A 100,791-nucleotide genomic window follows, 5' to 3' on the forward strand; every position below is an offset into this window, starting at 1 on the left:
AGTCTTCGTCATTTAGTCCGAAGCCGTCGTAACCTTCATCGAAACCGCCGGTTTTCTTAAAATCTGTCTTGCTAATAAAAAACACTGTAGAACAAATGCTATCGTCACTAAACTTTCCATGATCATCTTCCTGTTGTCTTGACGGAATTTCGTTATTGTCTTCGTCTGGTAATGCTTGGCTTTTAATGTGGCATAATGTGTCGTGGGGAAAGGTCCATTGCGACTCTGGAACGAATGTTACTTTGGTATATACCACTGAGCCTGGGCACCATGCATTCATTCCCTTCGCAATGAAGTTTTTATCCACCACGGCATCGACATTTATGTAAGCTAAAAGATTACTTTTAGCTTCTTGTAAGCCACGATTGCGTGCTCTAGCAATGGGTAACGCCCCGTTAGCCACAAACTTATGTACGATATTAAACTTCTCACTTTTCGCTAATGAAAGCGTTGAAGGAGAACACATCCAAACAATGACAAGTTCATCGGGTAGTGGGTTACACGACTCAAGCTGTTCAATGAGTCTGCAGAGTTTTTCTGTACGACTTTTTACTATCGTGACAACACTGACTGGTGAATGCATGTGAACCTCCTAATTTCCTTTTGGTGATTATTTGATAACTTAACTTCAGTGGCTGTTACCAAACGCCGCACTAACTGTCTTAGCTGTTATGCTTATTTTGTATGTAAGCTAGCAATTATTAGACCTTAGTCTAATATATTGAATAGTTTAGAGATTATTTCTTTTCATGGAAGTGGCCAATGCTCACGCCTGCAAAGAATTCACTCAGTGTGAATCTATTTCATAGTGACAAAAAGGGGCCTGGCGGCACATTTGGGAAAGGGGGAGTTATTCACTTAGAAAGGGTGGTGGCTGAATTTATCACATTGGCTTTAGAAGTTTGAGTGGGTTCTATACTTACCCTAGACGTTCTAAATTCTACCTCTTCATTTGGTATTGCTTGCAAATACTCAATGGGCTTATTTCGAACACATACCGATTTTGTGTTAAAAACTTGGCAAGTGCCTGTGTAACGCTGCGCATTGGCCACAAGATAGCTGCATTTATCGCCTTTTGTTTTTGCTATACAGGCTTGGGACGCCTCGTTGTGAATATGACCGCTATGAGCCAAAACTGTCGTCGAGCATGCCATTGCTAGTAAGGTTACCGATGAGAATAAAGGTACTGTACCGGCTAGTGACTTGCCTAATTTTACACGTATAGACGTCATTAATTTACCTCTATACTGCCTTGGGCACCTTGATAGCAGCCTATAAACATATTTTCGGCGGCACTCGCTGCATGGTAATGGTAGCCTCTTGTATCGTCCTCATGGCCTCTACATTCATCAAGATCATAGTCTTCTTCGCCATTGGCGTTCAACATGCCGTAGATGCCGTAGCCATCAAGGGCATATCCCATGAGATTGGCATGATCATCAAGACTGGTTACCACTTCGCTGCACCCAAGTGAAGCATGATAATGATACCCCTCGGCGGGGTTCACATGGCCACCACAATCATCAAAGGCGGCAATGGTATTAGCAGCCAATATCTGAGTGACGGGGGCGGGGCCAGCTATCACTACCCCATTTAAAGAAACGCCCAAGTCAGCTCCTAAAGATTCGGGGTTTGTTAAAGGTACTGGCGTGACTGGAATTAAAATGGATTGTTGCATACCACCGTCATAGTAGCTAATTGAGCACTCTACACAGTGATTTTGATATTCTTCGGCTACGTTGGGACGGGCTGCAGCTTCACAGGCTACCTGAGTATCTGTAACGAAAATTTCGCCAGTATCTTCATCGTATAATTCCCAGTCATCGCCATAAAGTGTCTTTACATCAACAAAGAATTGTCCCTCTAGGTTGTACACTTCGCCATTTCCATCGAACCATATTCCGCCTTGGGTTGCATCGTCAGTAATAGTAGACGGGCAGAACGGCCCTATGTCTGCATTTGCTGGTGCGCCGTTGATAACAACCTTGTAGCAATCGGTAGAGGTTCCATCGGTAAGTGTACAATACGTAGTCGTAATAGTTTCGGCCAAACCCGCAGCTAGAAAGTAGTCAGGGTTTGCGCCAACAATACTATTGCTTGAGTCGCTATCGCTATCTGAGTCAGTAGACGTATCACTATCCTGTGTCGTGGAAACATTGTCGGAATTATCGCTATCAGAGCATGCTGATGTGCCTAGCAGCACGAGCATGAGCAGTGCGTAGAATGACGTCTTCATAGGTAGCCTCAGAACTGTGTTTTAGGTTCGAATGCTTATCGAAATACAAAATCAAAGACTATCGCTAAAATGTGCAGAATAAGTGCAAGTTCAAAGGGGCTTTAAAGAAGATGTGTCACAGCCTACATGACTTTGTAGCCAATGCCGTATACCGCATGAATAGGACTCATGTGCTCAGCTGTGGCTAACTTGTGGCGTAAGTTTTTCATATGACTGTCGATGGTACGGTTGCTTACCACTCTGCCGTCGTCGTAGCCTAGCTCCATTAGCTGGTCTCGAGAGTAGACCACGCCAGGTTTTGTCATCATGGTTTTCAATAATCGAAATTCTACCGGTGTAAGCTCAATAATGTTGCCATCCACGGCACATTCAAATCGAGACATATCCAACTCGATATGGCGAAAAGTGAGCTTTTCTGATGACGACTCGGTTTGGTTTTGTTGCGTGGCTCGCCGCAATACCGCTTGTATCCGTGCTACGACTTCACGGGCTGAAAAAGGTTTGCAAACATAGTCGTCAGCACCTGCTTCTAAACCAATAAGTCGGTCTATTTCATCGACACGGGCGGTCAACATGATAATGGGCACCATAGAAAAACTACGCAACGATTTGCAAATGGTGAGTCCGTCCACTCCGGGTAACATTCTATCTAAAATAATGGCTGCCGGTACTTGCTTTTTTACCGTATCAACCACATGTGTGCCTTCATTCAATACGGTAGATGTGAATCCTTCCAAAGCAAGAAATTCAACTAAAATTTGCGCAATTTTATCTTCATCTTCAACAATGAGTACATGTTTGTGCGGTGTCATTAGTTATTATCCGTAGTGAAATGTTTGGGCAGTTCTGCCGTAATTTTAACGCCGCCGAGCGACGAAACTGACGCGCTAATTTTGCCACCATGGGCCTCAATAATTTGTTTACTAATTGACAGACCAAGGCCAGCACCTTGTGTTCGACGTCTACGTGAGGCATCTTCTCTAAACAAAGGTTCAAATAATGCCGCCGCATTTTCTTTCGCGATGCTTGGCGCTGAATCTTGGACAATAATAACGATAAAGGAAGGTTGTTCTGAAACCACTACCTCCACGGTACCTGGTGCATCGGTATACTCACATGCGTTAACTAACAAGTTGAGCATAAGCTGTTTCAAGCGCTGGTGGTCGGCATTAATGGTGATGTTGGGTGGGCAGGAACAAGTGAAGGTAAGTCCTTTTGTATCAAAAATATGCGCAAGGCTTTCGCTTTGTTGCACGATTACTTGGCTCAAATCCACTGACGAGAAATGATAAGAAAGCCCGCCAATATCAGACAGTGATAATTGGTATAAATCTTCAACCAATAAAGACAAGCGTGTGACCTCTTGGTCAAACGAGGCCAGTTGTTTCTGATCAAGTGGTCGAATTCCTGCTTTTATCAATTCAATTTCGCCCGATAAAATGGTGAGAGGCGTACGGAGTTCGTGAGAGATATCAGCTAGCCATTGGCTTTTAGTATTTTTGTGCGCTTCAAGGGTATTTCCCAATGTATTTATGTGCCGCATCAGCTCGCCAAATTCATCAGGACGGTTTTCTGGCAAGTTGGTTTTATACTGATGGGCGGTTAGGCCTTTAACGCTTTGTAATATTGCCTTAAAAGGGCTTAGCATGCGCGGCGTAACGCCTAATGCCAGTATAAGCGAGGCAATAAGCGACAGTAGGCCTATAAGGATAATGGCTTGCAGCTGTTGTTCAGAAAAAGCGCGAGCCACATCAGAATCAGGTGTCTTAGGCGGGTAACTGGTAAGCCGACCTATGGTCTGGCCGTTAAAGTCGAGTTTTACGTTCACTTCATTTCGTTCGTTTTCGTCTGCATACGAACTTTGCCCTGATATAATGTTTCCATAAGCATCAATAAGTAGTGTGGGCGGACCGACAGATACATCTTCAATTTGATGTCTAGGGGGAGGGAAGCCACCAGGTCGAGGTCGCATTCCAGGGCGTCGATGGGGCATGCCAGTAGGCGCTACACTCTCTATTTGAATGTTATCCCAACTGTTATTATTGCTGCTGTATTCTGCAATAAGTACGCGACTCAAACTCCTCAGACGCTCTCGCTCCTGATTTTGAATAAATTCATTAAAGCCTTGCTCGAAGCTCCAACGTGCGAGTGCTAGCGAAAGCGACAAAGATACACAGGTAAAGCCAACAAGAATAACAAGCAGTTTATGGGATAGTTTCATTATGTTGAGTATATCTATGCTAATGCCTTGCTAGCAATTGTTTCTGCTTTAATTCCGTTACTTCTACATGCTTCTTACACAGAATCTGCACATTTGACGCGTATGCTGAATGTGAGTTAATTAATCTTCTTAGGAAATTCATGAAATTGTTAAAGCTTGTATTCGTTGCCACGCTTATCACAGGAAGTTTAAGTGCATTCGCCCAACAGGGGCGTCCAAATGGTCCACCACCCGAAGCTATTGAAGCATGTGAAGATAAATCTGAGGGAGATAAAATCTCTTTTGAAACCCGTCGTGGTGAGAGTGTGGAAGGTACCTGCGAATTAATTGAGGATCAATTAGTAGCGGTTCCTGAAAACCATCGCGAACAGCGTTAATTCCTCACTCTATTATTTTTATACCCGTCTAAAAATGTAAGCTGGCAGTGTGAATATACACCGCCAGTTTTTGCTTTATTATTACAGAACGCTCTAACAAAAAAATACCAAATATGTCATACTCCTCAATTATTAAGCTTAGTATTTACAGTGCGCTTTTTTATCCGTTTTTTCACCGCGCATTAGCTTAAAGCATCTTATTGGAGGCCGTGTATGCAATACAGTGACGAGCGCCTTAACGAGCTAGTAAACGCCAGAAATTCAGAGGTTCCCGATGTATTTAGCATCCAATGTGATGGCATTGAACTTTATGTTCACGTTAGCCCTTACGTATGGATCCGCCCTTGGGAAGGACGTAACCACACCGCTTTTTCTGTGGGGTTAGCGCCTGGGTGTCCAAATGCATGTCGGCTGTTTGGTAAAATTGATGTGCCTTATTTGCATATTTCGCTAGAGACCCTTAAGCAGGCTGCGGTCAAGCGCGTGACTGAAGCAGGAATATCGTTTTTAACGAAACGAGGAGCGGGGGTGAAAAGCTTTGCCATTCACCCAAGAGGCGGTTTGACATCAGTAGATGAAAGCCGTGCTTACCAAGATGCTTATGTAAATGGCTACCGCTATGTAGTGCATGTTTATCAGCTACGGAGTGGGGGACTTGGAAAGCGCTTTGCTGAATGGTTCTTTTTTGGGGAGCCAGAGCCGGCTGTAATCTTAGCAAAATTACGTCGTCAGCAAGATAACCTTGCAGACTCAATGCACTTTGAAATATGTCAATTGTCGACGGAACTTCCTAAGTCAGCGTAAATCGTAATTAGTATAATAAACTATGGTTCACTTGTGAGCGTAATTAGATATTTATAAAGTGAGTAAAAATCAAGTGGAGAGAGTTGTGAACTCTGAATCGGTAGTTGAACTTCGCAACTATGATAAAAGCCAGTTAAAACAGGTTAGTGTTATTTCTGGTATTTCGCCCAATGCCATGCGAAGGGTATTTGGTGGATGGATATTGTTTGCTGCGTTAGTAGGAATAATTGTGTCTGTTGCGCCGGATTTAGACAGTCAGTTTATTGGTTTAACCTTGTTTGTTTTAGTTGCCTTCACTGTGGTTATGTTCTGGCAAAGCCGAATCTCTGAAGGGTGGCCGGCCATTATTTGTGATGATGAATATATTGGTGTGGTTAGAGATCCCGTGCTGCGTGAATATGTGTGCGTCAAAAAAAGCATTATCACCGATGCGCAACCGTCGCTGATCAAACCCAATAAAAAAGCGGTTGAAATGAGTTTAGATACCAGCGCACTTAGCGAAACTGACACCGCTATTTTGAAACAAGCGGTGTGGCCGCGGGAAGATAAGCTTATTGGGCTCGCTCACTTTAAACGTCGTGAAGAGGCGTGTGAAAGCGTAATGTGGTGTGTCAATCATAATACGAAAGCGGTGAGGTCAGCTCCCGCACATCATGTGCCCACCTAGTCGTGTATTTGCCTAGTGCTTTTCAATATTAAGCCGCTTTATAGCGGCTTTTTACTTTCTGTGATCAGGCTTTTGGCTTCAATTTCAATCGCGTTAGTAGCGGGTAGTGATCTGAGCCAATATCAGGCAGCTTTCTAATATCTTCCAGCATAAAGTGACTTGAATGAAACACGTGATCCAGTGGCCATTTAATCAGCGGGTAATGGGCGTGAAACGTATTGAAAAATGCGCGACCAATTCTTGGGTCCAGCATACCGCTTATTTTTTTGAATTTTCGGGTAGTAGGCGACCATGCCACATCGTTCAAGTCTCCAGCAACAATAATAGGCCCGTGCTTTTTAGCTATTTCATCGCCTACCATAGTGAGTTCTACGTCTCTGGGCTTAGCCGATTTGTTTTCTGTGGGGCTAGGTGGCTTCGGATGTAAAAAGTAAAGTATCACATCTTGTCCCTTCATATCGATGGTGACAAGCATGGAGGGCACATCATCTTCAACTAAGTAGTTCAGCTTGGCGGTTTTCAGTGGGTATTTACTGTAAAGGTGCATGCCATATAAGTTTTCCAACGGGCAATGCTGCTGGTGAGGGTGAGTTTCGTTTAACGCAGACAAAGCGATTTCCCAGCGTTTATTAGATTCAAGGGTAACGACAAAGTCTGGATTGGTGTCACGTACATGCTTCAGTAGCTTGTCGTAATCTTCATTAGGCATAAAGACATTGCTCGACAAAATACTGATACTCTCACCGGCATCTTGAGAAGATGCTTTAACCACTTCCTTTTTGTAAAAGAGCGTATAAGGCAAGATCCAAATAGCCTGGTAAATAGCGCAGGCTATTAATCCGATATAAAGCACGGCGGTAATAAGTGTGTTAAATCCAGAAAGCTCAGATGGATACATAACGCCTCGAGCAATTATTACCATCACCATCAAGCCTAGCAATTGAAGCCGTGGAAATTCCCATACCCTCACGAGCCAATGTTTCGATGGTAGTGATGGCGCTAAAGTGACAGCAATAAGAAATATCGCCATGGTGTTCAGTAAAATATTCATTGTCGTTCCTGACTAATTTGTTTTTCGCGTTATTGACTTGCCCACAAACCCTTAAAACAAGACAAGCATAGCTATTGCTCGATTAATAATATGTATATTGGTTAATGAATATTCAATTTTCGTTCCGGTTAGGCAAGATGTAGGTAAAAAATGCTCATAGACCGAAAAGTTTGCAGGAATGTTGGTAAGTGTTTTTCGAACAAAATTCATATAAATCTATATTAATCAGTTGCTTGCTATGTTGGCTCGGGTTTCGCATTACCTACTACGAGTTTCAACAAAGGAGAACTGTTATGAAACGTACATTACTTTCTATACTTGTAGCGACCTCGATGACAACTGCAGCATTTGCTGGTGACATGGAGACAGATAACAAATGGGAAAAAGGCGCTAAGGATGCGTGGATAGACGGCAAAGCCGAAGCAACGTTACTATTCAACGGCAACCTTGATTCATTCGATATCAATACAGATGTAAACAACGGAAACGTTGTTCTAACAGGTAAAGTAGATCATTCAGTTGATAAGAAATTAGCGGAAGAGCTAGTATCAAATATCGACGGTGTTATGTCAGTAGATAACCAGCTTTCTGTTATTGAAGAGAAAGACATGGACGAAATGGCAAGCAACATGTCAGATGACGCTGAGTCAGAATACGATGAGCAAACAGGTACACTTACTGATGCCAAAATTGCTACCGTAATTAAAACCCGTCTGCTGATGGATAGCGACATCTCTGGTTTTGATATCGATGTAGATGTTGAAGCTGGCAACGTTACGCTAACAGGTAACGTAGATTCAGATGCCGAGCGTCAGCTAGCTGTCGAAATAGCGAAAAACGCGTCAGATGTGAAAAATGTTGAAGATAATTTGCAGGTCATTACTGAAACAGCAATGAAAAACTAAGCCGTTATCGGTAAAGTGAAAGGGGCCAATTGGCCCCTTTTTTACGTCTAGTAAATGCTATATTTTTACAATAACACTCTGTATTGAGTGAAGAAGTGAATTTAACGTCTTTTTTGAATATCCCGTTTTTTCGCGGCAATATGTAGTATTTTCCCATCTACTTTACAACTTTTGTCTTACAACCTTTGTCGGGTTTTCTTCCTATCCGTTGCTGCGTATACTCCTCGCCGTAATTAGGTGGCAGTAAGAAGTTTGGAACACAATGTGCAATACAACTTGTAATTGATTTTTTTAAATTACAACGTGCAGTAGTCATTTAGAACCATCGCGTTCTTACATGGATAATCGCAAGTTAGATGTAAAAGGAAGTGAATGATGAAAGTATTAAATTGGTTAGTTTCAGGTGTCTTAATTTCTCTGCTGGTTGTGCTTGCAGGTGTGTTAACGAATAACATGGCTTATGTAGGTAAAGCTAACGCTGATGATTCAAACAAATCCCATCACGCCTCTATTGTAAAAATAGAGCGCATACTTGCTCAAACCGAGTTCGATGTATCTCAAAAGCGTGATTTATTACGTAAAACTCGTATCGAGTTTTATCTTGCAGAGGCGAAGCAGGCAGACCTACGAAATTGGACATTTAAGCGTGATGACTTAATTGGCCGCGCAAAGAATATTTTAGTTCACCATCAAACACAGTATGCTGTCGCGACTAGTGAGTTTGCGAGCATCTAAGCTCGCCAACTCTGTGCCGTTCATTTTTCTATTTTTTAACGGTTCAAGGTTTGTGCCCTTAATTTTATCCTTATTCTAAACCCTATCCTCACTACTATTATTTAATAGGCAAAAGTTACCCATAAGGTCGGAGTCTTGAGGCCTTCATAAAGCGCTAACGGTGTTCACCCCCACGCTAATGGCTTCATCCAATGCTGTTGGCATACATTAGTTTTCAAAGTCCACGTTGGGTTTCTAAGTAGGTGGCAAAGCTACCAAGCCAGTGACTTCCCATATAATGCATATCGTTTATCACCGCATCTACTCCTGCAACTTTATGTGCTTGTGCCGCACTATTTATTGCTGCTACACGCTTATCACCCGAAGGTAGCGCAGAAGCGATACCTTCAAGCATCCATGCACGACTTAAATTTAAGCCATCGAGGTGCGCAAGTTTACCGTCACTTTTATCCACTACAGTGGCTACGTTTATCCATGAAGCTTCGCCATCAATGGGAATGCTGGGTAAAAAAGCAGATAGCCACTTGGCGTAATTTTCAGTTGAATACACTCGGCGCATCAAGTCAGCTTCTGCAATACACGGAGATAAGAAATCTTGTCCTGAAGGTTCATAAGTCAAAGGGCAATTCACATCATTTGCGTATAATCGCGTGATGGTTTTGGTGAGCAAATTTTCAAATGCAACGTCGCCAGCAGTGCGGCTCCAATCTAACATAAGGCCGAATGCAAACGCAGTTTGGCTATGTTCGCCCACACGAATAGGAAACGAAAGTTTAGGGAGCCAATCTGTTACATTGGCCACGATTTTTTGCTCAAGTGGCAGTAGGGTGGTTAACCATTGTTTAGCTTCGGGCGAATTCCACTCACGTAGTTCACTAGTTAGTTGTAAAAACCATGCAAGCCCATAAGGACGCTCAAAACTTGTGCCTGTACCCTCACGGCTAAAGTAGGCGACTTCCCCAGTAATGTTTTCTTTGGTAAAACTGATATCGAGGTGTTTTACAATGTCTTGGTAGTGTGGCGTTTCTGGATATTGGCTGGCGATTCGGGTTAATAACCAATGGCCATGTACAGAAGAGTGCCAATCAAAGCAGCCGTAAAACGCAGGGTACAGCTGTTTAGGCGGCTTAACATGTTCTGTCCCTGTCATCATGTGTTTAATAATGTTTGGGTACTCTTTATGAACGCAGGCTAAAGCGAGTTGCGCAAAACGGTTTACAACCGTTAAGTCACTTGATGAGACGTTGGTGTTTACAGTCTTTGCTATCAGCGATGGTGTAACGAGGGTGAGCACGAGTATAAGCTTACGAAGCATGGTTAATTTCATAAAATAAATGCCAATCTGTCTTAAGGGGGGAGTGCCACGTTATTCGTCGTAAAAGTAAAATAACGTGGCGGCAAATAATGGGGTTAATCTTTCAAATGCGCTCGCTAAGGTTTTTATAAAGGCTTTTGCAACGACGCGATATATGCTTCAACAACGGTTTTGACGAACACTTGGCAAGCCTCTGCCGTGTTAGGGTTATACTCGCCATGATTGGTAATGTTGTTCGACAGAATACGAATACCAAGAAAAGGTACGCCATAAGCATGAGCAATTTGCGCTGCCGACGCAGATTCCATTTCTTCTACGCTGGTACCTAGATTTTTGTGAAGCCATGCAATGCGGTCAATTTCGTTATTCCAAAAATTACCGCTGCCGATGGTGCCTTTCACAACGTTTCCACTTTTGTGTTCCTTGCTTAAGGACATCGCGAGCTCAAGTAAGATTTCATCACCTGCATAAAAACGAATCTTTTCAGCATCTGATGCACTGTCACCTTCGCCTGCACTGCCTTCTGAAGCCATTAAATCCATTGGGATCCACGTAAGAGGGCGCGAACCTTCGCCCGCTTCTAGCTTAGGGGTCTTGAAATTACTCGCGTTTACGCTTTTTTCGCCCAATACGATATCACCGACTTTAAGCTTAGGATCGTGTCCGCCCGATGTGCCCTGGTTAATAATGATTCTGGGCTGATAACGACTTATGCCTATGGCCGTTGCCGCAGCAGTGTTCTCTAAACCTTTTCCTGTTTTAGCCACTACGATAGGGTGACCGTTTAGCGTCCCTAAATAGAATGTGGCGTTACCTGAATGTTCAACTCGTACGTCGGTTAATAATGATGCGAAATATTCTGCTTCAATAGGCATTGGGCCTTGAATCATGATTGGCGCTAATGGGGTTTCAGAAGAGGTTACGGTTACGCTCTTCATGGAAGATTCAGCCATGCTGTTAAAGCAAAGTAGCGCAAAAAACGCGGAAAAAAGTGGAGCGGTTATTTTCATTGTTATTCCGTTTAAAGTAAGAAGAGTAAGTAAACTGCGAGTAAAAGCGCCTTTCATTTCTACCAGTTCGTTATGTGAATTACAATGTGAATAGACAGTAAGTGAGGGGAAATGCAGAGTGTAGGATGCGCATAAAAAAGGCAGCCCCTGGCTGCCTTTTAAAAAGTGCTAAGTAGGAATAACGCTTATTCTACTTCAACAATCTTAAGCGTATTGGTTGCACCAATTTTTTCCATTTCATCACCATAAGTTAAAATGATGTTGTCGCCGCTTTGCACTAAACCTTTGGCTTTTAGTGCTGCAACTACGTCATATTTCAACTGACCAGGCTCGCTTTTCGATGAATCGAAATAAACCGGCTTAACACCTCGGAACAATGCCATAGTATTTAATGTGCCTTCATGACGAGACATCGCGATAATAGGCAAAGAAGTAGTAATACGCGACATTAACTTAGGCGTATTGCCGCTTTCGGTTAATCCTACGATAGCTTTTACGCTAGGTAAGTGGTTTGCTGCGTATACTGCTGATAAAGCAATTGATTCGCTGGTAGATGAGAAAAGCTCATCCATACGATGCTTAGAAATTTTAACGCTAGGGTGCGTCTCAGCACCTTCACAAACCCGCGCCATTGCTTGTACAGTTTCAATTGGAAAGCTACCCGCCGCTGTTTCAGCTGAAAGCATAACCGCGTCAGTACCATCTAGTACTGCGTTAGCAACGTCCATAACCTCTGCGCGCGTAGGCATAGGGCTATCAATCATCGATTCCATCATTTGCGTTGCAGTAATAACGATTTTATTAAGTTGGCGTGAACGGGCAATAAGCTTCTTCTGAACGCCCACTAGCTCGGCATCACCAATCTCTACACCTAAATCACCACGCGCAACCATTACAGCATCTGACGCACTGATAATGTCAGTAATGGCTTCATCAGTGGCTACGGTTTCTGCACGCTCAACTTTGGCGCAGATTTTCGCAAAACAACCCGCTTCTTCGGCCAGCTTTCTTGCGTAATTAAGATCTTCACCACTGCGAGGGAATGAAACCGCAAGGTAATCAACACCAATCTCAGCAGCAGTAATAATATCTTTCTTATCTTTTTCTGTAAGGGCTTCAGCAGACAAACCACCGCCTTGACGGTTGATGCCTTTATTGTTTGATAATTTACCGCCAACAGTCACTTCTGTTAACACTTTGCGGCCTTCTACGCCGGTTACTTTAAGTTGAATACGACCATCATCGAGTAACAAAATGTCGCCAGCACTTACATCATCAGGTAGTGCTTTATAGTCGATACCAACTTGCTTAGCATCACCGGCATCGCGATCTAATTCAGCATCAAGAGTGAAACTATCGCCAATAGACAACTGAACCGCGCCTTCAGCAAAACGTGCAACACGAATTTTTGGCCCTTGCAAATCGCCTAAAATGGCAACGTACTTACCTAAGTTTTTAGCTGCTTCTCTTACGCGCTTCGCACGCTCGATATGATCTTCTGCTTGTCCGTGTGAAAAGTTCATGCGAACCGTGTTTGCACCGGCGGCAATCAGTTCTTGAATTTTTTCGAGTGAATCAGTGGCAGGGCCAAGCGTAGCAAGAATTTTCGTTCTTCTGGTCATTAGGAGTCCGTCGCAATTTTTAAGTGATGAAGCACAAATAGATATATGGCTAGCCTATGCATATTGTACAAAGGTTGACCTGTAATCGCTTTACGTAATTTTATTACAGAATAGTAGATGAATCTGACATAAATGTGAATGAAAGATGAAGAAATGAGAACTGAGCCGACCAGTTACGTCATTCACCTCAATAAAGAGTACTAATGCCATTCACTGCCTTTTCTGTATTTTAAATAATCAATAGTTAAGCTTGTTTCACTTAACTAGGGTAGCAGGTATGGTGAGAAAATGTGGTTAATTACCGTATAGGGTAGGGCGCTAGTCGTTTAACAAATCACGACAAATGTAGCCATCCGAGTTAGGCTGCGCAGAATGTGCAGGCGCTAACTCGAATGCAATAACAAGAAGTATCTATTCGTTGCGCTTTTCGTAGCGTGAACCGCGTAAGGTGTCTTTCACCCGCTTTAAATTCTCTCTGAATTTGTTTCCGCGGCGTAGTGTGAACCCGGTGGCCAGCACGTCAATAAGCGTAAGTTGTGCAATTCGAGACGCCATAGGCATATACATATCGGTGTCTTCTGGTACTTCAAGCGACAAAACGTACGTACACTCATGTGACAATGGGCTGTCGGCTGATGTTATACCTACTACTGTTGCATCGTTCATGCGGGCAATCTGTGCAATTTCTACCAAGCTTTTTGTACGGCCGGTATGTGAGATAAGCACCACAACATCACCCGTAGAACAGTTCATGCAACTCATACGCTGCATCAAAATATCCTCAAAGTAGACAACAGGCACGTTGAAGCGGAAAAATTTGTTTAGTGCATCGTGTGCCACAGAGGCAGATGCGCCAAGTCCGAAAAACGAAATTTTCTGTGCTTGGGTTAACAAATCTACAACGCGATTAACCACTTGCACGTCTACAGACTGTCGCGCAACTTCAAGAGAAGCCATGGTCGATTCGAAGATTTTGTTGGTATAATCCTCTGGCCCATCGTTTTCATCAACATGACGGTTTACGTACGGCGTTCCATTTGCGAGACTTTGTGCTAAGTGAAGTTTAAAGTCTGGGAAGCCTTTGGTATCTAACCGTCGACAAAAGCGATTAACAGTCGGCTCACTTACATCCGACATTTTAGCCAAGGTTGCTATACTCGAGTGAATAGCTGTCTGCGGATTCGCAAGGATCACATCAGCCACTTTTCGTTCTGATTTGCTGAATGACGCTTTATTTTGTGTAATTTTTTCTAAAATATTCATACAGAAATAGCAATTAGTAAGGGAAAATTGATGTAGGTTACCCGACTCATAGTACCCAATGTGACGGAAGTGACAAGAAAAATGTAATTTTTTGACATTTTTTATCGCTGACAGGTAACAAAAGGGGTCAAGATAGGGGAGTAACCCTTTAATATACAGAAATGAGATTCAATAGCTCTCAAAAGTTGTAATTTTACTACATTTAGTGTTAACTATATGCTAATAACACGTGGATGGCGTTAGAAGGTACGTCTACCTCACGTTAGTTTCACACATACATTTAAAAGGTCGACGAAAATGGTATTGGAAAATTCCTACGAACCCTGTGATTTCGTGCTATTTGGCACATTGGGTGATCTTTCACGACGCAAATTACTGCCGTCATTATATCAGCTTGAGAAAGCAGAGCTCATCCACCCAGACACTACGATTGTAGGTGTAGCCCGCCATGCAATGGAGTTAGAAGACTATATCGCCGAAGTGCATGCCAACTTAGTGAAGTTTGGTGATAAAGCGCTTTGTGAAGAAACGTGGGAGCGTATGAAAGCGCGTCTTCATTATGCGTGTGTCGATATGAAAGATATCGCTAGCTACTGCGTTTTAGAAGACCATGTTGATCCGACTCGTACTATGGTGTGTTACTTAGCAACACCACCTTCTATCTATGGCGATATCTGTCGTGGTTTGCACGGCTGCAAAATTATTGATTCAAGTGTGCGTGTGGTGCTTGAAAAGCCGATTGGTCACGACCTTGAATCTTCAAAGGTAATCAACGAACAAGTTGCCGAATACTTCGACGAGAAACAAATTTACCGTATCGACCATTACTTAGGTAAAGAAACGGTACTTAACCTCGTTGCACTTCGTTTCGCTAACTCTATTTTCGCGACTAATTGGGATCATAACTGTATTGATCATGTCCAGATATCAGTAGCAGAATCGGTCGGTATTGAAGGGCGTTGGGGATATTTTGATGATGCTGGTCAAATGCGCGATATGGTGCAAAACCACTTACTTCAAATTTTAAGCCTAGTGGCCATGGAACCGCCTACCACGCTTGATGCAGATAGCATTCGTGATGAAAAGCTTAAAGTACTTAAAGCATTACGTCCGATCAACTCAAGCAATATTAGCGAAAGCACGGTTCGTGGTCAGTACACCGCAGGTTTCGTCAAAGGTGAAGAAGTACCAGGCTACTTGGAAGAAGAGGGTGCAAACACCCAAAGTAGAACGGAAACCTTTATTGCGATTAAGGCTGAAATAGACAACTGGCGCTGGGCAGGGGTTCCTTTCTACCTTCGCACCGGTAAGCGTATGCCGTCGAAAGTCAGTGAAGTCGTTATTTACTTCAAGCGTCAGCCTCACAACCTGTTTGGCGATAGCTTCAAGAACTTACCGCCGAATAAATTGGTTATTCGTCTTCAGCCAGATGAAGGCGTTGAAATTACGGTAATGAACAAAGTGCCTGGCTTAACCAGTTCTGGTTCTATGGATTTACAAAAATCTAAATTGAACTTGAGCTTCTCTGAAGCCTTTGCCGACGATCGCATCCCTGATGCTTACGAAAAGCTACTTCTTGAAGTGATGTTAGGTAATCAGGCGCTGTTTGTTCGCCGCGATGAAATAGAACAAGCCTGGACATGGGTTGATTCAATTCTAGAAGCATGGAAATCGTCTAATGAACCACCAGAGCCTTATCAAGCGGGCACGTGGGGACCGGTAGATTCAATTGGCCTATTGGCTCGAGCCAATCGCAGTTGGTACGAGAGTAAAACGGCAAGGAAGAAGAAATAATATGGCATTAACAACCCTTTCATTCGAAACACCCGATGCACTTACCTCAGCATTTGCTGAAGACCTAGTGAGTATTCTTAACACGGGCATTAAAACCCGCGGACGTGCATCACTCGTGGTGAGCGGTGGCAGAACGCCGCTTGCTTTGTTCAAGCAATTGAGCGAAACCGACATAGAGTGGGACAAGGTAGACATTACCCTTGCCGACGAACGTTGGGTGGAAGAAGGCCATGAAGCCAGTAATACCAGCTTAGTAAAAGCGAACCTTATTCAAAATAAAGCAAGTGCAGCACATTTCGTTGAATTAAAAAGTGATGTCGACGATGCCAGTGAAGGCGTAAATGCTGCTGAAACCGCGATTGCTAGTATGTCCCAGCCTTTTGATGCGCTTATTTTAGGCATGGGTGAAGACGGTCATACTGCGTCGCTATTCCCTTGTTCTGAGCAAGTCAACGATGGCTTGAGCATGAACAGCGGTCGCACGTGTATTGCTGTACAACCTACAACTGCACCCCATCAACGTATTTCACTTACGTTGCCGGCGTTGCTAAATAGTCGACATATTTTTCTGCATTTAACCGGTGATAAGAAAAAGCACGTACTGCTTGATGCACTGGATAATGCTACCGAAGCGCAAAAGCCCATCACGGCCGTGGTAAACAGAGCCCCGGTAACCTTGATGTGGGCGCCATAGGAGACAATGATGGATTCAAGAATTGCAGAAGTTACGCAGCGTATTATAGAGCGTAGCAAAGACAGCCGTAAGGCCTACTTAGAAAAAATTGAACACGCGCGCCGCCAAGGCCCTCACCGTGGTGTGCTTTCTTGCGGTAACCTAGCGCACGGTTTTGCAGCCTGTGGAACAGAAGAAAAATCTGATCTGCGCTCGATGACCAAAGCGAACGTGGCGATTGTATCTGCTTACAACGACATGCTTTCGGCGCACCAGCCATACGAAACTTATCCAGCGATAATTCGCGATGCAGTAAAAAGCGTAGGTAGCGTGGCTCAGTTTGCTGGCGGTGTTCCCGCTATGTGTGATGGTGTGACTCAAGGTCAAACCGGTATGGATTTGAGCTTAATGAGCCGTGACAACATTGCCCAAGGGGCTGCTATTGCGCTTTCGCACAATATGTTCGACTCAACCCTTATGCTAGGTATTTGCGATAAAATCGTACCTGGATTATTAATGGGTGCGTTAAGCTTTGGTCACTTGCCAACGGTCTTTGTGCCCGCGGGTCCTATGCCTTCTGGCTTACCGAATAAAGAAAAAGCGCGTGTTCGCCAAGAATACGCAGAAGGTAAAGTAGGGCGTGATGCGCTACTTGAAGCTGAATCTCAGTCTTATCATTCTGCGGGTACATGTACTTTCTATGGTACGGCAAACTCTAACCAGTTAGTGGTAGAGATGATGGGCCTCCACTTACCAGGTTCTTCGTTTGTAAACCCAGGTACAGAGCTTCGTGATGCCCTAACGAAAGCGGCTTCTATCCAAGCGACACGTATTACTGATTTAGGCGATACATACCGCCCAATCGGAAATATCGTTGACGCAAAAGCCATTGTTAACGGTTTAGTAGGCTTGCTAGCAACCGGTGGTTCAACGAACCACACCATGCACTTAATCGCCGTTGCACGTTCAGCGGGTTACATCATTAACTGGGATGATTTCTCAGACATTTCTAATGCTGTGCCATTGCTTACTCGTATTTACCCTAATGGCTCTGCTGACATTAACCACTTTGTTGCTGCTGGCGGTATGTCATTGCTTATTAAGCAACTGCTAGATGCCGGGTTGTTACATAACGACGTTAATACAATTTGTGGTGAAGGGCTAGACTTCTACACCAAAGAGCCAATGTTGAAAGACGGTGAGCTTGAATGGCGTGATGGTCCTACTGAGTCTTTAGACAAAGAAGTACTTGCCACGGTAGAAACGCCGTTTAAACCAGATGGTGGATTAAGTGTACTAGAGGGTAACCTTGGTCGCGGTGTCATTAAAACATCAGCGCTTCGCACCCCACATTGCACTATCAAGGCGCCAGCAGTTGTGTTTGAAGATCAGTTTGACTTAGACGCAGCATTTAAAGCGGGCGACTTAGACAAAGACTGCATTGTAGTCGTTCGTTTCCAAGGGCCTTCGGCTATTGGTATGCCAGAACTGCACCGCTTAACACCACCTCTTGGCGTGTTACAAGACAAAGGTTTCAAAGTAGCCTTGGTAACTGACGGTCGTATGTCTGGTGCATCAGGTAAAGTCCCTGCTGCAATTCATGTTACTCCAGAAGCCTATAAAGGCGGTTTGCTTGCTAAAGTACAAGCAGGAGACTTGATTGAGTTGAATACTGAAACGGGCGCACTAACCCTGCATGTTGATGAAGCCACGCTAGAAGCTCGTGAAGCGACACCTGCTGATATTGGCCATCACCATATTGGTATGGGCCGTGAAATGTTCGGCGGTATGCGTGCCATCCTAACAGGTGCTGAAGAAGGTGCATGCTCGTTGTTCTACAACCAGGAGCAGGCGCTATGAGCCAGAAGTTTGTGGCCGATGTAGGGGGCACTAACATTCGCGTTGCTCGGGTTACCGAAACAGGCGTAGCCGATATAAAGAAATATATGTGTAATGATTTTGCCAGTATCGACTTGGCAATTTCACAGTATTTTACCGATATGCCTGAATACCAATTCACCGAAGGGTGCATTGGTATTGCCTGCCCAGTCTTGGGCGACCAAGTGGTGATGACTAACCATAGCTGGGCGTTTTCGCAAAATGCGCTACGCTCACAGTTAAAATTAGACTCACTGTTTGTGATCAACGACTTTACCGCAGTAGCACATTCATTACCGGTATTGAATGAGTCACAGGTTGTCCAAATTGGTGATGGCACGGCGAAAGCCGGTGGCAATATTGCGGTATTTGGCCCGGGTACTGGCTTGGGTGTAGAGCATATCACTATGACCTCTTCTGGGTGGCAAACCCTAGACGGCGAGGGTGGTCATGTTGACTTCTCTCCCGTTGATGAAACCGATGTTGTGGTGTGGCGTCACCTGCAAAAGAGTTTTGGCCGCGCTTCTGCCGAAGAAGTAATGTCAGGCAGGGGATTACATAATATCTATACCGCACTAGCACAAGATGCAGGTAAAGAGGCTACATTCGCTGAACCTGCTCAAATTACCGAAGCCGCATTAGCAGGTACCTGTGATATTGCTGCTGCCACGTTAACGCAGTTCTGCAGAATTATGGGCAGCTTTGCCGGTAATTTGGCGTTAAATATGGCCACAACAGGTGGCGTTTTTATCGGCGGTGGTATAGCTAACCGTTTCCCTGAATTCATTCAAAATAGTGACTTTAGAGCTCGTTTCGAAGCGAAAGGGCAAATGAAGCACTATGTGAAAGATATTCCTACTTATTTGATAGCAGAGCCTGATCACGGCTTATTAGGTGCAGCTGCTTATCTTCAACAACATACTGCGAGCTGATTTATGACAAGTAAATGGAAATATTCGCCAGCTGATATCTTTGCTGCTGGCCCTGTTGTACCTGTATTGGTTATCAACGATGTGGAAAAAGCAGTTCCGCTAGCAAAAGCGCTAATGGCCGGCGGTATTAAAGTATTGGAAGTAACCCTTCGTACGCCAGCTGCCATTGACGTAATTAAACGTATTGCTGACGAAGTGCCTGATTCGCTTATCGGTGCTGGAACAGTAACAAATGCACAGCAGCTTAAAGCGGTTATTGAAGCGGGTGCTAAATTTGCAATTAGCCCTGGCATGACAGCTGATTTGCTAAAAGCGGGTATGGAAGCAGAAATTCCACTTATCCCAGGTATTTCATCAACGTCTGAACTAATGAAAGGGAAAGACGCGGGTTACACCCATATGAAATTCTTCCCAGCTGAAGCGTCTGGTGGAGTGAAAGCGATAAAAGCGATCAGTGGCCCATTCCCCGAGTTTACGTTCTGCCCAACAGGTGGCATTGGCCCAGGTAACTACAATGATTACCTTGCCCTTAAGAATGTTGTTTGTGTTGGTGGCTCGTGGTTAGCGCCAGACGATGCCATTGAGTCTGGTGATTGGGATCGTATTACGCAACTTGCCAAAGAAGCCGTTGCGGGTGCCAACATCAGCTAATAAAAATGCTTTATAAAAGCCCCGATAATAATGACTGGTATGATGTCACTTATTATCGGGGCTTTTTTATTAAAGACGATTTACCTGTTATGACGAATAAATCGGGCTAAATGCGGCATTAGTGGGAAGCACTTGTGCTGGCGAGTTCATACTTGTATACATTTGTATTTACCAATAAGCACGCAGTATGCCGTTAGACGGCGCGCTAAAGCATTATACAGGCGTTATCGTTTGCACCATGGCGTGAGACTCACTTGGCTGTAGTGTCTTGCCCTGCGTGATAGACGACTCTACACAAAGCATATGTTTGTAGCCAAACGGATCCATATCAGAAATTGACGCAGCGCCCTGCCATGGGTTCCAAACCACCAATGAGTCGTGGCCTTTTGAACCTACATCGGTAAATGGTGTATCGTTTACCACAATAGACGCTTTCTCTACCGCACTCATATGAATACGGTCAGTCTCTGCCGTAAAGGTATAGTTCTCAGGTGTGGGTTTTATCGTCCAGTCATCCAGTTTATCTTTATAGTCGCCGGTTAAGCCTAAAAGGCGAACCGCTTGAATATGATCAACATGGAAGTAACTGTGTAACGCACAGTTGTAGGTAAATGGCACTACGCCTGTGTTTTCCGTTATTAACGACACGGTGAGGGTATCACCTATCGTAATTGATAGGGTAACCGCACAGTCATGTTCAAACCCTTCTGCTCTTGTGAAGGAAGGGGTAAGCGTAATATGCGTGCCAGTTTCATCTTCACTAGATGATGTTAATTGCCACACTTGTGTGCGCAAAAAACCATGGGAAGGTAGCTCACCTTTCGCTTTACCATGGTCATCACTAAACCATGGCCAGCAGACAGGTATTCCGCCACGAATGGGGCGTTCACCGTTAAGGTAGGCATGGGGGCTCACCCATAAGCGTTCTTGTTCATCTTTTTTGGGAATAAAAGATAAAACATGTCCACCAAATAAACTGATTTTTGCTGAAGCGAGGTGGTTATCTACCTCTAAAAACGTCAATCCGTTTGATTCGCTTACTTGCAATGATTCTGTTGACATAAATCCTCCATGAAGCAACGTGTTGATTGTACCGTTGTCGAGATTTCCACAAGGTCCCGCATTACCATTTAATAATGGCTCATTGTGCAATGAAAACAAAAAAGGTGCGAATATTATTCGCACCTTTTTTCAGTCTATTAACAATGTCTTCAATAACTGACCAATAGTGTTGCCGTTATTGATAAACGTGATTACTTAGAAATGTGAGCAACCAAGTCTAGAACTTTGTTTGAATAGCCCCATTCGTTGTCGTACCAAGAGATAACTTTTACGAATGTGTCAGTAAGTGCAATACCTGCTGTTGCATCAAAAATTGACGTATTGGCGTTGCCGATAAAGTCATTTGATACTACCGCGTCTTCAGTATAGCTCATGATACCTTTAAGCTCGCCTTCAGACGCTTCTTTCATTGCCGCACAAATAGCGTCGTAGCTAGTTGGTGTGGCTAGGTTAACAGTAAGGTCAACCACTGAAACGTTTGGTGTAGGTACGCGGAAAGCCATACCTGTTAGTTTTCCGTTAAGCGCAGGAATAACTTTACCTACTGCTTTAGCAGCACCAGTAGACGAAGGAATGATGTTTTGGCCAGCACCACGACCGCCACGCCAGTCTTTCATAGAAGGACCGTCAACGGTTTTCTGTGTAGCTGTAGTCGCGTGTACTGTGGTCATTAGGCCATCTACAATACCGAACTTATCGTTAAGTACTTTTGCTAGAGGCGCTAGACAGTTAGTGGTGCACGATGCGTTTGAGACAATAGTTTCACCCGCGTAGCTTTCATCGTTAACACCCATAACGAACATAGGCGTGTCGTCTTTAGAAGGTGCAGACATAACCACTTTCTTAGCACCTGCCTCGATGTGCTTAGCAGCAGTTTCTTTAGTAAGGAACAAACCAGTCGATTCAACTACCACGTCTACATCTACTTCATTCCATTTAAGGTCTGAAGGATCTCTTTCAGAGGTGATGCGAATGGTTTTGCCGTTTACAACTAAGGCGTTGTTGTCTACTTTAACTTCACCGTCGAATAAACCGTGCGTTGAATCGTATTTTAACAAGTAGGCAATGTAATCTGTATCTAATAAGTCGTTAATAGCAACTACTTCGATGTCTTCACGGGCAGCAGCCGCGCGCATTACTAAGCGACCAATGCGACCAAAACCGTTAATACCGATGCGAATTGTCATGACGTACCTCGATTATTTTTGAATATGAAAATAAATTACGTAAAGTATGGATCAAAATGCCATAATTGGCAAAACAAAAACGCTAAACTGTTGGAAAGTTACGAACAACAGCTTATGCAATCGTATTCAGTTTTCATAGCGCGACTGTTTCTAGAATAATGTTAATATTTTGTACGTATAAGCAAATTTGCTTTGTGCAAATTAAGCGTGCCTCTCACAGGAATACAGGAACAAGTTACGATGACACAAGATCTTCTGCAACAACTGGTTGAAATGCGTGGAATAGAGACTCAATATGTCGACGCATGGGGCAAACCAGCAACCATCGCAGAGTCAAGTAAAGCCAAATTACTTAACGTGCTGGGTTATGACACCGCCAGTGAAGAAAAGATTCAGTCGCAAATTATAGACGACATTAGCTCAGTGTGGTTATCTCCTCTGAACCCTGTTCAAGTGGTTCGTAACGATGAAGCTATTGTTGTCGTTGTGCGCCTACCTATAGAACTTGTAAACGATGAACATGTCATTACAGTTCAGTGTGAAAACGGAGAAATTGAAAAACATACGTTTACACCGGTAGACCAAGAAATGACGACGATGGCACACATCGATGAGGTGGAGTTCCATGAATACATGGTGTCGTTGCCACTTACCTTACCGCTTGGTTATCACACTATGGCGTTAAGTGCTGACGACGATCAGTTTGCCGAGTCTCGCATCATTGTTGCGCCTAAAGCCTGCTACACCCCTGAGCCTATAGCGGCCGGTAAAAAGATTTGGGGATTAAGTGTGCAGCTTTATTGTGTACGTAGTGAAAAGAACTGGGGGATAGGTGATTTCTCCGATCTTGCAACACTAATTGAAAAAGCCGCAGGGGTAGGAGCTGATTTTATCGGCCTTAACCCTATTCATGCACTTTATCCAGCAAATCCTGACGCGTGTTCTCCTTATGGGCCGAGCTCTCGTCGTTGGCTAAATTACTTGTATATTGATGCTTCTGCTGTTGAAGGTTTTGATGATGACAGTGTTCAAGCCGTGGTGAATGCTGAAGATTTTCAAAAAACGCTGAGTCATGCTCGTGCAACTGAGCATGTAGATTATGAAGCTGTCGCACATATTAAATTGGCGGCGTTAAAAGCGGTATTTGATGTCTACGATGCTCGCCACCTCAGAAAAAATACCAAGCAAAATAAAGCATTCAAGGCGTTTATTGCACAAGGTGGCGAAAGCTTAGACATGCTGGCGGTATACGATGCGCTTCAATCTCATTTAAAAGCGAAAGGAAAAGACTGTTGGGGATGGCCTGTATTTCCTGAAGAATACAAAGACTACCATAACCCTGCTGTTGCGAAATTCAAAAAAGCCAATGCCAGCGAAGTAAAGTTCTATTTGTTCTTACAATGGGTAGCGGCGCAACAGTTAGAAGCGGCAAGTAGCAAAGCCTCTGACTGCGGTATGACAATTGGTTTATATCGAGACCTTGCGGTTGGGGTGAGTGAAGGTAGCGCAGAAATTTGGGGTAACAAAGATTTGTACTGCACCGATGCCAGCGTGGGTGCTCCACCTGATATCTTAGGGCCTTTGGGGCAGAACTGGGGGCTTCCTCCTATGGATCCTCGTAAGCTCTACGAACAGGCTTACCAGCCAATCATTGACTTATTTGCAGCCAATATGGCGTCGTCGGGATCCCTCCGTATTGATCACGTAATGGCATTGCTACGATTGTGGTGGGTTGTCAAAGGTGATGACGCGAAAGAGGGGGGGTACGTGTATTACCCTGTTGATGATTTGTTGGGCATCTTAGCCCTTGAAAGCCATCGTAACCAAAGCCTCGTCATAGGCGAAGATTTAGGTACTGTACCAGAAGAAATTCGTAGCAAGTTGGCAGACAATGGTGTGTATTCATACCGTGTATTTTTCTTTGAACAAGCAGAGGACGGCGGTTTCTTCTCGCCAAGCCATTACCCCGTGCAGTCTATGTCTACGCTTACTACACACGACATGCCTACGCTTATAGGTTACTGGCATTGTTTAGACTTGGCGCTAGGTAAAGACATTGGCCTTTATCCTACAGATGAAATTCTGCAAACCCTTTATACTGACCGTCACGCGAATAAGCAGTCTATATTGGACTCACTACATGGACATCTCTCGGTAGCGGATAATGTAGGTAGAGATGTGAACTCTACAGGCATGACAGCAGAACTTAGCCAAGGTATGCAAGTGCACATGGCTGGCGGTTCTAGTGCGTTGCTAAGTTTGCAGTTAGAAGATTGGTTACAAATGGACAAGCCCGTGAATATTCCAGGTACGTTTAATGAGTACCCTAACTGGCGTAGAAAGCTGACCAGGAATGTTGAGGCTATTTTCGAGACTCATGATATAACAGAGTTGGCAGCACAATTAACGCAAGCACGCAAACAAGCCAGTGCTTAAATTATAATTTTCATTTTCTAACGTGAACATGTTGGCGTGCAATTATGCACGCCTTTGCCTAATATAAGGGCAGTAAACCCGCGTTTTCTTGCGGGTTTTTAATAGGAGTAGCAGATGCAGGTAACGCGGATAAAACAGATAGCGCAGCAATTAGAACATGCAACATGTTCTCAGCCGTTTTCCGTTCTTGGGCCAATTGAAATAGGAAGTAAAACTAAGATTCGAGTATGGCGTCCAGACGCTTCATCTATCGAAATAAGTTGGCCAGATACCGCATTACAAAAGGTTATGCTAAAACCGCTCATTGAAGCTGGTTTATTTGAAGGCGAAATCACAAAAGCACAATGCACACAGATTTATTCGGTGACTATCACCAATAAAGCTGGTAGCTATACCTATTGCGACCCGTATCAATTCGCTGATAATGCTTACCACGCTGTGCACTATATAGACAGCAAACCAGAGAATTTGTATCATCAAGCCGGTGCTCAACTCATTACCGTTACGCCTGAAGAGGGGGAGGCACTGGCTGCCACCCGTTTTTGCGTTTACGCGCCAAACGCTTCGTCAGTTTCATTAATTGGTGACTTTAATCAATGGGACGGGCGCTTACATCCAATGGAAAAAACCTCATTGGGGTACTGGGTGTTAGTTGTCCCTGACTTGGGCGAAGGCGAACGTTACAAATACCAAGTAAAAGATGCCCACGGGCATGAGTTACCGCATAAAGCAGACCCTTTAGGTTTTAGCGCTGAGCAGTATCCTTCTCATGCGTCAAAAATATTTAACCACGATAAGTACCAGTGGCACGACGATGCGTGGCTTGCATCCCGTAAACAAAATAAATACGCGAATGCTATGAGTATTTACGAAGTGCACTTAGGCTCGTGGAAGCGTCCTGATGCAGACAGTGGGCAGCGTTATTTAACTTACGAAGAATTGGCCGACGACCTAATTCCTTACGCAAAGGAGATGGGCTATACCCACCTTGAGCTATTACCAGTTTCAGAATTTCCGTTTGATGGGTCGTGGGGATATCAGCCAGTGGGCATGTTTGCGCCAACGAGCCGTTTTGGTAACCCTGATGCATTTAAATACTTTGTCGATAAGTGCCACCAAGCAGGTTTAGGGGTAATTATTGATTGGGTACCCGCACACTTCCCAGAAGACGGCCATGGTCTTGCGCGCTTCGATGGAAGCCATGTTTATGAATATGAAGATCCAAGACGAGGCTGGCATCCAGATTGGAATTCGTGCATCTATGATTTTGGCAAACAAACCGTTCGCCAGTTTCTGGTTGCCAATGCATTATTCTGGTTAGACAAGTTTCATGTGGATGGATTACGAGTCGATGCGGTTGCTTCTATGCTTTATCTCGATTACTCCCGCAATGAAGGCGAGTGGATACCGAATATTGACGGTGGAAACGAGAATTACGAAGCCATCAGCTTGCTGCGTTGGATGAATGAAGAAGTGTATAAGCACTATCCTGACGTAATGACAATCGCCGAAGAATCCACGTCTTTTCCGAAAGTATCACGGCCAGTGTTTGAAGGTGGGTTAGGTTTTGGTTTTAAGTGGAATATGGGGTGGATGCACGATTCTTTAACCTATATCGCAAAAGACCCTGCTTACCGTAATTATCATCACGGCGAAATTACCTTCAGTATGGTTTACGCTTTTGATGAAAACTTTGTTTTGCCAATATCTCACGATGAAGTAGTACACGGTAAAGGCAGCTTATTACACAAAATGCCTGGTGATGAATGGCAGCAGGCCGCTAATTTACGTTGTTATACTGGCTTTATGTTCGGTCACCCAGGTAAGAAATTAAGCTTCATGGGCAATGAATTTGCTCAAAGCAAAGAATGGAACCATGACACAAGCCTCAATTGGCACCTTTTGGAGCATAAAAAGCACAAGGGTATTCAAAGTTTGTATAAAGCCTTAAATCAGTTTTATACCCATACCCCTGCGATGTACGAACAAGATCATACTCACACCGGTTTTGCATGGATTGACCATGAAAATGCCGACCAAAGCGTGGTGTCTTTTGTTCGCACGTCTTTAGATGGTAAGCAAAAGGTATATGTCATTTGTAACTTTACGCCTATCCCCAGAGAACATTACCGCGTAGGTGTTGATGGGGCGGGTGAGCTGTCGCTTGCACTAAATACTGATAGTCAGGTATTTTGGGGCAGCGATTATCCGGTGGACAGCCATGTCACGCCTACGCCGGTAGCATGGAATAACCGAGATCACTCGATTAGTATTAATTTACCCCCTTTATCTACTGTATTTTACATCACGAAATAGGAATTACGTTGGACGCGAAACAGAACGTCACAAAGGCAAGCCATGTTTTATTGGGTGAAGCGTTTCCATTAGGTGCTACGCCCTATGATGATGGCTGTAACTTCGCCGTTTATGCGCCAGATGCGAAAGCGGTGGCGTTATGCCTCTTTCACAACGATACCGAAGAGCCTATGGACGAAATATTGCTGCCTGAAAAAAGCGGCGATGTCTGGCATGGTTTCTTTCCCAATGTAAAAGCAGGCCATTTATATGGCTATAGAGTAGAACGCGGCGAAGGGCAGCTTCACGGCGTGCCCACCGATAAACTACTTATCGACCCTTATGCGAAAAAACTAAGCAGACCCATTCATTGGGATGCAAGGCAATATAAATTTGACTCGCAATTTATGGTGCCTAAGTGTGTAGTGGTGGCAGATGCCGATTACCCTCAAAGCGCAATCCGCAAGGTCGATATTCCAAAACATAAACGTATTGTTTATGAAGCGCACGTGAAAGGGTTAACAAAGTTACACCCCGATGTGCCAAAAGAACACAGAGGTAAGTACCTTGGTGCGAGCCACCCCGCGGTTATTGCCCACCTAAAAGCGCTAGGCATTACCACGGTTCAGTTCATGCCAATGTGCTCATTTATGCCAGAGCCTTACATTACGGAAAAAGGATTAACTAACTACTGGGGTTATAACCCTGTTAACTTTTTCGCGCCTGAACCTCGCTATGCCAGCAAAGATGCGTTGTCTGAAATTAAGCATATGGTTGATGAATACCATAAAGCGGGGCTTGAGGTGATTATAGATGTGGTATACAACCACACGGCAGAGGGCGGTAAAGGCGGCCCTATTTTGTCATATAAAGGTTTCTGCCCTTATCAAGCGTATCTGTTAGAACAAACTAAGCGGGGAGAGTTGGTTTATTCGAATCACTCTGGCTGCGGTAATACAGTACACACGTCTCATCCTTACATGATGACGCTCATCTTAGACGCCATGCGTTTTTGGGCGACCACTATCGGCGTAGATGGCTTTCGTTTTGACTTAGCGGTAACCCTAGGGCGCGAGCCTCAAGCGTACAATAAATATGCTGGGCTAATTCGCGCCATCGGACAAGATCCGGTATTAAAGCAAACGGTTTTGCTGGCCGAACCCTGGGACATCGGGCTTGGTGGGTATCAAGTGGGTAACTTCCCCACGCCTTGGCTAGAAGTGAACGATAAGTACCGAGACACGGCGCGGGCGTTTTGGCGCGGTGACGAAGGTTTAGCGGCCGATTTCGCTACTCGCTTTATGGGGTCTCGCGACTTATTTCACAAAGGCTATCGTCATATTTCCACATCGGTGAATAACATCACTTACCACGATGGTTTTACCCTGCATGATTTAGTGAGTTATGCCGATCGCCATAACCTAGCTAACCTAGAAGAAAATCGTGATGGTCACGGGCATAACTTATCGGCTAATTACGGCGCTGAAGGTGAAACTCAGGATAAAAACATATTGGCCTTGCGTGAACGGCAAAAGCGCAATTTATTTGCCACGCTTATTTTCTCTCAAGGCACGCCGCATATTTTAGGAGGCGACGAACTAAGTCGCACTCAAAACGGGAATAACAACGCCTATTGCCAAGATAATCCAATCAGTTGGACGCAATGGGAAATGAACAAGCGTCAACAGGATTTTCTTAGTTTTTGTCAGTATGTTATTCGCCTTAAACAAGGCTCAACCTTGTTAAGCGAGATAAAACTAGAGGACGACCCTTACTCCTTATCGAAAAATGTCAGCCAAATTAATTGGTTCAAACCTGACGGCACCGATAAAGCCTCTGAAGATTGGAACGTGGCACACAATAAAGCCTTTGGTGTAGAAATTAGAGGGTGTGCGGTGGGTGAGCAAACCCCAGAACATTGGTTTTTGTGTGTCAATGCCAGTGACAACGACGTGAGGTTCAATTTACCAAGTTTATCACCGAACGGGGGGTGGACTTTGCATTTAGATACTCGTTACGCTTCATTAAGCGAGCAACCTAAAATTTGTATTCAAAAGGTATTTTTACAAGCGGGTAAGTCCCTTACCTTGTTTAGTTTTAACGAATTTACCTCGTAAGCTTTACCTCTGACGAAAAAAATAGCATACCGAACGGATATCGGCACGGTATGCTGTTCTTTATTGTTACAGGTGGTATTATGCTCTCCCATCTGAATGTGAGGGTTTTTCTATGCAAAATGAAGGTGGAAATAAGCACGCCACAACAGCGTGTGATATTGGTTTTATCGGTTTAGGCGTAATGGGTAATAACCTTACAATGAACTTGGTAGACCACGGTTATCGAGTAGCATGTTTCGATTTAGATCAGCAAAAGGTCGATGCTATTCTTGCAAAAGACGCCAGTGAGCGTGATGCCAACGCTGAACCTCGTGTTGAAGGTTGTAGCTCTTACACCGAATTACTTAGCAAACTAAAAGCCCCTCATCTTATTATTCTTTCTGTTCCTGCCGGCGACCCTGTCGACCATGTATGTAATCATCTTATTGATGCGGGTATTCATGCCGACGATATCGTCGTTGATACCGGTAATAGCTTATGGACGGACTCAGTTGCACGCGAAGAGCAATACAAAGGCAAGTTTATTTTCTTTTCTACCGCCGTGTCGGGTGGTGAAGTAGGGGCACGCTTCGGGCCATCGTTAATGCCATCGGGCAACCCTTATGCATGGACCCGTATTGAGCCTGTACTTAAAGCAATTGCCGCTAAGGTAGATCCTGAAACAGGTAAACCTCTGGAGAGTTTCGTGCCAGGAAAGCCTATTTTAGAAGGTGAGCCATGTGCTACCTATATTGGCCCTGTTGGCGCAGGCCATTACGTAAAAATGGTGCACAATGGTATTGAATACGCTGATATGCAGCTAATTTGTGAAACCTATCACGTGATGCGTGAAGCATTGCAAATGTCGCCTTCTGACATTGCAGCGGTATTTAAACGTTGGAATGAAGGTAAGCTAAACAGCTACTTAATGGAAATCAGCGCCGAAGTGCTCGACCAACTTGACCCAGACACCAAGCAGCCTCTTGTTGACGTGATTTTAGATAGAGCAGGGCAAAAAGGAACTGGCCTTTGGACTGCGGTGAGTGCATTACAAGTCGGTAGCCCAGCGCAAACCATTACGTCCGCCGTATTTGCGCGCAGCATTTCTAGCTTGAAAGATGAGCGTGTGGCAGCAAGTAAAGTGCTTTCAGGCCCCGAACCTGTGGTTCATTCTGATGAGCAAAAAGAAGACATCATCAATAAATTAGAGCAAGCCTTATACTGCTCTAAAATTTGTGCTTATGCGCAAGGCTTCCAGCTAATGGCTATTGCTGCTAAAGAGCACGGTTGGCAATTAGAGTTTGGTGAAATAGCAAAAATTTGGCGCGCAGGCTGTATTATCCGAGCCGTATTCTTACAGTCTATTTCTAAGGCTTATGAAAACAACGAAGAGTTGTCGAACTTGCTGATGGACCCCTTCTTTGCAAACCAAATTTCTCAATTCCAATCTGATTGGCGTCAGTCAATTGCGCAAGCGACTATTGCTGGTGTGCCGTGTCCCGCTATGATGTCATCATTAAGCTACTATGATTCATATCGCACCGCAGTATTACCGGCTAACTTGCTACAAGGCCAACGAGACTTTTTCGGTGCCCATACTTACCAGCGTGTAGATAAGCCTGCGGGTAAAAAGTATCACTTAGAATGGAGTGATCCCCAACGCCCGCAAACTTCTATAAAACGCTAATACGGTTCCTGTACTAAATTGAAAGGTGTGCCAGGTTCTTTAGGCGCACCTTTTTTCTTTTTAAGGGATGAATTTTAGGAGAAACGATGTCTGAGCAAAAATGGCAAGAAACGCTGTCTGAAGAAGAATACCGAGTGTGCCGCAATGCCGGGACAGAGCGACCTTTTACCGGGGCGTTGTTAGATGAAGCCCGAGAGGGAACTTATGTTTGTAAGTGCTGTGGAGCGGATTTGTTTTCATCACAAACTAAGTTTGATGCTGGTTGTGGCTGGCCCTCTTTCTTTGCACAACTTGAAAACGACAATGTTGGTTACCGAGATGACAATACGCACGGTATGCACCGTGTGGAAATATTTTGCAAACAATGTGATTCCCATCTCGGTCACGTGTTTCCAGATGGACCTGAACCCAGCGGCCAGCGCTATTGCGTTAATTCAATTTCATTAACGTTCAAAGGTAACGGTGATGTTGTGGTAAAAGGCTAGGCTCGAGCGCTGTAGTTATTACTTTGAGTAGAGTGTCTTTCACAAGGTAAACAGTCGAACAAAAAACATACAGTTGTGACTGCCTTAACGTAAAAAATAAAAAAATCCGCCTATATTCGGCGGATTTTTTATTTTTTTAGCACTTATTTAATACCTAAAAAATGTAATTCATTTTCATTATTACAGTCTATTTAGCTTAAGCGCGTTCGCATCGAATTGGCTATTATCAAGGGCAGAGACAATATCACGTACTACGCTGTCTAAAATATCAACCGGTAGATTAAACTTTTGGCCGATTGATTCCCGCCTAGCTGAGGGAATTTTTTCGTCGAAGTATTCGCTTACACCTAGCCATACATAAGCCATTCTGTAGTTTTCTTTATCCATACCTAACGACACCAACGACAGATAAAGTGCACTGTCTATGTCATCAGCATCCGTGTATAGGCTTAGCGCTTTATACAAGGTATCAATAGTGCGCTGAGGATCGGTTTTAATTTGCGCCGAGGCCAAAGAAATTAGCAACTCAGGATCTTTTACTCTGTTACTAGCAGCATAGCGTTCAAACCGGTGAAATGCTTCTTTATCGTTATGGCGAGACCAATGGTAGTAAGAAAGGTAAGGGTCGAGAGAGCGCTTAGTCTCACGCGCTAAACGGTTTAATTCACGTTGCGCTGTAATCACACCCTTAAGGCGGGTGGCTTCTTTGCCTTTACGTTTCACGTGTTCAATATGCTGAACTTCTTCCACACAGACCAAGTAATCTTCAAACGCTAATAGTAATGGGTATTTGAACGCTTCTGAGGTATCTGCTTGGTGGTTGTATCTTAACCTTATGATATCGGCACGTTCGTGGCGACACCGAGCATCTAGGCTTAAATCTAAACACATCTCACTGTTGGTTTTGCAAATTTCACTAATAGTGGGTTCGAACCAATCGCTACACCCAGACAACATAACGGTCATAGAAAGCGTAGCGATAACATTTTTATAACCTGTTGGAAAATTACTAAATAAAGTGCCTCGAACAGGCCGGTTTTGTGATTTCATGAAATTTATCAACAATTTGGTCATCCTTGTTTGTTTCTTTAAGATACTGCTCGTCACCGTCAGACGAAATCTTCACCTAGTGTACCCTAAAATATTAAAAAACTGACGTGTCACATACCGTTAATTTACGTCGATAAAGGCAAAAACATGAACCAACAGTTTGAGCAGGAATTACAAAGCAGCTGGCAAGAGCGTCAGGAATACGCGGAAATGATGTTGCCCCTTATCGGTAAGCTATACCGAAATAGCGCAGTAGAAATTTCAGTTTATGGCCGCTCTTTATTAAATGCCAGTGCGACTGATGTGATTAAAGCGCATCGCAAAGTGCGCTTGCACGAGGGAGTAAAATTGCGACTTCGGGAGAGTTTCCCAATTTTACTTGCGCTGAGCGAAATGCAGATTGCCCCTGCTCAAATTGATATTGGTAAGCTGGCTTTTGATTTTAATTACGGTTCGGCGGTAGACAACGACGACTTACATGCATTTTTAAGTGAGAAGTTAGGCGACGTTATTGATAAAGAGGACGATCAGAAGCCTCAAGACGTTGTACTTTATGGCTTTGGTCGTATAGGTCGTTTATTAGCGCGTTTGTTAATAGAGCGCCAAGGTAAAAATAACAAGTTACGTTTACGCGCCATTGTGGTGCGTGGTGGGCGCGATGGCGACTTAGAAAAGCGAGCTAGCTTGCTTCGCCGTGACTCAGTGCACGGGCCATTTAATGGCAGTATCTCAATTGATCATGAGCGCAATGCATTAAAAGCAAACGGCTCGTTTATTCAAGTGATTTACGCCAATAGCCCTGACGAAGTTGATTACACGCAATATGGTATCGATAACGCTATTATTGTTGATAACACGGGTATCTGGCGTGACCGCGATGGTTTAGGTTTGCACCTGAAAGCGAAAGGTGCGTCTAAAGCAGTACTAACGGCACCAGGTAAAGGTGATATTAAAAACATCGTTCATGGGGTAAACCATGAAGAGATCACGCCAGACGACACAATTCTTTCAGCCGCAAGTTGTACTACCAATGCGATAACGCCCGTGCTTAAAGCACTCGACGAAGAATACGGTATTGAAGACGGTCATGTTGAAACGGTGCATTCATACACCAATGACCAAAACTTAATTGATAACTATCATAAGGGTGACAGACGTGGTCGTAGTGCGCCACTTAATATGGTTATTACCGAAACAGGCGCAGCAAAAGCGGTATCAAAGGCTTACCCTAAGCTTGCTGGCAAGCTAACTGGTAACGCTATTCGCGTGCCTACGCCGAATGTTTCACTGGCTATTTTGAACCTTAACTTAGCGAAAGGCACAGATAGAGTAGCAGTGAATGAATTTTTACGGGATGCTGCACTTTTTTCTACCTTACAGCACCAAATCGATTACACGGCGAGCAAAGAGATTGTCTCTACTGACTTAGTAGGCTCACGTGCAGCGTCAGTAGTAGATTCACAAGCGACTATTGTGGCAGACAAACGCCTTACTCTTTATGTTTGGTACGATAATGAGTTTGGTTATAGCTGTCAGGTAATGCGTGTTATCCGCGATATGGCAGGGATGAGCTTCCCAACATTGCCGCTTTAATATTCAATTTGAATAAAAACCGACCGCTTAGGGTCGGTTTTTTATTTGTGTAAACAAAACCGTGCCTTCAAGTGGCATAAATAGCGCATCGGCACATAGTATTTCTATTGCTGACTATGCTAAATTACCGCTAAAATTAAGAAGAGAAACGACAGTTTATGCATATTTCTAGTCAATTCGATAGCGGCAACATTGACGTGTTGAGCGCTGAATCGGTTGAAGACATCCGTCTTGCCATTCCAAAAGATAACCAATCTGAATTTGCTCAATGGTTTCACTTTCGCTTAGTTGGCGAGTCGTTTGTTACTCATACAATGACCATTACTGACTTGGCAAAGTCTGCCTATCCAGATGGCTGGAAAGGCTACAATGTGCTTGCATCATACGATCGCCAAACATGGTTTCGTATTCCCAGCGAGTTTGATGGCGATAACCTCACATTCTCTCTAACACTCGAACAGCCTAGCGTTTATTTCGCCTACTTCATTCCTTATAGCTACGAAAGGCATCTTGACCTAGTGCACGATGCGCAAATGTCCTTGCTATGTGAGCATCGCTTTTTAGGCTTAACCCTAGATGGCCGCGATATGTCCATGCTAGTGATTGGCGAAGAAGCACCTAATAAAAAGAAAGTATGGGTTACTGCCAGGCAGCACCCAGGTGAGAGCATGGCCGAGTGGTGTGCGGAAGGCCTCATCTACCGTTTGCTAGATGAGCAAGACGGACTGGCGCGACAATTGCTGGATAACGCTGTGTTCTATGTAGTACCCAATATGAATCCTGACGGTAGCGCACGCGGTCATTTACGTACCAATGCGGTAGGCACCAATTTAAACCGTGAGTGGGCAACCCCAAGTGCTGACAAAAGCCCAGAAGTGCTTTATGTCATGGATGCGATGGAAAAAATTGGCGTAGATATGTTTGTCGATTTGCACGGTGATGAAGCACTGCCGTACAATTTTGTGGCAGGCTGTGAAGGTAATCCAAGTTATTCTGATGAAATTAAAGCGCTAGAAAATACGTTTAAAGATGCGTTATTAAATGCAACGCCAGAGTTTCAGGACGAGTTTGGATACGATAAAGATGCGCCAGGTGAGGGGAACCTAACCGTGGCAGCAAACGCAGTGGGTGAGAAATTTAACTGTATGTCTTACACTGTTGAAATGCCGTTCAAAGACAATGCTGATGTACCAGATGAAATCTATGGCTGGTCTGTTCAGCGCAGCAGACAGCTAGGCGAGGATTTACTTATTGCCGTAAATGCCGTAGTAAAGAAGTTAAATGGTTAATACGTTAAATTAGCATTACAAAAAAAGCCCCTTTTCAACGGGGCTTTATTAATAAATACAATAATAGAAATCATAACAACAAGATAATAAAGGGGTGATACCTTGGAAGGGTTATATAGTTTTCTCGTCATACTGGATGGTTTTTTAGGCGGCGCAGGGTGGTTTCCTTACGTATTGCTCGGTGTAGGTCTGTTCTTCACTATCTACCTTAAATTTCCTCAAATTCGTTTTTTCAAACATGCATGGCAAGTGGTAACGGGCAAGTTCGATAAAGAGAGCGACCCAGGGGATACCACCCATTTCCGCGCACTCACCACCGCGTTATCAGGTACAGTGGGTACCGGTAACATCAGTGGTGTGGCATTCGCCATATTCTTAGGGGGCCCAGCAGCATTATTTTGGATGTGGGTCACCGCCTTTTTAGGTATGACCACGAAATTCGTTGAAGTTACCCTTTCTCACAAATACCGTGTGAAAACCGAAGATGGCACCATGGCGGGTGGTCCCATGTATTACATGGACAGACGCTTAAACATGAAGTGGTTAGCGGTAGCTTTTGCCATTGCCACTGTGGTGAGTTCATTCGGTACCGGGAACCTGCCGCAAAGTAATGGCATTGCACAAAGTATTGAAGCTACGTTTGGTTTTGAGCCATGGGCAGTAGGTAGCGTGTTAGGTATTTTGCTTGCGCTCGTTATCCTTGGTGGTATTCAACGCATTGCCGCCTTTACTGCGCGGGTAGTGCCGGTAATGGCGGTTATTTACCTTATTGGTGCGTTAGCGGTAATCTTCGCGAACGTTGAGAATATTATTCCTTCTTTCACCGCAGTAATTAAAGATGCATTTACAGGGTCTGCAGCAGCTGGGGGCTTCTTAGGCGCGTCACTTGCTTATGCATTTAACCGTGGTGTGAACCGTGGTTTGTTCTCGAACGAAGCGGGTCAAGGTTCTGCGCCAATTGCGCATGCTGCGGCGAAAACAAAAGAGCCAGCATCAGAAGGTATGGTGTCGTTACTTGAACCTTTCATCGATACCATCATTATCTGTACAGTTACTGGTTTGGTTATCTTGTCTTCTGGTGTATGGAAAGAAAAACATGAAAACGTATTCGATCGTTCTGACATGTTCTTCGTTCAAGGCCAATATGACGATAGCGATCAAGCCGATGTTGATAAGCTTTACGGTTACCTAAACGATGTCGAAGGTAACGAGATAAAAGCGTATACAGGGAGTATCACTGTGGTGAACGGCACTGCGGTTAGCGATGGCTTTACCTTGTTAAATTCACGCTCAGTTGCCGAGGATGTTAAATACAACATTGGCAGCGAAGACTTGTTTACCGGAACATTAAAAATTGAAGATGGTAAACCCGTACGAGACAACCTAGAGGTGAGCGGTAAATCATTGGTGCACTCAGCAGCACTAACGACCATTGCCTTTACACGCGGGTATTTTGGTAACTTTGGGCAATACATAGTGTCTATCGGGCTTATGCTGTTTGCGTTCTCAACGGCTATTGCGTGGTCGTATTATGGTGACAGGGCGATGACATACTTGCTTGGTCCCCGCTCGGTGATGCCATATCGCGTTATTTACGTAGCTGGCTTTGTATGGGCTGCTTTTTCTGATACCACCCTGGTATGGGCACTGTCGGCAGTGGCCATTGTGGTAATGACTTTACCTAACCTATTTGGTATTGTGCTGCTCAGTAAAGAAATGAAAGAAACCGTTAACGATTATTGGTCTAGACACAAAAAATAATCGCTAACGTGAACGTGGTGTGTAAGCCAACGTGGTAGCCTTTTGAGTTTGGCTTTCACATCACAATTTCAATTAAATTATATTAATGTTCATCTGCCTTTGAATAGGCTTTGCAATACGCATTTCAATACGTAAAATACTCACCTCTAAAACCAATGCTACCTGGTTATTTCCGCATCATTCCTACAGGAGCAAACTATGGCACTCGTTGACTGCCCATCGTGCAATAAGAAAACGTCTGACAAAGCAAAAATATGCCCACATTGTGATTTCAAGATAGGCGATGCTTCCTCAGAAGATATTGAACGTAAGAAAAATCTACAGAAATTCAAAAAGTTACAGAGTATTCAAAATCAATCGCTTATAGCCATGATCATATTTGTGGCGGGATTCGGTTTTATGTATTGGGGCGGAACAAGACCCGGCGACTTGCAACATAATCTCGCTATTGTAGCCAGTATTGCGGGTTTCGTGTGGTATCTTGTCAACCGCGTAAGAATTGTACTTATTAAACGTTTCCGTTCATGAATATAGATGTATTACTAAATAGTATGACGCCAGAGGTGTATGAACGCCTGCGTCAATCCGTGGAAACCGGTAAATGGCTTGATGGTACACCATTAAGTGAAGAGCAGAAAGCCAGCTGTATGCAGGCAGTTATGCTGTATCAAGCAAAAATTGAGAAATCGTCGGAACACATGACGGTAAATGAAAGCGGCGAAATAGTGCATAAAAGTAAATCAGATTTTAAACGTGCACTTTCCAAGCAAGAAGATAATAACAACACTATAGCGCGGTTTAAACAGGATGATATTTAGTCGGTTCTTTGCTCCTTCTCACACCAGTCAGAATCCCGAAAAACGACTGGAAGCCATTAAAAGCCTGTCGCCCGAAAAGCCAACAGACAAAACTATTTTACACGAACTTGCGTTTAACGATGCCAATGCTGATGTTAGCCTTGCAGCCCTTAGCAAGTTAAATACGTTTGTATTGTGGCTTAAAATGTCACAAAGCGCCCATCATGCGAAGGTGAAAAAAATTGCTGAACGCACGGTAGAAGCAGCCTTGATGGGACAGGGTGATGTAACCATAAACGCGAATGAAAAAGCGTCATTTTTGCGTGAAAGTGCCAATGGTGAATTAATTCAGACTGTATTGGTTAACGACCCAAGTTTATTGGCAGATAATATTCTTGTGATGACGTTGCTTCACAAAGTCGATAAGCCAGCTTTTACCCAAACCATTTTTCTTCATCATGCAGATAACGCACTGCAACAAGCTATTTTGGGCACAATTGAAGATAGTAGTGTGCTACAGAAGCTGGAGAAAAAATGCAGAGATAGTGCTATTCACGCCGCTATAGCTACAAAGCTTCAAGTATTGAAAGCGCAAGCCGAAAAGCCTATTGAATTAATGCGACGCGTTACTCTGTGTTTGTCTAAATATCAAGCGCTGGTTGATAAATCAGATGTTGAAGATATTGACAAGCGCCAAGCTGAATTGTTAAGTGAATATAATGACTTAATGACAGATTCATCGATATTGAGTTCAGACGATAAGACGGCGGTAGACGCTAAATTCGCGCGCATTAGCGAAAAGGTATCTCGTCACTTATCGCGTATTCGACCTGAGTGGGAAGCGCAAAAAGCAGCAAAAGAAAAAGCCGAGATTGAAGCCCTTTGTAAGCAGCATTTATCGCATGCTACCACACAAGTTAATTGGCTTTATGGTGAGCGTTTATGTGAGGCTACCCTTGCTGATGTAGCGGTAGTGAATGAATCGGTACGCGCATTAGAAGTAAGCGCAGATCATATGGCTTCAATAGGGGGCAGCGCCAAACTGCTTGAAGAAGTTCGTACTGGAATAGCTTCGTTAAACAAGAGTTTAGAAGCCTTTTCGATGCAACAGCAGTACGGTCAAAAGCTTCTGATTTGCTTGTCTCAGGTGGAATCACTAGCAGAAGAATCTAGGCAACAACAGACGGCAGGCACGCCTTCTGAATCGACAAAAAGTGCACAAGACGATAAAGAGAAAGGGCTAACAGAACAAACTGCTGAATTGCCCGAAGCTGCAAGCACTGATACAACTGAAAGTGTATCTATTGAAGGAGACGCTGTTCAAAATGGCACCCATCAAAATGATGAGGTTAGCCATAAAGCCCCAGAATCAATCGAAGCCGAATTTAAAGCGTTAAGTGAAAAGTATCACGACTTACGCAATGAACTTATTTCAGTACCAAGCGCCATTAATAAGCGCTGGCATGCAGCTTCGCGTGTTTTCAGTCAGAAAAAACAAGCTAAAAAAGCAGAAGTAGATCACGCGCTTCGCCAGTGCAGAAAGCAAATCAGTGTAGTGGATAACTTAATTGCTCAAGGTAAGTACCGCGGGGCTATTACCAAGTTTGAAAAGCTATCTGCAACCTTCGAATCTATGCCTGAAAATGTTAAGAAACAATTGGCTAAGCGTTTTGAGAAAACTGCCGAAGATATCGCTCACCTTGAAGGCTGGCAAGATTATATCGCGGCACCTAGAAAACCTGCACTGGTAGAGGAAGCGCAGACATTAGCTTCAACTCCCGTCGAAGATATAAAACAGCGCGGGGAAGCCATTCGTTATCTACGTCAGCAGTGGCTTTCGCTAGGCGCTGGCAGCGACGATAACACACTACAAAGTGCTTTCGACGCCGCTTTAGAACTTGCGTTTCAGCCTTGTCGCGAACATTACGCTGCATTGGATGCTGAGCGTGAGAAAGCGCTCAAAGCTCGTCAGTCATTAATTGAACAAGTTGCTGCCATCGATTTGTCACAGGACGAAGCGGTGCTGGCTAAACTGTTCGATAGAACCGTTAAGCAGTGGCATGAGTGTGGTCAGGTTGAAAAGCGTGAATACGAGTCGTTAAAGCAACGGTGGAACAAAACCATCAGCCCGCTGCAAACCAAAGTGAACCAGTGGCATGCGATGAATAAAAAAGCGAAGCAGCAACTCGTTGCGCAAGCATCAGCGCTGTTAGCAGAGGAAGATATTGCTAGCGCCACTGAAACCGCGCAGCAGCTTCAACACAGTTGGAAAGCCATAGGCCATGCCGGTAAGCGTGATGAAAGCCGATTGTGGCGTGAGTTTCGCCTAGCAAATGACGCATTGTTCGGTCGCCTAAAAGAACAACGTAAGGCACAGTCATCAGCATTTGATGAAACCTTTAATACCCTTTTTACTCAATTGAATGCTATTGACTCGGAATCTGATGAATCGACGATTGCTACTTCAATACAGGATATCGAATCGCGTGCGAAAGACTTGCCTGGTGCTATGCGTGTAAAACTTGATAAGAAAATAGCCGGTATTCAAAAACAACAGCAAACACGTGCGCAGCAGCGTCATGTGCGTCAAGTACAACAGCGTGCTCAATCGGTTATTTCGGTGTTAAGTGAAAGCTTGCGGGCAGGCGATATTACTAACATCAGTGATGACGACGCTGACATGCTAGGAAAGCGATGGAAGTCTGCACTGTCTAAGCCTACACCTGTTCAACAAAGTCGTCATTGGCTAACCGTGGCGTTAGAAGCCGCTACTGATATACCTAGCCCTAAGAGCGATAGCAGCATGCGAACCAATGTGCAGCTAACCATGATGACAGCGAAACTCGAGAAGGGCGAGAGCCTGTCTCCTGCGCAGTTGTTAGAAGATTGGATTGCGCATGGGAAAGTTGATGACCAAGAAACGCATTTACTTGAACGGGTAGTGAATGTATTGGATAACAATCCAGAGGTAGTTGCTTAAGATGAAAAGCCAAGTTGAATTTGGTTTTGCCAGCGAGATGACGGCGTATCGGTTTATCAACACGGTTAAACACATGGATGTTGATTCGCTTGTCGTGAAGTTTGGCCGCACTGATCGTCACGTGTTGGTATCTTACCGGTATGCGGTAGCTGAATTTGATAGTACGTTATCTGATTTAGACGACTTAGCGCGAGAGCTTGGCGGGGAAGAAGTATAAAAAAAAGCTGATGGACAACGTCCATCAGCTTTTTCTGTGATAAAGCGAGTATTAACAGTCTTTATCTTCGGCGTCTGCGCCTTCTTTAACATCTTCACAAGCATCTTCTACCGCGTTGCCTGCATCTGTAACAATCTCGTCTAGCTCTTCGCCTGCATCTTCTGCATTGTTATCACCGCATGCCGCAAGTGTAAGTGCAAATGTACCAGCTGCTAAAAGTTTCAATAATGATTTCTGTGAGATCATGTCCATTCTCCTGTTTCCTAAAAGTATCTAAAAATATCTAAAAATATCTAAATGTGTGGTAAATCTATGCTCGTGGTGACCGACCGCGTAAGGCATTCGCGACTAGTGAAATCACTAGTAAGGCGATAAACACAAAGAATAAAAATTGTGCGATACCTGTTGCTGCACCTGCGATGCCGCCAAAACCAAAAACTGCTGCAATAATGGCGATAATGAAAAAAGTAATTGCCCAACCTAACATAGCTAAATCCTCTTTTTGCTCCGTTACTGACATAGTTATTAATGCGAACTCCGTGCCTGAATGTTAAGTGCATGATTTATATGTATTTGATATTGAATTTCACTGCTTTTGGCTGGTAATGTCTTCGTCGGCTAAACAAGGTTTACAGAGCATTTGCACTTTTTACATGGCGGGGGGCATAGTAAGCAAGGCAGCATTCCCGATCTGCAAATGCTACTATCAATTTTTACTATCGTTATGCTAAAGGGCGCGAAATGGCAAAAACTCACTCCGCATTTATAGGTTTAATGCAACGGGCAAGAAACGTGAAACGATGGCCTTTAATGGCACAATTTCAAGAAGAAATGTTATCTACACACATCTACGAAGCCTCTATGGTCGCTCACATGCTAGGCGCTATCGCAGCGGATGTGTTCAATGAGGATGTTAACCCCGACCGAGTCGCTGCTATGGCTATTTTCCATGAAGGCAGCGAGATTGCAGGCATGAGTGACATTCCAAGCCCTGTGAAGTACCACGACCCTGAAACTACTGCGGCAATTAAAAAGCTGGAGCGTAGGTTTGAGGCTATGCTGATACAAACCTTACCTGAGCCTTTACAGAAGCGCTACCAGCCTTTAATAGAACAAGATAAAGATGATATTCATGTACGGCTTGCTAAAGCCGCTGACGTGTTATGTGCGTATCTAAAATGTGATTATGAGTTGTCAAAATCCAATTCAGAGTTTTCAAACGCTATGTATGAAATGGAAGTGCAATTGAAACAATACCGAGAGAGGTTTCAGTCAGTAGATTACTTTTGTAAAGTCTTCTTAGAAGATGCCAAGGGGACCTTGGATGAACAAACCAAAGATCTTGATTGGGTGGAGCGAGCCAACACATTGCATTTAGATTCTGAGCAAAGTTAAATAAAGCAATGTGCGTTGTAAACAAAACGACCGCCATTTGGCGGTCATTTCATCAAAAATTATTTCTGTTTGAATCACGCTTACTTAACGTTATCTACTTGGTCAGCGAGAATTTCTGTAACAGACATCGCGTTTTTGCCTAAACTGCCCTGGGTATTGCTCATTCTGACCAGAATGGAGAAGTAAACGTCATTAATCTGTGTCTGCGTTACCGTGTTTTGCCCTTGACCCGGTGCAGGCTGTGCCACCTCGGTACAACCAGACATAGTGCATTGCTGGTTGGTCGCAAATGGTTGGGGTTCATCTGTACTGTGGGTCACTGCTCTGGCCATGACAGGTTTTTTATCAACGTCGGTTTTGACAATAGTTAACCATTCATAATTATGTTTGTTAGCGAGTTCAGCGGCCCGGCGCAATGCGTATTGCTGAATGACATCTGCTGGTGTGCGATCTGTTGCTTTAAATAATACTCGGTATTCATTGTCGGTTAGTTGAACGCTAGAATACCCATAGCCTTCTTTAGTGACCGCAGATTTGTAGGGTGTTGGCGAGGCAACAGGTGTAGTGGTGCAAGCGGTAACAAATAAACTGCATGCTAAAGCCGCTATTTTCATTTTTATTGGTAAGCGCATGGTAATTCCTTGTATTAATTGTAGTGACTATTATTTTAGGAACGAAAGTGCGGTGGTGCGCACAAAAGTCATAATAGCTTGATTTCTTTTGCTCTTTGGAGCGTCAGTATTTATACCTTTGTAAACCCCAGCGGCAACAATACCCAATAATACTTCAGGTTTGCCCATAAGCAGACGACAATCTCGCTTAGCCTCTTCAAATGATTCTTCAGCATGATGTTTTTGGGCTAAATAATTATGCTGGCACTGCCTGATATCCTCTAAGTTCTTTTTCAGAAAAATATTCATGATAAGTGCTCCTTAGTTTTACGCTGATTGACGGCAATCCCGTAACGAGTTTGCTGCTACTTGGTTAAAGACTGCATTAATGTGGTAAGCCGCTTTAGATTAATAAAACGAAATGCACTTTGTGCATGTATAAATGCAACGACACTTAATACGCTATTAACCAGTAACAATATAACCATAATAAGTAATGCAGGCATGCCGGCATGGTGCATCGCTAACCCAATACACGAATTGAGTAAAATCCAGCAAAAGCCACCTAATGCAAATGCGGTAAGTGCGCCAAAAATGCTGACAAAAATCGACTTGGTAATGAGTTGAAGTTCAGCGTTAATCAGGTCGATTAATGCAAAGCCTTGATATTTTTTCTGTGCGTAAAGCGCTTTAAAAGAAGCCAGCGCCTCTTCAAAGGTAATGTCTGGGGGATTGTTGTTAGACGACTCGGATGACGCGCCTTGTGAACTTTGCTGGGGAATGCGAAATGTCGCCTGACTTCTCGGAGAAGTCAGGCGAAACGGATTTTCGCTGCTCAGCGTGTATGTGGCACTACGAAAATCTGGTAAAGGCTGCATGCTTTATTTCTTGCGAAATAATGAAGTAACTAACATACCTGCTGCGAAAGCCATACCAGCAGTTGCTAACGGGTTCTCGATAGCATACTTGCGTACACCAGATGACTGCCATTTTTGCTCAGCTAAACGTTTTCGTTCAGACATATTGTCCGCAGAGCGGCTTGCCGTGTTACGAATATTGTCCTCAGCTACGGCTGCACTATCAGCCAGTTTATCAACTGACGAATGAAGTGTTTCTTTTAACTGATCCGTGACTGGGTGACTAGGCTCGGTTACGCTATTCACTTTCGCTGCTTTTGGCGTAGTAGTTTGTGTTGCCATAGTACTCTCCTTAATTTTGCTAGATTGCATATAGAGAGTTGCAACGCTTGTACCAAGATACACATAATATTTAACTTGTTGTTTTTAATCTATTTTGTTCTATTCCGTATTTTGAGGGGGAGGCTGAATTTTAATTCAACGTAAGAGTTGCAAGGTAGGCCGTGTAATAATTTCGTAATCGATAAGAATTCTACAAATCGTGTGAGGGCAAGTTAGCTACAAGAAGGCAGCTAACAGTATCTTTTGGCGTCTTTTTAAGACACCACACTTATTAAATCTTCTTTGCTCACCGGCTTTAGCAGCGACTGGCTAACACCTAAGTGCTTCATTGTATCTTTATCCGGCTCGTTTCCACTGACAATAACCAACTTCGCCTTGGGCTGAATTTGGTTCAACTCGGCCGCTAAGTCATACCCGTGATAGTCGGGAAGAGTTAAATCCATTAACACATGGTCAAATACCACTTCGTTCATACGCTCAATAGCATCTGCGCCCGTATTTGCCGTAATAACATCATGGCCTTGATGTACCAAAAATAATTGTAATAACTCAGCTGCGTCCTCATCGTCTTCTATCACTAATACCTTTTTAGAGGTGGGTTGAGCTTGAGTACTTTGAGTTACTGTTTTAACGGTTTCTATTTTCGACACGGCTGGTCCTTGAGACCGCACTAAATATTGGTCTAGCACCTCAGTAAGGGCAGCCCGTTCAATAGGTTTTCCAATAACATTGTCAAACCCATCATCCATTAGAGATTGTTTTAATCCTTTACGACTAGCGGCTGTGACTGCCACAACAGGTACGTTGCTCTTATGCCGTCTTATTGCATGAAGGGCTTCAATGCCATTCATTACTGGCATGTGGATATCCATTAACACTAAATGGAAGGGGTCGTTATCTTCCTCGGCTTGTAAAACAGCCTCCAACGCTTTAACCCCGTTTTCAGCATACGCTACAGTTGCATGACATTGACTAACCAAGTGCCCTGTTAAGCGGCGAATCTCACGAATATCATCAACAATCAACACCTTGCCAGTAACTTGTAAATCCAAATTACTGGCTTCAGCCCTGCTAGGTGGCTTAAGCGCAAGATGAGCACGACTTTGTTTGCTAATGTCACCGGGATCGATGGAGAACGAAAAGCGACTGCCTTTGCCAAAAACGGAATCTACATTAATACTTCCGCCTAGCTTAGCAACGAGTTCACGGCTTATTGCTAAACCTAAACCAGCTCCGCCATGGTTTGCACGCATAATATCTTCGATTTGCTCAAAAGGCTGAAAGATTTTCTCTAGCTTATCTGGTGGCATGCCAATGCCGGTATCTTCAACAATAAAGTGTAACCGTTCGTTGATTTTACCAGGCGCTGGAGGGCGAACTTCTACCGTGACGGTAATGGCTCCTGTATCGGTAAATTTCACAGCGTTACTGACTAAGTTGATTAATACCTGACGCAAACGAGTAGGGTCAGTTTCAATCACTTCAGGTATCTTGGTTTCTGCGATTACATCGAAAACAAGATCTTTATCTTTCGCTGCTAATCGCATTAACGAGTGGATATCAGTAAGGAACGGGCCTAAATGTACCTCTTTGATATTAAGTTCAAGTTTGTCAGCCATAATGCGAGACATATCTAGAAGGTCATTTAACAGGCCAAGTAAGTGCTTTCCATTAGAGTAAATAATAGAAAGCTCTTGCGCTAAAGGGTCATTACCTTTGTCATCTAATAGCAGCTCTGTGTAACCTAAAATAGACGTAAGCGGGGTGCGAAGTTCGTGGCCTAAGTGAGCCAAAAATTTATCTTTCGCTTTGTTCTGTTGTTCTACTTTGTGTCTTTCTAATCGCTCGTTTTCTATCTCTCGTCGCACCATGGCATAGCGAATGGTTCGCATGAAACGCGGTGACTCAATTTCTGTTTTTTGCAGGTAATCGGCTGCACCTGCTCGCATAACCAATTCGTCAACCTGAGAGTCTGACTGACCGGTTAAAATAACCACCGGAAGGTTAAACTGATTCGATTTCAGCACTTCCAACACATCTACGGCGTTTTCTGCGCCAAGCAGATAGTCGAGCAGGCACAAGTCGAAATTACGACGTTGTAACGCGTCTATGGCGTCGGCACTGTTGGTCACCCAGGTAAGCTGAAAACGGGGTTCTTCGTATTGAAGTAAATAATCCGATGTTAGGAAATAATCATCTTCGTCATCTTCAATCAGTAAAACCCGGATAACTTCGGTCACTGTGCGCTCCATAAAACATTTGGTCGTAACTTAGCGCTGAATAGCTAGCGCTTTCAAACATAGCGGCCCTAATGGTTAGCGCCGTACAACATGAGTAACAATTTACTGAGCCCAAAATATTGACTCATAACAGCTTGAATCGAATAAATATGATTCAATTAATCGTGTGGCAATTCTACAAATTCAATCCAGTAGCGACCTAGTGCGCGCATTAGCTCGACGAGTCCTTCGAAGTTCACAGGTTTAGTGATATAGGAAGCACAGCCCAAGTCATATCCACGAAGCATGTCTTCTTCTTCTTTAGATGTAGTCAGAATGACCACTGGGATGCCACGTAATTTAGGATCGGTTTTCAATTCTTGTAACGCTTCTCTGCCGTCTTTACGTGGCATGTTGAGGTCTAACAGAATTAAACTGGGGCGGGGCGCTTTGCTCGCATCTGTATATTTACCTTCGTGGCGTAAAAATTCGAGTAACTCCACGCCATCTTCAACACAAAATAAGTTGTTTAACACACGGCTTTCTTTCAATGCGTCAACGGTTAATAGACGATCGTCCTCATCGTCATCTGCCATAAGAATATTAATTGGTTGGGTTTGTTTACGCGTCATGTGTGGTATCTCCATTATTATTTAGAGAGCCAAAAGGCTCACTGTTTGTTGGCAGAAGGATAGTAAAGGTTGCCCCTTTTCCTGGCGAGCTTTTTGCCGAAATTTGTCCATTGTGACGTTCAACAATGCGTCGGCATACCGCTAGGCCAATCCCCGTTCCTTTGTATTCGCTTCTTCCGTGTAAGCGTTGAAATGGGGCAAAAATCTTTTCTGCAAAACTTTGTTCAAAGCCAATGCCGTTGTCTGAAATTTGAATTTTAATCCAGTCATACTCGTCAGCTAACAATATGTCTTTCATGTCAGCTTCACTTGGTGTTGTAGCTGTAATTTCAATAAGAGGCTCTTTGTCAGCGGTTTGAAATTTCAGAGCGTTAGATAACAAGTTTAGAAACAGCTGATCAATTTGTGATTTGTCTGCGCGAATAGTTGGAATATCCTGCACAACAACATTGGCACCTTTTTCTTCGATGGCTATTTCTAAATCACCTAGTACACCATCGATAACTTCACCGACATTCACTTGCTCGAAATCTTTGCCTCGTGTAGAAACCCGAGAAAAAGACAAAAGGTCAGAAATCAACATAGACATACGCTCTGCCGCATTAAGCATACGGGCAAGAAAGTCTTGTCCACGTTCATCCATTACATCTTTGTAGCCAGAGTCTAATCGGTTACCGAATGCGCGAATTTTACGAAGCGGCTCTTGAAGATCGTGAGACGCCACAAAGGCAAAGTCTTCAAGCTCTCGGTTACTGCGGGCTAATTCATCTGAGTAAATTCGTAGTTCCTGAGTTCGTTCTGAAATTTTATGTTCTAGGTCTTCATTAACGTCAACAAGGGTATCTTTATGCTTTTCATTTTCTCGAATGTTGGCTTTTAACAACAAGAAGATTGAGATAATAAGAAATAGAGTGGTACCGGAAGAGATTAATAGTGTATTCACCGAGTCACGCCTTAGCTTCATTAAGCTTGCTAGGTGCGTGCCTTGGATATCTCTTTCAGACGAATCAATGCGTTCGAACATGTTCTCAAAATCGTTGTATAAATCAAGGCCCCTATCACTTTCAAGCAAGGTGAAGGCTTGATTTAAATCACCTACTCTTACCAGCTCTACAATCCGGACCATACCATTTATTTTAACGCGGGTAAGGGCGAGTAATTTTTCAATTCGTTGCGACTGTTGCGGCAGGTCGGATGCTAACGCACTTACTTCAACTTCGTCTGCTAACGCAGTGAAATTGTTTAAGGTTTCGGTGTATTCCTCAAGGTAGGCTTCGTCTTCGGTAAGAAGGAAACCTCGTGTGCCAGATTCGGCGCGCAACACGGCCACATGCAACTTGTTCACCGCACTTATCACGCGGCTTGTGGTAAACAAACGCGCTTCAAGGGCTGACAAGTCATCAAGGGTTTGAACCACATAAAATGAATTCGCAGTAATAATAGCAATCACGAATACCACCATGATCACCCAGCTGTATAGCGAAGACAAAACTTTGTTAAGCATTACATCAATCCAATAATGTGTCGCCAAAATCTGAAGTCATTTCAGAAAGGGAGTCACTGCAATCTTTTGCACTGGAAATTATTTTATCCAATGCTGCCATCGCTTTTTGGGCGGGAACTTCGCCATTAAGCGCCATTTTTACCAATTCAGCTTGCATAGAAATGCGATTCAGGGGTTTGCGTGCATCGTGTACATAGGTGCTCAATCGGGCAAACTCATCTTCTGTCATAACTTTTTCCTGCCTTATTAGTCTTCTTTGACCAAATCGCCATACGCGTGAAGTCGATTGTATAGGGTCTTAGTACTTATCCCGAGCATGTCAGCGGCCATGGTCTTATTTCCATTTACTTTCTCAAGCGTGGCGTAAATAAGTTCCTTTTCAACATCCTCAATAGTACGTCCAGCTTGAAGTGCTGGCGCTGTACTTTGCTTTTTAGCAAAAGGCGACTCTATGGTTTTAGGAAGCTCTATCACTTGTTTTGTCGGGTCGCTCATAATGGCTGCACGGTGAACAAAGTGCCTTAATTCACGCACGTTACCCGGCCAATCATAGGCTTGTAAGGTGTTTAGCTGACTTTCTTGCCAACTAAATTCAGAACCATTGTCTTTATTAAATTCTTCAATAAAGGTTTTAGCTAATAGAGGAATGTCTTCTTTGCGTTCGCGCAAAGTGGGTATGGTGATTGGAAACACCGCGAGTCTGAAGTAGATATCTTCACGTAGCACTTTGCTTTGTGCAATTTCTTCCATGGTTCGGTTGGTGGCTGACACTACGCGGCAATTAACCGGTATGGTTTTAGTACCGCCAACACGAATAACCACTTTATTTTCCAACACGCGTAGTAAGTTAGGCTGCATGTCGATAGGCATTTCAGTGATTTCATCTAAGAATAAACACCCGCCTTCAGCTTGTTCAAAAACTCCTTCTTTACGGCCAACTGCACCAGTAAAGGCGCCTTTTTCATGGCCAAATAATTCGCTACCAATCAGTTCTTTTGAAAAGGCACCACAGTTAGTGACGACATAAGGCCCTTCACTTTGAGAGGCGCGGTGAATGGCGGCTGCCACTACCTCTTTACCTACACCACTTTCGCCAAGCAGCATGACGTTAGCGCTCGTTCTGCTCACTCTTTCAATTAGTTTGTAGAGTTCTTTCATTGGCGCAGACTCGCCAATAAGTAAGTCGAAATGCTTTTCGATTTTTTCGCTGGTATCTTCAGCAACTTTAGGTTTCCCCGTTAATACCGCTTCAATGTCTTCACGTTGAATAGGTTTAACAAGGTAATCAATATTGGGGCCACATAAGCCTTTAATGACACCTTTTACCGATGGGTGTCCGGTAATAAGGGTAATACGTGGGCGTTTAGGAAGGGCGTTAAGTTCATCGAACAAGTGCGCGCCGCTGCCATCTGGCAACATGAAATCAAGTAATACATGATCGAAAGTTTCTTTCTTTAACCAGTCTCGCGCTTCGCCTAATGTGGCTGCGGTTAGTACTTCGTGACCGAGAAACTCAATAATAGTGCAGGCCACCTCGGTAAACTCGGCATCATCATCTACAAGTAAAACAGTTAACACTTGAATATCCCTTCTGTAATGACCAACCACTTCCTGATAGCTACACTAAGTGACTTGGGTAGGTGAATTGACCAGATTTTATAATTATTTGTGCATTATTACATTCAAACGTAGACCTTGTCGCATTCATACTCAACTTTGGTTGAACAATGCAGCAATATCTTTTAGCTAGCGTTACGATGCGTTCCACGCATTAAATTAAACGATGGCTAGCTAAATATAATCCGCACACCGACATATCTTTACCTGATAAAGCACAGATTGTGCCGTTTGCTACCAAAAAAGCACAGATTGAAACAGCGACCAACTCCAATGGCACAATTATCGCATTGTCATTCGCATTGTAGCTCTGTAACCGAATGCGAAAACTCAGCGCTAATGTCCAAATTTCTGAAAAATTTATCTCAGATTTTTACCTGTAGTCAGCGTTAAGTATAAGCGGTGTGTACGGTGATATTGCTCAACAAGTTTATTTATTGATGGAATAACCAAAGCGTATTGCGCTTCGCTATCACCCAAGACGCATAGGTTTCGATGGAAATAAGGCAGTTGTCTTAGCCATATATAGGGAATGAAAATGTTTAAGGAAACCGGTGCAAGATCAATGACACTTTATGAGTTGTTGGGAAAGATGCAGCCTAAAAACACCACTGATGTTATGGCGTTTTCCGAGTTTTGGAATGCCATGGAAAAAAGGGGGTTTGGACCCATGTTAGCTTTGCCTGCGTTTATTGCGGCAACGCCCATAGGAGCCATCCCCGGTGTGCCCACCATTACCGGTGTGACAATTTTACTGATAGCAATGCAAATTTTACTCGGTCGACGTCACCCGTGGCTTCCCGCTACCATTATGAAAATTGAAATGGATGCTGAGCGAATAGAATTTTTGGTTAATAAAATGAAACCCGTGGCGGTAAGGTTTGATCGTTTCTTAATGCCACGCTGGTTTTTTATGCGTCAACCTGTGTTTCGTTCTCTCATTGCGCTGAGCTGCGCGGCTTGTGGATTGATGATGGTGCCATTAGAGTTAGTGCCGTTCATGGGGTTAATACCGGCGTTTGCAGTATTGATTATGGCTATAGGTATGGCAACAGATGACGGTGCGGTAGCACTATTTGGATTGTCCATTGCCCTATTTGGCTTTTTGTATGGGGGCCAACAATTAGCGCTAGGTATTGGATAGGCGAACTCAGCTTTCAATTACAGAACAAAAAATTAAGTATAATTCGGCGCTAACAGGTTGCCACTGCTTAAGCTACCGCTGTAAAGACTCTACGCATTGTTCAAGCATGCCATCAGCAGAAGGAAGCTGCATCGATTGGTATCGAAGTTCACCGATAAAGCTTCTCGCTGCGGGCCCTAGACCATCGCCATCTTCGAATGTGAGATAAAGCATAGCGCGGCGTAAACCGCTGCTGCTATCAAGAGGTAGTGGCAGCAATAGCCCTTCTTCTAATTCTTTTTTAATGATAGCGATAGGTAACCAAGCAAATCCAAGTCCTTGAGAAATCATATCTACTGACGTTCTAATGTGGCTAACCGTCCAGCGTTGCTCAGCGCCAAGCCAACCTGCATCAACTTTACGTTCAGCCGATGAATCCCTTACTACAATTTGACGATGCGACTTCAAATCTTCTAGTGTTAACGCACGGTCGAGAGCGTGCAAAGGATGATCGACATGCGCTACAGCGGCAAAGTCTATCTCGCATAAATCTTCACTGAATCCGCCGGGGTAGGGGAAAGGTGAAATCGCGATATCGACATTGCCACTATCAAGCAAGGAGTTAGCGCCGCTTAACACGGTTTCTTCAATCTCGATACGTAGAAGAGGAAATTCTTCAGACACTTTGCTCAATACATTATAAAGTAAGTCTGATGGGAAAATGATATCAACAGCGATGCGAAGAAGGGTTTCGGTTCCCGCTTGTAAGCTAGCCGCTACAGCTTCTAACTTCTGAGCTTCATTTAATACAAACGCCGCTCGCCGATACATTAACTCGCCTTGAGGAGAGAGTTTTACTTTACGCCCACTGTTTTCAAACAGCACAACGCCAATGGCGTTTTCTAACTTTTGAACTGCGTGATGCACACTAGATTGGCTCTTGTGCACTAATGCGGCAGCTTGATTGAAGCCTCCCGCATCAACCACTGCCTTAAACATGCGCCACTGTTCTAACGTAGATTTTAACATCCGCGAGCTCTAATCGATTATTCTGTCACAGTATAGCGCGGTTATACCACAAGCGGCCAGAGGCTGTCAGCGCTTATGCGTCGGTGGCTTGCTTAATATCGCTAATTGAACACGTTACCACGCTCACGTTGTCATACCCCATGTTCATTAGCTGTTCGGCAGCTAACTTAGCACGAATGCCTGAGGCGCAATGAATATAGATTGGAAATTTAGCATCTTTACATTTTTCGATAACTTTCATCTCAAGTACGCCACGAGGAATATTTAACGCAGCTTCTACAGGGCTAGAAGCTGCCTCTGCGGGTTCACGAACATCTAGTAATAACCCATGATTAGAAGATATTTCCTGCATTGCTTCTTTAGCCGTTATACAACGAATGGGGAAAGGGATATTGGCGATTCTAGTACTGATATCAATTAACATTGAGGCACCTTGAAGAATAATAATAAGTTTACTATATAAGGAATGCGCTATATTTTCTACCTTCTGCTTTTATTATATTTTTATAAAAAAGTGACATTGAGTTTTGGCGTTCACCGCTATAGTAGTATACTTTAGTATAAGGTGGCAGGGTGGTAGCCTGTTTACGTAACTTTATAAGTGAGTTGTTATGACTGATAATTTAGCCGTTGATGATTTATCTGTGAATATGAGCGAAATGGCTCAATATACAATGGAAGCTGAGCTTTATCTTAAGCAGTTGGCAAATAAAACCCGTTTAATGGTGTTGTGTTCTTTAATGGACAAAGAGTTATCTGTTACTCAAATGTTAGACCATGTAGACGTTTCACAGCCAGTAATTTCACAGCATCTAGCACTATTAAGAGAATCTAAAATGGTGGCCACACGCCGAGACGGACAAACCATTTATTATCGATTGGCCGATGAAAGGGTGAAGCAAACCATAGGCTTGCTCCACAAGTTCTTTTGCGCTCAGAACGACTTAACTTAACTGATAGTTAATCGCTCTTGTTCGAATTGTACTCGTCCAGCTAGACAAGTTTAGCGTTTGCCACCAATGCCTCTACATATGCAGCGTCACTCAATTTATCAAGGTCAACTTCCGGTCTAGCCATCAATCCCTCGTGGGTTAGGTCGACAGAGACATTGTGAGAAGACCAATCAATTTTCCTGATGTCAGAGGGCAGTACTGCAAGCTTTTTACCACCAGGAAGCCAGTTATTTGTATCAACCACTAACAACTGAATCTGCCACCCCTCAGTATCAAACACGAAATCGCTAATATGTCCTACATTATCATCTTGGGTTGCCACTTCGTAACCACTGACTTCTCCGCAAGCCCGTAAGTGATTTTCAGGTTTATTTTCTAGTTCTTCTTTACCCATGGCCGTTAACTCAGGATCGGCTAGTTGATTGGGATGAGCGAAATCGCCCCAAGCGCCAGGGCCTATCCAGTAATAACCATAACCAAAGTAACGAAATAATGTTTCTTCAAATTCTCTTGAAACAGGTTTATGTTCGTCAATTGATGGGCTGTTTTTAAGCGTGTCTGCAGTCATGGAAACATCCACGGTTTCTTCTTCTTGATCCAACCGTGTGACCGAAATAGGTGATATCACCACTTTCCTGCTAAGGGGAAGCCATGTATTCGTATCGGCAACCACATACCTCACGACGAAATCTTTATCGTCAAACAATATATCTCGTACGCCGCCTATGTCCTTATCGGTAGCATGAATTGAAAAATGTTTAATCTGTTTATATGACACCATCATCGCTGCGCCTCCTTTGCCTTGTGGCTTGGGTAATTCATTAGATATTGTTCTACTATTTTTCAACAGCGTGGTTTGCGTAAAATAGCAATTTCACAATGCTAAGTTATTAATATAGAACCATCTGTTTGAACATTACAAATATGCAAAGATTTGTTCGAGCGCAATCTAGATATGGATCAACAAAGTGGGGAATAACGGGGCATATCACAAATAAAATCAACCAGCCCGATTGGCACCAAGCTGGTTGAGGCGATGTTGAGTTGTAATTAGGCTACATCGAATGCTTCATCACTGTAATCTTCATCGTAATCTGATTGGTTACTCGCGGCGCTGCTATGCAGTGTATAGAAATGTTTCTTGCCTCGAGACAAGCGTACATACTTGGCCCAAGTGCGCTCAACAGTATTGTCAGCTTCCACTTTACCATTAATAAAGTCTAGAAAATGGCGCTCATCATCCGTCTCTGGTGCTAACTCTCCACATTCCAGTGCCAGCAGGGTTTTTCCATAACCGGTTAGTATATCTGCCTCACCAATACTGAAATCGCCAGATTTTCGAAAGCCATAAGGAAATTTTTGTCTATCTATAAAAGGTTTTTGAGAAACGCGGATTGATAAATTTTTCATGGTTGTACCCAGCATTGAGTTGTCTTCAAGCGAACTTTTAAGACAAAAGAATCAGAACATAAAACAAAACATTTTTTCCTTATCAATAAAAAATTTTGTTGGAAAATATAAAGTGTAAATATGTACGAGTTTGTGGGGTGTAAAAAGTGTGTGTGTGTAAATATTTTTTCTTTTAATTTTATATAAGGTTATGAATATAATGTAATTTTGCTGTTTTTTTGATTCAGCATTGAAGAGGTGCCTGGGCGTAGGTGAATTGAGGGGATAATGCGAAATACGTGAGCGAAACCCACTATAAAAAATTATTGTCGCAACGATGATAAAAATTCGTTTTCTATTTTTGGTGCCAAGACAATAATGACGAAGTGGCAATAACCTAGAGATAGACATGAGTAAAGACTATCGTTACCAAAGTGAAGAATTGGACTCGGTAGAAGAGGAAGACTTTCACACCAAGAAGGTGAGCGCTAAGCGCCACCAAAGCGTAAAGAACAAACAAAATCGTGACTTACAACGTCGAGAGAAACAGCGCCGTTTGATGCACGAAGGCAGTTAATACGCTTCTTAGTTGAAAATAAATACAGCGCACTGCTTTTATAGCAGTGCGCTGCTGTGCTTTTGTGTTTACATGCCGTATTATCTGTGACAGTTTACAATCACTTATTTATCGGTTTTGTAAGAAGCATGGATATACGCTTTCTCACCACATTTATTGAAGTTGCAAAAACCCGACATTTTGGCAAAGCAGCTGAAAATCTTTATCTAACGCAATCTGCGGTAAGTGCGCGGATCAAGTTGCTAGAAGAATATTTTCATACCACGCTATTCATACGCCAGCGCAATAGTATTCAGCTAACCCAATCGGGTGAAAAGCTGTTGCCGTATGCACGCCAACTTTGCAGTACGCTTAATGAAGCTAAGCAAGAGCTACAAATTCAATCTTCTGAATATGTAGTGTGCGGTGCAACGCAGTTAGCCAGTGAATTAATGTTGCCAACCACCTTGAGTCACCTTCACAATACCTTTCCCGATTGGTCAGTTAAAGCAGAAGTACTCTCCCTCGATGGCTTATCTCGTCAATTACACGAGCGGGTGACTGACTTAGCTTTTTCAACAGAGCCGCTAAAGTCAGAAGAAGTTAAAAGTGAAGTGTTACTGGAAAAACAATTAGGGTTATACCGAATCGGCGAAGGCGGTAATGTGGTAGACGCGGCAGAGTTTGTGGCCATTGATTGGGGCAGCAAAGCCAGAGATCTATTGCTTACGTTATACCCTCAGCTTCGTGATGCTAAACTGCGGACGAACTCACTCAACTTAGCCCTAAATAACCTACAATATGAAGGTGGCGTTGCTGTACTCCCTGAAGGAACGGTAAATCAACTTGATCCAACTATCGCAATTTCACTAATACAGCCTTTAGAAAGTATAACGATGAAAGTTTATCTTCACACCATGAAACAAGTCAGGCGTGTAGGGCTTGAAGCCTTGATTACCAGTGTATCGGCCATACACCCTGCCTAATAGCAAAGAGAAAATTATGACGACTCAACACCCACTATTACAAATGAACGCGTTCGAACGCTTAGAAGCCAGCGTTGAATTAATTAAAACCTCGGGCAAGCTTTTCATTCTTAAAGATGAGCATGGTTGCGTGATGTTAACGACAGACGATGAAGATGGCATTCCTGTATGGCCAGAATCATCTCTTGCTTTGCTATGGGCAACTGAAGATTGGTCAGACTGTGAAGCGATGGAAATCTCTACCAAAGACTTTCTTAACAAATGGGTGGGCGGCATGACGCAAGACAATCTTACGGTTATGGTTTGTCCGGTACCAGGAGAAGAAGGTGAAGTGATGGAACCAGAGGAATTTGCACAGCAAATTTAATGATCCCATCATTTGCTTTTAGCGTTTCAATATTAACGGATTATCATGATTGAAGAGGAGCTACCATGTTTACTGAACAACCGACTATGAGCAGTTTGTTTGAACAGTTAGGGCTAGCTAGTAGCGATGAAGCGATAGAAAGTTTTATTGAAACGCACAAAGGCTTAAATAAGCGCCAACATATTTTCGAAGCGCCGTTTTGGTCTGAAAGCCAAGCGGATTTCTTGAAAACGGCTATCGAAGACGACGCTGATTGGGCTGAAGTTATTGACCAACTTAACGTACGTTTGCACTAGTCGCCAGATGCTAAGTCATTAATTCTCGATTCTAAATCGGCAAGGGTGGCTTTTACTTGCAGTAGAGCCGCTTTTAGTGTTTCAACAGTATCAGTGTTTTCGTTTTTGCTTTCACTGCCACTGTTATTATTCTCGTTCTCATCTAGCTGACAAAATGTGTGGTTATAGCGTATCTCTCTTTTACCTGACTCTCTTGGTAATGAGTAAATAAGCGCATCGGGCTGGTAAGCAAGTAAGCTGCTGATGGTTGCCTCTACATCACTGATATCGGCAAACTGAGCTAATCGCTGGCACCGCCCCCTCAGTTCACCGGGTGTTTGCGGACCACGTAGCAAAAGTTCAGTAACAATGGCCTGTTGATGATCACTCAGTTTTATATCGCCAAATTCGGTATTGCAAAAACGATGAGAGTACTTGTCCACACGGCTACCGTAACCAGACGAAGCTTGAACAATTCGTTTGCCTTTCAACCCATCAAGAATTTTGATTACCTCGTCTTCAGTTAACTGGGTCACGGGCAATCGGTTACTTTTTTGGTTACACCCATTGGTCAGCGCATTAAGTGACAAAGGGTATTGTTCTGGCGTAGTGACTGACTTTTCAAGCAATACACCAATAACACGTGCTTCCATATCAGATAAAGTCGTGGTCATGACAGATATTCGGTCTTTAAGTATTTACGTATGAAAGTATAGTAACAACTCTCATGGAAGTTTTATATTCTAACCTGCAAGCAGTTAAAGGAGTGGTTAAGGTTTGATAACGCCGAAAAAAGAGGAACTTTGGTTTTTGCCCTTAGGGGGAACGGGCGAAATAGGCATGAACCTGAACCTGTATGGGCATGACGGCAAGTGGTTAATGGTAGATTGCGGGGTGTCGTTCGACGAACCTCTTATTCCTCCTTATCGCTATTCTGGCACAAATAAGCAAACTCATCATAGGGTAGTGGCACCAGATCCCTCCTTTATTGCAGCGCAAAAAGAAAACATCGCGGGGATTGTAATTACCCATGCTCATGAAGATCACGTTGGCGCATTGCCGTATCTATGGGCGCGTTTTCAGTGCCCCATCTACACCACCTCGTTTACTGCCGAAGTGTTACGCCGCAAACTGGCACAAACAAAATTAGTCAATAAAGTGCCTATAGTCGAGATTGCCACTGAGCAAACGCTGACACTGGGGCCATTTAATGTAAGTTGGTTATCGGTAACCCATTCGTTGCCCGAGCCTTATGCATTAAAAATAGCCACATCAGCGGGCACGGTTTTGCATACTGCCGATTGGAAAATAGACGCGCAGCCTATTACCGGTAAGCCTTTTGACAGTAATACTTACCGCGCCTTAGGGAACGAAAATATTCTTGCCATGGTGGGGGATTCTACCAATGCAACAAAACCGGGTTTCTCAATCTCTGAACGCAATTGCTATGATGGTTTGTTAAGTACAATTAAACCACTGAAGGGCAGAGTAGTCGTAACGTGTTTTGGTAGTAACATAGCGCGGCTAATTACCCTTGCAAGGGTTGCCCAAAAAACTGGGCGCTACATTGCGTTATACGGGCGCTCACTCATCAATATGTACAGCATTGCCCGCCAGCAAGACATTTGGCCTGTAGATTTGCCTGTGGCAGATGCGTTTCACTTAGGGTACTTACCACCAAATGAAGTACTCGCGGTGGCAACAGGCAGTCAGGGTGAGAAAAATACGGCCCTTTCTCGAATGGCTAATGACAGTCACCCTCATTTGCAATTAGACAAAGGCGATACCGTGATTTATTCCGCTATTGCGATACCGGGCAATGAGGATAGCATCAAGCGGGTAAACAGTGTGCTTAGTGCTAGAGGCGTTAAGGTAATAATGAGTGAAGAGAGTCAATTGCCCATTCATGCAAGCGGGCATCCGTGTGCCGAAGAACTCAAACTCATGTATCACTGGGTGAAACCTCAAATTGCTATTCCTGTGCACGGCGAAGAGGAGCACCTTAAAGCACACGCGATGATTGCCAAGGAATGTGGTGTAAAAAAACACTATGTGGGGCAAAACGGTGACTTGTATCGCTTAGCACCTCAACCGAGCATCCGACGGCAAGTTATTAATACTGGGCGAGTTCCTGTACAACAAGACTAATAAAGTGAAACGGACGAGCGTCTTAGTAACTTAATGGTACTGACTGCAATTTACTCAAACATTCTGATACACTATAAAAAATAATAATAACGATTCATTCATGCGAGTTGTCATGCGCTGGTACCTAATCTCAGTTTTGTTTGCTGTCTGTTTCGTTAGCACTGTTAGCTACGCTGAGCCCCCCCGTCTTTCAAATCCCGTATTCCAATCGCTATCCACTAAAAATGGGCTTCCACAAGACGTAGTTAACGACATCGCTATTGATAAGGATGGCTTTGTGTGGATAGCTACTGATGGCGGCGTGGCGCGTTGGGATGGTGTTAGAACCAAAATCATAAAAGGCCCTAACGACCTCTTCGTTAATGCTTCAATAAACAAGATTAGCCTGGAAACTGACAAAGCGTTGTGGATAAGCACGTACGCATCGGGTGTTTACCGTCTTGATTTCAACACCCAAGTCATCACGAAACAAGTGGCGTTGCCTTTTTCAACCCAAGAAGATTGGTTGCAGGATGTGAGTCAATTTTTTTGGCAAAATGAAACCACGTTATTCATTGCCATGCCTGAACAGGTCGTTCGCTTTGATACTAACACCATGTCTTACGAGTCGATATTCACGCTAAGTGAAGAACTGATTGCTCAACGGCATTTCATCCGAGACATTATCGTCGTGGACAATTGGCTGTTACTGGCCACCAGTGATGGATTGGATGCCCTTGATTTATCCATTGCTGATGCAGAAGCCATTTCCGTTAGTTACCTAAACGGCGTTGAGCCCGATGTGGATAACCTAAATACTAAGTTTTTACTGCATGACACACAAGGCCGAATTTGGGTAGGTACCGTTAATGGGTTATTTCAAACCACGAAAGCCGAATTGTTATCTCATGTTGTTAGCGGCAAGTCGTCGGGGTTTCAGCTGGTAGTCAAAAGCCGCAATGTCTGGACGATGGAGCAACGTGATGACAACGCATTTTGGTTTGGCACCAACGAAGGCCTATTTGAATTACAGCTTAGCCAAAATAAGTGGGTGAGTGAACACATTCTTGAGCCTCATAACGGCAGAACAGAGCTTTCTAACAAGCGCATTGTTGATATTGAAACCGATTATGCCGGTAATCTTTGGTTAAGTTCGGTCTATGCGGGGGCACTGTATTTTGGGGTGAAAAGCGCCGAAATTTACGCTATTCAAAACAATCGAAATGACAAAAGCACAACGCTAAGCGACAGTGTGGTTTGGTCTTTAACCCAAACTGATAAAGACGTGTTGTGGATCGGAACCGAAAATGGGCTGAATCGATTTAACCTCGTAACGCGCACATCTGAACAATTCATTACTTCTGATAGTGAATTTGTGGCCGAAAGAGAGTGGCTGGTTGAAAAGTTAGTACCAACGGGCGATGGCAGGTTGTATGTGCAAACTTACATGGGTATCCGGTTATTCGACCCCAGTACTGGAAAGTTATCCATGCCTCCACTGCAATCATCTTCTGATAACGATGTGTTCAATGCCTGGAACTCCAGCATTACTTTAGGTGCCGATGGCGACTTATATTTTGTTGGGAATCATTACTACCGCTACAACTTAGAAGCGCAAAAATTAGATATTATCGATTTGGACGAGGATATCTTCGATATCAATTTTTCCATAGGCTTTTTAGGTGCGTCCTCTTATCACGACAACCGGTTGTTTCTCGCCATGGTTGGCGGACTATGGCTGGTTGACCCTGTTACCTTAGCGCATGAACTGGTCTATCGCTTTTCAGAAAAGCAACGAGCCAATGAACGGTCGATAACGTCATGGGTTATCGATAACACAGGTGTGCTGTGGTTAGCTTTTAGTGGTTATGGGTTATTCGGGGTAGATGCCGACACTTTTGAGCCGCTTTATAAGTTAAACGAGAGTAACTTGTTGCTCTCCAATATCGTTTACGGTCTACAAAAAGACAGTAATGGGGATATTTGGTTTAGCTCGCATTCTGGATTGCATCGTTACTCACCAGCCTCAGCTCAAGTACAAAACTTTATTTATGGCCGAGAGTTATCAGTGTCAGAGTTTAATCAAGGCGCATCACTTGAGCTCATTGACGGGCGACTCGCCTATGGTTCAACATCAGGTGTTGTGGTTTTCTCTCCTGCTTTACTCAAACAAATCGGTAGTAACTCGAACCTGGTTTCAAGACAAACTGCCATTACTGATGTCAGTGTCGATTCTCGTGAGCTTCCACTCCCATTAGGCAATCTAAACGGGCAGAATATCAGTTTGGATTATCAAGATTACGGAATGACTATCCATTTTTCATCCTTGTCGATGAATGGAGTGGGTAAAGCAAAGTATCACTACACCTTATTACGCTACAATCAAGTTATCAGCGAGGGCGTGTCAGAAGACGATAAAATCACCCTAACTAACTTGGAGCCAGGTCGTTATCACTTTACAGTGGGGCCACTTGCCAGCAGTGTAGAATATAACGTTTTACCGGCGACTTTGACGTTTGATATGCCTTATGTGCCATGGCGTTCGCCCTTCGCCTATGCAGCGTATTTCACCTTGATACTACTGGTTATCATTGCGTACGTGGTATCACGACAGCGTCATCTATTTCGACTCCAAAAAGCGCAGCAGCAAGCGTTACTTTTCAACGATGCATTTCGCCAAACCCGAGACTGGGTGCTTATTTTTGATAAAAATAAAGTGCCAGTGGCTGCAAATCCCGCATTTGAAAACGTATTTAATTTCAACACTAAAGAATCGTTAGCAAAGCAAATTGACAGGCTATTTACCCGTTACCCTACATTGGAATGGCAGCTATCTGGCAAGCTCTCTGATCTTAAAGGGGGAGAGTTTTGGAAAGACGAAGCGGTAATTGAAGGCGCTGACACGAAGCAGTACGACGTACTTATAGACATTAGTGCTGTTAAAGGTAACGAAATGGGCGAGCAACCTGACCATTATTTGCTCGTGGTGTCCGACATTACTGAGCAAAAAAATGCGGAACGCAAATTGTTAAAGCTTGCTAATTACGATGGCCTGACGGGCTTAGTTAACCGCAGTTTGCTACTGGACAGATTAGAGCATGCCATTGCTGGGGCGCGTCAACAAAATACCCATGTTGCAGTGTTATTTGTTGATTTAGACCGCTTTAAAGGCATTAACGATTCACTAGGCCATGATTATGGCGATAAGCTACTTAAGGTGGTGGCTAATCGAATGCGCAATTTGGCATCTGATGCAGGCACCGTAGCTCGCTTGGGCGGCGATGAGTTTGTGATTGTCATTGAAGACATGGAAACCACGGACGGGCTAACCTCTTTTGTGGCACAGTTAATTGAGTCGGTAGAAACACCAATTTCGCTGGCCAATGAAGTGCTACGTGTATCTTGTAGTGTGGGTATTGCCTTTTACCCCGATGATGCCACAGAGCCCGCCGAGCTTATTAAGCAAGCCGATGTGGCCATGTATTCTGCAAAGAAAGATACGCTTAGTGGCTTCACATATTTCACAAAAGATATGAATGATAGGGCCAAACATAGGCTCATCACAGAAAACCTTATAAAACGGGCTTATTCTGAAGACAGTTTCTTCAACCATTACCAGCCAATCATTAATACCCGCGAAAAAAACACCATAGGGGTTGAGCTATTACTGCGTGGTGAGCTAGATGGTAATCCCATTTACCCAGACGTCTTTATTCCAGTATTAGAAGAGCTGAGGTATATCATCGAAGTGACTCGAGCGGCGATGCGTAGGGCTGCCGCAGACCTCGCTATGTGGTATGAGGATGGCTTTAGAGGCTTCGTTTCAATCAATTTATCTGCCCTTCATTTTAAAACTGAATTTGATTTAGAGGGTGTTTTTTCGTTACTAAAAGAATTCAATTTACCAAAGGAAGCGTTTCGTTTTGAAATTACGGAAGGGGTATTGATGGATGATAGTGACAATGCGCTGCGTCAAATTGAACGCTTCGTTGATGCAGGTTTCATTCTAGCGTTAGATGATTTTGGTACGGGCTATTCGTCGTTAAGTTATCTTAAGCGTTACCCACTATCAGTACTTAAAATAGACAAGAGTTTCGTTAACGATATGGCACCAGGTAATGCTAACGACGCGTTGGTTACCACCACAATTACCCTCGCTAGCAGCTTAAATATGCTGAGTGTTGCTGAGGGGGTTGAAACTCAAGAGCAGGCATTAAGTTTGTCTGAGAAAGGCTGTGTATTACATCAGGGCTACTTTTACGCTAAACCTATGCCTAGCAGCGAACTATCCCCTTACCTGAACAAACAATGGTGAGTGAATTCTGCGATTAGAGTATACCGAGGAATTCCTAAAGTGCTGGAATGACGGATGTTTGATTAAAAATGACGCGTATTAGATCATCATAGAAGTTAAGTCTGAACTATAAGAAATCTAAATTTCAGGCGCTACGCCACGTCATTCATCGCATGAAATGTAAACGTCCGTTTAAAAAGCTTGTTATTCATCTGAAAATAAGGCTTATTAGAGATCTGTGAAATGATTGTAAAAATAAGCTACATTATAACAACATATGAGTGACCTATGCCGCTAGACATGACAGCAAACGCAAACAGCACTGAAGTGATTAAATCGCCATTAAGTATGTTGTACCACTGGGAGCAAACCAGTGGGGACGACGTTTTCCTTACTCAACCTGTTAATGGTGAATATCAAAATTATACGTGGAAGCAGGTGGGTAACCTTGCTCGTCGCGTAGCGAAACGACTTGAAGAAATGGCGTTGCCGACGGGCAGCCGTATCGGTATTTTCTCAAAAAACTGTGCAGAATGGTTTATTACCGATTTAGGTATTATGATGGCAGGGCACATCTCAGTGCCCATTTTCTCTACTGCCGGCCCTGACACAGTTCAATATGTTCTCAAGCACGCCGACGTTCAATTATTGTTCGTAGGTAAGTTAGATAATACTGCAGAGCAAGTAGCGTCTATCCCAGCCGAATATAATACCGTCGCGTTCCCTTATCCGAATATTGATACCAAGCAACAATGGAAAGCGTTTATCGATTGTTCGCCAATAGATGATTCTCCTGTTCAAGATATGAATAGTATCATGACTATTATCTATACATCGGGCAGTACGGGTCAGCCGAAGGGGGTAGTGCACAGTTACTACTCTATCTGTTGGGCGGCGCAAAAATCCTTGGAGCAACTTAGCGTTGACAGTACCGATCGGATTTTGAGTTACCTTCCCCTTGCTCACATTACCGAACGGGTTCTGGTTGAATTAGCCAGCTATTACAGTGGTGGCAAAATCCATTTTGTTGAAACGCTATCGTCGTTCCAACGTGATGTGCTTCATTGTGAGCCTACCTTGTTTATTTCAGTGCCACGTCTTTGGACTAAGTTCCAGATGGGCGTATTGGCTAAAATGCCACAGAAAAAACTCGATACCTTACTGAAAATTCCCCTTATTAATAAGTTGGTAGCGAAGAAAGTACGTAAAGGTATTGGTATCGACAGCGCGCGATTATGGGCCAGTGGTTCAGCACCATTAGCGCCTGCTGTTATCGAATGGTTCGCTAAAATTGGCGTTTATATCTCAGAAGGTTGGGGGATGACGGAAAACAGTGCCTACGGCACTAGCAGCGTGCCTTTCCGTCACGACAAAATTGGCTGTATTGGAAAAGCTTATCATGGTGTAGATGTTCGTATTTCAGAAGAAGGCGAGATTCAAGTTAAAGCGCCTTGTAATATGCTGGAGTACTACCTAGAGCCAGATAAAACAGCAGAAGTTTTTACTGATGATAAGTATCTTCGCACGGGTGATAAAGGCGTTATTGATGCAGACGGTTACGTTAAGATTACCGGCCGATTGAAAGATATTTTCAAAACAGCCAAGGGCAAATACGTAGCGCCCGCACCAATTGAAGCTAAATTTATGGAAAACCCTATCGTAGAACAGGTTTGTGTAACGGGGAATAACCTTCCTCAACCTGTCGCGTTGTTAGTTCTGAGTGAAGATGCACAGAAGCATGATAAGACCAGTGTTGAAGCTAGCCTTAAAAAGACTTTTGAACATATCAATGCGAAGCTAGAAAGCCACCAAGTTATGGATCGCGTAGTTATTATGAAAAATGAGTGGAGTATTGAGAACGACTTACTTACCCCTACACTTAAGGTAAAACGTCACGTGCTTGAAGAGCGTTTTGACGGCGTAATTCAAGGTGAATACAAAGAAAAACTAGTATGGGTAGATGCTTAACTTATCGGTTTAGCAGCGTAAATAATATTAAAGCCGAGCACATGACTAAGCTCGGCTTTTTTGTAGGTGCTGTTAGGTAAAGAGTAACTAGCACAAAGTCGTTTACGTTACGCAGTGTATCGTGCTTGTAGCCCTTTATACACGTTGTCACTGAAACTGGCATCTGACAGATTTAAGGCATTCATAACCTCAACTAAATGTTCATTGTCTTCGCGGCCTTGCCACTCTTTTTTGTATGTGCCTTCTTTATAACCGTTATCTTGGCGGAAGAAATTCAGAACGTTTTTACCTACGTACTGGCGATAGAGTTCATCAGCATGCATATCGCACTGCTCAACAATTTCCATGAAAAGTGGCACACTAAAACGTTTAGCAGCACAAAGCCCGGTCATCAATTCTAAGTTATCTAGTAACGATTGTTGTTTTGGTTGGTAGTCTTTACCGTCGAACGTCACGATAGCATCGCCTAAGGCCAATTGTGCGGCAATACTTTCAGCGGCAGTACTTACCTCACCCTCTGAATCGATGATGCAGGCAGATAGAGCAAAGTGCCAAATATCGACCAATTCCATTTGCAGTTGTGGTAAGTCTTTTTGCTGTGCTTTCCACCATTTCCAGCCGTGGTGCTCAATAGCTTCAACGGATTCCACCATAGCTGCTCGCAAATAACCGTAACCGGCGTTAATCCAATCGGGGTTAACTTTTGTGTTCATTTTGTCTTGTAGTGCAAGCATGGTGGCAAGTTGTTGTTGTGTAAGCATTATTATTCCTAAAACGGTGTCTTTATTAAATCAAGCACTAGGTTGCGCTACGCCTGATTTGTTATTGACGAAATTGTACTGCAATGCGAAGAGTCAGTGAATGTTTATTCAAGACTTATTTAGCTTAATTCTGTTGCAGGTTTAAAGAGCGACACGGAATGATTTCATGGTACATAAATGGTGCACCTGCACCATTAGTAACCTAAGGAAAGACTTATATAAATTAAAGGGTAATCTAAGTTTCTGTTTTCATTAGAAATAAAAGTTGGCACTTAACCTGCAAAATCAATTTTGTTAACTGTGTTATGCAGTAGCGCTAACGTGAATGAGCGCCAGGCAACGCTTATTCACGTTGCTACTGGGTAACCCGTAAACCTTACCCATACAGGTTTTTCGTGTCCTGAGGCCTGTATGGGTTTTTTTCTTTCTATTGTCTATCCCTTCTAGTCATCTACTTAGCCCCATACGATATAATAATTTCGCTTAAATCTAATTAATTTCAGCTTACCTATTCATTGAATTACGATACACTCATTATCATAACGCCCGCTGAATACGACAAAGGATTTTCCGATTGCTCGCGCTTTATCCATCGAACAAACTTGAACACCTCAGCTTCCTCCTTACTACGCTAATTAAGCATCAACCCAATAGTGTTTTTACGCCTGAAACGATATTAGTCGAAAGCCCAGGTATGCAGCACTGGGTAAGTATGCAACTTGCTAAAGAGCAGGGCGTGGCGATGAATCTTGATTTTCCTTTGCCGGTTAGATTTATGTGGAACACGGCAAGGCTGGTGTTGGGTAAAGATAAAGTACCTAAGCAATCGCCTTATCGACGTGAAGTCCTCGTATGGCGCATTGATGCCCTTTTACTAGAGGCATCAGGACAAGAGACATCTCTACAATCGATGGCAGCGTTCGAGCAAGTTAATAAATACTGGTTACAAGCGGGAAGTGAGCAAGAGCAGGGCGTACAACGGTTGCAATTGGCAACGGCGCTGGCCGATGTGTACGAGCAATATTTGTTATATCGTCCAGATTGGTTGTTTGCATGGGAAGAAAGCCAGCGTAAAACCAATGATGAATCTGAAATTTGGCAAAGCGAAATATGGCGTCACCTTGCCAAGCAAGAACCTTTACATCCTGCACGACTGCACCAACTTACCCTGACTGCGTTAAATAACGGCGATCATCTAAAAAGTGGTGATAGCGAATTACCCAACCGTATCGTGGTGTTTGCAATCAACACCATGGCACCGCAGTTGATTGCTTTTTTCGATGCATTAGCGGCGCACATCGATATTCATATTTTTCATTTGAACCCAAGTGTTAATTACTGGGGCGATGCGAAAAGCGATAGTGAACTGGCAAGGCAGCTGCGTATGGACGGGTTAGAGAAATGGATGCAGCAAGATCAAAGCAACTCGTTGTTAGGCAACTTAGGGCAGCAGGGGAGGGAGCTTTTTAATTTGCTTACCGATTTAGACACCTTTGAAGTCAGTGCCTTCGACGCGCCGATTCCTGCTGATAGTGAAACTGGTGAAACGTTACTTTTAAACCGAATTCACAACGATATATTAGAAGCTTTACCCGCAACGCACGTTGGCACTATAGGAAGTAAAGGAAGCACAGAAACAGGCTCTGCCGAAAACGCTGACGACAGTGTTACCATTATGTGTACCCATTCAGCGTTACGTGAAGTGCAGGTACTGCACGATCATTTACTGCACTGGTTATCACAGGACTCATCTCGTACGCCATCCGATGTGCTGGTAATGTGCCCCGCGATAGAAAATTATGCCCCCTTTGTTGATACCGTATTTCATCGGGTGGGTACCAAACCCCTAGCGGGCAATGGGCCTATTCGCTTGCCGTGCTCTATCGCAGATAGAAGCCCCATGGATGCAGAACCCCTTATTGCCGCTTACATGACGCTACTCCATTTGCCTGACAGCCGATTCGGTGTATCGGATATTGTCGACTACTTACAACTTGATGCGGTACAAAAGTGCTTCAGTATTGCTCAAGACGATATCGATCAAATGACCGTATGGCTTAAGCAAGCTCATATTCATTGGGGGTTGGATGGCAGCCATAAAGCCAATGTGTCGGCAGGGGCCACCCATGAAAATACTTACAGCTGGTGGTGGGGAATTAGGCGTTTATTGTTAGGTATGTTAGCGCCAGATAGTGAAGGTGTTATTGACGACATGCTGACTATTCCTGATGTGGAAGGACAGTCGACGGTAACGCTTGGTAAGCTTATCCATGTTATTGAGTTACTAGGCAGATTTGCCACTGAGCTTAATACCCCGCGAAGCCCGAATGCATGGGGTGCCGATTTATTAGCCCTGCGTGATACCTGCTTTACACCAACCAAAGAACAAGAACACAGCTGGGATCTTATTGCTAAAGTTGCCGCTGATTTGGCTGCTCGATGTGAAGAAGCCGAATATACCTACGATTTAAGTTTACGTCAGGTGCGGGAATTACTGTTAAGCCGATTTTCGTCTCCCGATGCAGGTAACCACTTTATGACGGGGCAAGTCACGGTATGCTCCATGCTACCTATGCGTAGTATCCCGTTTAAAAAAGTGTGCATATTAGGGCTTAACGACAGCGAGTTTCCTCGTAAGTCTACACCGTTAGGGCTCGATTTAATGGCGGGGCCTGATAGAAGAGTGGGCGATCGTTCGCGTCGTTTAGAAGACAGGTATCTTTTTTTAGAAGCGATTATTTCGGCCAGAGAAAGCCTATATTTAAGCTACCAAGGTAACGATGTAAAAAATAACAGTGAGCGGCAGCCCAGCCTAGTGTTAGGCGAATTTCTCGATATGTTAGACACGGGCTATCAGGTAAATATGGGTCATTATTTAAAACATGCACCATTGCATCCGTTTAGTGAAAGTGCTTTTACCGGCACACTCCCCAGCTATGAGACGGGCTGGTTGCGTCTAGCCCAATCATTACGTGACGCTGCTACGAGTGGCCCCAACATTGACAAAAGCGAAGAAAGCAGCGAAAAAAGCAGTGAAGAAAGCAGCGAAAAAAGCAGTGAAGAAACTAGGCAAAAAGAACATTCACTCGCGCCTCTGGCAGTAGACAGCTCCCCTGAAAACGCGAGCTTTCAGTGTATGCAGGTGGCTCGAGCGTTTAGAGATCCTCTTGAGTTCTTTTCTCAGCAGCGGTTAGGCGTTGACTTATCCCAATCGGTAACCTTGCTAGACAATAGCGAACCTTTTGAAACCAACGCACTAGTGCGTTACCAAGTACTCGATGCTATGTTTTCTTCCAGTGCTTTCTTCGATGATGCTAATGCGGCAACCCTCCAGCATAGCGATAGGGTAGTGCAATTCGCCGCGCTTCGTGGTGACATTCCCAATAACCCGGTGGCGCTAGAGGAGCTTGAGTTGTGGAAGGAAAGCGCGGTAGCCCTTACCCAAGCGATGGGACCACATGATGCTGAACCCAAACGGGCGCAATTTGCAGGCAACCACTTTACGTTTACCGCCAGTGCGCTTGAAGGTGGAAACAGCTTGATGCAGCCGTGCGCAGGCAAGGTGAATGACATTAGAGCGTTTGGTTACTTTATGACACAGCTTGTGTTTAGCGCAAACGAGGAAGTAACACCCTATACACAATATCCGCTAGATATCTATTACTGCGATTGGGTAAAAGGTGAAACCAAGCTAATGAAGCGTAGCTTTCCGTCAGTAGACAAAAACACAGCCTGCCAAATTTTGCTGAGTATTGAATCATTGTTTGTTGACATATTGAGCGCACCAACGCCCGTATATAGCTCATTAATGAGTGCCGTAGTCAGTGGCACAAAAAAATCCCCCGGAACCCTTCTGGCAAACAAAGTCACCTTACCCACATTTCTGGCAAGTCTAGACGCCCAAGGGTTATATGATAGGGAAGGTGTGGATAAGCAAGGTGGTCTTGATTCTGAAAATACTATTGATACCAAAGACACAGATGAACCCGGCAACTCGCTAATAACCGATATACGTGCATTTTTTGCCAGTGATGATGCCCAGCGCCTACTCAAAAATTGGCTTCAGTCATCAGGGCAATTTACTGCTGATATCGCTAGTAACCCTTATGTTAAATGGTTATTTCCTGATGGCGTGAGTTGGCATGATATGCCAACCACACAGGCTTTTTTATTGTTTGCGTTGGTGGCTAACATTTCATCACAGGAGCAGTTATGAGCTTGTCTACAAGTGCTTCGCAATTACTAAATGTGCCCGCCATGCCGCTAAAAGGAAGGCATTTAATTGAAGCCAGTGCGGGCACAGGTAAAACCTACAACATCACGCGTTTGTACTTACGCTTATTGTTAGAGAAAAAGCTTAACGTAAAAGAGATTTTGGTGATGACCTTCACCAAAGCGGCCACCGAAGAAATCAAAGGCCGTGTGGCCAAAACGCTGCGAGAAGCCACCGCGTTCTGGGAAGCGTGTTTAGGCGTTGATGACACTAATACAGGTAGTGCCAGTGCTGGTGATGATAGTGCTGGTCGTGATAGCGCTAGTAATGACAAAGACGATTTAAATGAAAATGCTGACCTAGCTGCGCTATTAAACAGCACCGACCCTGTCTATGCCCATCTCTATAGAGCCTGTTCACCCAAAGACAGTTTGGCCCTGCTAAAAGCTGCGCAATTAGAACTTGATGATGCGTCTGTCTTCACTATTCATGGCTTTTGCCAGCATGTGATTGGGCAATTAGCGTTTAATAGTGGTTTTGCAATGGCGTTGAATTTAAGTAAAGACACTGCAGATCTGTATTTGCAGGCGGCACAGGATTGGATAAGAAAGGTCTCCCAAAATGAAGACGAATTCATGTTATTGGCGGAACAAGGCTGGCATGTGCCAGAGAGCCTATTAAATGAATTCTCCTCAAGCGTAAGAAGCACGCTTACGCCGGTTTTGCTAGATGAGGAAACCATAGAAAAGGCGTTTATCGCTGGCCTTCACGAAAACGAAAGTACTGCGCCTGCACAGTTTACGTTTCATTATAATAATATTGTTGATAACGAAGCGCTTATTCACGATCAACTACTTAAAAAGCCTGATCATAAAGCGCTGCGTACGCCTGAACTTGCTGCACTTAAGTCTTGGCTTGAAAGTGGTGAATATGAGCCGCTACCGCCAGAGGGCGCTGCCTTTCTTGATGGTCGTCGGTTTGGTAGAAATAAGTCTGGGGTAAAAGAAATACTTGCGCCTATTAAAGGCTTTGCCGATGCCATTTCAACTGCCTGTAAAGACAAGCAGGACAACCTCGATAAAATTCCTGTATTTACCTTGGTTAACCATGCTATTAGCTTTATTAAAAGCAATGTGGCGGCGCAAAAGCAACAACTAGGGGTTATCGACTTTGACGACCTTATTCGTATGCTCGCCGATGAAGTGGTTAAGCCTAATAATAGCTTAGTACCTGAGCTTAGGAAGAAATTCCCCGTTGCGTTAATTGATGAGTTTCAAGATACCGACGCCAAGCAATACGCTATTTTAGATGCGGTTTATCCAAAAGCACAGGTTAATAACAGTAAAAATCACGAAGCCGGCGCTGACATTAAAGCTAGCTTAGGTATTGACGTAAGCTTAGATAGTAACCAAGGTTCTGGGGCTGGCTTTGAACCAGACACGAGCAAATCAAAAAGCGAAAATGCACTTCTGATGATTGGCGACCCCAAACAAGCGATTTATCGCTTCAGGGGCGGCGACATTTTTACTTATTTAAAAGCAGGGCAGCAGGCCGATTATCGGTGGGTAATGAATACCAACTGGCGTTCGGTCGCCGGCATGGTGAAGGCCTATAACCGTTTGTTTTACGGCGCGCCAGTTCCAGCAGCGCCCATCTCACAAACACAAAGCACGCAGGATGCCATTGCGCTAGCGCCTAGCCCGAGAGATGTGTTCGGTTTTAATATTCAATACAATCCGGTTGAATTTACGTCCAAAGCTGCGGCAGCAACCCACCCACTTAACGATTCTAATGACGAACGTGATGCAATGAATTACGTGAGTTTTAGTTTAGATGAAAAAAGTGATGCGAATACGCTGCGCCGTGGTTTAGCACAATGGATAGCGCAAGAGATTTACCGCTTGTTTAACGAGGTGACTTTTGTCGATGAAAAGGATCCCACAAAACCCGCTAGACCGGTTAAACCTGCCGATATTGCCATACTGGTAAAAAACCGTAATGAAGCTTCCGTCATTAAATATGTATTACAGCAACAAGGCTTGGCCTGCGTGTATTTAAGCGATAGAAGTAATTTATTTGCCTCCCCTGAGGCTAAAGATGTGCTGCGCCTACTCAATGGTGTGTGGCACAACACAGATACTAGCAAGGTCGCCTCAAGTTTGGCATCACCGCTATGGGGTTATACACCGCAAACCCTAGTTAATTTGTTGTATCACGAAGACGATGCGCTATGGGATGAGGCTTACGACAAGGTCACTTCACTGCGTGATATGTGGCAACAAAAAGGCTGCATGAGCGTATTGTTGCACTTAATGCAAGAGAACTACACGCCATATGGTTCAGAAGTAGAGCGCGCGCTTACTAATTACCAACATCTAGCGGAAACGTTAGAGAAGGCGGGGGCAACTCATCAGCGCCCAGAGCAATTACTTGATTGGCTGCACAAGCAAATTCATCAGCCTGAAAGTGATGAAGAAATGACGCTAAGACTTGAAAGTGACAGCCAGTTAATACGCTTGGTTACCCAGCACGGGTCTAAGGGCTTAGAGTACCCCATTGTATTTGTTCCCTTTGCTACAGGTTACCGAGACCCAGCGAAGAGTGGAAAGTCGTACTCGCAAATATTCACCTATTACGATGAACAGAGCCAAGAATTGCAGCTGCAATTAGGGCGCACTAATGCAGCAATCGAACGAGTACGTAAAGAGGGTGACGCAGAAGAAATGCGATTAGCTTATGTAGCCGTTACCCGTGCAGCGCATCGTTGTTATATGGGCGTATTGCCATTAGACGGACATGAAAAAAGCGCCTTGGCCCATGCACTCAATATCAATGACGATGAAGGTCGTGATTGGGGCACCGTGTTAGACGCCATTGCCAGTGAACCGCAAGCTCATGCCACCCACATTTGCGCCGATCCCTTGGCTCAACAGTATTCAAGCTTTGACAACACGGAAACGGTTGTGCCCTTAAGTACGTTAACGTTTGCAGGTACTAGCAGCGAAGATTGGCGGTTATATTCTTTCTCGGCTATTAGCCGCATGACGGTTATGTCAGCGGCACAAGGCGTTTCTTTTGCAGTACCCAGCATTCCAGTTATGCAGACGGTACGAGACGAAGAGATAACATCTAATGATGGTTTTGCTGGTACGTTTGGTGAGGTAGTTACCCAGAGCATGGCGGCAGGAAATACGGAAATTGAGGAAACGGCAACGCCATTGCACGCGGCTAAACAGGGCAATACAAAGTCAGATACAAAAACAGCTGCGCCACATGCAGATCAAATACGCTTTACCTTACAGAAAGGGGCGAGTGCAGGTAATTTACTGCATGACTTACTTGAGCTAAACGATTTTTCTGCGCCTGACTGGAGTGAAAGTGGTGCTGAACTCGCCGTTCGATTCGGCTTAGAAACAGCACGTACAGCAGATTTGTATTCGTGGTTAGATGAAGTACTGGCTACACCGCTTTCTATGCCTACGCCTACAAGCCACTTGCTAAGTGACTCCCAAAGCCAGCTTACTTTATCGGACCTTTCGCTGCCGCAAACCCTTCGGGAAGCAGAATTCTATTTTCCCATGAACGAAAGTAAATGGAGCGAACTAAAATACATATTGTTTGAACACAGAAAGTCAGTGGCGAAACAGCTTGCGGTAGGTAACAACTCAGAAACTGCTACCGGTTTACCTACAGCAGAGGTTGTTCCCTCGTTAATGGTGTCGGCCCTTGAAGGCATGATGCACGGGTTTATCGACTTAATATTTACGCATGATGGTAAGTACTATGTTGCCGATTATAAATCTACGTGGTTAGGCGATAGCGTATCGCATTATATGCCTCAAGCATTAAACGCCAATAATCAGCACCATCTATATGACTTGCAGTATTTAATCTATTGCTTAGCACTACACAGATACTTAAAGAATGCCATTGTCGATTATACGCCCGAAGCACATTTTGGTGGCGTGTATTATTTGTATTTACGAGGAATGCACCCGAGCAATACGAACGGGGAGGGCGTCTTTTTCACGCCCATAGATTCCGGAACGCTAGAGGCTTTGGATCGCTTATTTTTAGGCGAAGAGACTTCAAACGAGAAGCCTTCAGCCGAAAAGCCTTTGGCCGACAAACATTCAAATGAAGAAGCCTCAAATGACCCGTCGCCCGATGCTGTGCAAGGGGAGTTGGACTTATGATAGATAGTAACGAGTACGTAGAACAACTTTTCGGGATTGAAGCTATCGACCGCTTTGTGGCACTGGAGTTTGCGCATTGCGAAAGGCTAACCGACGCTGAACAGGTTGTCTGGTTACACTTGTTGGTGGCATTGTCATTTATGCAGCGCAGCGGCCATAGTTGCTTGTTACTCACTGAAGTCGCGGGAACTAGGCTGTTCGTTGAGCCTGAGCTTGACCCTGAGTTAGAAACAAAGTCCAACACGGTATCTGAATCTACCGAATCAGATACCGATACGTCACCACATAAATTAGGCTATGCATTTCCAGGTCTTACCGAAATGATCAGTGTGATTAAAAAGGCACTGGACAGTGAAACGGATGACAAGAATAACAAAATTACTGATCTATTTGTCTATCAAACAGGCAAGTTGTATAGCCGGCGCTACTATAATTTCGAACAGGAGATTGCCGCCAGCATTGCTAATCGAACTCATATCACAGCGCTAAGTGAAGATGGGCTATCAAGGGTTAAAGCCCTATGGCCAGCCATGTTTCCAACCAACGCCATGGATGAGCAAGATTGGCAACAAGTCGCTGTGGCGAAAAGTTTAGTGCAACAATTTAGCGTTATTAACGGTGGTCCGGGCACGGGGAAAACCTACACAGTACTCAGGCTGCTATTAGCGCTTCAAGCGTGTAATCAGAATGAGCGAATTGTGCTAGCGACTCCAACCGGTAAAGCGCAGCAGCGCATGACCGAGTCTATCGTGAGTAATTTGGAAAGCTTACGCGGTAAGGTAGATGATAATCTGTTAAACAGTGTACCTACTGATGCTGTCACATTGCATAGGTTGCTAGGCTTACGGGAACACACCATAGCTACACGCTACAATCAGCATAACCCGCTTATGCTTGATGTGCTTATTGTGGATGAAGCGTCCATGGTCGATTTGGCGCTCATGGCTAGAATTATTCGCGCCTTGCCGCCTCATGCGCGTTTGTACTTTATCGGTGATGCGGATCAACTGCCTGCTGTAGAATTGGGTAACGTACTTGAGCAACTTGTACACGATAGCGATGAAGCAGAGTTTGCCGAAACGGGTATATCTGAAAATAACCTAGGTGCAGTTACTCGCGAGCTACGTCAACATATTGCCACCCTGTGCCCACATCTGCCTTTACTGCCCGTTAACGAAAATGCCAAAACCTGGGTGCATACCCTTCAAGCGCCTCAGCGATTTAAAGGGCAGGTGGCTGAAGTCGCTACCGCTATTCAGACCGGGAGAAGCAAGCAAGCGCTAGATGCTATGCATTCAAAAGAGGCCAGCCAGAAGGCTGAGCCTCAAAGTCATGGCGAGAATAGCCACTGGCTACAAGATGGTGTATATATCCAAGCTGAAACTAGGTTTAAGACCAGCGTGTTAAAAAAGTTAGCACAAGAAAGCTACGAACCTGTTTTTAAAGCGCAAAGTGCCAAAGAAGCGCTTAGTCTGCTCAATCGTGTGCGATGGTTGACCCCAGTTCGAAAGGGCGACATGGGTGTAGAGGGGTTAAATGCACTGGTATTTGACGCGATAAAACACAATATCAAACGCCGCGAAGGTATTTTCTACCAAGGCCAGCCCATTATGATAGTGAAAAACAATCATCCACAGCGTTTATCAAACGGCGAAGTGGGTATTATCTGGCCTGATCTCAATGGAAAGCTACTGGCTTGGTTTGAAACTCAAGACGGCGTCCTACGTTCAATTTCTTTATCTCGAGTTCCTGCTTTTGAAACGGTATTTGCAATGACGATACATAAATCGCAGGGCTCAGAGTTTAAGTACGTGGTGTTATTACTGCCTAGACCTGAAAGTGAAAAAGCCGCAGGGCTATTTCATCGAGGGCTAGTCTACACCGGCCTAACAAGGGCAAAAGAAGGTTGTTTAATTATAGCGAACAGCGCCACATTTAGCGCTATGGTAGAAAGGCGAGATAAGCGTTTTTCAGGTTTGTCAGAAGCGATTAAAATGTGCTTTTCAGAAAATGAATAATATGCAGCAACTCGTAGTTACAGGCTCACAACAATTGGGGCAATAAAAAGCGGGCAACGAAAAGCTAGTAATTACAACGGCAGTCGCTTGTAGGTATACCATTCTTGATAACCTGCTTGCGTGTAGTTATATCTCGTTAACTACACGGGGGTGAAGTAACACAACCCATGTTCCTGAATGTCTCTGGGCGTTTTCGCAAGCAGGTATATGCGAAGCGTTGATGTGAAGCGCAGCATGCCATTTTCCGCGCTTATAAATTGTGAAGGTAGTGTGGTTGTAGTATTCACATTGTCCACGCCAAGGGGATGCTGACCTGAACAAATAGTAAAATAAACCAATCCCCCCAGATCTACCCATCCTAATAGATTGTCAGGCTTAACAATGAAGCTGTCGTACGTGAGTAGGTCTGTGTGAAAAGTAATACTCGCACCAAAGACAGGCTTGCTCGCAACCGCAATGTCCGCATTACGCGTTAAGCTAAGTTTATACAAGCCATGATGTTCGGGACGAATGTTTAGGTTTGTATTGCTGTTATTTACTAACGAGAGCATACACGTTGTCATAATGGTTTAAGGATAGGCGTAGTGTGGTTCAAGTCAGTCAAGATAGCGTTGATATGGATCAAAACGGGCTAAAACTCTCTTCATAGCTTAAGTTATCGTAAATTAATTGTTTAAAAAGTGTACAAGTTCAATTGGTTGTTCCATACTTATTTATCTTAATTCGACATGGATGTATGGATTATGCACACAGGCAGACACGAAGCTCTCAAGCGTTACAGCCTACTTTTGTTTATTGCTATTTTGGTGGGCTCTGCTTACTACTTTCTTCGAATTCAACAGAATGAAATCCTACAAAACCATGGTTATCTGCGCCAGTTAAACGAGGCGGGTAGAGGTCTACAACAATCTCTTGATATGCTTTTGACAAGCGTGAAAGAAGAGTTTAAGTCTCAAGAAAATGAGAAAGACAAAGACAACGAGTTTAAAAAGCGCATTAGTTCGAATGAAAACTTTAAGCACCTTGGAATAGCAGATACCGCTGACAGTGAAAAGAAGAATAATGACAGTACTGGAGAAAAACCTAAGGTCGAAGGAAATGAAGGTAGCGGCATAGAAAGTACAGGCGATGACAGAAAAGTTATTACTAACAGCGAATTCGACGCTAAGTCTCGCATTTTTAAAGTTCACGTAGGGCATAAAACGGTAACCGTTCCCATCGCTGATCTAATCTCAACACATTTAAGCCCGTTTCCATTGCTGGTTATCAGTGATGGAAAAGGGGAGGTTTTAGCAGAAAAAAGACACAGTAACTTTGCAAAAGCGCTATCCGATCTTCGTTTTTCGAACGTAGGTGAATTATTAGGTGAGAACGAAGGAAGTGGCGAAGCGTCCGGCCACAATATAGAAGGTGGGATAGGACTAAAGGCGAGTGATTCTGTAGACAGGCAAATCGCGGGGCTCTATCTACGTATTTATCGGCAACCAATTACAATAACTGGCTTAAACGCTGGAGGTGAAGACAACGCAACAACACTCTACCTGCTCGCTTTCGTAGAAAAAAAAGAAGTGGTTCTCAATAACCTTAAAATTGGCAACAATACGGCATTATGGATAGTACTATTCTTAACACTGCTCGTCGCTACACTTCCTATTCTTAAAATTCAATACTGCGCCCCCACCTATAGCTATACACGTTCTGATGTCACTCAATGCATTTTAGGGTTATTCATTTTGCTGGGGGTTGCTACGATAGCGATAAGCGATCAGCTCTTTTTTAGATACTGGCTTGCCCAAAAAACGCTAGATTCAGAACATATACACCAATCCATAAGTTTAGATTTCGCTAAAGAGTTATCGGAGTTATTACAATTAGATACGCGTTATTTTAAGAGAGCTAAACAAGGAGTCACTTCTGGCTGTAAGGCGTCGAACAATCGTAATGAAAATTTTCGCCCTACAGATTTACTGAATTGTCCGCTGATTAACGAGCAATCAGTAACTGACAACAATGCTTATTTCATTGAAAACTGGTTTTTACTTGGCAAAAGCGGTGTCGTGACCAGCTATAAACAGAACAGTCCATCAATGATTTTTCGTCCTCATGAAAACCTATATAACTTTAAAAAAACACGCTTGAATGAGCGGGAATACTATAGGCGTGCATGGCATGGAAATATGTGGCGTTTGGATAAACATTTTATTGGTGATTTACACTATAAAAGCACAGGGCAAAAAGTGTGCTGCGAACAGTTACTTAAAACAGCCAGCGCGATGCCTCAGCATTTCTTTATTGAACGAATACGTAATATTGACGATGCCAGGTTTAATAGCCAATTGGTTTTCGAACGTACCGATAGAGATGAGGAAAATGATACAGGTGAAATAACAAAGCGTATAAGCTCGATAGGTACATTGCTGAGAAGTTTAAATCAGCGCGTTATGCCAAAAAATATAGGGTATGCCGTAATTGACCAATCGGGGAGAGTGCTCTACCACAGTAACGAAGAACGAAGTTTAGTCGAAAGTTTCGTGGCTGAAAATGGGCATGATTTACAGCTTTTAACTACCTTGTCCAACTTGCAGAATATAGATGTTAACCAGCCCGCACACTTGCAGTTAGATTATCGCGGAGAAGAACACAGCATGGTAATTGGGCCATTGCATGAAGCAATACCCGAATGGGCGCTCGTGGTTTTCTATAATCAAGAAGAAGCTTCACAAATCAACATGTTGCTGGTGTTTCTTGCGGTTATTCTTTACCTAGCACTATTAATTCCCTTAGTACTAATAAGCCGATATGTTAGCTCGCAGGGTGTGTGGGCGCGTTTATTTCATTATCAGTATGATGATGAAAATATCACCACGTCAAACCAAAATACCCTAACGGGGGATCGTAAAACCTATCGCTGGTTAGCCCTGTGGATTTGGTCTGCCTGCGCAATGCAACTTTTCACCATAGGCATTATCAATGCAGTGATCCCACGGTTGGCGTTTTTGTCTTTTACGTTAACTTTCATGCTTATTATTTTGCAGTTTATCTTTGTACCCGTTGAAGTGGAGGGTAAAAAATTATCGTTAAAGGCTTTAGCATGGCGATACCTCAACAGGCCTAGTTTGTTAATCCGAATGCCTTTTTTTATTCCGTTGATGTGCTTCGTCACGTTGTCTTTAGTGCTTTTATCGGAGGTTTACAACAACACTGAAAACAGTCATGTATCTCATTCGAGCTACGATTCGCTACTCTTTCCACTAGTAGGTATCGGGCTATTTTTGCTTTCTAGTTATCTAATGTGGGTGAAATCCGTCCGAGAGGGGATTGCTGTTCAATCAAATAAAAAACCCAGTAGTTTGTCTGAGTTGAGCAGTCGAGTACCGAACAGCTACATTTGGTATTTAGCGGGATGTATTTACTTCATTGCGGTTGTGCCTACCGTTATATTAGTGAATAGCGTAAACAGCTACATGCTAGAAGGGCAGGCGACCTTCCAGAATCAGCATCTGTTGGAGATGCAGCAAGATGTCTCACTGGAAAGCCAGAAGTATCGAGCATTAATGTATCAGGATCCATTGAGTCGAAGAGAAGGCCTGCCAGCTGCTAACCCAGAGATCCCGTTCAAGCGCATATTCCCAGCATTAGAAAGAGAAGAGTGGGTAACACTGGACAACGCAGAGGCCTATTCATCGGTATTGAACAACAACACAGATACCTTTATTAACGCTATTGTCAGTAATTTAAAGTTACAAACGGACTCTGCAGCGGAGTATCGATTTAAAGCGGGTACCGATATAAAAACAACCAGTGACAAAATACTCCACTACTCAGCGCAACGTTTCATGCGAGCATCTAGTGCCTTATACTTTTTACCAGTACTAGTGATTACCGCTGTCTTCGTATTCTGTGTGTTTTGTGCAGCCCTTTTGCTTATTAGTCGCAAGCTGTTAGGTGAGCATATTTTTGATAGCTACCGCTTGCGCCCTCCCTCTGAAGCGGAAGAAAGCGAGTACATTTGGAAGCAACTTACGCCACAACATTCTAAACGTATGCAGGTGCAGTTTATCAGTCAACTGAGCCAATCTGACTTAGAAAAAGCATTCTTAGCGCATGAACACACAATTTTTGAAAATAAAGTGGGTGACATCCAAGATTGGCTCACTCGCGTGAAAGAACCCAATTTTGATAAAATAATAAAAATAGATGAACATGAAAACACGCCTACTATTATCCTAAAAGGGCTAAATAAGGCACTGCTTGATCACACCGAACGAGATGCGGCATTCGAGCTTATTCAAACGCTTCAACAACACAAGTGTCACTTAATTCTAGTATCTGAAATGTCACCCATGCAGCTAATTAGCCACGCTGAGAGCTTTCCTGCATTTGAGCTTGAGCATTTACCGAGTAAAAACGAGTTGTGGCAATGGAGTAAATTGCTTCGCAGTTTTTCTATACATTATTACTGGGTGGCCAGTAAAAAGAATACCCTCACCACATCGCCTTCCGCCTTTTCGGTACTAGCACATGAATCTACTCATTGGCCCGATTTACTTGATGTGCAAAAGGCGTTTTTAATTTACCACCTAGAAATAAAACTGAAACGCTCAGCAGAAGATATTAATGGGCTATTAACGTCACTAAATGGTGCCAATGTTTCCTCTCGAAAGGAGGGGCAACAGTCACTGAAATTAGATGATTACTGGTCACCCCAGCAAATCGTTGAGTTTTTTGTTCACCATGCACGACCTGCATATCGCTTGAGGTGGGAGCAATGTACAACAAACGAACGGCTCATTTTGTTGCAGCTTGCACAAGGTGCCAAATTAAACCCTGCAAGTGCCGAAATTATTGGGCATTTACAACGAAGGGGCTTAATTTATCGAGATTGTGGATGGCACTTGGTGAATGAGAGCTTTAGACAGTTTGTCATGAGTGCAGAGTCTGCGAAGCACATTGAGGCATGGCTTACAGAAACGCGGTCTAGTATTTGGCATAACTTGCGCCCACCATTATTTATGCTGGTGGGGCTGCTATTTTTATTAGTGATTTTTAGTGCCAATATTGCATTCGACTCCATCATTACCACGCTAGCGGCGGTGCTCGGTGTACTCCCCATGTTAATTACTAATTTATCGAGCCTTCGAACATTAGAGATATTGCCTAAGGACTGACAAATAAAAATGCTGAAGGATGATCAGAAAAAGCCGTATTTTTCTAAATCTTCATATGCACCATAATGCACCAACACGTAGCATGATGTTCATCGTATTCGGTGCGCTTTAATAAACTTGAGGATCAAGCAGCTTAATATGGGGAAGTATACAAAAAAGGGTACTACAATTCATGTTTAGTTGCGTCTTTTAAGCCGAAAGATTATAAAAAATAGAGTAAGGCTTGTAGTCACGATGATAAAAACATTGCTGCTAAAATAGGCTATTTTCTTTTGATTTCTAAGCTAATAGTGTCAAACGTGAATGATGAAAATGCGTCACTAATACCCTTTCTTGGTAAAAAGCGGACGAAATTCTAGCGTAACAAAACCATATGCTCCGCTATAGCAAAATATCAGGTTTTCACCGCATTGTATGTGGATTGTCCGAAATCTGATTTAAAGAAGAATTAAAATCTCAATGTAGCAGTTAATAAGTGATGTACATTTTTGAGCATTGCGCGCACTAAATAAGTGCAATGAATTCAGTGGGTTACTAAAAATTCTCTCTTGCATGCCCGCTTGTTACCCATTAATCTAAAGTTCGGTGTACTTATTAGGCATAGTGGCAAATGAAACAAGAAATAAAAAATAATCCTTCAGTTAATTCATCACGTCGTAATTGGTTAAAGTCAGTAGGAATAGGTGCAGGCGCAGTGGCGCTAACAGCATGTGTAGACTCTAGCGTTAAAGAGCTTAGCGCAGCGGGTATGAAAACGGATCATTTTCCTACTGCTACTCCTAATGTGAGTGACGGCCTTGTACGTTTATCGTCTAATGAAAACGCCTTTGGCCCTTCAGCTAAAGCGGTAGATGCCATGCAAGGTGAATTATTCAACTTAGCGCGCTACTCAGATGCAACCGTTAATGTGCTTAAAAGTAAAATTGCTGCACAAGAGGGGGTATCTGAAGATCAAATTATTGTTACCAATGGTTCTTCTCCCATCTTATTTGGCTACGCCGATTGGATTACGAAGAACGGCAATAAATTGGTAACGTCTATGGCTACATACGAGGGTGTGCCTCGTGGGGCCGAATTCATGGGCGCTGACGTCACTTACGTTCCGCTAGATGTGGATATGAATTTCGATTTAGATGCAATTGAAGCTGCGGTTACTGAAGACACCACTGCTGTGTATATTTGTAACCCCAATAACCCGACGGGCACAGTGGTAGATGCCGCTAAGCTTACCGCGTTTGCAAAGCGGGTATCTAAAAAAGCGCAGGTATTTATCGATGAAGCGTATATCGAAATGTCAGACGCCTATCCTGCTAACGTACAATCAAAGTTAGTGGCTGAAGGGCATGATGTGGTTATCTGCCGTACTTTCTCTAAAATCCATGCTATGGCAGGCCAACGTTTAGGTTATGCCATTCTGCCCGCTGAACAAGCAAAGCAATTAGGTGGCATGTTGCGTATGGGGGGGGTGAACTACTTAGCATTAGTTGCGGGCATGGCTAGCATGGAAGATCATGCAAATTTAAATACCATGCGTACGCGAGTGAAAGTTGAGCGTGAGAAGCTAACAGCTGCTGCTGAGTCACTAGGCCACGCTTATGCGAAAAACCCGCAAGGCAACTTTATCTATATGGATACCGGTATGCCGCACGACGAGTTTGCAAAGTTAATGAAGGCGCAAGGAATTAAAGTAGTTGGCCGAACATGGCCTGGCTACGACACATGGTCGCGCATTAGTGTAGGTATTCCTGAAGAAACGGATGCTTGCGTAAAAGCATTAAAAACGGTTTTAGCATAAGTTTGTAACGCAATATAAAGACTAAATGCTGGTGGTTTTGTTGATACCTCTATGGGGTACGTCAACAGCAAAACCATCGGCTTTTAACCCTACCTTTACTAGTACGCATTAGAATTAAAAATACGCTTTCTCTAGTAAAGCACCCTCAATGCAGTATCAATGATGACGTAGCGCATCAATAAGCTCACTTTTACTCATGGTTGAGCGACCTGAAATACCTACTTCTTTAGCGTTGTCGTAAAGCTCTTTCTTGGTACGTTCTTCATATTTTTTACTTTCACCGCCTTTTTTCGAGGGCGATTGCTCATCGTTAGCTTGCGCGTTGGCAATTCTGGCTGATTTTTCTTTGCTGTAGCCTTTATCCCGAAGCGCTTCATACGTGTCGTCGTTCTTAATCTGTGCTGCGTGTTGCTTGGCCATGGCGGTGCTCCTTATTAAACTTTTGCTCTCATATGCATACTTTGCAGACGAGCTATTAGTTTAATTGGAGTGTAGGTAATGCAATGGGGAAAGATTAAATAGAAAAACGCCGGTGCTTAACAATAAGCAGCCGGCGTTTGTTAAATGGGTACTATTTGAAAACCGCTTACTTCTCGATAGTAAACGTAAGCCCTGCTTTTTCAGTGAGGCGAGAAATCAACTTATCACCCAATGCAGATGCAGGTGTAAAGAAGCCGCCAGAAAGTGACACATCTTTACAAAGACAAAGGGCAGATTCTGAAATCATTTTACTGGTTGAGCCATAACCCGGGTCTTTGTCTCCGGTTACTGATACCGCAAGGGTATCGCCATTAGTTGCTTCACCGATAAACATAACATCGTAAAACCCATTTTCCCGCTCTTCTTTACTTGGGCCTTCACCAGGCTTAGGGCCACCCTCGCCACCTAATGATTTGTCTTGGGAAACATGGTTCGCCATCGCTTCGCCTTTCTCGCCAGGGCCAGTAAGCATCATCTCATCATACTGAAAGGTTTTGCCGTAGGCGAAGTTTGCCAAGTAGTTAGAACGGTGTACATTCTTGGTATTGATAGCCGCCATAATAAATGGCGCAGCCCACGAACCTAAAGATTCGTCGTAGTAGGGCTTGGTGCCATCTGGCTGTGGGTGACTTTGGCTAGCATCAGCAAGCGAGAACGGATTAATCAGTGCAGACATAATCGATTTGTCTTTATGTGCTGCTACCATCGTGGCTTTTAAGCTGGCTGCTGTACCACCAGAAAACGTACCCTGCATTTTTCTTACACGGCCTTTTACGTATTCAATCGCTTCGCCGGTTTGCTTTTTAGCGTGTTCTTGTAAGAAGTGAACCCCCAAATCGAAAGGTACAGAGTCAAACCCGCACGAGAAAACAATATTGGCTCCCGTTTCTTTTGCCTTGGCTTCATACTTGTTAATCATCTGGTGCATCCACGCAGGCTCACCACACAAGTCGGTATAACCCGTGCCGGTATCAACACACGCAGAAAGTAGTTTTTCGCCGTAAATTTGATAAGGCCCTACCGTGGTTAGTACCACTGAGGTGCGTTTAGTCAGCGCATTCAATGCAGCGTCGTCTTCACCATCTGCAACAATGCTTATTACAGTGTCGCTGATGCCCAAATCGGCCTTAACATCCGCAAGTTTGGCTTCGTTGCGCCCGGCAATAGCCCACTTTACGCTACTGTCGCTGCCATACTGCTTCTGGAAATACTCAGCAACTAATTTACCGGTAAAACCTGTGGCACCAAAAATCACTACATCAAATTCCCGTTGATCACTCATAAATAACGTGTCCTGTTTTGTATATTTCATGGAAAACTTATGTGCAACCAATATACGCAATCCATACACATTAAATTATTTTTTTAGGTAATAATTGAGTATTGATTTGGGTGTGAATGCACATGCAATTCGCCACCAGTTATTAAATACGCAGTGCTCGATAAAGCAGAATAGATAAAACAAAATACATAAAAGCGACGAGATACCGGTTAGCGAATATAGGTTTCAACAAATCGTTTCATACGGGTTAAGCCTTCTTTTAACCGGCCAATCTCTGTTGCAAACGACAGCCTTACATAACGGGTGGCATTATGTTCACCAAAGTCATCGCCAGGTGTTAAGGCCACATATTCTTTTTCTAATAAATGGTCACAGAATTCAATGGCGGTAAGGCCCGTAGGTTCAATATTGATATACGCGTAAAACGCGCCGTCTGGTGTAGCGTCAATACTCAGGCCCATGTCTGCAATGGCTTGCAGCACAAACGTAGCACGTGTGCGTAATTGTGCTTTTTTCTGTTCGCATTGGGCAAGTGACTCTGGTGTAAAGCACGCTAGCGCAGCTTGCTGGGCAAGGGTAGAGGGGCAAATAAATAAGTTTTGCGCTAACCGCTCCATAACGTGTGTCATACCCTCGGGTACTACGCACCAACCTAAACGCCATCCCGTCATACCGAAATATTTGGAAAAGCTATTTATCACAATGGTGTTGTTGTGAAGGCGCTCATTCGCCAAAACGGTGTTAAGTGGGGCATGTTGCTTTTTAGCAGAAGGTGAACCCTCACGTAAATCTAAGTTGAGATAAATTTCATCAACAATAAGAAAGCCATCGTTTTGCTTACAGGTTTCACCAATGCTATACAATTCACGTTCCGCAATAGCGGTGCCGGTTGGGTTAGCCGGGCTGGCAATGAGCACGCCTTTGGTTTTACTATCCCAGTGACGCATTACATCATCATGCGTTAACTGGAATTGTTGCTCGCTAGAAGTCGGCACTAGCGTAACTTCGCCGCCAAACGTGTTTAAAAATCGACGATTACAGGGGTATGAAGGATCGCCAAGTATCACCTTATCGCCGTTTTCAACCAACGCAGCGCTGACTAATAACAAAGCCGCAGATGCGCCAGCGGTCACCACAATGCGCGAAGCTGGAATATCAACATTGTGCTGTGTTTTATAGAACTGGGCAATGGCGCTACGAAGTTCAGGCAAGCCTAGTGCTGAAGTATACGGGTAATCAGCTTGAGCTAGCGATTGCTTCATAGCGTCAACAACCGGCGTGGGCGCTCCAAAGTCGGGCTCACCCAAATTTAACCGAATAACATCGTGTCCTAGATTGCTAAGCGCAGTGGCTTTTTCACCATAGGACATGGCTAAAAAAGGGGATAGGGTGGTGGCTCGAGTAGCGTACTTCAACATGCTTTCTTACAACGTAGGGTAACAATGCCCCGTACTATATCAACTGTGCAAACCTAATTACCAACAAAGTCGCCATATCTAATAGGCAAAAGCAGGTAGCGTTAGCCAGCAGCCATGACCAATAGTGGTTCAAGTTGCGACTTTTAATAGCAATACACACAAGCATTAATCATCAGCGACTAAGCTAAAACCTTACCCATTAAAAATTCACGCAATACACGGTGTTTTTCGATGAATAGCCATATGCATAATCAAACACTTACGATAGGGTAGAAGAGGTATAAGTTGTGATGATATAAAAAGTAAAATACAGCGCTCGCGTTATTTAAAAGGAAATCAGTCGTGTTAGTCGAAAACAAACAAAGTGATAAAAAGGCAAAGGTTGAGAAGTGGTTCTCATTTAGCGCTATTCGGTGGTTAACGGTTGTTGTCATGTCCGCTTTTTTCGCGACACCTGTGTGGGCAACGTTACCCACCATTAGTGAATTCACCAAAGAGATGTCCGCCAAAGAAGGCCTCATCCCCGTATATTACGATGATGAAACTGACAAAGTGTATTTATCGATACCCAACAATGAGCAGCAGTTTTTATTTCAAAGCAGCTTACCCTACGGCGTAGGCTCTAACGATATTGGTTTAGATAGAGGCCAGTTAGGGCGTACTCGCTTAATTACCTTCGAACGCTTTGGCAATAAGCTGATGTTGAAGCAGTTAAATACTAAGTACCGCGCGGACCATGGTAGCGCAGCTGAAAAGCAAAGTATTAATGAAGCCTTTGCCAGTTCGGTATTAGCCGGCTTTGTTATAGTGGCAAAAAGCGATAGTGCTAATTTAATCGACTACACACCTTTTTTATTCAGCGATATTCATGGCATTGGCAATCGCTTGTCAGCTAAAAAACAAGGCAGCTTTAAAGCAGACAAAAACCGCAGCGGGGTGTATTTACCGCGCACAAAGGGTTTTGAGAAAAACACCGAGCTTGAAGCCTTAGTCACATTCGCTGGCAGCAAGCCTGGCAACTATGTATCTGATGTCACGCCAGATCCTGAAAACCTTTCGGTGCACCTACATCATTCATTTGTTGCATTGCCTGACGATGGTTATACACCGCGTGCTTACCATCCCTACTCAGGTTATTGGAAGTTCCGCTATTTCGATTATTCTACGGCAATTAATGAGCCTACGGAGCAGCGCTTTATTACACGCCACCGTCTAGCCAAGGTATCGCCACATGCGCCTATAAGCGAAGCGGTTGAACCTATTGTTTATTATTTAGACCCAGGTATTCCAGAGCCGGTGATGTCTTCATTAAAAGAAGGGGCCAGCTGGTGGAACCAAGCTTTCGAAGCAGCAGGCTATAAAAATGCCTTTCAGGTGAAAGTATTGCCCCAAGATGCCGATCCCATGGATGTCCGTTACAACGTGATTAACTGGGTACATCGGGCTACCCGAGGTTGGTCTTATGGTTCATCGGTGGTCGACCCTCGTACAGGCGAAATTATTAAAGGTCACGTAACATTAGGTTCGTTACGTGTTCGCCAAGATTATTTAATCGCATTAGGGCTTACAAGCCCATTTTCGGGTGATAATGCTAGCTCACCAGAACAAGAAGCAATGGCGTTAGATCGCATCAAGCAGCTTTCGGCTCATGAAGTAGGCCATACCCTAGGTATAGCGCACAACTTTGCTGCCAGTGAAAACGACATGGCTTCAGTGATGGATTATCCACACCCTCGAATTACTTTAAAAGGTGGAAAAGTAAGCCTTGAAGGGGCTTACGATAAGGGTATTGGCGCGTGGGACAAACACGCTATTGTCTATGGCTATCAAGAGTTTGGTTCTAGCGCAGAAGAAACCGAAGGCTTGGCTAAGCAAATTGTAAAAACCCGCAATAAAGGTCTAGCGTTTAAGTCTGATTCTGATACCAGAAGTTCACGTCATAGTTCGGCAAACGGTCACATGTGGGAAAACGGTGCCGATCCGCTAGATGCCTTTGATGAAATCTCTGCGGTTCGTCGTCATGCGCTTGATCAACTGGGAATGAATACACTGAAACCCAATGCGAGCTTGTCTTCTCTGGAAAATGCGTTAGTGCCTATTTACTTGCTACATCGTTTTCAACTAGAAGCGGTGGCAAAACAAGTGGGAGGTTTGATTTACGAATACGAGCGTAAAGGTGATTACACCACGCCACAAGGCCAGCAAGACGTAGCGCCACAGGTACAGCAACGTGCCATGCAGCAGCTTATTACTGCCACTACCGTGCCTTATTTAGCTATTCCTGAAAGCGTGTTGTCACTCATTCCGCCTACTGCGTACGGTGATGATGTTACCCGCGAACATTTTCAAGGAAAAATGGGGCTTATGCTCGACCCAGTATCTGCAGCTGCCTCTGCTAGTGATTTTGCATTGTCGCTATTACTACACCCAGAACGTTTGAATCGTTTAGCATGGCAAAGTAGCCGTACAAAGGAACTCGTGGGTGTGGAAGGGCTAGTGCGCCAGATATTAAACGTGCATTGGTATCGTGCAAAACACAAACGTAGCGGTAAAGGTGATTTGGTTGCTACCCGTCTACAGTTAGTTGCATTAAACGCCATAATGAAAGCCGTAACAAACCCAGCATTAGCACCAGAAGCTAAAATGGCGATGCACAGTGCGTTATTGGAGTTTGACGAATGGCTAGATGATGACAGCGATAGGGATGCTGATGAAGTTTTACATAAGTACTTCGATACATACTGGAAATCAGGGCATTGGTCTGGGGCGTTCGACGTGAAGCCGTTACCACCGGGTTCACCTATATAGCTTTATTTTAAAAGCGCTGAAATTTAGGCGTGTATTTTTGCTAACGCCTAACCCCCAACAACTAACACGTAAACATTAATAAAAAGCGGTTAACCTAAACAGGTTAACCGCTTTTTTTGTTCCTAGCTTTGTTTCTGTATGTGTTCTTAAACTTAAGGTTATTGTTGGGGCCCAGCTTTTTCTGAATGTTAGGCTTAAGCTTCTTCTATAAACTGCTCATTTAACACCTGATACAAATATTCAGGCTTAACGGGTTTTACGATGTGTGCATTCATACCAACAGCAAAGCTTTTTTCTATCTCTGTTTGCATAGCGTGGGCTGTCATCGCCACAATCGGAACATCTAGCTTTAACTCTTCTCGAATTTTTTGAGCCGCAGTTAACCCGTCCATCACAGGCATTTGCATATCCATCAAGACAAGATCGAATCTGCTTTCTTGCTGCAACATTTGCAAAGCAATTAAGCCATTTTCTGCAACACTGACCTTGGCCTTAGTATCGGCTAAAAACAGCTTGGCAACTTTACGATTTATCGCATCATCTTCAACCAGCAGGATATTTTTTTCAGAAAAATCGGGTGGCGCTTCGGCATCGCTTTCTAACGTTGCCATTTGAGGTTTGCCCCGTGTAGACATTCTCAGTAAGCAATTCTGCAACGAGCTGCTATTGACAGGTTTTTGCAGATAATACTCTACGCCCACTGGTCGCCCGAGGGTTTTAAGTGACTCAATATCATACGCTGACAACATCGCAATATTCGGCTTACCTTGACTGAATTCCTGATTGATAATTGAGGCCAACTCGATGCCATCAATATCTGCCATTTTCCAATCAATAATGATTAAATCATACGGTGCATTACTTGCCATAGCGGTACGCAGATGCATAAGCGCTTCTTTACCCCCTGTGGCCAAATCTGGGTTTATATTGATGCGTAGTAACGCTTCGGCTATTGCTTGTCTAGACAGCATAACGTCGTCAACCACCAACACTTTTAAGTCGGATAACGTTAAGTTACCCAATGAACCGGGTTGTGGCAGCTGATCATGGTGCTCAACTAACACAGTAAAGAAGAAAGTAGCACCTTGACCAAGCTTACTTTCTACCCATATTTCCCCGCCCATCAACGAGACAAGGTGCTTACAAATTGATAAGCCTAACCCAGTTCCGCCATACTTACGGGTAATCGATTCGTCAGCTTGCGTAAAGGCATCAAACAAAGATTCTATCTGATTGGTAGATAGGCCAATTCCTGTATCTTTTACTGAGAACTCAAGTAACACGCCGTGCTCAGAGTATTTTTTATTGACTGATACGAATATCATGCCTTCGTCGGTAAATTTAATAGCATTGCTTAGTAGGTTATTCAGTACTTGTTCAATACGCAGGGCATCACCAGACACTTGCAAGGGAACATCTCTTGCCACGTACTGTAATAATTCTATACGCTTCTCTCTAGCATTTAACCCGTGTAACCGAATGACTTGCTCGACCAGTTTGTCAAGTTCAAATGCCTGAGATTCGATATCAAGTTTACCCGCTTCAATTTTTGAAAAATCTAGCACATCGTTAATAACCCCCAGCAGGGTTTGTGACGACTGTTCAATTTGGGTTAGGTTGGTTTTCTGTTCTTCATTTACAACAGATTTTTGCGTCAGCTTTGTAAGTCCCACTATGGCGTTCACAGGCGTTCTAATTTCGTGGCTCATGCGGGCTAAAAATTCTGACTTCGCGTCGGTGGCTTTTTGTAGATTTAACGCAAGCTCTCGCAATTCTCGCTTCTGTTTGAGCGTGATAACAAACATAAAAAATAAAAGAATAGCGACACAGCAAATAGTGACAATGATGTACACTTGGAACGTACTATTTTGTTCTGACAGTTGCTGACTAAGTTCTAATTGAGTAATTTTTCGTATCTTTTGGTCGGTTTCTAATCGGGCTCTGTTAAACGCTAGTTGCTCCGATTGACGCGTATCAAAAACCTGCTGCTTCAATTCTGAATGTTGGAAAAGAAACTGATAGGCATCGCGATATTGGTCCTTTAGAAGCGCAATATTGGCCTGCATCTTTAAGCCTTCATACTGATATTCAGTAATGTCTAAATCTTCTGCAATAGATAGGAGCTTTAAAACAGTTTGGCTGGCTTCATCAATGCGTTCGAGTTTGAGTAAGACTTCTGACTGCAGTGTAAGGCCCGCTAGCTCACGTTGGCGATGCTTTCCAAGCACAGCGTGCTTAATAATTTCTTCAGTAACAGAGAGTGCTTCTTCGTAGTTGCCTAATTGCAGGTAAGTTTTTGCAAGATAGAAATTTAAGATAGGCGCGAATTTGTAGGGGTTAGTATTTACGTGGTCAATTAACGACTTCGCTTGTTTTACTTCTCCCTTGGCCAATAGGCCTGACACAATAAACCCGTACCCTTGCTCTTCATAATAAGTGTTGCCGCGTTTAATCGATTCTGCGACCAGTTGTTCACCTGTATTTATTAAATTATCGGCCCATTGATTCGATTTAGAATACAAATTTCCGATGGCTTGCAACGTGTTTTGTATGTAGCTGGTGTCTAACGACTGATGAATACTCAGGCTATTAAGGAGCAATTCTAACGACTCGCCATATAAATCAAAGAAATAGGTTATTATCCCTTGTCGTCTTAAGGCTTCAGCAAGTTGCAATTGGTTATTGGCCTCTGTGGCGAGCTTTTTTGCTTGGGTTGCCATTTCATAGGCTAGCTTGTAATTACCCTCAAGAATGTACGAGTGACTTTTTAGGTTAAGTAAATGCGCTTGGTAGGCGGGTAGGTTTTTGTCAGCCAAATACCGTTCGGCTTGATTAAGAAGTTTTTTGGCTAGGGTGGGATTAACGAACACATTCTTATCGGCGGTTTGTAGTACTTTATCAATATCGACAGTTGCGTCTTGAGAAAACACTGAAAAGCTGGGGAGTGCTAAAAGCACTACCCACAAAAGCCACAACAATCTCATGAAATTATATCCATCTCGCCAGTATCAACCTATTTCGAGTGACTGATTTCTAGGTTGTCTGCACCTTCAGCTTCACATCGGCTTTTTATCGCATCAATATCGTTTTTCGCGCATATTTGAACATCTTCGTCAGATAGACCAAAAGCTTCAGCAGTTCCTTTTGGATCGCTGACATACTGCTGTTTTAATTTTTCATCTTTATCCATAGCGATCAAAAATTTTACTAGTAAATCATTCATTTTTTATTCCTTTATTTTATGTGGTTAGACACTTAGGTTTTTAGCCAAACAACTTCTGTTCAAAAAGGGCAGGGGTTAAATCTAGTTCTGCCATCGATTTCATATCAAAATCTGGTAATCCTTTAGAAGGGATCACCAAAGTAGTGATAGGTTTTGGTATTACCGCCGCTAAATCTTTTAGTTCAAGATAGTCTATTCGAGGAGCGGCAATGGGGATGGTAGAGGCTTCATAAACGATAATGCTGTGCTCAGGAGAAAAGTACTTTAACAATTCGTTTTTAAGCTGCATTAGGCCTGGGTGCGATGTTCGGTGTTTGTTATGGGTAAAATCAGCAATACTGCCAATCTGCCAGATAATTTGCATCATATGAGGATCTAAAGTGTATTGCCTAAGCAGGAACTGAGTAGCCTCATATGACTGGCATCCATAATGCGCGGGGTCTAATCCTAAGTCAGCAATTAAGCAGTCCTCAGCAGAAATTCCCGGTAACATTTCGGCATTATAACCTTCTTCTTTTAACTGTTTGATGGCTTCATGGGAGGGATTCACAAATACGCCTGGATGACCATAAAATGCTGCGACCACTTTTTTTCCCGCCTTCACCTCATCAACGATGCGCTGCGTCATTTTTTGGTAGGTGATTGCCCGAGATTTACCTTGCTCGTAAAGGTGGCGTAAACACACCACGTTCGAGTTTATCATTTTTAAATTGATTAGCGCCGACTGCGTGACAACGCTCAATATGATATCGGCTGTTTTAAGTAGGCTTTCCGTAATTAAGGTCATTTGGCCAGATACAGTAATTCCTGTACCTACAACTACCAAAGATCCTTTTGATTCTATGTTCATTTCGTCCATTTCCATTGAGAATTAACTACGTATAGCCTCAATGAAATATAATGGAAAATATACCCATTGTTAATCATTTTATGCTTATATCTGATATAGTTTTGAAGTAGAGAAGGAGTGCGCTTTAAAGTGAATAGTTATAAAGTACTATGCTCTGAATAAAGAATTGCTAAATAAGATAGGGTTTAAAATGTTAAAACACGGCGGTATGACTATAACAAGTTCAGCTATATGTTTAGCGACACTGGGCGCACTGTCTACACTGCCAGGCTGCACGTTTAGTCACGATCCTAGTGCAAAAACCCAGAAGCCAGTTTGTGTAGCAGTTTTAACGAATTCACTCAATTGCGAAAATGAACCACTGGCTTATAACGAAACCAATCACTCATAGTGAATTCGACCAGCAAATGCTTCCGGTCAATCAGCGTGAAGGCATGCTTGAAAGTGAGCTAGAAAATAACAGGCGTAATCGCTAGCGCGAATACCGCGTTGCATTTACCTTATGATAAAATGCAGCGCGATGAGTTAATCTTTAATAGGCCTCTTATGGCTGATATGGCAATGAAGATTGGTGCAAAATAATACGAACCTTGCCATCTTCACACTGCTTAAAGACAAAGCTTTTGTTCACAAATATGTGACTGTCGTCATCCCCAATAAAATGAACGTTGCACTGCACAATGGCCAGTTCGCCGTTTAAAATAAAATCTTCTTTGCTGTACCACACTTTAACCCAAGGCTTAAGTTTAAAACCATTGTCGTTGGGGTAATCGCTGTTTCCGCCAACAAAGTAAGAAAGCGCGCCTTCTTTGGTAGGGCGGAACGTGTGCTGGCCAAACGTTAAAGTAGGCTTAAACAAAACATGGCCATTATCATAATCATAGCTGTCAGAGAGCACTTGAAGAGAAAACGCTTGAACGTCTCCACCTTCGGTATGTACTTTCCCAACTTTTACAACATTATCGCACCACGTTTGTAGCGCCGAATGCACCATCTCTTTAGTAAACATAATGTATACCTCTGCGTTAAAATATCGTTTGTTAGTTTTAAAGCTGGTTAGCAAATTTTAAAATGGTTTCGTCTTTTGCGCAAAACGCCAGCAACGTTTCTTCACGTTGTAAAATTATAAACGAAACACATAAATGCGTTAACAAACAGATACTGTAATACAAATCGCCCTTTTTGTTATGTGATATCATCACGCTAATAGCTTAAATAATTGGCTACAGTTAGCAATAGTAATTGGAGATAGCTTTTATCTATCAAGTGGAAATTCACTCGAATTTTTTACTGCGTATTAATTGCATAAATGTAGTCTGTGATTATTCTAACTTATCTACCGCCCGCAATATCAATAAATGAACCTGTTACGTAAGATGCTTCATCTGATAATAACCATGCGATAGCATCTGCCACTTCCTGTGTATTGCCTCCGCGTCCCATCGGAATTTGTGAGCTTAGGCGATTTACGCGATCGGGTTCACCTCCGTCTGCATGTATATCGGTGGCAATAAAGCCAGGGCGCACGCTATTGACTCTAATATTTTGGCTAGCAAGTTCTAACGACATACCTGTGGTAAGCGTATCCATAGCGCCTTTTGATGCAGCATAATCAACGTATTCAAACGGGGCCCCTGTACGAGATGCAACCGAAGACACGTTCACAATGGCGCCATCACTTTGAATTTGTTTCATAAAAGCTTTCGCGCAAAGAAAGGCGCTAAGTACATTTGTAGTCAGTATTGTTGTGAAGCGCTCGGCACTGATGTCAGAAAATGGGGTTTTGGTAAATAGTACGCCCACATTGTTGACTAGATGCGTGACGGTGCCGAACTCAGCGTTAACTTTGTTAAACATGCTTTGAACTTCTGCCTCTTCTGAGACATCCGCTTTATGAGTAATTGCAACGCCGCCTCTGGTGTTAATTGAAGTGCATAAAGCTTTCGCAAGCTTTTCATTTTTCAGGTAGTTGATGCAAACATGGTAACCCTTTTTAGATAGCGTAAAAGCGGTAGCGGCACCAATACCCCTACTAGCCCCAGTTATAATCGCAACTTTTTTCAACTTTCAGTCCCTGTTTGTCTAGCTCGCCACTGTAGCGTATTTGAATTGGATTGAACCAACCCTAGGTCGATTTAGAGAATTATTCTTTATTGTTTGCCGTCGATGCTGTTTACAAAGTGTTTATACAAGTCTTCTGAGGCGTTAAGCATCTTGTAATCTAACAGATGGTCTAGTTCTGGGTAATCAATGTGCTTACAACGAGACCGTTCATTTTCTATCATACGTTCGCAGATTGAAGCCGCCATAGAAGAGGACGGCCATATTTCATCCATTCCCCCCGAATAAAGCACAACATTTCCGCGAATATTTTCAACAGGGATTGTCGCACTTCCTCCATCCGTTCTATTTTGTAAAGATTGGGTATATAGGTCTAACAATCCTTCAACAGGTCCGGTTGGATTGAAGGCAACAAAGGGTAATCCCTTTTTGTTGTGACTCCAGCTTGAGCCCGGTACCGTTTGCCAATCATCTAGAATGCCTGCCCACACCACTGAGCTTGGTGCAATCGCGATTACTCTATCGAATGCGTTGTCGCGAGAAGCAAGCAGCAACGCCAACTCGGCGCCTTTAGACCATCCGATGAGCGTGATATGTTTTTGTGCAGGGTGTTTTTGTTTTAGCCAAGCTGTCGCTTTTTCGAAATAGGAGAGGGGAATTTCTTCTAATTCTCTGGGAAGCATATCGGCTTTGAAATAAGCAATGGCTAACGTAGGGTGACCATTATTGGCGATGACTTCAGCAAGCTTGGTAGGAATGCCGCCCTCTGAACCACCAAGTACGATAACAGGCTGTTTGTAGGAATTAGCGGGTGGCTGATAATAGTGACCCACAATACCATCTTGTTCCACGCTAAGGGCTTGCGGGGCAGCAATTGAAGCAAGTGCTGGCAAGAGTGAGGTTAAAAATAGTAAAAAGTGGCTCTTTTTAAATTTCATATTTTGTTTTTCCTTTAAGCGCTCAAATGCTAAAATATGTTTAGTTTTTGATGGCTTTATTCTGAGCCAAATATGCCACGAAAAAGGGCGGTAAATACACCTGACATAGTGTCTTCTATAGCATCGGTTTCGGGTGAATTCTTTTTAGCGTGCATTGCGTTCGATTCTTCTTGTTCCCTTTTTTCTGCACTAGAAGATGCACCGTCAAGAAAATCACCCACCGTTTTGTTAGAGGTGGATGCGCATCCTGATGAAATAGCTGACGCTATCAAAATGGCTGTTAATTTGGTTTTCATTTAATTTCCATATTTTATAAGTGCATAACGCGGCAAATAAGGGGGGCGCCTATAGTAAGAAGTGGTACCTGTGTTTGCGTCCAAGCCGAGATAGCGAGATATTTTGACTGTTAGTTTAGCAGCGTGAATGAACAAATCGAAGCACCTGTTCGTTTTTACCCTGAGTTTCAACTATAGAATCTAATTTAGCACCCGATGACGCTATAAGCGATGATGAAACTTTATTACTCTTGTAGCAATGAATATGTACCTCATCGACGCCAATTTCAAAGGCTTTTTCTAGCGTTAGATTAAGGAGTTTCATACCATAGCCTTGCCCACGCTTAGAAGGCCTTATTCCCAACCCTATATGACCTCCTGCAAACCGTAATGCATCATTCAAACAATGCCTTAGATGGGAACAACCGACAATTTCACTGTTTTCAATAAGCCAAAATGTCGTATTGGGAACTAAGTTTTCTGGCAAGTTTACGCCCTTGGAATAGCCATTCAATAGGTTAACAAAAGATGCAAAATTTGAATGGTCTAAGTCAAGCGGGTAAGGGTACCGTTCTTCGTTTCCCAGCTCTTTGATGTATTCTTTGTAACTGGCTTCGTAGAGCACTGTGGGCGTAATTAGCATAAATTTCCTTCTAAGCAGCTAACTTCATTTTGGGGTAATAATACGTGGGATAAGCTTGGCGCCAAGAAACACATGTCTGCTGGTTGCTGTGCGATGAACCGAGGTAAGAGGTGCATTCTCGTAGTTTTTCGCGCACAAGCTAAGCGCATACTCCACAGCATATTTATCGACACTTGGCAAACCAGTAAACGCTACATCACAGCCTAAATTGCGCTTGCCACTGTTGTCTGTGTAGTAAAGCTTACCTGTGGTACAGCCACCCATAAATATGAAAATGAGAACGATAAAAATAAACTTCAATTGTTCCACTAGCCTTGTTTACCTGCTAACTAGCCAAGAATGCTAACGTGCAATGCACTCGCTTTCTTTCAGCGCGATTATTTGTCTAAGGTACTCTGTTCTTTTCATTGCAGCATTTCCCGTTACAAAGATATTGGAGGCCAATAAAATGGCTAAATAACCATTATCAATAGGGGAGATAAATACGTTGTTGATGAAAATAAAAATGACAACGAATAGAAACGCAAAACCAGGAACGTAGTAGACACGAGAAAATTTTTTCTCTAAGTTCTGAATTTTAGTTATCTTCTGTAAAGCTAATTCAGCATCAATATTGTCCATCTATTAATATAACCTCCCTGATCAAATTAACTAGAAATATAACACCCAAGGCGTGTTTAGCGGGTACAGCAGATTGTTACAAGACATTTCTCACACTGTTCCCAGTTCTATTTTCCCCACCCCTGAAACGTATTCTTGCGCTTGACTCATACTTTCAATTCAATTCCTACATGAAAGCTTAACTTGTAAAGAGGCTGCTATTGTAGATAAACCCATTGTCATGCAACCACTCCAAAGATGCGACCTACAACTGCTGTCAATACCATTGCAAGCGCACCCCAAAAAGTCACTCTGATAGCCCCCACAGTCATTGATGCACCGCCTGCGCGTGCTGCGATCGCACCTAGAGCGGCGAGGAACATTAAAGATAAAGCTGCGACGATAGGTATAAGTAGCTCTTGTGGCACTAACCAGGCAACCGCTAAAGGAAGTGCAGCGCCTACTGTGAAAGCACCCGCCGACGAGAAAGCCGCTTGAATGGGCTGCGCATTAGCGCTTTGTGAAATTCCGATATCATCTTTGGCATGAGCGCCAAGAGCATCGTGAGCCATCAGCTGCTCAGCAACTTGTTTAGCCAGAGTTGGTTCAAGGCCTCTACCTTCGTATATTGTTGCTAGCTCTTCTTTTTCAGATTCAAAATTTTGATCCAGTGATTTTTGCTCTATGGCGAGATCGGCATTTTCTGTATCTGATTGAGAACTAACTGAAACGTATTCACCAGCAGCCATAGACATAGCCCCAGCAACTAAACCTGCAGCACCAGCGAGAAGAATGTCTTCATGGGCAGTACTCGCAGCGGCAACACCGATGATAAGGCTTGCAGTAGATACAATTCCGTCATTTGCACCAAGTACTGCTGCGCGCAACCAACCTACGCGTTGTGAACGATGTATTTCAGTATGAGTCATAAGGTTGCTCGGTAATTTCTTTTACAGTTAACTTATATTTAGTTCAGGTGTTTACGTTATAGGGGGGAACTCTCGACCCGCCCCGCGGATTGCGACTTAGGCGTTTGCTAGTTGCTTTAACTCAATGCCTGAGCTAACAGTTGTGTGCACACGAATAGAGAGTTCACCATGGATACTCGCATACAATTTAGTGCTGATGAAGAAACTAAACACTTGGGCCAGATATAGACGTTCTAGCGAACGAAGTGAGTTTATTGAGTTGTTATATCGCTACTCCCCACAACAAAAACCTGACCCATAATGGCTCTTTGTTCCATTCTTTTGATGTTTTGTCTATCACGATAATTTCCTCTTGAAGTTGAGAAATGTCAATTTTAGACACAGAGGTAAAGGCTTTAAGAGATTCTATACTGGTTTTATTATGGTTACGTTGTCTTGTACACGTACCAATTTCCTGTGACATGCTCAATATAGATATAATCCTCATCTGACATTTGGGGCACTTCAGTGCCAGGTGGTACAAACAGGTAGCCAACCGAGTTATCTAAAATCCCACCTACGTTGACGTCAACTATGCCACTACTTGAGTCGTAACCTACTAGATTTAGATTTAAATGTTTAGCAGATTCAGTAGCCTTTTTCTGACTTGTTTTAGCCTCAAAGGCTATCGCATTTAAGCTACCAATATTTTTATGCAAGTATTCTTTAAGCTCCGAATCCAACTGCAAAGTAAGAAGCATGTTCTGATAGTGATTCTCTTCTTCTTTTGTTCTATTGGGTTTGCTTTGTATCGCCTGCAGGGACATAAAGAACATACTTGGTAATGCTAGATTTCTAACGGCTGAAATTTTCCATTTGTTTTGGTCGTTTACCAAATAGATATACCAATCTTGAGATATTCCTTCTTTCGTTAGTAATACAGCGTAAATTTCTCTTCGCGGGCTTTGTTCAAGTGCTCGAAGGCTAACATTGATGCCTTTTGGTAAGTCCTCGCCTAAAGTGGGCTTATCCAGATAATGCTCCAACATCTCTCCGGTATACACTTCTCTTTTATTATCTAGTCCATCTTGGCCAAAAAACTGCTCTACAAGCCTCGACTCATCTGCGAAAGCAGCCAAAGGAAATAATAAAAAAACAATTAAAATTCGCACGAAATTTCCTTAGTGACCATACTTTTAAATAGCGGGCGAAGCCACCCTGCGTGAACGAAGTGAGTGTGTTGATTGGGTTGTTATACTATGCGTTGCGCTCACTCATACCTCTGACAGCAAAGAAGTAATAAACTAAAAAGCCTAACCATGAAAAGAATAATGAAACGAGGCACCAAACTAGTTTGTGTACCCCCTTAGCTTTCTTAGATGTTAAGGCAACTAATACTGGTAAAAGCGTTAGACTGAAAAGCACAATAAAAATGATAATTTGCCAAATACTCATATTAAAAATGACTCCTTGTTTTTTGGCCGTAATGATGCTTGATAAATTTGTTATGTGTACATTACTTGATGCTAGTCTTTTTATCTCTAGCAACTCTGACTTTCAAGCTATGAAATAGAGATGCAAAAACAAAAGTTGTAATTAATAAAACTGAACAAAGTAGTTTTACCCCGATACTTTCACTTCCTAAGAATTCATTTAAAATTGCAGAAAAGAGTATGAACCCAATTAGATAATAACTATGTATTTTATTCACAAAAATTCCCTGTAAATATAGCGTCCCAGCGAGTGAAGGGAGTGGCTTAAGCGTTTGTATGGATAATTCTTCCCTAAATACACCATATTTCCTTTTCAAAGATGGGTAAAGTGAGGCCCAGACTTTGGCT

Annotated in this window: 86 protein-coding genes (1 of these 86 running past the window's edge); 38 read left to right on the forward strand and 48 right to left on the reverse strand. The window is 43.6% G+C overall.

Annotation, left to right across the window (positions count from 1 at the left end):
• The 5 genes from JKP82_RS08830 to JKP82_RS08850 form a co-directional block, all read right to left on the reverse strand.
• Positions 1-583: the 5' portion of a glycosyltransferase family 2 protein gene (locus tag JKP82_RS08830; RefSeq protein ID WP_218396705.1), read on the reverse strand. 320 nt of this gene lie to the left of the window's left edge; only the first 583 of its 903 coding nucleotides appear in the window; the start codon lies at positions 581-583; its stop codon lies off the left edge, out of view.
• A gap of 271 nt (positions 584-854) precedes the next feature.
• On the reverse strand, positions 855-1,232 hold the full coding sequence (locus JKP82_RS08835; protein ID WP_159531633.1) for a hypothetical protein: 378 nt from the start codon (positions 1,230-1,232) through the stop codon (positions 855-857).
• A complete protein-coding gene (locus tag JKP82_RS08840) occupies positions 1,232-2,236 on the reverse strand; it encodes a YHYH protein (RefSeq protein WP_218396707.1) in 1,005 nt (334 codons plus the stop codon). The genes JKP82_RS08835 and JKP82_RS08840 overlap by 1 nt, the downstream gene beginning before the upstream one ends.
• A gap of 122 nt (positions 2,237-2,358) precedes the next feature.
• A complete protein-coding gene (locus JKP82_RS08845) occupies positions 2,359-3,048 on the reverse strand; it encodes a response regulator (protein ID WP_218396709.1) in 690 nt (229 codons plus the stop codon).
• Positions 3,048-4,457: an ATP-binding protein gene (locus JKP82_RS08850; RefSeq protein WP_218396711.1), complete on the reverse strand. Its 1,410-nt coding sequence runs from the start codon at positions 4,455-4,457 to the stop codon at positions 3,048-3,050. Before JKP82_RS08850 ends, JKP82_RS08845 begins: the two co-directional genes overlap by 1 nt.
• 140 nt (positions 4,458-4,597) lie before the next feature.
• On the opposite strand from JKP82_RS08850, the gene JKP82_RS08855 reads away from it, so the two are divergent.
• From JKP82_RS08855 to JKP82_RS08865, 3 genes are all read left to right on the forward strand, one after another.
• Positions 4,598-4,834: a hypothetical protein gene (locus JKP82_RS08855; protein WP_159531627.1), complete on the forward strand. Its 237-nt coding sequence runs from the start codon at positions 4,598-4,600 to the stop codon at positions 4,832-4,834.
• 213 nt (positions 4,835-5,047) lie between these two features.
• The gene (locus JKP82_RS08860) at positions 5,048-5,638 is read left to right on the forward strand and encodes a hypothetical protein (protein WP_218396713.1); all 591 of its coding nucleotides are present in this window, start codon (positions 5,048-5,050) and stop codon (positions 5,636-5,638) included.
• A gap of 85 nt (positions 5,639-5,723) precedes the next feature.
• Positions 5,724-6,305: a hypothetical protein gene (locus tag JKP82_RS08865; protein WP_159531623.1), complete on the forward strand. Its 582-nt coding sequence runs from the start codon at positions 5,724-5,726 to the stop codon at positions 6,303-6,305.
• Positions 6,306-6,369: 64 nt separating this feature from the next.
• On the opposite strand, the gene JKP82_RS08870 is transcribed toward JKP82_RS08865, so the two are convergent.
• Complete coding sequence (locus tag JKP82_RS08870; protein WP_159531621.1) at positions 6,370-7,356, reverse strand: endonuclease/exonuclease/phosphatase family protein; 987 nt, start codon at positions 7,354-7,356, stop codon at positions 6,370-6,372.
• Between the two features lie 293 nt (positions 7,357-7,649).
• Here JKP82_RS08870 and JKP82_RS08875 point away from each other — a divergent pair, with 293 nt between their 5' ends.
• On the forward strand, positions 7,650-8,261 hold the full coding sequence (locus JKP82_RS08875) for a BON domain-containing protein (protein WP_159531619.1): 612 nt from the start codon (positions 7,650-7,652) through the stop codon (positions 8,259-8,261).
• A gap of 372 nt (positions 8,262-8,633) precedes the next feature.
• A complete protein-coding gene (locus tag JKP82_RS08880; RefSeq protein ID WP_232370639.1) occupies positions 8,634-8,996 on the forward strand; it encodes a hypothetical protein in 363 nt (120 codons plus the stop codon).
• Between the two features lie 214 nt (positions 8,997-9,210).
• Here the strand turns inward: JKP82_RS08880 and JKP82_RS08885 are convergent, their stop codons facing one another.
• The 4 genes from JKP82_RS08885 to JKP82_RS08900 all read right to left on the reverse strand — a co-directional run bounded on the left by JKP82_RS08885 (position 9,211) and on the right by JKP82_RS08900 (position 14,206).
• On the reverse strand, positions 9,211-10,323 hold the full coding sequence (locus JKP82_RS08885; RefSeq protein ID WP_159531617.1) for a DUF2891 domain-containing protein: 1,113 nt from the start codon (positions 10,321-10,323) through the stop codon (positions 9,211-9,213).
• 113 nt (positions 10,324-10,436) lie between these two features.
• Positions 10,437-11,321 (reverse strand): 5'-methylthioadenosine/S-adenosylhomocysteine nucleosidase, encoded by an 885-nt coding sequence (locus JKP82_RS08890; RefSeq protein WP_159531615.1) that lies wholly within the window; start codon positions 11,319-11,321, stop codon positions 10,437-10,439.
• A 185-nt stretch (positions 11,322-11,506) separates the two neighbouring features.
• Positions 11,507-12,943, reverse strand: a complete 1,437-nt coding sequence (pyk, locus tag JKP82_RS08895) for a pyruvate kinase (RefSeq protein WP_159531613.1) — start codon at positions 12,941-12,943, stop codon at positions 11,507-11,509.
• 411 nt (positions 12,944-13,354) lie between these two features.
• Positions 13,355-14,206: a MurR/RpiR family transcriptional regulator gene (locus tag JKP82_RS08900; RefSeq protein ID WP_126873424.1), complete on the reverse strand. Its 852-nt coding sequence runs from the start codon at positions 14,204-14,206 to the stop codon at positions 13,355-13,357.
• 297 nt (positions 14,207-14,503) lie between these two features.
• Here JKP82_RS08900 and zwf point away from each other — a divergent pair, with 297 nt between their 5' ends.
• From zwf to JKP82_RS08925, 5 genes are read left to right on the forward strand one after another with little or no spacing between them, the layout of a single operon-like run.
• Positions 14,504-16,000 carry a glucose-6-phosphate dehydrogenase gene (zwf, locus tag JKP82_RS08905; RefSeq protein ID WP_159531611.1) on the forward strand — a complete coding sequence of 499 codons (1,497 nt, stop codon included), beginning with the start codon at positions 14,504-14,506 and terminating at the stop codon, positions 15,998-16,000.
• A 1-nt stretch (position 16,001) separates the two neighbouring features.
• Positions 16,002-16,694 carry a 6-phosphogluconolactonase gene (gene pgl, locus JKP82_RS08910; protein WP_159531609.1) on the forward strand — a complete coding sequence of 231 codons (693 nt, stop codon included), beginning with the start codon at positions 16,002-16,004 and terminating at the stop codon, positions 16,692-16,694.
• Between the two features lie 9 nt (positions 16,695-16,703).
• Positions 16,704-18,533, forward strand: coding sequence for a phosphogluconate dehydratase (gene edd / locus JKP82_RS08915; RefSeq protein ID WP_159531607.1), 1,830 nt, complete (start codon positions 16,704-16,706; stop codon positions 18,531-18,533).
• Positions 18,530-19,483 carry a glucokinase gene (locus JKP82_RS08920; RefSeq protein ID WP_218396715.1) on the forward strand — a complete coding sequence of 318 codons (954 nt, stop codon included), beginning with the start codon at positions 18,530-18,532 and terminating at the stop codon, positions 19,481-19,483. Before edd ends, JKP82_RS08920 begins: the two co-directional genes overlap by 4 nt.
• A gap of 3 nt (positions 19,484-19,486) precedes the next feature.
• Entirely contained in the window at positions 19,487-20,134 is a 648-nt protein-coding gene (locus tag JKP82_RS08925; RefSeq protein ID WP_129739037.1) for a bifunctional 4-hydroxy-2-oxoglutarate aldolase/2-dehydro-3-deoxy-phosphogluconate aldolase, read from the forward strand.
• Positions 20,135-20,347: 213 nt separating this feature from the next.
• Here JKP82_RS08925 and JKP82_RS08930 read toward each other — a convergent pair whose 3' ends face one another.
• A complete protein-coding gene (locus JKP82_RS08930; RefSeq protein ID WP_218396717.1) occupies positions 20,348-21,196 on the reverse strand; it encodes a D-hexose-6-phosphate mutarotase in 849 nt (282 codons plus the stop codon).
• Between the two features lie 191 nt (positions 21,197-21,387).
• Complete coding sequence (gene gap, locus JKP82_RS08935) at positions 21,388-22,383, reverse strand: type I glyceraldehyde-3-phosphate dehydrogenase (protein ID WP_159531601.1); 996 nt, start codon at positions 22,381-22,383, stop codon at positions 21,388-21,390.
• Positions 22,384-22,623: 240 nt separating this feature from the next.
• Here gap and malQ point away from each other — a divergent pair, with 240 nt between their 5' ends.
• The 5 genes from malQ (at position 22,624) to msrB (ending at position 31,382) form a co-directional block, all read left to right on the forward strand.
• Entirely contained in the window at positions 22,624-24,819 is a 2,196-nt protein-coding gene (gene malQ / locus JKP82_RS08940) for a 4-alpha-glucanotransferase (RefSeq protein ID WP_218396719.1), read from the forward strand.
• 114 nt (positions 24,820-24,933) lie between these two features.
• Positions 24,934-27,135: a 1,4-alpha-glucan branching protein GlgB gene (gene glgB / locus JKP82_RS08945; RefSeq protein ID WP_218396721.1), complete on the forward strand. Its 2,202-nt coding sequence runs from the start codon at positions 24,934-24,936 to the stop codon at positions 27,133-27,135.
• 8 nt (positions 27,136-27,143) lie between these two features.
• Positions 27,144-29,231 (forward strand): glycogen debranching protein GlgX, encoded by a 2,088-nt coding sequence (glgX, locus tag JKP82_RS08950; RefSeq protein WP_218396723.1) that lies wholly within the window; start codon positions 27,144-27,146, stop codon positions 29,229-29,231.
• A 112-nt stretch (positions 29,232-29,343) separates the two neighbouring features.
• A complete protein-coding gene (gnd, locus tag JKP82_RS08955) occupies positions 29,344-30,897 on the forward strand; it encodes an NADP-dependent phosphogluconate dehydrogenase (RefSeq protein ID WP_159531593.1) in 1,554 nt (517 codons plus the stop codon).
• 86 nt (positions 30,898-30,983) lie between these two features.
• Positions 30,984-31,382 (forward strand): peptide-methionine (R)-S-oxide reductase MsrB, encoded by a 399-nt coding sequence (gene msrB, locus JKP82_RS08960; protein WP_218396725.1) that lies wholly within the window; start codon positions 30,984-30,986, stop codon positions 31,380-31,382.
• Positions 31,383-31,562: 180 nt separating this feature from the next.
• On the opposite strand, the gene JKP82_RS08965 is transcribed toward msrB, so the two are convergent.
• Positions 31,563-32,432, reverse strand: a complete 870-nt coding sequence (locus tag JKP82_RS08965; protein WP_232370638.1) for a DUF2989 domain-containing protein — start codon at positions 32,430-32,432, stop codon at positions 31,563-31,565.
• A gap of 147 nt (positions 32,433-32,579) precedes the next feature.
• Here JKP82_RS08965 and JKP82_RS08970 point away from each other — a divergent pair, with 147 nt between their 5' ends.
• The 7 genes from JKP82_RS08970 (at position 32,580) to JKP82_RS09000 (ending at position 41,069) form a co-directional block, all read left to right on the forward strand.
• Entirely contained in the window at positions 32,580-34,025 is a 1,446-nt protein-coding gene (locus JKP82_RS08970; RefSeq protein WP_159531587.1) for a glyceraldehyde-3-phosphate dehydrogenase, read from the forward strand.
• Positions 34,026-34,183: 158 nt separating this feature from the next.
• A complete protein-coding gene (locus JKP82_RS08975) occupies positions 34,184-35,314 on the forward strand; it encodes a M14 family metallopeptidase (protein WP_159531585.1) in 1,131 nt (376 codons plus the stop codon).
• Between the two features lie 102 nt (positions 35,315-35,416).
• Complete coding sequence (locus JKP82_RS08980) at positions 35,417-37,075, forward strand: alanine/glycine:cation symporter family protein (RefSeq protein ID WP_159531583.1); 1,659 nt, start codon at positions 35,417-35,419, stop codon at positions 37,073-37,075.
• A gap of 198 nt (positions 37,076-37,273) precedes the next feature.
• Positions 37,274-37,603 carry a M48 family metalloprotease gene (locus tag JKP82_RS08985; RefSeq protein ID WP_013783656.1) on the forward strand — a complete coding sequence of 110 codons (330 nt, stop codon included), beginning with the start codon at positions 37,274-37,276 and terminating at the stop codon, positions 37,601-37,603.
• Complete coding sequence (locus tag JKP82_RS08990; RefSeq protein WP_218396727.1) at positions 37,600-37,893, forward strand: YeaC family protein; 294 nt, start codon at positions 37,600-37,602, stop codon at positions 37,891-37,893. Before JKP82_RS08985 ends, JKP82_RS08990 begins: the two co-directional genes overlap by 4 nt.
• Entirely contained in the window at positions 37,883-40,852 is a 2,970-nt protein-coding gene (locus JKP82_RS08995) for a DUF349 domain-containing protein (protein ID WP_218396729.1), read from the forward strand. The genes JKP82_RS08990 and JKP82_RS08995 overlap by 11 nt, the downstream gene beginning before the upstream one ends.
• Before the next feature lies 1 nt (position 40,853).
• Positions 40,854-41,069 carry a hypothetical protein gene (locus tag JKP82_RS09000; protein ID WP_159531577.1) on the forward strand — a complete coding sequence of 72 codons (216 nt, stop codon included), beginning with the start codon at positions 40,854-40,856 and terminating at the stop codon, positions 41,067-41,069.
• Positions 41,070-41,120: 51 nt separating this feature from the next.
• Here JKP82_RS09000 and JKP82_RS09005 read toward each other — a convergent pair whose 3' ends face one another.
• Entirely contained in the window at positions 41,121-41,315 is a 195-nt protein-coding gene (locus JKP82_RS09005; RefSeq protein WP_083820183.1) for a hypothetical protein, read from the reverse strand.
• A gap of 64 nt (positions 41,316-41,379) precedes the next feature.
• A complete protein-coding gene (locus JKP82_RS09010; RefSeq protein ID WP_041452796.1) occupies positions 41,380-41,556 on the reverse strand; it encodes a DUF1328 domain-containing protein in 177 nt (58 codons plus the stop codon).
• A gap of 254 nt (positions 41,557-41,810) precedes the next feature.
• Between JKP82_RS09010 and yfbR the strand changes: the two genes are divergently transcribed.
• Positions 41,811-42,464, forward strand: coding sequence for a 5'-deoxynucleotidase (gene yfbR, locus JKP82_RS09015; protein WP_159531575.1), 654 nt, complete (start codon positions 41,811-41,813; stop codon positions 42,462-42,464).
• Between the two features lie 80 nt (positions 42,465-42,544).
• Here the strand turns inward: yfbR and JKP82_RS09020 are convergent, their stop codons facing one another.
• The 9 genes from JKP82_RS09020 to JKP82_RS09060 form a co-directional block, all read right to left on the reverse strand.
• Positions 42,545-43,096, reverse strand: a complete 552-nt coding sequence (locus JKP82_RS09020) for a CC0125/CC1285 family lipoprotein (protein WP_159531573.1) — start codon at positions 43,094-43,096, stop codon at positions 42,545-42,547.
• 30 nt (positions 43,097-43,126) lie between these two features.
• Positions 43,127-43,384, reverse strand: a complete 258-nt coding sequence (locus JKP82_RS09025) for a hypothetical protein (RefSeq protein ID WP_159531571.1) — start codon at positions 43,382-43,384, stop codon at positions 43,127-43,129.
• Between the two features lie 56 nt (positions 43,385-43,440).
• Positions 43,441-43,953: a hypothetical protein gene (locus JKP82_RS09030; protein ID WP_159531569.1), complete on the reverse strand. Its 513-nt coding sequence runs from the start codon at positions 43,951-43,953 to the stop codon at positions 43,441-43,443.
• A gap of 3 nt (positions 43,954-43,956) precedes the next feature.
• The gene (locus JKP82_RS09035) at positions 43,957-44,274 is read right to left on the reverse strand and encodes a DUF883 domain-containing protein (protein ID WP_159531567.1); all 318 of its coding nucleotides are present in this window, start codon (positions 44,272-44,274) and stop codon (positions 43,957-43,959) included.
• A 254-nt stretch (positions 44,275-44,528) separates the two neighbouring features.
• Entirely contained in the window at positions 44,529-46,514 is a 1,986-nt protein-coding gene (locus JKP82_RS09040) for a response regulator (RefSeq protein WP_159531565.1), read from the reverse strand.
• Between the two features lie 158 nt (positions 46,515-46,672).
• Positions 46,673-47,125 carry a response regulator gene (locus tag JKP82_RS09045; RefSeq protein WP_013783668.1) on the reverse strand — a complete coding sequence of 151 codons (453 nt, stop codon included), beginning with the start codon at positions 47,123-47,125 and terminating at the stop codon, positions 46,673-46,675.
• Positions 47,115-48,629, reverse strand: a complete 1,515-nt coding sequence (locus JKP82_RS09050) for a sensor histidine kinase (protein WP_159531563.1) — start codon at positions 48,627-48,629, stop codon at positions 47,115-47,117. Before JKP82_RS09050 ends, JKP82_RS09045 begins: the two co-directional genes overlap by 11 nt.
• 4 nt (positions 48,630-48,633) lie before the next feature.
• On the reverse strand, positions 48,634-48,858 hold the full coding sequence (locus tag JKP82_RS09055; RefSeq protein WP_057791242.1) for a hypothetical protein: 225 nt from the start codon (positions 48,856-48,858) through the stop codon (positions 48,634-48,636).
• Positions 48,859-48,875: 17 nt separating this feature from the next.
• Entirely contained in the window at positions 48,876-50,207 is a 1,332-nt protein-coding gene (locus JKP82_RS09060; protein ID WP_159531561.1) for a sigma-54-dependent transcriptional regulator, read from the reverse strand.
• A 577-nt stretch (positions 50,208-50,784) separates the two neighbouring features.
• Between JKP82_RS09060 and JKP82_RS09065 the strand changes: the two genes are divergently transcribed.
• Positions 50,785-51,390, forward strand: coding sequence for an exopolysaccharide biosynthesis protein (locus tag JKP82_RS09065; RefSeq protein WP_159531559.1), 606 nt, complete (start codon positions 50,785-50,787; stop codon positions 51,388-51,390).
• Between the two features lie 72 nt (positions 51,391-51,462).
• Here the strand turns inward: JKP82_RS09065 and JKP82_RS09070 are convergent, their stop codons facing one another.
• On the reverse strand, positions 51,463-52,398 hold the full coding sequence (locus tag JKP82_RS09070) for a LysR family transcriptional regulator (RefSeq protein ID WP_159531558.1): 936 nt from the start codon (positions 52,396-52,398) through the stop codon (positions 51,463-51,465).
• Between the two features lie 73 nt (positions 52,399-52,471).
• On the reverse strand, positions 52,472-52,822 hold the full coding sequence (locus JKP82_RS09075; protein WP_159531556.1) for a rhodanese-like domain-containing protein: 351 nt from the start codon (positions 52,820-52,822) through the stop codon (positions 52,472-52,474).
• 187 nt (positions 52,823-53,009) lie between these two features.
• Between JKP82_RS09075 and JKP82_RS09080 the strand changes: the two genes are divergently transcribed.
• A complete protein-coding gene (locus tag JKP82_RS09080; RefSeq protein WP_159531554.1) occupies positions 53,010-53,351 on the forward strand; it encodes an ArsR/SmtB family transcription factor in 342 nt (113 codons plus the stop codon).
• A 40-nt stretch (positions 53,352-53,391) separates the two neighbouring features.
• Here JKP82_RS09080 and JKP82_RS09085 read toward each other — a convergent pair whose 3' ends face one another.
• A complete protein-coding gene (locus JKP82_RS09085) occupies positions 53,392-54,135 on the reverse strand; it encodes a PRC-barrel domain-containing protein (RefSeq protein ID WP_159531552.1) in 744 nt (247 codons plus the stop codon).
• A 266-nt stretch (positions 54,136-54,401) separates the two neighbouring features.
• Complete coding sequence (locus JKP82_RS09090) at positions 54,402-54,761, reverse strand: MaoP family protein (RefSeq protein WP_159531550.1); 360 nt, start codon at positions 54,759-54,761, stop codon at positions 54,402-54,404.
• 388 nt (positions 54,762-55,149) lie between these two features.
• Between JKP82_RS09090 and JKP82_RS09095 the strand changes: the two genes are divergently transcribed.
• The 4 genes from JKP82_RS09095 to JKP82_RS09110 all read left to right on the forward strand — a co-directional run bounded on the left by JKP82_RS09095 (position 55,150) and on the right by JKP82_RS09110 (position 56,945).
• Positions 55,150-55,317, forward strand: coding sequence for a hypothetical protein (locus JKP82_RS09095; protein WP_201299263.1), 168 nt, complete (start codon positions 55,150-55,152; stop codon positions 55,315-55,317).
• Between the two features lie 128 nt (positions 55,318-55,445).
• Positions 55,446-56,282, forward strand: a complete 837-nt coding sequence (locus tag JKP82_RS09100) for a LysR family transcriptional regulator (protein ID WP_218396731.1) — start codon at positions 55,446-55,448, stop codon at positions 56,280-56,282.
• Positions 56,283-56,298: 16 nt separating this feature from the next.
• Entirely contained in the window at positions 56,299-56,649 is a 351-nt protein-coding gene (locus JKP82_RS09105; RefSeq protein WP_159531546.1) for a DUF2750 domain-containing protein, read from the forward strand.
• 65 nt (positions 56,650-56,714) lie between these two features.
• Entirely contained in the window at positions 56,715-56,945 is a 231-nt protein-coding gene (locus JKP82_RS09110) for a DUF2789 domain-containing protein (RefSeq protein WP_159531544.1), read from the forward strand.
• On the opposite strand, the gene JKP82_RS09115 is transcribed toward JKP82_RS09110, so the two are convergent.
• Entirely contained in the window at positions 56,942-57,598 is a 657-nt protein-coding gene (locus JKP82_RS09115; protein ID WP_218396733.1) for a YceH family protein, read from the reverse strand. The genes JKP82_RS09110 and JKP82_RS09115 overlap by 4 nt on opposite strands.
• 166 nt (positions 57,599-57,764) lie before the next feature.
• Here JKP82_RS09115 and JKP82_RS09120 point away from each other — a divergent pair, with 166 nt between their 5' ends.
• The 3 genes from JKP82_RS09120 (at position 57,765) to JKP82_RS09130 (ending at position 65,313) form a co-directional block, all read left to right on the forward strand.
• Positions 57,765-59,072, forward strand: coding sequence for a ribonuclease J (locus JKP82_RS09120; RefSeq protein ID WP_373996592.1), 1,308 nt, complete (start codon positions 57,765-57,767; stop codon positions 59,070-59,072).
• Positions 59,073-59,184: 112 nt separating this feature from the next.
• Entirely contained in the window at positions 59,185-63,366 is a 4,182-nt protein-coding gene (locus JKP82_RS09125; RefSeq protein WP_159531539.1) for an EAL domain-containing protein, read from the forward strand.
• A 267-nt stretch (positions 63,367-63,633) separates the two neighbouring features.
• Positions 63,634-65,313 (forward strand): AMP-binding protein, encoded by a 1,680-nt coding sequence (locus JKP82_RS09130; protein WP_159531537.1) that lies wholly within the window; start codon positions 63,634-63,636, stop codon positions 65,311-65,313.
• 107 nt (positions 65,314-65,420) lie between these two features.
• Here the strand turns inward: JKP82_RS09130 and JKP82_RS09135 are convergent, their stop codons facing one another.
• Positions 65,421-66,074: a dUTP diphosphatase gene (locus JKP82_RS09135; RefSeq protein WP_159531535.1), complete on the reverse strand. Its 654-nt coding sequence runs from the start codon at positions 66,072-66,074 to the stop codon at positions 65,421-65,423.
• Between the two features lie 574 nt (positions 66,075-66,648).
• Between JKP82_RS09135 and recC the strand changes: the two genes are divergently transcribed.
• From recC to recD, 3 genes are read left to right on the forward strand one after another with little or no spacing between them, the layout of a single operon-like run.
• On the forward strand, positions 66,649-70,290 hold the full coding sequence (gene recC, locus JKP82_RS09140) for an exodeoxyribonuclease V subunit gamma (protein ID WP_218396735.1): 3,642 nt from the start codon (positions 66,649-66,651) through the stop codon (positions 70,288-70,290).
• Entirely contained in the window at positions 70,287-74,483 is a 4,197-nt protein-coding gene (locus JKP82_RS09145; protein ID WP_218396737.1) for a UvrD-helicase domain-containing protein, read from the forward strand. Before recC ends, JKP82_RS09145 begins: the two co-directional genes overlap by 4 nt.
• On the forward strand, positions 74,480-76,501 hold the full coding sequence (gene recD, locus JKP82_RS09150; protein WP_218396739.1) for an exodeoxyribonuclease V subunit alpha: 2,022 nt from the start codon (positions 74,480-74,482) through the stop codon (positions 76,499-76,501). The genes JKP82_RS09145 and recD overlap by 4 nt, the downstream gene beginning before the upstream one ends.
• A gap of 140 nt (positions 76,502-76,641) precedes the next feature.
• Here recD and JKP82_RS09155 read toward each other — a convergent pair whose 3' ends face one another.
• Complete coding sequence (locus JKP82_RS09155) at positions 76,642-77,052, reverse strand: hypothetical protein (RefSeq protein WP_159531527.1); 411 nt, start codon at positions 77,050-77,052, stop codon at positions 76,642-76,644.
• Positions 77,053-77,244: 192 nt separating this feature from the next.
• Here JKP82_RS09155 and JKP82_RS09160 point away from each other — a divergent pair, with 192 nt between their 5' ends.
• Positions 77,245-81,669: a hypothetical protein gene (locus JKP82_RS09160; protein ID WP_159531525.1), complete on the forward strand. Its 4,425-nt coding sequence runs from the start codon at positions 77,245-77,247 to the stop codon at positions 81,667-81,669.
• Between the two features lie 610 nt (positions 81,670-82,279).
• The gene (locus JKP82_RS09165) at positions 82,280-83,464 is read left to right on the forward strand and encodes a pyridoxal phosphate-dependent aminotransferase (protein WP_218396741.1); all 1,185 of its coding nucleotides are present in this window, start codon (positions 82,280-82,282) and stop codon (positions 83,462-83,464) included.
• 156 nt (positions 83,465-83,620) lie between these two features.
• Here the strand turns inward: JKP82_RS09165 and JKP82_RS09170 are convergent, their stop codons facing one another.
• From JKP82_RS09170 to JKP82_RS09180, 3 genes are all read right to left on the reverse strand, one after another.
• Positions 83,621-83,884, reverse strand: a complete 264-nt coding sequence (locus tag JKP82_RS09170; RefSeq protein ID WP_159531521.1) for a DUF7218 family protein — start codon at positions 83,882-83,884, stop codon at positions 83,621-83,623.
• A 166-nt stretch (positions 83,885-84,050) separates the two neighbouring features.
• Positions 84,051-85,226, reverse strand: coding sequence for a saccharopine dehydrogenase family protein (locus JKP82_RS09175; protein WP_218396743.1), 1,176 nt, complete (start codon positions 85,224-85,226; stop codon positions 84,051-84,053).
• Between the two features lie 209 nt (positions 85,227-85,435).
• Positions 85,436-86,644 carry an aminotransferase class I/II-fold pyridoxal phosphate-dependent enzyme gene (locus JKP82_RS09180; RefSeq protein WP_218396745.1) on the reverse strand — a complete coding sequence of 403 codons (1,209 nt, stop codon included), beginning with the start codon at positions 86,642-86,644 and terminating at the stop codon, positions 85,436-85,438.
• Between the two features lie 432 nt (positions 86,645-87,076).
• Between JKP82_RS09180 and JKP82_RS09185 the strand changes: the two genes are divergently transcribed.
• Positions 87,077-89,452: a zinc-dependent metalloprotease gene (locus JKP82_RS09185; protein ID WP_220099903.1), complete on the forward strand. Its 2,376-nt coding sequence runs from the start codon at positions 87,077-87,079 to the stop codon at positions 89,450-89,452.
• 194 nt (positions 89,453-89,646) lie between these two features.
• Here JKP82_RS09185 and JKP82_RS09190 read toward each other — a convergent pair whose 3' ends face one another.
• From JKP82_RS09190 to JKP82_RS20710, 14 genes are all read right to left on the reverse strand, one after another.
• Positions 89,647-92,436, reverse strand: coding sequence for a tetratricopeptide repeat-containing hybrid sensor histidine kinase/response regulator (locus JKP82_RS09190; RefSeq protein ID WP_218396747.1), 2,790 nt, complete (start codon positions 92,434-92,436; stop codon positions 89,647-89,649).
• Positions 92,437-92,465: 29 nt separating this feature from the next.
• Entirely contained in the window at positions 92,466-92,675 is a 210-nt protein-coding gene (locus JKP82_RS09195) for a hypothetical protein (protein WP_159531513.1), read from the reverse strand.
• Between the two features lie 40 nt (positions 92,676-92,715).
• Positions 92,716-93,525, reverse strand: coding sequence for an SAM-dependent methyltransferase (locus JKP82_RS09200; RefSeq protein ID WP_159531511.1), 810 nt, complete (start codon positions 93,523-93,525; stop codon positions 92,716-92,718).
• A 544-nt stretch (positions 93,526-94,069) separates the two neighbouring features.
• Positions 94,070-94,534 (reverse strand): metal-independent carbonic anhydrase family protein, encoded by a 465-nt coding sequence (locus JKP82_RS09205; protein WP_159531509.1) that lies wholly within the window; start codon positions 94,532-94,534, stop codon positions 94,070-94,072.
• Positions 94,535-94,857: 323 nt separating this feature from the next.
• On the reverse strand, positions 94,858-95,589 hold the full coding sequence (locus JKP82_RS09210; RefSeq protein WP_218396749.1) for an SDR family oxidoreductase: 732 nt from the start codon (positions 95,587-95,589) through the stop codon (positions 94,858-94,860).
• Between the two features lie 86 nt (positions 95,590-95,675).
• A complete protein-coding gene (locus tag JKP82_RS09215) occupies positions 95,676-96,524 on the reverse strand; it encodes an acyl-CoA thioester hydrolase/BAAT C-terminal domain-containing protein (protein ID WP_218396751.1) in 849 nt (282 codons plus the stop codon).
• Between the two features lie 56 nt (positions 96,525-96,580).
• On the reverse strand, positions 96,581-96,820 hold the full coding sequence (locus tag JKP82_RS09220; RefSeq protein WP_126874069.1) for a hypothetical protein: 240 nt from the start codon (positions 96,818-96,820) through the stop codon (positions 96,581-96,583).
• 115 nt (positions 96,821-96,935) lie between these two features.
• The gene (locus tag JKP82_RS09225) at positions 96,936-97,442 is read right to left on the reverse strand and encodes a GNAT family N-acetyltransferase (protein WP_013783713.1); all 507 of its coding nucleotides are present in this window, start codon (positions 97,440-97,442) and stop codon (positions 96,936-96,938) included.
• A 24-nt stretch (positions 97,443-97,466) separates the two neighbouring features.
• The gene (locus JKP82_RS09230) at positions 97,467-97,751 is read right to left on the reverse strand and encodes a hypothetical protein (RefSeq protein ID WP_013783714.1); all 285 of its coding nucleotides are present in this window, start codon (positions 97,749-97,751) and stop codon (positions 97,467-97,469) included.
• 33 nt (positions 97,752-97,784) lie between these two features.
• Positions 97,785-98,063 carry a hypothetical protein gene (locus JKP82_RS09235; RefSeq protein WP_013783715.1) on the reverse strand — a complete coding sequence of 93 codons (279 nt, stop codon included), beginning with the start codon at positions 98,061-98,063 and terminating at the stop codon, positions 97,785-97,787.
• Positions 98,064-98,281: 218 nt separating this feature from the next.
• On the reverse strand, positions 98,282-98,971 hold the full coding sequence (locus JKP82_RS09240; protein ID WP_218396753.1) for a VIT1/CCC1 transporter family protein: 690 nt from the start codon (positions 98,969-98,971) through the stop codon (positions 98,282-98,284).
• A gap of 425 nt (positions 98,972-99,396) precedes the next feature.
• On the reverse strand, positions 99,397-100,122 hold the full coding sequence (locus tag JKP82_RS09245; RefSeq protein WP_013783718.1) for a hypothetical protein: 726 nt from the start codon (positions 100,120-100,122) through the stop codon (positions 99,397-99,399).
• 85 nt (positions 100,123-100,207) lie between these two features.
• A complete protein-coding gene (locus JKP82_RS21105; protein WP_013783719.1) occupies positions 100,208-100,405 on the reverse strand; it encodes a PLDc N-terminal domain-containing protein in 198 nt (65 codons plus the stop codon).
• A 61-nt stretch (positions 100,406-100,466) separates the two neighbouring features.
• A partial coding sequence (locus tag JKP82_RS20710; RefSeq protein WP_220099893.1) for a hypothetical protein occupies positions 100,467-100,791 on the reverse strand: 325 nt, incomplete at its 5' end.

The sequence above is a fragment of the Alteromonas lipotrueae genome, assembly GCF_019249215.1.
GTDB lineage: Bacteria > Pseudomonadota > Gammaproteobacteria > Enterobacterales > Alteromonadaceae > Alteromonas > Alteromonas lipotrueae.

Excerpts from the sequence above, each read along its gene's own strand:
- JKP82_RS08835 (WP_159531633.1), bottom strand. The coding sequence starts at position 1,232 with ATGACGTCTATACGTGTAAAATTAGGCAAGTCACTAGCCGGTACAGTA.
- JKP82_RS08840 (WP_218396707.1), bottom strand. The coding sequence starts at position 2,236 with ATGAAGACGTCATTCTACGCACTGCTCATGCTCGTGCTGCTAGGCACA.
- JKP82_RS08845 (WP_218396709.1), bottom strand. The coding sequence starts at position 3,048 with ATGACACCGCACAAACATGTACTCATTGTTGAAGATGAAGATAAAATT.
- JKP82_RS08850 (WP_218396711.1), bottom strand. The coding sequence starts at position 4,457 with ATGAAACTATCCCATAAACTGCTTGTTATTCTTGTTGGCTTTACCTGT.
- JKP82_RS08855 (WP_159531627.1), top strand. The coding sequence starts at position 4,598 with ATGAAATTGTTAAAGCTTGTATTCGTTGCCACGCTTATCACAGGAAGT.
- JKP82_RS08860 (WP_218396713.1), top strand. The coding sequence starts at position 5,048 with ATGCAATACAGTGACGAGCGCCTTAACGAGCTAGTAAACGCCAGAAAT.
- JKP82_RS08870 (WP_159531621.1), bottom strand. The coding sequence starts at position 7,356 with ATGAATATTTTACTGAACACCATGGCGATATTTCTTATTGCTGTCACT.
- JKP82_RS08875 (WP_159531619.1), top strand. The coding sequence starts at position 7,650 with ATGAAACGTACATTACTTTCTATACTTGTAGCGACCTCGATGACAACT.
- JKP82_RS08880 (WP_232370639.1), top strand. The coding sequence starts at position 8,634 with ATGATGAAAGTATTAAATTGGTTAGTTTCAGGTGTCTTAATTTCTCTG.
- JKP82_RS08885 (WP_159531617.1), bottom strand. The coding sequence starts at position 10,323 with ATGAAATTAACCATGCTTCGTAAGCTTATACTCGTGCTCACCCTCGTT.
- JKP82_RS08890 (WP_159531615.1), bottom strand. The coding sequence starts at position 11,321 with ATGAAAATAACCGCTCCACTTTTTTCCGCGTTTTTTGCGCTACTTTGC.
- pyk (WP_159531613.1), bottom strand. The coding sequence starts at position 12,943 with ATGACCAGAAGAACGAAAATTCTTGCTACGCTTGGCCCTGCCACTGAT.
- JKP82_RS08900 (WP_126873424.1), bottom strand. The coding sequence starts at position 14,206 with ATGAATATTTTAGAAAAAATTACACAAAATAAAGCGTCATTCAGCAAA.
- zwf (WP_159531611.1), top strand. The coding sequence starts at position 14,504 with ATGGTATTGGAAAATTCCTACGAACCCTGTGATTTCGTGCTATTTGGC.
- pgl (WP_159531609.1), top strand. The coding sequence starts at position 16,002 with ATGGCATTAACAACCCTTTCATTCGAAACACCCGATGCACTTACCTCA.
- edd (WP_159531607.1), top strand. The coding sequence starts at position 16,704 with ATGGATTCAAGAATTGCAGAAGTTACGCAGCGTATTATAGAGCGTAGC.
- JKP82_RS08920 (WP_218396715.1), top strand. The coding sequence starts at position 18,530 with ATGAGCCAGAAGTTTGTGGCCGATGTAGGGGGCACTAACATTCGCGTT.
- JKP82_RS08925 (WP_129739037.1), top strand. The coding sequence starts at position 19,487 with ATGACAAGTAAATGGAAATATTCGCCAGCTGATATCTTTGCTGCTGGC.
- JKP82_RS08930 (WP_218396717.1), bottom strand. The coding sequence starts at position 21,196 with ATGTCAACAGAATCATTGCAAGTAAGCGAATCAAACGGATTGACGTTT.
- gap (WP_159531601.1), bottom strand. The coding sequence starts at position 22,383 with ATGACAATTCGCATCGGTATTAACGGTTTTGGTCGCATTGGTCGCTTA.
- malQ (WP_218396719.1), top strand. The coding sequence starts at position 22,624 with ATGACACAAGATCTTCTGCAACAACTGGTTGAAATGCGTGGAATAGAG.
- glgB (WP_218396721.1), top strand. The coding sequence starts at position 24,934 with ATGCAGGTAACGCGGATAAAACAGATAGCGCAGCAATTAGAACATGCA.
- gnd (WP_159531593.1), top strand. The coding sequence starts at position 29,344 with ATGCAAAATGAAGGTGGAAATAAGCACGCCACAACAGCGTGTGATATT.
- msrB (WP_218396725.1), top strand. The coding sequence starts at position 30,984 with ATGTCTGAGCAAAAATGGCAAGAAACGCTGTCTGAAGAAGAATACCGA.
- JKP82_RS08965 (WP_232370638.1), bottom strand. The coding sequence starts at position 32,432 with ATGAAATCACAAAACCGGCCTGTTCGAGGCACTTTATTTAGTAATTTT.
- JKP82_RS08970 (WP_159531587.1), top strand. The coding sequence starts at position 32,580 with ATGAACCAACAGTTTGAGCAGGAATTACAAAGCAGCTGGCAAGAGCGT.
- JKP82_RS08975 (WP_159531585.1), top strand. The coding sequence starts at position 34,184 with ATGCATATTTCTAGTCAATTCGATAGCGGCAACATTGACGTGTTGAGC.
- JKP82_RS08985 (WP_013783656.1), top strand. The coding sequence starts at position 37,274 with ATGGCACTCGTTGACTGCCCATCGTGCAATAAGAAAACGTCTGACAAA.
- JKP82_RS08990 (WP_218396727.1), top strand. The coding sequence starts at position 37,600 with ATGAATATAGATGTATTACTAAATAGTATGACGCCAGAGGTGTATGAA.
- JKP82_RS08995 (WP_218396729.1), top strand. The coding sequence starts at position 37,883 with ATGATATTTAGTCGGTTCTTTGCTCCTTCTCACACCAGTCAGAATCCC.
- JKP82_RS09000 (WP_159531577.1), top strand. The coding sequence starts at position 40,854 with ATGAAAAGCCAAGTTGAATTTGGTTTTGCCAGCGAGATGACGGCGTAT.
- JKP82_RS09005 (WP_083820183.1), bottom strand. The coding sequence starts at position 41,315 with ATGATCTCACAGAAATCATTATTGAAACTTTTAGCAGCTGGTACATTT.
- JKP82_RS09010 (WP_041452796.1), bottom strand. The coding sequence starts at position 41,556 with ATGTTAGGTTGGGCAATTACTTTTTTCATTATCGCCATTATTGCAGCA.
- yfbR (WP_159531575.1), top strand. The coding sequence starts at position 41,811 with ATGGCAAAAACTCACTCCGCATTTATAGGTTTAATGCAACGGGCAAGA.
- JKP82_RS09020 (WP_159531573.1), bottom strand. The coding sequence starts at position 43,096 with ATGCGCTTACCAATAAAAATGAAAATAGCGGCTTTAGCATGCAGTTTA.
- JKP82_RS09025 (WP_159531571.1), bottom strand. The coding sequence starts at position 43,384 with ATGAATATTTTTCTGAAAAAGAACTTAGAGGATATCAGGCAGTGCCAG.
- JKP82_RS09030 (WP_159531569.1), bottom strand. The coding sequence starts at position 43,953 with ATGCAGCCTTTACCAGATTTTCGTAGTGCCACATACACGCTGAGCAGC.
- JKP82_RS09035 (WP_159531567.1), bottom strand. The coding sequence starts at position 44,274 with ATGGCAACACAAACTACTACGCCAAAAGCAGCGAAAGTGAATAGCGTA.
- JKP82_RS09045 (WP_013783668.1), bottom strand. The coding sequence starts at position 47,125 with ATGACGCGTAAACAAACCCAACCAATTAATATTCTTATGGCAGATGAC.
- JKP82_RS09050 (WP_159531563.1), bottom strand. The coding sequence starts at position 48,629 with ATGCTTAACAAAGTTTTGTCTTCGCTATACAGCTGGGTGATCATGGTG.
- JKP82_RS09055 (WP_057791242.1), bottom strand. The coding sequence starts at position 48,858 with ATGACAGAAGATGAGTTTGCCCGATTGAGCACCTATGTACACGATGCA.
- JKP82_RS09065 (WP_159531559.1), top strand. The coding sequence starts at position 50,785 with ATGTTTAAGGAAACCGGTGCAAGATCAATGACACTTTATGAGTTGTTG.
- JKP82_RS09070 (WP_159531558.1), bottom strand. The coding sequence starts at position 52,398 with ATGTTAAAATCTACGTTAGAACAGTGGCGCATGTTTAAGGCAGTGGTT.
- JKP82_RS09075 (WP_159531556.1), bottom strand. The coding sequence starts at position 52,822 with ATGTTAATTGATATCAGTACTAGAATCGCCAATATCCCTTTCCCCATT.
- JKP82_RS09080 (WP_159531554.1), top strand. The coding sequence starts at position 53,010 with ATGACTGATAATTTAGCCGTTGATGATTTATCTGTGAATATGAGCGAA.
- JKP82_RS09085 (WP_159531552.1), bottom strand. The coding sequence starts at position 54,135 with ATGATGGTGTCATATAAACAGATTAAACATTTTTCAATTCATGCTACC.
- JKP82_RS09090 (WP_159531550.1), bottom strand. The coding sequence starts at position 54,761 with ATGAAAAATTTATCAATCCGCGTTTCTCAAAAACCTTTTATAGATAGA.
- JKP82_RS09095 (WP_201299263.1), top strand. The coding sequence starts at position 55,150 with ATGAGTAAAGACTATCGTTACCAAAGTGAAGAATTGGACTCGGTAGAA.
- JKP82_RS09100 (WP_218396731.1), top strand. The coding sequence starts at position 55,446 with ATGGATATACGCTTTCTCACCACATTTATTGAAGTTGCAAAAACCCGA.
- JKP82_RS09105 (WP_159531546.1), top strand. The coding sequence starts at position 56,299 with ATGACGACTCAACACCCACTATTACAAATGAACGCGTTCGAACGCTTA.
- JKP82_RS09110 (WP_159531544.1), top strand. The coding sequence starts at position 56,715 with ATGTTTACTGAACAACCGACTATGAGCAGTTTGTTTGAACAGTTAGGG.
- JKP82_RS09115 (WP_218396733.1), bottom strand. The coding sequence starts at position 57,598 with ATGACCACGACTTTATCTGATATGGAAGCACGTGTTATTGGTGTATTG.
- JKP82_RS09120 (WP_373996592.1), top strand. The coding sequence starts at position 57,765 with ATGAACCTGAACCTGTATGGGCATGACGGCAAGTGGTTAATGGTAGAT.
- JKP82_RS09125 (WP_159531539.1), top strand. The coding sequence starts at position 59,185 with ATGCGCTGGTACCTAATCTCAGTTTTGTTTGCTGTCTGTTTCGTTAGC.
- JKP82_RS09130 (WP_159531537.1), top strand. The coding sequence starts at position 63,634 with ATGCCGCTAGACATGACAGCAAACGCAAACAGCACTGAAGTGATTAAA.
- JKP82_RS09135 (WP_159531535.1), bottom strand. The coding sequence starts at position 66,074 with ATGCTTACACAACAACAACTTGCCACCATGCTTGCACTACAAGACAAA.
- JKP82_RS09145 (WP_218396737.1), top strand. The coding sequence starts at position 70,287 with ATGAGCTTGTCTACAAGTGCTTCGCAATTACTAAATGTGCCCGCCATG.
- recD (WP_218396739.1), top strand. The coding sequence starts at position 74,480 with ATGATAGATAGTAACGAGTACGTAGAACAACTTTTCGGGATTGAAGCT.
- JKP82_RS09155 (WP_159531527.1), bottom strand. The coding sequence starts at position 77,052 with ATGCTCTCGTTAGTAAATAACAGCAATACAAACCTAAACATTCGTCCC.
- JKP82_RS09160 (WP_159531525.1), top strand. The coding sequence starts at position 77,245 with ATGCACACAGGCAGACACGAAGCTCTCAAGCGTTACAGCCTACTTTTG.
- JKP82_RS09165 (WP_218396741.1), top strand. The coding sequence starts at position 82,280 with ATGAAACAAGAAATAAAAAATAATCCTTCAGTTAATTCATCACGTCGT.
- JKP82_RS09170 (WP_159531521.1), bottom strand. The coding sequence starts at position 83,884 with ATGGCCAAGCAACACGCAGCACAGATTAAGAACGACGACACGTATGAA.
- JKP82_RS09175 (WP_218396743.1), bottom strand. The coding sequence starts at position 85,226 with ATGAGTGATCAACGGGAATTTGATGTAGTGATTTTTGGTGCCACAGGT.
- JKP82_RS09180 (WP_218396745.1), bottom strand. The coding sequence starts at position 86,644 with ATGTTGAAGTACGCTACTCGAGCCACCACCCTATCCCCTTTTTTAGCC.
- JKP82_RS09185 (WP_220099903.1), top strand. The coding sequence starts at position 87,077 with ATGTCCGCTTTTTTCGCGACACCTGTGTGGGCAACGTTACCCACCATT.
- JKP82_RS09190 (WP_218396747.1), bottom strand. The coding sequence starts at position 92,436 with ATGAGATTGTTGTGGCTTTTGTGGGTAGTGCTTTTAGCACTCCCCAGC.
- JKP82_RS09195 (WP_159531513.1), bottom strand. The coding sequence starts at position 92,675 with ATGAATGATTTACTAGTAAAATTTTTGATCGCTATGGATAAAGATGAA.
- JKP82_RS09200 (WP_159531511.1), bottom strand. The coding sequence starts at position 93,525 with ATGAACATAGAATCAAAAGGATCTTTGGTAGTTGTAGGTACAGGAATT.
- JKP82_RS09205 (WP_159531509.1), bottom strand. The coding sequence starts at position 94,534 with ATGTTTACTAAAGAGATGGTGCATTCGGCGCTACAAACGTGGTGCGAT.
- JKP82_RS09215 (WP_218396751.1), bottom strand. The coding sequence starts at position 96,524 with ATGAAATTTAAAAAGAGCCACTTTTTACTATTTTTAACCTCACTCTTG.
- JKP82_RS09220 (WP_126874069.1), bottom strand. The coding sequence starts at position 96,820 with ATGAAAACCAAATTAACAGCCATTTTGATAGCGTCAGCTATTTCATCA.
- JKP82_RS09225 (WP_013783713.1), bottom strand. The coding sequence starts at position 97,442 with ATGCTAATTACGCCCACAGTGCTCTACGAAGCCAGTTACAAAGAATAC.
- JKP82_RS09235 (WP_013783715.1), bottom strand. The coding sequence starts at position 98,063 with ATGGACAATATTGATGCTGAATTAGCTTTACAGAAGATAACTAAAATT.
- JKP82_RS09240 (WP_218396753.1), bottom strand. The coding sequence starts at position 98,971 with ATGACTCATACTGAAATACATCGTTCACAACGCGTAGGTTGGTTGCGC.
- JKP82_RS21105 (WP_013783719.1), bottom strand. The coding sequence starts at position 100,405 with ATGAGTATTTGGCAAATTATCATTTTTATTGTGCTTTTCAGTCTAACG.